Origin of the sequence: Sphaerimonospora mesophila, from assembly GCF_001417795.1 — a bacterium.
Lineage (GTDB): Bacteria > Actinomycetota > Actinomycetes > Streptosporangiales > Streptosporangiaceae > Sphaerimonospora > Sphaerimonospora mesophila.
The window spans coordinates 198,511-308,256 of record NZ_BCBX01000038.1; the positions used below are offsets into that span (position 1 = coordinate 198,511).

93 protein-coding genes, 1 other RNA gene and 2 pseudogenes are annotated in these 109,746 nt (G+C 70.3%); 46 read left to right on the forward strand and 50 right to left on the reverse strand.

The annotated features are described in order from the left end of the window. A pseudogene (locus AP234_RS38750) lies at nucleotides 1-238 on the forward strand (glycogen debranching enzyme); the annotation flags it as partial. Between the two features lie 49 nt (nucleotides 239-287). Here the strand turns inward: AP234_RS38750 and AP234_RS19990 are convergent. Further along, on the reverse strand, nucleotides 288-1,052 hold the full coding sequence (locus AP234_RS19990; protein ID WP_055481204.1) for a Clp protease N-terminal domain-containing protein: 765 nt from the start codon (nucleotides 1,050-1,052) through the stop codon (nucleotides 288-290). Nucleotides 1,053-1,145: 93 nt separating this feature from the next. Between AP234_RS19990 and AP234_RS19995 the strand changes: the two genes are divergently transcribed. Then, nucleotides 1,146-1,862, forward strand: coding sequence for an AzlC family ABC transporter permease (locus tag AP234_RS19995; protein WP_083502259.1), 717 nt, complete (start codon nucleotides 1,146-1,148; stop codon nucleotides 1,860-1,862). Beyond that, nucleotides 1,859-2,167 (forward strand): AzlD domain-containing protein, encoded by a 309-nt coding sequence (locus tag AP234_RS20000; protein WP_055481206.1) that lies wholly within the window; start codon nucleotides 1,859-1,861, stop codon nucleotides 2,165-2,167. Before AP234_RS19995 ends, AP234_RS20000 begins: the two co-directional genes overlap by 4 nt. Here AP234_RS20000 and AP234_RS20005 read toward each other — a convergent pair. The 6 genes from AP234_RS20005 to ligD all read right to left on the reverse strand — a co-directional run bounded on the left by AP234_RS20005 (nucleotide 2,164) and on the right by ligD (nucleotide 8,809). Then, the gene (locus AP234_RS20005) at nucleotides 2,164-3,264 is read right to left on the reverse strand and encodes an ATP-dependent DNA ligase (protein WP_055481207.1); all 1,101 of its coding nucleotides are present in this window, start codon (nucleotides 3,262-3,264) and stop codon (nucleotides 2,164-2,166) included. The two genes, AP234_RS20000 and AP234_RS20005, sit on opposite strands and share 4 nt — an antisense overlap. Next, nucleotides 3,261-3,986: a pyrimidine reductase family protein gene (locus tag AP234_RS20010; RefSeq protein WP_055481208.1), complete on the reverse strand. Its 726-nt coding sequence runs from the start codon at nucleotides 3,984-3,986 to the stop codon at nucleotides 3,261-3,263. Before AP234_RS20010 ends, AP234_RS20005 begins: the two co-directional genes overlap by 4 nt. A gap of 115 nt (nucleotides 3,987-4,101) precedes the next feature. Continuing rightward, nucleotides 4,102-4,632, reverse strand: coding sequence for a hypothetical protein (locus tag AP234_RS20015; RefSeq protein WP_055481209.1), 531 nt, complete (start codon nucleotides 4,630-4,632; stop codon nucleotides 4,102-4,104). Then, entirely contained in the window at nucleotides 4,629-5,453 is an 825-nt protein-coding gene (locus AP234_RS20020) for a phosphoadenylyl-sulfate reductase (RefSeq protein ID WP_055481210.1), read from the reverse strand. Before AP234_RS20020 ends, AP234_RS20015 begins: the two co-directional genes overlap by 4 nt. A gap of 61 nt (nucleotides 5,454-5,514) precedes the next feature. Then, nucleotides 5,515-7,479, reverse strand: coding sequence for a MoaD/ThiS family protein (locus AP234_RS20025; RefSeq protein ID WP_200926602.1), 1,965 nt, complete (start codon nucleotides 7,477-7,479; stop codon nucleotides 5,515-5,517). 328 nt (nucleotides 7,480-7,807) lie between these two features. Then, nucleotides 7,808-8,809 carry a non-homologous end-joining DNA ligase gene (ligD, locus tag AP234_RS20030; RefSeq protein ID WP_055481211.1) on the reverse strand — a complete coding sequence of 334 codons (1,002 nt, stop codon included), beginning with the start codon at nucleotides 8,807-8,809 and terminating at the stop codon, nucleotides 7,808-7,810. A 330-nt stretch (nucleotides 8,810-9,139) separates the two neighbouring features. On the opposite strand from ligD, the gene msrB reads away from it, so the two are divergent. Continuing rightward, the gene (gene msrB / locus AP234_RS20035) at nucleotides 9,140-9,541 is read left to right on the forward strand and encodes a peptide-methionine (R)-S-oxide reductase MsrB (protein WP_055481292.1); all 402 of its coding nucleotides are present in this window, start codon (nucleotides 9,140-9,142) and stop codon (nucleotides 9,539-9,541) included. A 1-nt stretch (nucleotide 9,542) separates the two neighbouring features. Here msrB and AP234_RS20040 read toward each other — a convergent pair whose 3' ends face one another. The 4 genes from AP234_RS20040 to hemG all read right to left on the reverse strand — a co-directional run bounded on the left by AP234_RS20040 (nucleotide 9,543) and on the right by hemG (nucleotide 13,228). Continuing rightward, nucleotides 9,543-10,343, reverse strand: a complete 801-nt coding sequence (locus tag AP234_RS20040; protein ID WP_055481212.1) for an SGNH/GDSL hydrolase family protein — start codon at nucleotides 10,341-10,343, stop codon at nucleotides 9,543-9,545. A 34-nt stretch (nucleotides 10,344-10,377) separates the two neighbouring features. Further along, nucleotides 10,378-10,944 (reverse strand): hypothetical protein, encoded by a 567-nt coding sequence (locus tag AP234_RS20045; RefSeq protein ID WP_152990524.1) that lies wholly within the window; start codon nucleotides 10,942-10,944, stop codon nucleotides 10,378-10,380. Between the two features lie 119 nt (nucleotides 10,945-11,063). Continuing rightward, complete coding sequence (gene hemQ / locus AP234_RS20050) at nucleotides 11,064-11,783, reverse strand: hydrogen peroxide-dependent heme synthase (protein WP_055481214.1); 720 nt, start codon at nucleotides 11,781-11,783, stop codon at nucleotides 11,064-11,066. Beyond that, complete coding sequence (hemG, locus tag AP234_RS20055) at nucleotides 11,780-13,228, reverse strand: protoporphyrinogen oxidase (protein WP_055481215.1); 1,449 nt, start codon at nucleotides 13,226-13,228, stop codon at nucleotides 11,780-11,782. The genes hemQ and hemG overlap by 4 nt, the downstream gene beginning before the upstream one ends. A 117-nt stretch (nucleotides 13,229-13,345) precedes the next feature. Here hemG and AP234_RS20060 point away from each other — a divergent pair, with 117 nt between their 5' ends. Next, nucleotides 13,346-14,386: a DUF4349 domain-containing protein gene (locus AP234_RS20060; RefSeq protein ID WP_152990525.1), complete on the forward strand. Its 1,041-nt coding sequence runs from the start codon at nucleotides 13,346-13,348 to the stop codon at nucleotides 14,384-14,386. Here the strand turns inward: AP234_RS20060 and hemE are convergent. Continuing rightward, nucleotides 14,375-15,412, reverse strand: coding sequence for a uroporphyrinogen decarboxylase (gene hemE, locus AP234_RS20065; RefSeq protein WP_055481217.1), 1,038 nt, complete (start codon nucleotides 15,410-15,412; stop codon nucleotides 14,375-14,377). The genes AP234_RS20060 and hemE overlap by 12 nt on opposite strands. 397 nt (nucleotides 15,413-15,809) lie before the next feature. On the opposite strand from hemE, the gene AP234_RS20070 reads away from it, so the two are divergent. The 4 genes from AP234_RS20070 (at nucleotide 15,810) to AP234_RS20085 (ending at nucleotide 20,980) form a co-directional block, all read left to right on the forward strand. Then, on the forward strand, nucleotides 15,810-16,397 hold the full coding sequence (locus tag AP234_RS20070; protein ID WP_055481293.1) for a DUF3000 domain-containing protein: 588 nt from the start codon (nucleotides 15,810-15,812) through the stop codon (nucleotides 16,395-16,397). A 3-nt stretch (nucleotides 16,398-16,400) separates the two neighbouring features. After that, on the forward strand, nucleotides 16,401-17,624 hold the full coding sequence (locus tag AP234_RS20075; RefSeq protein ID WP_055481218.1) for an HRDC domain-containing protein: 1,224 nt from the start codon (nucleotides 16,401-16,403) through the stop codon (nucleotides 17,622-17,624). A 66-nt stretch (nucleotides 17,625-17,690) separates the two neighbouring features. Continuing rightward, a complete protein-coding gene (locus tag AP234_RS20080) occupies nucleotides 17,691-18,878 on the forward strand; it encodes a thiolase family protein (RefSeq protein WP_055481219.1) in 1,188 nt (395 codons plus the stop codon). Then, a complete protein-coding gene (locus AP234_RS20085; RefSeq protein WP_055481220.1) occupies nucleotides 18,875-20,980 on the forward strand; it encodes a 3-hydroxyacyl-CoA dehydrogenase NAD-binding domain-containing protein in 2,106 nt (701 codons plus the stop codon). The genes AP234_RS20080 and AP234_RS20085 overlap by 4 nt, the downstream gene beginning before the upstream one ends. Nucleotides 20,981-21,051: 71 nt before the next feature. Here the strand turns inward: AP234_RS20085 and AP234_RS37355 are convergent, their stop codons facing one another. From AP234_RS37355 to AP234_RS20135, 11 genes are all read right to left on the reverse strand, one after another. Beyond that, nucleotides 21,052-21,192, reverse strand: a complete 141-nt coding sequence (locus AP234_RS37355; protein ID WP_160330475.1) for a hypothetical protein — start codon at nucleotides 21,190-21,192, stop codon at nucleotides 21,052-21,054. Between the two features lie 121 nt (nucleotides 21,193-21,313). Then, a complete protein-coding gene (locus AP234_RS20090; RefSeq protein WP_055481221.1) occupies nucleotides 21,314-24,181 on the reverse strand; it encodes a BTAD domain-containing putative transcriptional regulator in 2,868 nt (955 codons plus the stop codon). Nucleotides 24,182-24,671: 490 nt separating this feature from the next. Further along, nucleotides 24,672-31,715, reverse strand: coding sequence for a polymorphic toxin-type HINT domain-containing protein (locus tag AP234_RS39245; RefSeq protein ID WP_152990526.1), 7,044 nt, complete (start codon nucleotides 31,713-31,715; stop codon nucleotides 24,672-24,674). Nucleotides 31,716-31,760: 45 nt separating this feature from the next. Continuing rightward, the gene (locus AP234_RS20100; protein WP_055481223.1) at nucleotides 31,761-35,225 is read right to left on the reverse strand and encodes a LamG-like jellyroll fold domain-containing protein; all 3,465 of its coding nucleotides are present in this window, start codon (nucleotides 35,223-35,225) and stop codon (nucleotides 31,761-31,763) included. A gap of 302 nt (nucleotides 35,226-35,527) precedes the next feature. Beyond that, nucleotides 35,528-37,012: an amino acid permease gene (locus tag AP234_RS20105; protein ID WP_055481224.1), complete on the reverse strand. Its 1,485-nt coding sequence runs from the start codon at nucleotides 37,010-37,012 to the stop codon at nucleotides 35,528-35,530. 68 nt (nucleotides 37,013-37,080) lie between these two features. Beyond that, on the reverse strand, nucleotides 37,081-39,003 hold the full coding sequence (gene dxs, locus AP234_RS20110; protein WP_055481225.1) for a 1-deoxy-D-xylulose-5-phosphate synthase: 1,923 nt from the start codon (nucleotides 39,001-39,003) through the stop codon (nucleotides 37,081-37,083). Between the two features lie 283 nt (nucleotides 39,004-39,286). Further along, nucleotides 39,287-40,492: an ROK family transcriptional regulator gene (locus tag AP234_RS20115; RefSeq protein ID WP_055481294.1), complete on the reverse strand. Its 1,206-nt coding sequence runs from the start codon at nucleotides 40,490-40,492 to the stop codon at nucleotides 39,287-39,289. Between the two features lie 98 nt (nucleotides 40,493-40,590). Further along, complete coding sequence (locus tag AP234_RS20120; protein WP_055481226.1) at nucleotides 40,591-41,838, reverse strand: sugar ABC transporter permease; 1,248 nt, start codon at nucleotides 41,836-41,838, stop codon at nucleotides 40,591-40,593. Next, nucleotides 41,835-42,611, reverse strand: a complete 777-nt coding sequence (locus AP234_RS20125) for an ATP-binding cassette domain-containing protein (RefSeq protein WP_055481295.1) — start codon at nucleotides 42,609-42,611, stop codon at nucleotides 41,835-41,837. Before AP234_RS20125 ends, AP234_RS20120 begins: the two co-directional genes overlap by 4 nt. Nucleotides 42,612-42,688: 77 nt before the next feature. Next, a complete protein-coding gene (locus tag AP234_RS20130; protein ID WP_055481227.1) occupies nucleotides 42,689-43,807 on the reverse strand; it encodes a substrate-binding domain-containing protein in 1,119 nt (372 codons plus the stop codon). A 180-nt stretch (nucleotides 43,808-43,987) separates the two neighbouring features. Beyond that, the gene (locus AP234_RS20135) at nucleotides 43,988-44,719 is read right to left on the reverse strand and encodes a sulfite exporter TauE/SafE family protein (protein WP_055481228.1); all 732 of its coding nucleotides are present in this window, start codon (nucleotides 44,717-44,719) and stop codon (nucleotides 43,988-43,990) included. A gap of 185 nt (nucleotides 44,720-44,904) precedes the next feature. Here AP234_RS20135 and AP234_RS36440 point away from each other — a divergent pair, with 185 nt between their 5' ends. Both AP234_RS36440 and AP234_RS20140 read left to right on the forward strand, forming a co-directional pair. Then, nucleotides 44,905-45,216: a hypothetical protein gene (locus AP234_RS36440; RefSeq protein WP_152990527.1), complete on the forward strand. Its 312-nt coding sequence runs from the start codon at nucleotides 44,905-44,907 to the stop codon at nucleotides 45,214-45,216. Then, nucleotides 45,206-45,538, forward strand: coding sequence for a type II toxin-antitoxin system PemK/MazF family toxin (locus AP234_RS20140; protein WP_055481229.1), 333 nt, complete (start codon nucleotides 45,206-45,208; stop codon nucleotides 45,536-45,538). Before AP234_RS36440 ends, AP234_RS20140 begins: the two co-directional genes overlap by 11 nt. A 92-nt stretch (nucleotides 45,539-45,630) precedes the next feature. Here AP234_RS20140 and acnA read toward each other — a convergent pair whose 3' ends face one another. From acnA to AP234_RS20165, 5 genes are all read right to left on the reverse strand, one after another. Further along, nucleotides 45,631-48,408 carry an aconitate hydratase AcnA gene (gene acnA, locus AP234_RS20145; RefSeq protein WP_055481230.1) on the reverse strand — a complete coding sequence of 926 codons (2,778 nt, stop codon included), beginning with the start codon at nucleotides 48,406-48,408 and terminating at the stop codon, nucleotides 45,631-45,633. A gap of 176 nt (nucleotides 48,409-48,584) precedes the next feature. Then, complete coding sequence (locus AP234_RS20150; RefSeq protein WP_055481231.1) at nucleotides 48,585-49,307, reverse strand: metal-dependent hydrolase; 723 nt, start codon at nucleotides 49,305-49,307, stop codon at nucleotides 48,585-48,587. Nucleotides 49,308-49,604: 297 nt separating this feature from the next. After that, nucleotides 49,605-52,214 carry a polynucleotide kinase-phosphatase gene (locus tag AP234_RS20155; protein WP_431998853.1) on the reverse strand — a complete coding sequence of 870 codons (2,610 nt, stop codon included), beginning with the start codon at nucleotides 52,212-52,214 and terminating at the stop codon, nucleotides 49,605-49,607. After that, complete coding sequence (locus AP234_RS20160) at nucleotides 52,211-53,668, reverse strand: 3' terminal RNA ribose 2'-O-methyltransferase Hen1 (RefSeq protein ID WP_055481233.1); 1,458 nt, start codon at nucleotides 53,666-53,668, stop codon at nucleotides 52,211-52,213. The genes AP234_RS20155 and AP234_RS20160 overlap by 4 nt, the downstream gene beginning before the upstream one ends. 67 nt (nucleotides 53,669-53,735) lie before the next feature. Next, entirely contained in the window at nucleotides 53,736-54,653 is a 918-nt protein-coding gene (locus AP234_RS20165) for an LLM class F420-dependent oxidoreductase (RefSeq protein ID WP_055481234.1), read from the reverse strand. Nucleotides 54,654-54,746: 93 nt separating this feature from the next. Between AP234_RS20165 and AP234_RS20170 the strand changes: the two genes are divergently transcribed. Then, the gene (locus AP234_RS20170) at nucleotides 54,747-55,769 is read left to right on the forward strand and encodes a hypothetical protein (protein WP_055481235.1); all 1,023 of its coding nucleotides are present in this window, start codon (nucleotides 54,747-54,749) and stop codon (nucleotides 55,767-55,769) included. A 59-nt stretch (nucleotides 55,770-55,828) separates the two neighbouring features. Further along, complete coding sequence (locus tag AP234_RS20175; RefSeq protein WP_055481236.1) at nucleotides 55,829-56,059, forward strand: hypothetical protein; 231 nt, start codon at nucleotides 55,829-55,831, stop codon at nucleotides 56,057-56,059. Between the two features lie 52 nt (nucleotides 56,060-56,111). Here AP234_RS20175 and AP234_RS20180 read toward each other — a convergent pair whose 3' ends face one another. Together AP234_RS20180 and AP234_RS20185 are read right to left on the reverse strand one after the other, a co-directional pair. Continuing rightward, nucleotides 56,112-57,350, reverse strand: a complete 1,239-nt coding sequence (locus AP234_RS20180; RefSeq protein ID WP_055481237.1) for a class I SAM-dependent RNA methyltransferase — start codon at nucleotides 57,348-57,350, stop codon at nucleotides 56,112-56,114. Continuing rightward, nucleotides 57,340-59,400, reverse strand: coding sequence for an APC family permease (locus AP234_RS20185; RefSeq protein ID WP_055481238.1), 2,061 nt, complete (start codon nucleotides 59,398-59,400; stop codon nucleotides 57,340-57,342). Before AP234_RS20185 ends, AP234_RS20180 begins: the two co-directional genes overlap by 11 nt. A 104-nt stretch (nucleotides 59,401-59,504) precedes the next feature. Here AP234_RS20185 and AP234_RS20190 point away from each other — a divergent pair, with 104 nt between their 5' ends. Next, nucleotides 59,505-60,173 carry a potassium channel family protein gene (locus AP234_RS20190; protein ID WP_055481296.1) on the forward strand — a complete coding sequence of 223 codons (669 nt, stop codon included), beginning with the start codon at nucleotides 59,505-59,507 and terminating at the stop codon, nucleotides 60,171-60,173. Next, nucleotides 60,173-60,832, forward strand: a complete 660-nt coding sequence (locus AP234_RS20195; RefSeq protein ID WP_055481239.1) for a potassium channel family protein — start codon at nucleotides 60,173-60,175, stop codon at nucleotides 60,830-60,832. The genes AP234_RS20190 and AP234_RS20195 overlap by 1 nt, the downstream gene beginning before the upstream one ends. Nucleotides 60,833-61,021: 189 nt before the next feature. Here the strand turns inward: AP234_RS20195 and AP234_RS20200 are convergent, their stop codons facing one another. The 5 genes from AP234_RS20200 to AP234_RS20220 all read right to left on the reverse strand — a co-directional run bounded on the left by AP234_RS20200 (nucleotide 61,022) and on the right by AP234_RS20220 (nucleotide 64,588). Continuing rightward, complete coding sequence (locus tag AP234_RS20200) at nucleotides 61,022-61,684, reverse strand: DUF3159 domain-containing protein (protein ID WP_055481240.1); 663 nt, start codon at nucleotides 61,682-61,684, stop codon at nucleotides 61,022-61,024. A gap of 16 nt (nucleotides 61,685-61,700) precedes the next feature. Beyond that, nucleotides 61,701-62,093, reverse strand: coding sequence for an OB-fold nucleic acid binding domain-containing protein (locus AP234_RS20205; protein ID WP_055481241.1), 393 nt, complete (start codon nucleotides 62,091-62,093; stop codon nucleotides 61,701-61,703). A gap of 27 nt (nucleotides 62,094-62,120) precedes the next feature. Continuing rightward, entirely contained in the window at nucleotides 62,121-62,825 is a 705-nt protein-coding gene (locus AP234_RS20210) for a DUF3710 domain-containing protein (RefSeq protein ID WP_235558268.1), read from the reverse strand. Between the two features lie 23 nt (nucleotides 62,826-62,848). Continuing rightward, on the reverse strand, nucleotides 62,849-63,286 hold the full coding sequence (gene dut, locus AP234_RS20215; protein ID WP_055481242.1) for a dUTP diphosphatase: 438 nt from the start codon (nucleotides 63,284-63,286) through the stop codon (nucleotides 62,849-62,851). Between the two features lie 69 nt (nucleotides 63,287-63,355). Then, a complete protein-coding gene (locus tag AP234_RS20220) occupies nucleotides 63,356-64,588 on the reverse strand; it encodes an AI-2E family transporter (RefSeq protein WP_055481243.1) in 1,233 nt (410 codons plus the stop codon). Nucleotides 64,589-64,734: 146 nt separating this feature from the next. Here AP234_RS20220 and AP234_RS20225 point away from each other — a divergent pair, with 146 nt between their 5' ends. Next, nucleotides 64,735-65,028, forward strand: a complete 294-nt coding sequence (locus AP234_RS20225; protein WP_055481244.1) for a DUF4235 domain-containing protein — start codon at nucleotides 64,735-64,737, stop codon at nucleotides 65,026-65,028. Nucleotides 65,029-65,055: 27 nt separating this feature from the next. Here the strand turns inward: AP234_RS20225 and AP234_RS20230 are convergent, their stop codons facing one another. The 5 genes from AP234_RS20230 to AP234_RS20250 form a co-directional block, all read right to left on the reverse strand. Next, nucleotides 65,056-66,462, reverse strand: coding sequence for an alpha,alpha-trehalose-phosphate synthase (UDP-forming) (locus AP234_RS20230; protein ID WP_055481245.1), 1,407 nt, complete (start codon nucleotides 66,460-66,462; stop codon nucleotides 65,056-65,058). 176 nt (nucleotides 66,463-66,638) lie between these two features. Then, nucleotides 66,639-67,376 (reverse strand): hypothetical protein, encoded by a 738-nt coding sequence (locus AP234_RS20235; RefSeq protein ID WP_055481246.1) that lies wholly within the window; start codon nucleotides 67,374-67,376, stop codon nucleotides 66,639-66,641. 25 nt (nucleotides 67,377-67,401) lie between these two features. Next, nucleotides 67,402-67,701, reverse strand: a complete 300-nt coding sequence (locus tag AP234_RS20240; RefSeq protein ID WP_030505490.1) for a DUF4193 domain-containing protein — start codon at nucleotides 67,699-67,701, stop codon at nucleotides 67,402-67,404. A gap of 261 nt (nucleotides 67,702-67,962) precedes the next feature. Continuing rightward, nucleotides 67,963-69,246 (reverse strand): ATP-binding protein, encoded by a 1,284-nt coding sequence (locus AP234_RS20245; RefSeq protein ID WP_055481247.1) that lies wholly within the window; start codon nucleotides 69,244-69,246, stop codon nucleotides 67,963-67,965. Next, nucleotides 69,243-69,896, reverse strand: a complete 654-nt coding sequence (locus AP234_RS20250) for a response regulator transcription factor (RefSeq protein WP_055481248.1) — start codon at nucleotides 69,894-69,896, stop codon at nucleotides 69,243-69,245. Before AP234_RS20250 ends, AP234_RS20245 begins: the two co-directional genes overlap by 4 nt. A 222-nt stretch (nucleotides 69,897-70,118) precedes the next feature. Here AP234_RS20250 and AP234_RS37685 point away from each other — a divergent pair, with 222 nt between their 5' ends. Continuing rightward, on the forward strand, nucleotides 70,119-70,283 hold the full coding sequence (locus AP234_RS37685) for a hypothetical protein (RefSeq protein ID WP_162842209.1): 165 nt from the start codon (nucleotides 70,119-70,121) through the stop codon (nucleotides 70,281-70,283). 48 nt (nucleotides 70,284-70,331) lie between these two features. On the opposite strand, the gene AP234_RS20255 is transcribed toward AP234_RS37685, so the two are convergent. Both AP234_RS20255 and AP234_RS20260 read right to left on the reverse strand, forming a co-directional pair. After that, the gene (locus AP234_RS20255) at nucleotides 70,332-71,207 is read right to left on the reverse strand and encodes an inositol monophosphatase family protein (RefSeq protein WP_063843014.1); all 876 of its coding nucleotides are present in this window, start codon (nucleotides 71,205-71,207) and stop codon (nucleotides 70,332-70,334) included. Beyond that, on the reverse strand, nucleotides 71,200-73,218 hold the full coding sequence (locus AP234_RS20260; RefSeq protein ID WP_235558269.1) for a prolyl oligopeptidase family serine peptidase: 2,019 nt from the start codon (nucleotides 73,216-73,218) through the stop codon (nucleotides 71,200-71,202). Before AP234_RS20260 ends, AP234_RS20255 begins: the two co-directional genes overlap by 8 nt. Before the next feature lie 79 nt (nucleotides 73,219-73,297). On the opposite strand from AP234_RS20260, the gene AP234_RS20265 reads away from it, so the two are divergent. Further along, the gene (locus AP234_RS20265) at nucleotides 73,298-74,302 is read left to right on the forward strand and encodes a ferrochelatase (RefSeq protein WP_055481250.1); all 1,005 of its coding nucleotides are present in this window, start codon (nucleotides 73,298-73,300) and stop codon (nucleotides 74,300-74,302) included. A 28-nt stretch (nucleotides 74,303-74,330) separates the two neighbouring features. Here the strand turns inward: AP234_RS20265 and AP234_RS20270 are convergent, their stop codons facing one another. After that, entirely contained in the window at nucleotides 74,331-75,557 is a 1,227-nt protein-coding gene (locus AP234_RS20270; RefSeq protein ID WP_055481299.1) for a lytic murein transglycosylase, read from the reverse strand. Nucleotides 75,558-75,706: 149 nt separating this feature from the next. Between AP234_RS20270 and AP234_RS20275 the strand changes: the two genes are divergently transcribed. The 3 genes from AP234_RS20275 to sepH all read left to right on the forward strand — a co-directional run bounded on the left by AP234_RS20275 (nucleotide 75,707) and on the right by sepH (nucleotide 80,621). Next, nucleotides 75,707-76,903, forward strand: coding sequence for an MFS transporter (locus AP234_RS20275; protein ID WP_055481251.1), 1,197 nt, complete (start codon nucleotides 75,707-75,709; stop codon nucleotides 76,901-76,903). An 80-nt stretch (nucleotides 76,904-76,983) separates the two neighbouring features. Further along, nucleotides 76,984-78,297 (forward strand): D-arabinono-1,4-lactone oxidase, encoded by a 1,314-nt coding sequence (locus AP234_RS20280; protein ID WP_055481252.1) that lies wholly within the window; start codon nucleotides 76,984-76,986, stop codon nucleotides 78,295-78,297. A gap of 404 nt (nucleotides 78,298-78,701) precedes the next feature. After that, complete coding sequence (gene sepH / locus AP234_RS38080; RefSeq protein WP_055481253.1) at nucleotides 78,702-80,621, forward strand: septation protein SepH; 1,920 nt, start codon at nucleotides 78,702-78,704, stop codon at nucleotides 80,619-80,621. A gap of 405 nt (nucleotides 80,622-81,026) precedes the next feature. Here sepH and AP234_RS20290 read toward each other — a convergent pair whose 3' ends face one another. Further along, nucleotides 81,027-82,775 carry a PH domain-containing protein gene (locus AP234_RS20290; RefSeq protein ID WP_235558270.1) on the reverse strand — a complete coding sequence of 583 codons (1,749 nt, stop codon included), beginning with the start codon at nucleotides 82,773-82,775 and terminating at the stop codon, nucleotides 81,027-81,029. Next, nucleotides 82,772-83,293, reverse strand: a complete 522-nt coding sequence (locus AP234_RS20295; RefSeq protein WP_235558271.1) for a PH domain-containing protein — start codon at nucleotides 83,291-83,293, stop codon at nucleotides 82,772-82,774. The genes AP234_RS20290 and AP234_RS20295 overlap by 4 nt, the downstream gene beginning before the upstream one ends. Nucleotides 83,294-83,407: 114 nt before the next feature. Between AP234_RS20295 and AP234_RS20300 the strand changes: the two genes are divergently transcribed. The 6 genes and pseudogenes from AP234_RS20300 (at nucleotide 83,408) to AP234_RS20325 (ending at nucleotide 90,652) form a co-directional block, all read left to right on the forward strand. After that, entirely contained in the window at nucleotides 83,408-84,370 is a 963-nt protein-coding gene (locus AP234_RS20300) for an ATP-binding cassette domain-containing protein (RefSeq protein WP_055481254.1), read from the forward strand. 40 nt (nucleotides 84,371-84,410) lie between these two features. Next, a complete protein-coding gene (locus AP234_RS20305; protein WP_055481255.1) occupies nucleotides 84,411-85,238 on the forward strand; it encodes an ABC transporter permease in 828 nt (275 codons plus the stop codon). Nucleotides 85,239-85,507: 269 nt separating this feature from the next. Further along, a complete protein-coding gene (locus AP234_RS20310) occupies nucleotides 85,508-86,053 on the forward strand; it encodes a YbhB/YbcL family Raf kinase inhibitor-like protein (protein WP_055481256.1) in 546 nt (181 codons plus the stop codon). Between the two features lie 183 nt (nucleotides 86,054-86,236). Next, nucleotides 86,237-87,970, forward strand: coding sequence for a hypothetical protein (locus tag AP234_RS20315; protein ID WP_152990528.1), 1,734 nt, complete (start codon nucleotides 86,237-86,239; stop codon nucleotides 87,968-87,970). Nucleotides 87,971-88,024: 54 nt separating this feature from the next. After that, nucleotides 88,025-89,533, forward strand: a pseudogene (locus AP234_RS20320) (SulP family inorganic anion transporter); the annotation flags it as partial. A gap of 111 nt (nucleotides 89,534-89,644) precedes the next feature. After that, nucleotides 89,645-90,652 carry an NAD-dependent epimerase/dehydratase family protein gene (locus AP234_RS20325; protein WP_055481258.1) on the forward strand — a complete coding sequence of 336 codons (1,008 nt, stop codon included), beginning with the start codon at nucleotides 89,645-89,647 and terminating at the stop codon, nucleotides 90,650-90,652. A 103-nt stretch (nucleotides 90,653-90,755) separates the two neighbouring features. Here AP234_RS20325 and AP234_RS20330 read toward each other — a convergent pair whose 3' ends face one another. Next, nucleotides 90,756-92,261, reverse strand: a complete 1,506-nt coding sequence (locus AP234_RS20330) for an endo-1,4-beta-xylanase (protein WP_055481259.1) — start codon at nucleotides 92,259-92,261, stop codon at nucleotides 90,756-90,758. A gap of 685 nt (nucleotides 92,262-92,946) precedes the next feature. Between AP234_RS20330 and AP234_RS20335 the strand changes: the two genes are divergently transcribed. From AP234_RS20335 to AP234_RS20345, 3 genes are all read left to right on the forward strand, one after another. Next, entirely contained in the window at nucleotides 92,947-94,317 is a 1,371-nt protein-coding gene (locus tag AP234_RS20335) for an extracellular catalytic domain type 1 short-chain-length polyhydroxyalkanoate depolymerase (RefSeq protein ID WP_055481302.1), read from the forward strand. Between the two features lie 377 nt (nucleotides 94,318-94,694). Beyond that, on the forward strand, nucleotides 94,695-95,315 hold the full coding sequence (locus tag AP234_RS20340) for a TetR/AcrR family transcriptional regulator (protein ID WP_235558272.1): 621 nt from the start codon (nucleotides 94,695-94,697) through the stop codon (nucleotides 95,313-95,315). Then, a complete protein-coding gene (locus tag AP234_RS20345) occupies nucleotides 95,312-95,686 on the forward strand; it encodes a VOC family protein (RefSeq protein ID WP_055481261.1) in 375 nt (124 codons plus the stop codon). The genes AP234_RS20340 and AP234_RS20345 overlap by 4 nt, the downstream gene beginning before the upstream one ends. 170 nt (nucleotides 95,687-95,856) lie before the next feature. Here the strand turns inward: AP234_RS20345 and AP234_RS20350 are convergent, their stop codons facing one another. After that, on the reverse strand, nucleotides 95,857-96,216 hold the full coding sequence (locus AP234_RS20350; RefSeq protein WP_055481262.1) for a hypothetical protein: 360 nt from the start codon (nucleotides 96,214-96,216) through the stop codon (nucleotides 95,857-95,859). Between the two features lie 221 nt (nucleotides 96,217-96,437). Here AP234_RS20350 and AP234_RS35170 point away from each other — a divergent pair, with 221 nt between their 5' ends. Beyond that, nucleotides 96,438-96,746 (forward strand): hypothetical protein, encoded by a 309-nt coding sequence (locus AP234_RS35170; RefSeq protein ID WP_200926605.1) that lies wholly within the window; start codon nucleotides 96,438-96,440, stop codon nucleotides 96,744-96,746. Between the two features lie 77 nt (nucleotides 96,747-96,823). Next, nucleotides 96,824-97,138, forward strand: coding sequence for a hypothetical protein (locus tag AP234_RS20355; RefSeq protein ID WP_152990529.1), 315 nt, complete (start codon nucleotides 96,824-96,826; stop codon nucleotides 97,136-97,138). Nucleotides 97,139-97,589: 451 nt separating this feature from the next. Here the strand turns inward: AP234_RS20355 and AP234_RS20360 are convergent, their stop codons facing one another. Then, nucleotides 97,590-97,778, reverse strand: coding sequence for a hypothetical protein (locus AP234_RS20360; protein ID WP_055481264.1), 189 nt, complete (start codon nucleotides 97,776-97,778; stop codon nucleotides 97,590-97,592). A 1,107-nt stretch (nucleotides 97,779-98,885) separates the two neighbouring features. Then, entirely contained in the window at nucleotides 98,886-99,314 is a 429-nt protein-coding gene (locus AP234_RS20365) for an NUDIX hydrolase (RefSeq protein WP_431998864.1), read from the reverse strand. 62 nt (nucleotides 99,315-99,376) lie between these two features. Between AP234_RS20365 and AP234_RS20370 the strand changes: the two genes are divergently transcribed. The 14 genes from AP234_RS20370 (at nucleotide 99,377) to AP234_RS20420 (ending at nucleotide 109,275) form a co-directional block, all read left to right on the forward strand. Further along, nucleotides 99,377-100,168 (forward strand): GntR family transcriptional regulator, encoded by a 792-nt coding sequence (locus AP234_RS20370; RefSeq protein ID WP_055480400.1) that lies wholly within the window; start codon nucleotides 99,377-99,379, stop codon nucleotides 100,166-100,168. A 92-nt stretch (nucleotides 100,169-100,260) separates the two neighbouring features. Beyond that, nucleotides 100,261-100,593 carry a hypothetical protein gene (locus AP234_RS20375; RefSeq protein WP_055480399.1) on the forward strand — a complete coding sequence of 111 codons (333 nt, stop codon included), beginning with the start codon at nucleotides 100,261-100,263 and terminating at the stop codon, nucleotides 100,591-100,593. 101 nt (nucleotides 100,594-100,694) lie between these two features. Continuing rightward, nucleotides 100,695-100,922, forward strand: a complete 228-nt coding sequence (locus AP234_RS39600; protein ID WP_063843007.1) for a hypothetical protein — start codon at nucleotides 100,695-100,697, stop codon at nucleotides 100,920-100,922. A 48-nt stretch (nucleotides 100,923-100,970) separates the two neighbouring features. After that, complete coding sequence (locus AP234_RS20380; protein WP_431998865.1) at nucleotides 100,971-102,098, forward strand: FtsK/SpoIIIE domain-containing protein; 1,128 nt, start codon at nucleotides 100,971-100,973, stop codon at nucleotides 102,096-102,098. A 100-nt stretch (nucleotides 102,099-102,198) separates the two neighbouring features. Next, nucleotides 102,199-102,915, forward strand: a complete 717-nt coding sequence (locus AP234_RS20385) for a DUF2637 domain-containing protein (protein ID WP_055481265.1) — start codon at nucleotides 102,199-102,201, stop codon at nucleotides 102,913-102,915. A gap of 16 nt (nucleotides 102,916-102,931) precedes the next feature. Then, nucleotides 102,932-103,249 carry a hypothetical protein gene (locus tag AP234_RS20390; RefSeq protein WP_055481266.1) on the forward strand — a complete coding sequence of 106 codons (318 nt, stop codon included), beginning with the start codon at nucleotides 102,932-102,934 and terminating at the stop codon, nucleotides 103,247-103,249. A gap of 8 nt (nucleotides 103,250-103,257) precedes the next feature. After that, entirely contained in the window at nucleotides 103,258-103,416 is a 159-nt protein-coding gene (locus AP234_RS37360) for a hypothetical protein (protein ID WP_160330476.1), read from the forward strand. Nucleotides 103,417-103,455: 39 nt separating this feature from the next. Beyond that, on the forward strand, nucleotides 103,456-104,250 hold the full coding sequence (locus AP234_RS20395) for an NUDIX domain-containing protein (protein ID WP_063843009.1): 795 nt from the start codon (nucleotides 103,456-103,458) through the stop codon (nucleotides 104,248-104,250). Beyond that, nucleotides 104,247-104,369, forward strand: a complete 123-nt coding sequence (locus AP234_RS39250) for a hypothetical protein (RefSeq protein WP_268778072.1) — start codon at nucleotides 104,247-104,249, stop codon at nucleotides 104,367-104,369. The genes AP234_RS20395 and AP234_RS39250 overlap by 4 nt, the downstream gene beginning before the upstream one ends. A gap of 368 nt (nucleotides 104,370-104,737) precedes the next feature. Continuing rightward, the gene (locus AP234_RS20400; protein ID WP_055481267.1) at nucleotides 104,738-106,297 is read left to right on the forward strand and encodes a DNA cytosine methyltransferase; all 1,560 of its coding nucleotides are present in this window, start codon (nucleotides 104,738-104,740) and stop codon (nucleotides 106,295-106,297) included. Continuing rightward, a complete protein-coding gene (locus tag AP234_RS20405; protein WP_055481268.1) occupies nucleotides 106,294-106,530 on the forward strand; it encodes a hypothetical protein in 237 nt (78 codons plus the stop codon). The genes AP234_RS20400 and AP234_RS20405 overlap by 4 nt, the downstream gene beginning before the upstream one ends. Next, the gene (locus AP234_RS20410; protein ID WP_055481269.1) at nucleotides 106,527-107,927 is read left to right on the forward strand and encodes a replication initiator; all 1,401 of its coding nucleotides are present in this window, start codon (nucleotides 106,527-106,529) and stop codon (nucleotides 107,925-107,927) included. Before AP234_RS20405 ends, AP234_RS20410 begins: the two co-directional genes overlap by 4 nt. Next, entirely contained in the window at nucleotides 107,924-108,106 is a 183-nt protein-coding gene (locus tag AP234_RS20415) for a helix-turn-helix domain-containing protein (protein WP_055481270.1), read from the forward strand. The genes AP234_RS20410 and AP234_RS20415 overlap by 4 nt, the downstream gene beginning before the upstream one ends. After that, complete coding sequence (locus tag AP234_RS20420) at nucleotides 108,103-109,275, forward strand: tyrosine-type recombinase/integrase (RefSeq protein WP_055481271.1); 1,173 nt, start codon at nucleotides 108,103-108,105, stop codon at nucleotides 109,273-109,275. The genes AP234_RS20415 and AP234_RS20420 overlap by 4 nt, the downstream gene beginning before the upstream one ends. A 34-nt stretch (nucleotides 109,276-109,309) precedes the next feature. Here the strand turns inward: AP234_RS20420 and rnpB are convergent. Continuing rightward, nucleotides 109,310-109,702, reverse strand: an RNA gene (rnpB, locus tag AP234_RS20425) — RNase P RNA component class A. Between the last annotated feature and the right edge of the window lie 44 nt (nucleotides 109,703-109,746).

Genomic DNA, 109,746 nt, shown 5'->3' on the forward strand with positions numbered 1-109,746 from the left:
GATCAGCGAGCCCGGTCCCCGCGGTGAGCGGATCAGGGACGACTCGTTCCTCCTGCTGATCAACGCCCACCACGAGAGCCTCACGTTCACCCTGCCCGCGGCGGACTTCGGCGACGGCTGGCGCTCTGTCCTCGACACCGCCGAGGCGAACGGCGCTGACGACAAGGTCCGCTGCGCGGGCGCGAGCGTGCCCGTAGCGCCCCGGTCCCTTCAGGTTCTGTGCTGCCCGCAGCGCTAGATCGGACGGGATGGGCGCCGCCGTCCGGCACACGCCCCGTCTCCCGGGGTCATTCCTCCCCCCGGCCCGGCTCCTGCTGCTCCTTCAGCGACTTGAGAATCGCGGCCAGGACCGTCTTGACGTGCTCCTCCGCGGCAGGCTTGGTGATCCCGAGCCCGGAGAGCACGCCCGATCCGTCCTCCAGTTCCAGCAGGGCGAGCAGGATGTGCTCGGTCCCGATGTAGTTGTGGCCCAGCCGCAGGGCCTCCCGGAACGTGAGCTCCAGCGCCTTGCGCGACTGCGAGTCGAACGGGATGACCCCGGTCACCTGCTCACCGGCCGGCGGCAGGGCCGCGGTCGCGGCCTCCCGTACGGCCTCCAGCGACACGCCCTGGGCGACGATGGCCTTGGCCGCCAGGCCCTCCGGATCGCTCAGCAGCGCCAGCACCAGGTGCTCGGGGCGCACCTCGTCGTGCCCCGCCGCGAGCGCCTCGTTCGTCGCCGTGACCACGGCGGTCCTCGCCCGCGCGGTGTACCGCCCGAAGCCCTGGTCGGGGTCGAAGGCCAGCGGCTCGGCCGACGCCTTCGGCACGAACCGCTTCTGCGCGGCCTGCTTGCTGACCCCCATGCTCCTGCCGATGTCGGTCCAGGAGGCACCGGAGCGCCGCGCCTGGTCGACGAAGTGGCCGATCAGGTGGTCGGCCACCTCGCCGAGATGGTCGGCGAGCAGGACCGCGTCGGAGAGCTGGTCGAGTGCGTCGGTGTGCGCTTTCTTGATCACCTCGATCAGGTCGTCGAGCCGGACGGGATGCGGGAGTCGGTTCGGATTCGTCATGCCGTCAACGATAGGTTGACGACTATCTCATCGTCAACCTTGAGTTGACGGCCCCTCGTCCGGTCGGACCGCGATTCCAGGTAGTTTCGGGCCGTGACCACGGAACCCCTACAAACCCCTATAGATCGGGCGCAGGGCCGGTCCCGGGCTGCGGTCGTACGGGACGCCCTGGGCGTTGGCGTCGCCGTCGGCCTGTCCGGGTTCGCGTTCGGCGTGACCTCGGCCGGGGCCGGGCTGAGCCTGGCCCAGACATGCGCACTGTCCCTGCTGGTGTTCACCGGGGCGTCGCAGTTCGCGCTCGTCGGCGCGCTCGGCGTGGGCGGCAGCCCCGCCGCCGCCGTGGCCGGAGCCCTGTTCCTCGGGGTGCGCAACGCCTTCTACGGCCTGCGGCTGGCCCAGCTGATGCGCCTGCCCCGCGCGATGCGCCCCCTCGCCGCGCAATGGGTCATCGACGAGACGTCGGCTGTGGCCATGGCACAGCCCGATCGAAGCAGCGCCCGGCTCGGCTTCGCGGTCACCGGGGCCAGCCTCTATCTGCTGTGGAACCTCACCACGTTCCTCGGCGCGCTGGGCGCCGAGGCGCTCGGCGATCCGTCCGCCTGGGGGCTCGACGCCGCCGGACCCGCCGTCTTCCTGGCGCTGCTCGCCTCGATGCTGCGCGGACGACAGGAGACGCTGGTCGCCGTCCTCGCGGTCGCGCTGGCGCTGGTCTGCCTGCCGCTGCTGCCCGCGGGCGTCCCCGTCCTCGTCTCGGCGCTGGCCGCGCCGATCGTGCTCATGCTCCACCGCCGCCGGGAGGCATCGCCTTGACCATCTGGATCGCCGTCGCCGTCACCGCCCTCGGCTGCTACGCCGTCAAGCTGCTCGGCCTGTCCGTGCCCGCCGGGCTGCTGGACCGGCCGCTCGTACGGCGGATCGCCGCCCTCGTGCCGGTCGCCATGCTGGCCGCGCTCACCGCCATCCAGACGTTCGGCAGCGGTCAGGCGCTCGTGGTCGACGCGCGGGCCGCCGGGCTGGCCGCCGCGGCCGCCGCGCTGCTGCTGCGCGCGCCGTTCCTCGTGGTCGTCGCGGTCGCCGTCGCCGTCACCGCCGCCGTACGCGCGCTGACCGGCTAACCGCCGAGGATGTCGGCGAGGTCGTAGGCGATCGGCCGGTCGAGCTGGTCGTAGGTGCAGGAGGCCGGCTCGCGGTCCGGCCGCCAGCGGCGGAACTGGGCGGTGTGCCGGAACCGGTCCCCCTCCATGTGGTCGTAGGCCACCTCGACCACCAGCTCGGGCCGCAGCGGGATGAACGACAGGTCCTTCTTGGCGTTCCAGCGGGACACCGCCCCGGGCAGGCGCTGCGCGGTCCTCTCCTCGGGGCCCTCCCCCGCGGCGCCCTGCTCGGCGGCCTCCGCCCAGTGACCCCACGGATGCCCGCTCAGATCGTCCATCCGGTACGGCGCGAGCTCGGCCACGAGTTCCGCGCGCCGCTTCATCGGGAACGACGCGGCGACGCCCACATGGTGCAGACGGCCGTCGGGTGAGTAGAGCCCCAGCAGCAGCGAACCGACGACCGGGCCGCTCTTGTGCTCGCGGTAGCCCGCGACCACGCAGTCGGCCGTCCGCTCGTGCTTGACCTTGAACATCACCCGCTTGTCCGGCTCGTACGGAATGTTCCCCGGCTTGACGACGATGCCGTCCAGCCCGGCGCCCTCGAACACGCCGAACCACTCCGCGGCCTGCCGCTCGTCGGTGGTGGCCGGCGTCAGCCGTACCGAGCCGGAGGCCGCACCGAGCATCTTCTCCAGTCGGGCCCGCCGCGTCGAGAACGGCTCGGCCATCAGGTTCTCCGAACCCTCGGCGAGCAGGTCGAAGGCGACGAACGAGGCGGGCGTCCGCTCGGCCAGCAGCTTCACCCGGGACGCCGCCGGATGGATCCGCTGCTGCAGCGCGTCGAAGTCGAGCGTCTCTCCCGAGACGACGACGATCTCGCCGTCCACGACGCAGCGCGGCGGCAGCTCCTCCCTGACGGCCGCCACCAGTTCCGGGAAATAGCGCGTGAACGGCCGCTCGTTCCGGCTGCCCAGATAGACCTCGTCACCGTCGCGGAAGATGATGCAGCGGAAGCCGTCCCATTTGGGCTCGTAGTAGAGCGTCCCATCTTGAGGCGGGAGCCCTTTGACCGCCTTGGCCAGCATGGGCGCCACCGGCGGTTCGACCGGGAGCTTCATCGGGCCTCCTCGCCGACATATCGGATGAACAGCACGCCGTCCTCTTCGAGCACGTGGGCGAGGGCGAGCGGAGTCCGGGAGGCCACGCCGTTCAGAACTCGCGCGGCGTCCCCACCGGCCAGCAGCGGGCTCACCGTGAGCGCCAGCTCGTCGATCAGCCCGGCGGCGGCGAGCTCGGCGTTCAGCCTCGGCCCACCCTCGCACAATATGCGGCCGAGTCCCCGATCGCGCAGCAGGCGCACCGCCACCGTCAGGTCGACCAGGTCCTCCCCCGCGACGAGCACCTCGGCGTTCTTCGCCGCCTCCTCGCGGCGTTCCCGCGGGGCGGCCCGGGTGGTGATGACGATGGTCCGCTGGTACGGCTCGGTCTCGGTGAACAGCGGCCCGCCGAGATCGAGGTCGAGCCGCCGGGTGATCACGGCGATCGACGGCGCGTGCGGACGGCCCGCGCGCAGCGCGTGCCATCCCTCACGCGGCTTGGACGGGCCGTACCCTTCGGTCCTGACCGTCGCGGCGCCCGCGAGCACGACGTCGGCGAGCCCGCGCAGGACATGGAAGACCCGCCGGTCCCCCGGGCTGGACAGCCCGGCCGACCTGCCCTCCAGCCACGCCGCGCCGTCGGCGCTGGCCACCATGTTGACCCGCAGGCACCCCTCCGGCGGATAGGCATAGCAGGCGGCGAGGTCCGGATCGTCCTCGGCATAGGGATGTATACGACGCACGCTCCCTACCCTGACACACGCCGTCGACAGCTCCCGTCTCACCTTCACCACTTTCCGATGGGAAGGCGAACCCTGCGACGCCGAGCCGGGCGAGCGCGGTGGCCGGTGCGTGCGGTCAGCCCGTCTGCACGCTCTGCACCCGCGGGCCCTCGGGTTCCAGGGCCAGCGTGATGTCGATGCCGCTCACGCTGAGGCTCAGCGTGTAGCGCCCCGGCGTGCGCCAGCTCAGCCGCATCGACTGCAGGTCGCGGCCGGCCAGCCGGGACAGCACGCGGTTGACGTCCGCGACAGAGGAGGCCAGCTCACGCCCGCCCGGCGTACGCCGATAGACGGCGGTGAGCAGTCGCTCGGTCTCGGCGCCGCCCAGCCTGCGGGCCTTGCCGGTCTCCAGGGCGAGCACGCATATCCGCTCGAGATCGGTCATCCGCTCGGGGGGCACCACCCCGCCCCGCGCGTCGGCCGCGAGCTCGCGGAACGGCGCGTCGCGGCCGGGCGGCACCGCGTCGGCGAACGCCAGCGCGGCCGCCACGACCGCGCCGGCCTCCTCATCGGACAGCTCCACCGGATCGGGGAAGGCCGGCTCCGGCTCGCCGGGTGGCGAGGCGGACGCCGGTGAGGTCGCCTCGCCGGGGCCGGCGTCGTTCACGAGTGGATGCCGTGCGCCTCGGCGAAGATCGCCTCGGCCTCGTGCTCGAAGTTGCCGGTCTCGATCGGGCAGTGGATGCCGCACTCCTTCGGTGCGCCCTGCTCCCACCACCAGCGACCGGCCCGATCGTCCTCACCGGGCTGGATGGGCCGGGTGCAGGGGCCGCAGCCGATACTCGTGTATCCCTGCGAGTACAACGGGTGGATGGGCACGTTGTTGGCGCGCGCGTACTCCCAGACCTCGTCGCCGCTCCAGTCGGCCAGCGCGTTGATCTTGACGATGCCCTCGTGGTCGTGGTCCAGCTCGACCTTCTTGATCGCGGCACGCGAGGCCCACTGGTCCCGGCGCAGGCCGGTGAACCAGCCGTCCAGGCCGCGCAGCGCCCGCACGAGCGGCCGGACCTTGCGAATCTGGCAGCACAGCATGCGCGCGGGCACGCTCTTGCGGAACAGCTCGATGCCCTGGCGGCGCACCATCGACTCGACCTCGGCCGTGTCGGGGAAGAGCACGTCCCAGCGGGTCTGCGGGTAGTGCTCGCGCACCTGCTCGATGAACGCGTACGTCTCCTGCGGCAGCCGCCCGGTGTCGACCGTGATGACCTGCACGTCCGGACGGATCTTCGTGGCCATGTCCAGCACGACCATGCCGTCGATCTGCAGCGCGGTGACCACCGCCACGCGGTCGCCGAGTGCCTCGAAGGCCCATTCGATGACGTCCTCGGGCTCCTGGTCGTCGAGATCCATCGCGATCTCGCCGATCTCCAGGTCGTCGAAGACCACCCGCTCGCCGTCCTTGGCAGGTGCCGTGACCACTTCTGTCATTTTCGTTCCCTCTCGCCGCTGTGTTGTCGCCCTGTCGCCGGGATGTCCGCCGAGCCGCTGCTCAGCCGCCGGACATCGCCATGACGACGGTGATGTCGGAGCCGGCCGTCACCTCGGTGGCGAGTCCGGCGAGGCTGCGGATGTCCTCCTCGCCCACCGCGACGAGGAACGCCTCCGCGACCTTGCCATCGGGTGTCACCTGGGCGCCGAACGCCGGGTGCTCCTTGGCGACGGCCGCCAGAGCCTCGCCCACGGTCCGGGCGGTCACCTCGATCTCGTCCGCCCCGCCGACGAGGTCGAGCAGCGGGCCGGGGATCCGTACGGTCACGACCGCCTCGGCGGCCTCCGCCGGGGCCGGGCCGGACGGGGCCGACTTCGCACCGGTGTCGCTGGCGAGCCCGATCAGCTCCTCGTCACTGCGTTCCGAGGCGAAGTCGCCGAAGGTGTAGCCCGCGTCGCCGCGTGCGACCCGCTCCGCCAGCCAGCCCTCCACCAGGCGCTCGATGACGTCGTCGATCTCGTCGGTCGGCACGCGCCGCATCAGACGGCGGCCGATCGCCGTACGGGTGCCCAGGCCGCCGCCCACGGTCAGGTCGTAGGCCTCGACCCGCTCGTCGGCGCCCTCCTTCCTGGTGGTGGTGCCCTGCAGGCCGATCTCGCCCACCCAGTGCTGGGCGCAGGCGTGCGGGCAGCCGTCCATGTGGATGGCGAGGTCGCCGATGCGCTCGGCGCCGAACCGGTCGGTGAGCCGGCCGAGCATCACGTCCAGCTTGCCCTTGGTCTCGGCGACCGAGTAGTTGCAGAAACGGTGGCTCGTGCAGGCCAGCGAACGGGCGTAGGCGCGGCCGCGGTCGACCGGCAGGCCCAGCTCGGTCAGGAGCGCCTTCACCTCCTCGACGCGGGACGCCGGCACGTTGCCGATGATGAAGTTCTGCTGGCGGGTGAAGCGCAGATCGGCGCCGAGGTCGTCGAGCAGCTCGCCGAGCCTCTCGAGCATGCTGCCGGTGACGCGGCCGGCCGGTACGGGCACGCCGATGTAGACGAGCCCCTCCTGCCGCTGCGGATGCACGCCCATGTGGTCGACCTCCGGCGCCGGCTCGGGCGCGAAGCCGTCCTCCAGGCGGCGGCCGAGCTGCTCCTCGACCTTCTCGCGCACCCCCTGCGGGCCGTAGTCGTCCATCATGAACTTGATCCGGGCCTTGGCGCGCGAGACACGGTACCGCAGGTCGCGCTGCCAAGCGTCGGTCACCGCCTTCAGCACCTCGACCGTGTCCTCGGCCGGCACGAAGACGCCGATGTCACGGGAGATGCGCGGCGTGTTCGCCATGCCGCCGCCGATGCGCAGCCCGAACCCGGGCCGGCCGTCGCGGACGGTGGCGATCAGGGCGACGTCGTGGATCTCCGGCGCGTTGCACTGCGCCGAGCACGCCGCGATCGTGTACTTGTGCTTGCGCGGCAGGTTGCTGTACTCGGGGTTGCCGTAGAAGAAACCGGCCACCTCGCTGATGATCGGTGTGACGTCGAAAGGCTCCTCGGCGGTGAGGCCGGCCACCGGGCAGCCGGTGATGTTGCGCACGGTGTCGCCCTCAGCGCCCGCCGTGGTCAGCCCGGCGGCCTCGATCACGCCGAGCACCTCGGGGAGCTTCTCCATCCGCACCCAGTGCAACTGGATGCCCTGGCGGGTGGTCAGCTCGGCCTCGTCGCGGCCGTACTCACGGGCGATGCGCCCCAGCGCCCGCACCTGGTCGGGACGCACCAGACCGCCGGGCACCTTGATGCGCACCATGAAGGTGCCGATCTTCGGCTTGTCGTGGGCGAGACCCCACCAGTACAGCCGGACGACCTCCTCTTCCGGAATGTCCTCGTAGCCCCGTTCGATGAGGCTGGGCAGCTCATCGCGGACGTCGAGGCCGGGGCGATCGCGCTTGAGCCGCTCGATGGAGTTGCGGCGGTAGACGAGATCCCAGTCGGGCGGCGGCCGATCGGCACCGGAGCGGCGGGCGCGAGAGGGAATTGCTGTGGTCACGGTTCCTCCGTGCAGCGATGCGTGGACATGCCGGCCGACGAGCACCGACGCCGATGCCGGGCGGGGCTGGGTGACACGACAGAGAAAGAGATGGGCGGGCCGAGAGGCGCTCGCCGGACGCGGAAGGCTAGGCGCGGCTAGATGCGCGGCAACACTGGCAGAGGCAGGGGATCATCGCCCCTACGATTCCAGAGCATCGCGTCCTAATCATCGAATCGATAATAGCGTTGATCTTTACGGGGATCAACGGATTTTGTCGATTACGGATATTTTCCAGTCATTCGCCCGTAACCGAGGCGTTATTCGCCGGCGGTACGGACGTGTCCCGTCAATCGTTCGACGGCCGGGCCTTGGAGGGCTGGACGCGTTTGGGCTCGCCGGGCATCTTGGGGTAGTTCGGCGGGTAGGGCAGGTCGCCCCGGCCGTCGGCGGCGTACCATCCGAGCAGCGTGTCGATGACGAACGCTCGGTCGTCGATGGTCCGCTGGAGGTCGCCGATCTCCGCGAACCGCCTCGGCATCGTCCTGATGTCGAAGTCGCGTGGATCGCAGTCGGCCAGTTCCTCCCATGTCACCGGCGCGGAGACGGTGGCGTCCGGCCTGGCGCGCACCGAGTAGGCCGCGGCGACCGTGCGGTCGCGGGCGTTCTGGTTGTAGTCGATGAAGACCTTCTCCCCCCGCTCCTCCTTCCACCAGGCGGTGGTCGCCAGGCCGGGCAGGCGCCGCTCCACCTCGCGGGCGAGCGCGATCGCGGCGTGCCGCACCTCGGTGAAGGTCCAGCGGGGCTCGATGCGCACGGCGATGTGGACGCCGCGGTTGCCCGAGGTCTTGGGGAACCCGGTCACGCCGAGCTCGTCGAGGATCTCCCGTACGGCGAAGGCGACCTTGCGCGCATCCTCGAAGGAGGTGCCGGGCTGCGGGTCGATGTCGATGCGCAGCTCGTCGGGGTGCTCGAGGTCGGGCCTGCGGGCGGGCCAGGGGTGGAAGTCGATCGTGGCGAGGTTCGCGCACCAGGCGACCGCCGCGATCTCGGTCGGGCAGAACGCGTCCGCGGTGCGTCCGCTGGGGAAGGCCACGGTGACGGTCTCGATCCAGTCGGGATGCTTGGGCATCCGCTTCTGGTAGATCGCATCCGAGCCGACCCCGTCCGGGTGCCGTTTGAGGTACGTCGGCCGGTCGCGGAGGGCGCGCAGCACGCCGTCCCCGACGCTCACGTAGTACTCCACCAGGTCGCGCTTGGTCGCGCCCACGCCCGGGAAGTAGATCTTGTCCGGGTTGGTCACCTTGACCGTCCGGCCCTCGACCTCGAGTTCGATGTACGGCGACGCCATGTGACGGACACTACCCAGAAAGGAGGTGGTCCGCCCCGGGCTGCCAACGGCGGCCGGACCGGGAGCTCCCACAAGCCCGCACGCCCTCCGGGCGGGGCTCGTGGTCGCGCGAACGCGACAGGACGGACCACGTGAGGCGCCCGGGGCGGCGTCCAGCACGGGTCGGGTGCTTCCTCCCTGAGGCCTCGTACGGGAAGACGCGGAAACGGCCGCGAAAGGATGCTCAGGACGGGGAGAACTGACCGTCCCTTGGTCATTCGGGGAGTGTCGAGAAAGCGCGTCCTTCGCGCATCAGGACATGACTCCGGAACACGACCTAGGCTGGTGTTCATGGACAAGGTGATCAGGAGCGACGAGGAGTGGCGGGCCCGGCTGTCCCCGGAGGAGTACCGGGTGCTCCGTCAGGCGGGGACGGAACGGCCCTTCACCGGTGAGTACGTCGACACCAAGACGGTCGGGGTCTACTCCTGCCGCGCCTGCGGCGCCGAGCTGTTCCGCTCCGAGGCCAAGTTCGAGTCGCACTGCGGGTGGCCCTCGTTCTTCGAGCCGTCGGAGTCGGCGGCCGTGACACTGCATCAGGACGACTCGCTGGGCATGAGCCGGGTGGAGGTCCGCTGCGCGCGGTGCGACTCCCATCTGGGTCACGTTTTCCACGGCGAGGGCTACCCGACCCCGACCGACGACCGCTACTGCATCAACTCGGTCTGCCTGACACTCGCTCCCGCCGAGTGACTCACCCGTCCTGCCGGGACGGTGTCCGTACGGGCAGGAGGTCCGGCCGCTTGGCGGTACGGCCGTCGCCGGAGGACCGTCCGCGCAGGCGTCGGCCGAGCCAGGGCCCGAGGAAGGCCGCGACCCAGCGCAGTTCCACGGCTGCGGCGCGCAATCCGGCGGGCGGGGCGGTCTCGGGTGGCGGCAGGGGCAGCGTCCAGGAGTCGTCGCTGCCGGGCAGGCCGAGGGCGTGCGCGATCGCGGCGGCGATCCGTTCGTGGCCGAGGGGGCTGGCGTGCAGCCGGTCCGTGCTCCACAGGCGGGCGTCGGTGACCACCTCGTGGTGGGAGGTCTCGGCGACGGCCACGTGATGCCGGCGTGCCGCCTCCCGGATGCGGTGGTTGAGCGCGACGACGCGGGAGCCGATCGGGCGGGCGAGCGGGGTGATCCTGGCGACGTCGGGGAAGGTGAGGGTGGCGACGCGGGCGCCCTGGCCGGTGAGCGCGGCGAACATCGCCTCCAGGTGGCCGGCCACCTCGTCGGCGTCGAACCGGGGCCTGAGCAGATCGTTGACCCCCGCGACGACGGTCGCCAGATCCGGGCGCAGGGCGAGGGCCGGGGCGAGCTGCTCGCCGCGAATCTGCCCGGCGAGGCGGCCGCGCACGGCCAGGTTGGCGTACTGGACGCCGGGGCTGAGCAGCGCGAGCCGCTCGGCGAGCCGGTCGGCCCACCCGCGCAGGCCCACGATGTCGTCGCCGTCGCCGACCCCCTCGGTCTGGCTGTCGCCGAGGGCGACATAGCGCAGGTACGCACCGCCGCTCATGGGCCGCCTGCCTTTCCCGTGAGATCGCGCTCGCTCAGCGAGGTTTGGGGTGGGTCACCCGGCAGTCGTCATCGTCTGGCCCGAGGATGTTGGCGAGGACCGGGTTGCCGTTCCCGCCGTATTTCGCCTGCACGAAGACGACAGGGTTGCGCTCGCCCTGCTCCGCCAGGTACTCCAGACCGCGCTTGCACAGCGTGATCGCGGTCTTGGAGTTGCCCGCGCTCTCCGGCAGGTTCGTGTAGATCCGCAGATAGCGTCCGGTGGTCCTGATGTCGCGTACGCGCTTGGCCGTGCCGTCCTTCCACCTGCTGCGGAAGTAGGCCGTCGCCTTCTCGTCGGTGAACTTCGACGGACCGGACGCCTTGGCCGCAGACGCCGCCTTCGTCTCCGACCGTACGGTCGTCTCGACCACCGCCTCGACGGCGGCCGGCGTGGTGACCTGCCGGGGCGAGGCCGTGGTCGGCGGGCCGGCCGGATGGAGGAGCGAACCGGCGACCGCGAAGGCTCCCCCGGCGGCGACGGTCACCCCGAGGGCGACGATCCGCGCCCTCGCACGCCGCCTTCGACGGCGCGCTCTGGAACGTGCCAGACGGCTCGACACTCTGCCTCACAATGACGGGAACGTTACGTCACAGTATGGCAAAGCATCGGCAATGACCAGTCCTTGATTCCGACATTCAGCGCAAGTGACTCCACTCACACTCCCCTGTCGGGTCCGGATCAGACCAGCCCGGCGACGAGCTCGCTGACCGGCTTGCGCACCCCGGTGTAGAACGGGATCTCCACCCGGGTGTGCCGCCTGGCCTTCGCCCCGCGCAGGTGACGCATGAGGTCGACGATGCGGTGCAACTCGTCGGCCTCGAACGCGAGCATCCACTCGAAGTCGTTCAGCGCGAAGCAGGCGACCGTGTTGGCCCGCACGTCGGGATACTCCCGGGCCATCTTCCCGTGCTCGGCGAGCATCTCCCTGCGCTCGGCGTCCTCCAGCAGGTACCACTCCAGGGAGCGGACGAACGGATAGACGCAGACGAATCCCCTCGGCTGCTCCTCGGCCAGGAACGCCGGGATGTGCGACTTGTTGAACTCGGCCGGGCGGTGCAGCGCCATGGCCGACCACACGGGCTCGCTGGCCCGGCCCAGGGCCGTACGGCGGAAGCGGGTGTAGACGTCCTGCAGGTCCTCGGCCGTCGGGGCGTGCCACCAGAACATGAAGTCCGCGTCGGCCCGGAACCCGGCCACGTCATAGCAGCCGCGGGTCACCACGTCCTTGCCCGCGGCCTGGGCGAGCAGTTCCTCGATCTCCTCGCCGAGGCTCTCCCTGGCCTCCGGCAACCGATCGCGGAGCCGGAAGACCGACCACATCGTGTAGCGGATGACGAGGTTGAGATCGCGTGCCTTCGGACGTGGGGCGGCTGGGGACTTGGTGCTGGACTCGGTCATGGCTCCATTCTGCCTTCGGGGGTGGCCGGGTCGGTCCGCGCCCCGGTCCTCAGATGGTCCAGGACGCGGTCGGCGGCCGCACGCCCGGTGGCGGCGCAGGCGGGGACTCCGACGCCGTCGTAGGCCGCGCCGCACACCGCCAGGCCGGGCTGTGCCGCCACCGCCGCGCGGGCGCGCGCGACCCGGTCGAGGTGACCGACGTCGTACTGCGGCAGCGAGCCGCCCCACCTCGTGACGCGGCTGTCGACCGGCAGCCCGCGCACCCCCGTGATCTCCGCCATCTCGTGCATCGCGAGTGCGGCCAGTTCGGCGTCGTCGCGCTGGAGGATCTTCTCCTCGCCCAGCCGGCCGATCGAGCAGCGCACGATGACCAGGTCGCGGTCGGCCTCGGCCAGGTGCGGCCACTTGGTCGTGGCGAACGTCGCCGCCTTCACCGGCCTGCCCTCGACAGCGGGCACCAGGTAGCCGCTGCCGCGCGGCGCCTGCGGGAACGCAGTCCTGGGATAGGCGAGGGTGACGACGGCCATGCTGGAGTATTCGATCCGCGCCAGCTCGGCCGCCGCCCCGGGCACCTCGCGCTCCAGCAGCCGGGAGGCGGGCCGGGCGGGGACCGCGAGGATCACGGCGTCGGCGTCGATGGCCTCCTCCTCCCGGGTGGGACCGGCGATCAGCCGCCAGCCCGCCTCGGTGCGGACGAGCTCGCGGACCATGGTGCCCGTACGGACGTCGGCCCCGGACGCCTTGGCCACCGCCTGCGGCAGGCTGCCCATCCCGTGCTTGAGTGTGGCGAACACGGGGCCGGCGTCCCTGGGGGCCTCGGCCGCGATGGCGGAGGCGGCCCGCAGCAGCGACCGCTCGGTCCGCGCGACGGCGGCGACGCGGGGCATGGTCGCGTCCAGGGACAGCATGTCGGCGCGGCCCGCGTACACCCCGCCCAGCAGCGGCTCGATCAGCCGGTCGACCACCTCGCGGCCCATCCGGGCCCGGATGTACGCGGCGACGGAGACGTCGGTGTTCACGAGCGTCGGCGGGAGGACCAGGTCGAGCGGAACCCGGGCGAGGCCGCCGGGCGACAGGATGCCCGAGCGGGCGAGCGCGCCCAGGTCGGAGGGGACGCCCATCACGTGCCCGGTGGGCATGGCGCGCAGGGATCCGCGCGACAGGACGGCGGCCTGCGTGGTCCCGGGGTGGACGAGCGCGTCGCCGAGACCGGCCAGTCGCGCGAGTTCCCCACCCTCCGGGCGCCGCGCCAGCATGGCCTCCGCACCCGCGTCGACTTCCACGCCCGCCACCTCGGAGGCGTACAGCTTGCCGCCGATCCGCGGGGCGCCCTCCAGAATCGTGATCTTGAGCCGGGCGTCGCCGCGGTTCAGGTAGAGGGCGGCGGCCAGACCGGCGATGCCCGCGCCGACGATCACCACATGACGACCAGAGATCTCGTCCATACCCCAAAAACTATCGGTCCGTAGGGCCGGGCCCCACGCGGCCCGCCGTGACGGCATCGTGACGGCAACGTGATCATCCGCACCGAACCGGCAGGGATCGTGGAGCGTGTGAAGGACATGACACGATTCCGGTACGTCCGGTACGGCACGGCCGCCATCGCCGTGATCATGGCGGCCGTCCTCACGTCCGGCTGCGGCGCCGGCGAGTCCACCCTGCAGTCGACGGCCGGCGGCGCCGCGGCCGACCAGGCCGCCGTGGCCCCGGAGGAGGCGGCACCCCGGGAGGTGGCGCGTCAGGAGGCGGTCCCCAAGTCGCAGACCGATCGGCAGACCTCCGACCGGCAGGTCGACATCACGTCGGCGAACCGGGCGATCATCTACACGGCCCAGCTGACCGTCCGGGCGGCCGACGTGCCCTCGGCCGCGGACCGGGCCAAGACGATCGTGCTGGCCGCCGAGGGCTACGTCTCCCAGGAGAAGAGCGACTCCTACGGCCGCGAGGATCGTGCGGTCATCACGTTCAAGGTGCCGCCGGAGCACTATCCCGACGTGCTCTCCCAACTCGGTCGCGACCTCGGCAAGCGGGAGTCCATGCACCAGGGCACCAAGGACGTCACGGAGGAGGTCGCCGACGTCGAGAGCCGGGTGAAGTCGGCGCGTGCGACGCTCGACCAGTTCCGCACGCTGCTGTCGAAGGCGAACAAGATCGGCGAGATCATGGAGATCGAGCGGGAGATCTCCAACCGGGAGGCCGAGCTGGAATCGCTCCAGGCCAGGCAGAAGGCGCTGGCCGCGCAGACCGGCATGGCGACGATCACGCTCACCCTGATCCCCCAGGCGAAGCCGAGCGCCGCATCCGACAAGCAGGAGGATCGGTCGGGTTTCCTGGCCGGGCTGAGCGCCGGCTGGCGCGCGTTCGTCGTGGCGGTCGAGGTCGGCCTCACCGTGCTGGGCGTGCTGCTGCCCTGGCTCGTCCTGGCGGCCGTGATCTGGCTGGCCGTACGGATGATCCTGCGCCGCTTCCGCCCGCGCTCCGGCTCGACGCCGCCGCCCGACCGGCCGAGACCGGCCCCGCCTCAGCCGGTCGGAGCCCAGATGGGCGCGCCGGAGCCGGCCGAGGCGGGACAGGGCGAGCAGCGGAGCGACTCAGCGGGCTGAGACCTCATGGACGAGGTCGGTGAGCCGGGCGAGCTGGTCGGGGTCGGTGGACGGGAGCACGCCGTGGCCGAGGTTGAACACGTGCCCCTCCGCCACCCGGCCCCGGTCGAGCACCTCGCGGGCCCGTTCCTCGACGACCTCCCATGGGGCGAGCAGGATCGCCGGATCGAGGTTGCCCTGCAGGGCCTTGCCCGCGCCCACCCGCAGCGCGGCCTCGTCGAGCGACACCCGCCAGTCGACGCCGACCACGTCGGCCCCCGCCTCGCCCATCAGGCCGAGCAGCTCGCCCGTGCCGACGCCGAAGTGGATCCGCGGGACGCCGAGCCCGGCCAGCCCCTCGAAGATCTTCCTCGTGTGCGGCAGCACGTACGTCCGGTAGTCCTGCGGGGCCACCGCGCCGACCCAGGAGTCGAAGAGCTGGGCGGCGGCGGCGCCCGCGTCGACCTGGACCCGCAGGAAGCCCAGCGTGATCTCGGTGAGCCGGTCCATCAGCTCGTGCCACAGGTCCGGCTCGCCGTACATCATGGCCTTGGTGCGGTCGTGGTTCTTGGAGGGACCCCCCTCGATCAGGTAGGACGCGAGCGTGAACGGCCCGCCGGCGAAGCCGATCAGCGGTGTCGCGCCGAGCTCCTTGGTCAGCGCCCCCACCGCCTCGGTGACGTACAGGACGTCGTCCGGCTCAAGCGGACGCAGGGCGGTGACGCCGGCCCGGTCGCGCACCGGCGACCCCATGACCGGCCCGACGTTCGGTTTGATGTCGACGTCGACGCCGCTGGCCTTGAGCGGGACCACGATGTCGCTGAAGAAGATCGCCGCGTCCGTGCCGTACCGCCGGACCGGCTGCAGGGTGATCTCCACGACCAGGTCGGGCGTGGCGCAGGCGGTCAGCATCTCGATGCCCTCGCGCACCCGGCGGTACTCGGGCAGCGACCGGCCCGCCTGACGCATGTACCAGACCGGGGTGTACGGCACGGGCCTGCGCATACAGGCTCGTACGAAGACGGAGTCAGCCGGGTGGGGATTCATTCTTCCAGCGTGCCATGCCCGGGGGGCGGTCCGCCCGCCGACCTCGGAAGGTCGGTGGGGCGACGGCGGACGCGGGTGTGGGCGACCTCACCGCTCGGCAAAATGTTCGCCAAATGACGGCTGACTTATACCACTTTCGAGACACGCCGAGCGCGTTGCGGGGAAATGTCGGCGGGACGTGCCAACGTCGGATCAGTCCCAAGCGACCGACACGACCGTGGATCCGACGAGAGGCTCCGGAGCGATGACTTCGATGGGGAGTTCCGCAGAACGCCGCACACCAGCCTGTACGGGAAGCACCTTGATGTCCGAAATGGCCATAGCTTGACCGACATCCATGCCCCCCGCTGTCACCCCCCTGCTTCGCGCACTGCCGAACTCGACCTACTCTTCGGTCATGACCCTCGGTGAACCACCGGCGCCTCCCGCCGTCTTCCGGCGTGCGCTTGAGACGCTGCGCCCCGCCGAGGTGCGGCCGGAGATAGAGCTGGAGGAGATTCCGGCTCCCCAGCGGCTCGCGCCGTACTCGGGGGCGGTCGGCGCCTCCGTCTACCGCGACGACGACGAACTCGCCGTCGGCCGGCTGATCATGCTGTTCGACCCGGACGGCCAGCGGGGCTGGGAGGGACCGTTCCGCCTCGTCGCCTACGTCCGGGCCGACATGGAACCGGAGATCACCTCCGACCCGCTGCTCGGGCCGGTCGCCTGGAGCTGGCTCACCGAGGCGCTCGACTCGCACGGCGCGGCCTACGCCGCGGCCGGCGGCACGGTCACCCGGGCGGTGTCGGAGGGCTTCGGCAACAAGGCCGACGACCCCGTCAGCACCGAGCTGGAGCTGCGGGCCTCCTGGTCACCCCTGGACGAGGACCTGTCGCCGCACGTCGCCGCCTGGTGCGACCTGATGTGCCTGGCCGCGGGCATCCCGCCACTGCCCCCCGATGTCGCCACCCTGCGTCCGCGCACCGCTCATCCGAAAGCCCCGTAGCCCGTGATCGAACCAGAAGTCCAGCCGCTGTTGGAGCCACGCGAGGGAATCCCACCGGTCATCCAGGACGGGAGAACCCTGGCCACCGTCATCGACGCCTTCGCCCGGGGAAGCGGGCCGGTCGCCGTCGACGCCGAACGCGCCTCGGGCTATCGCTACAGCGGCCGGGCCTATCTGGTTCAGCTGCGGCGGGCCGGGGCGGGCACCGCGCTGGTCGATCCGGTCACCTGTCCCGACCTGAGCGCGCTCGACCGGGCGCTGGCGGACACCGAGATCGTCCTGCACGCGGCCACGCAGGACCTGCCCTGCCTGACCGAGCTGGGCCTGCGGCCCCGGCGGCTGTTCGACACCGAGCTGGCCGGGCGGCTTTTGGGCTACGAGCGGGTCGGGCTCGGCACGATGGTGGAGCTCGTGCTCAGGCTGCGACTGGAGAAGGGCCACTCGGCCGCCGACTGGTCGAAGCGGCCCCTCCCCGAGGACTGGCTGCGCTACGCGGCTCTCGACGTCGAGGTGCTGATCGAGCTGCGCGACGCCCTGCACGCCGAACTGGCCACCACGGGCAAGCTCGAGTGGGCGATGGAGGAGTTCGCCGCGGTGCTGGCCGCGCCGGCCGCCGTGCCGCGCAGCGATCCGTGGCGGCGCACCTCGGGCATCCACCGGGTCCGCTCGCTGCGCGGGCTCGCCGTGGTGCGCGAGCTGTGGACGCTGCGCGACAAGATCGCCCAGAACGCCGATCTCGCGCCCGGCCGCGTGCTGCCCGACTCCGCGATCGTGCAGGCCGCCCTCGACCAGCCGCGTACGACCAAGGCGCTCACCGAGATCACCCCCTTCGTCGGCCGCGCCGCCCGCCGCCATCTCGACGACTGGCTCGCCGCGGTGACCCGGGCGCGCAGCCTGCCGGACGGCGCGCTCCCCCAGCCCGTCGGTCCCGGCGACGGCCCTCCCCCGGCCAACCGGTGGGCCGACCGCGATCCCGCCGCCGCCCGGCGGCTGGTCGCCGCCCGCACGGTCATGGCCGCCCTCGCCGACGAGCACCACATGCCGACCGAGAACCTGCTCCAGCCCGATGCCGTGCGCAGGCTCATGTGGGAGCCGCCCGCCGACGTCTCGGCGGAGGCGATCGCCGTACGGCTGCGCGAGCTGGGCGCCCGCGAGTGGCAGATCGCGCTGACCGCCCACCCGCTCGCCGAGGCCCTCCAACGCCTCGAGATCAGGGACGAGGTCTGAGCCGCTCCCCTATTCGGGTTACCCATCAGTAGCATTAGGGTTGAAGCTACCCATGAGTAGGAGCGAATGGTGCCTGCGTCCCGTGAAGTCGTCTTCGTCGACGGCGTTCGGACGCCTTTCGGCAAGTCGGGCCCGAAGGGCCTGTACGCCGAGACGCGTGCCGACGACCTGGTAGTCCGCGTCATCCGCGAGTTGATGCGGCGCAACCCTGCCATCCCGCCCGAGCGGGTGGACGAGGTCGCCATCGCGGCGACCACCCAGATCGGCGATCAGGGCCTGACCATCGGCCGGTCGGCCGCCGTGCTCGCCGGCCTGCCCAAGTCGGTGCCCGGCTACGCCATCGACCGGATGTGCGCCGGCGCGATGACCGCCGTCACCAACGTCGCCGGCGGCATCTCCTTCGGCGCCTATGACCTGGCCATCGCGGGCGGCGTCGAGCACATGGGGCGCCACCCGATGGGCGAGGGCGTCGACCCCAACCCCCGGTTCCTGTCCGAGCGGCTCGTCGACGGCTCGGCCCTGATCATGGGCATGACCGCGGAGAACCTGCACGACCGCTATCCGTCGATCACCAAGGAGCGCGCCGACGCCTACGCCGTCGCCTCCCAGGAGAAGGCCGCCAAGGCGTACGCCGACGGCAGGATCCAGCGCGACCTGGTGCCGACGGCGACCCGCAAGGCCGCCGAGGGCTGGGGCCTGGCCACGGTCGACGAGCCGCCCCGGCCCGGCACGACGCTGGAGGGCCTGCGCACGCTGAAGACCCCCTTCCGCGCGCACGGCCGGGTCACAGCGGGCAACGCCGCCGGGCTCAACGACGGCGCCACCGGCTGCGTGGTGGCCGCCGAGGAGGTCGCCGCCGAGCTGGGGCTCACCCCGCGGATGCGCCTGGTCTCCTACGCCTTCGCCGGTGTGGACCCCGAGGTCATGGGCATCGGGCCGATCCCGTCCACGGAGCGTGCGCTGCGCCTGGCCGGGCTGACCATCGACGACATCGGTCTCTTCGAGATCAACGAGGCGTTCGCCGTACAGGTGCTCGCCTTCCTCGAGCACTTCGGCATCGCCGACGACGACCCGCGCGTCAACCCCTGGGGCGGCGCGATCGCGTTCGGCCACCCGCTCGCCTCCTCCGGCGTACGGCTGATGACCCAGCTCTCACGCCACTTCGCCGATCACCCGGACGTCAGGTACGGCATCACGACGATGTGCGTCGGCATGGGCATGGGCGGCACGGTCATCTGGGAGAACCTCGCATGAGCAACATCGAGAACCACAGGTCCCTCCTCGCCGGGAAGAACACCGACGAGGTCGTCACCAAGGCGCTCGTACGCGACGTCGAGCTGCCGTACGGCGCGGGCACGATGGCGCTGATCACGCTCGACAACGGTCTCGACCACACCAAGCCCAACACGTTCGGCCCGCACGGCCTGCTCGGGCTGGACGAGGCGCTGGACGGCATCGCGGCCAGGTCGGACGTCGCGGCCGTCGGCGTCGTCGGCAAGCCGTTCATCTTCGCGGTCGGGGCCGACCTCAAGGGCGCCGCCGCGGTCGCCACCCGGGAGGAGGCCCACGCGATCGGCGCGCTGGGCCACCACGTCTTCCGCCGCCTCGGAGAGCTCGGCGTGCCGTCGTTCGCCTTCGTCAACGGCGCGGCCATGGGCGGCGGGCTGGAGATCGCCCTGCACTGCACGTACCGGACCGTGTCGTCCGGCGTCCCGGCGATCGCGCTGCCCGAATGCTTCCTCGGCCTGGTCCCCGGCTGGGGCGGCACGCAGCTGCTTCCGCGCCTGATCGGCCCGGAGAAGGCCATCAAGCTGATCACCGAGAACCCGCTGTCGCAGAACCGGATGATCAAGGGGCGGGACGCGTACGAGCTCGGCATCGCCGACGCGATGTTCGAGCCCGCCGACTTCATCGAGGAGTCGCTGCGCTGGGCCGCCCGGGTGCTGCAGGGCGAGGTGACCGTCGACCGCGCGACGCACACCGACGCCGACTGGGGCCCGGTGATCGAGCAGGCCCGCACGCTCGTCGACCTCAAGCTGCGCGGCGCCTCGCCCGCCCCCTACCGTGCGCTCGACCTCATCGCGCTGGCCCGTACGGCCTCACGCGACGAGGGCTTCGCGGCCGAGGACGAGGCACTGGCCGACCTGCTCATGGGCGACGAGCTGCGGGCCGGGCTGTACTCCTTCGACCTGGTCCAGCGGCGGGCCAAGCGACCGGCGGGGGCGCCCGACAAGGCGCTCGCCCGCCCGGTCACCAAGGTCGGCGTGGTGGGCGCGGGGCTGATGGCCTCGCAACTGGCGCTGCTGTTCGCGCGGCGGCTGGAGGTGCCGGTCGTGCTGACCGACCTCGACTCCGAGCGGCTGGACAAGGGCGTCGGCTACGTGCACGCCGAGGTGGACCGGCTGCACGCCAAGGGCAGGATCTCCGCCGACCAGGTGAACCGGCTGAAGGGCCTGGTCACCGGGTCGCTGACCAAGGACGTCTTCGCCGACGCCGACTTCGTCATCGAGGCCGTCTTCGAGGACCTCGGGGTGAAGCGGAAGGTGTTCGCCGAGGTCGAGGAGGTGGTCGCGGAGACCTGCGTGCTCGCCACCAACACCTCGTCGCTGTCGATCACCGAGATGGCCGCCGGGCTGCGCCACCCCGAGCGGGTCGTCGGCTTCCACTTCTTCAACCCGGTGGCCGTGCTGCCGCTGCTGGAGATCGTGCGCGGCGCCGCCACCGACGACGCGACGCTGGCCACGGCCTTCGCCGTCGGCAAGTCGCTGAAGAAGTCGTCCGTGCTGGTCAAGGACGCCCCCGCGTTCGTCGTCAACCGGCTGCTCACCCGGTTCATGGGCGAGGTCACGGCGGCGGTCGACGAGGGCACCCCGCTCGAGGTCGCCGATCACGCCCTCGACTCCCTCGGCCTGCCGATGACGCCGTTCACGCTGCTCCAGCTCGTCGGCCCGGCGGTCGCGCTGCACGTCGCCGAGACCATGCACGCGGCGTTCCCCGACCGGTTCGGAGTGTCGGAGAACCTGGCCAAGCTGGTCGCGGCGGGCAAGCCCGGCGTCTACGGGGCCGACTTCCAGATCGACCCCGAGGTGCGGGCCATGTTCGAGGGCGGAGACCGGCCCTCCACGGCCGACGAGGTGCGGCTGCGTGCGCTGCGCGCGCTGGCCGAGGAGATCCGGCTCATGCTCGACGAGGGCGTGGTGGCGGCCCCGCAGGACATCGACCTGTGCATGATCCTCGGCGCGGGCTGGCCGTTCCACACCGGCGGCATCACGCCGTACCTGGACAGGACCGGCATCTCCGAGGAGGTCACGGGGTCTCGTTTCCTGGAGCCCGGGACGGCGTCCGTACCGGCCTGACCGAAGCTCGCGAGCCGCCGCGCCACTCCGGCGCGGCGGCGCACCGCGCAGCCCGTCACACTGCCCCGTGGTCAGCAGCAGCTTCCCCGCGGGCCAGGATGCGGAGCGATCGCCTCGACGTGGTGGTCCGGAACGACGATGGCGGCCCCGGTGACCAGTCCCGCACCGATCAACGCGGCGATCAGAAGGTGCTTCAGGTACTTGTTCATCATCCTCCCCGTTCGAATGGTCTTCGGGGATATCGACGTCGTTTTGAAGGAAGAAGTTCGGAGGCAGTAAACCTTCGTCGGAATGCCGGGCGGTTCGTGGTGCTCGCAGCCGGTCCCGGAACGGTCAGCCGCGGCCGTGGAGCTCGGCCTGCTCCCGGAGGGCACGTCCTTCGTCGTGCCGGTCGCCGCTTTCCCTGGCGATCCGCAGCGCCTCCGCGACGTACTCCGACGCCTCCCCGAGGCGGCCGAGCATCCGGGCCGACCGGGCCAGCGCGACCAGCGTCTCCGAGCGCTCCTGCGGCCCCCGGGCGCAGGCGTCGAAGCCCGCCAGCGAGTCGAGCAGATGCGCGCGGGCGATGACGGCGTCCCCGGCGGCGAGGTACGCCTCGCCGAGACGACGGAGCGTCATCGCCTCGTGCATCACGTCGCTCGCCTCCCGTGCGCGCCGCAGAGCCAGCCGCAGCGTCGCGACGGCCTCGTCGTGGGATCCGAGCAGCAGATGCGCGTCGCCGGCCATCATCAGTGCGTACCGCTCACCCACCGGGGACCCCACCCGGCGACTGATCGCGAGCTGCCGGTCGGCGTACCGCAGCGCCTCCTCCGGACGTTCCATGAGGAGACAGGCGCTGGCCAGGTTGCCGAGCGCGCGCAGTTCGCCATGGGGGTCGCCGAGCTCCCGGCACAGGTCCAGCAGTTCATGGAGGCGCTTCAGTTCTTCCGTGTCGTGGTTGAGCAGACGGTGCGCCATCGCCACCATCGCGAGCGCCTGTGCCTCGCTCTCCCGGTCCGCGAGCCGGCGCGCGGTCGCCAGCGATCTCGTGCCGAGCCAGAGCATCTCGTGACGGTACCCCTGCGCGGCGAGATGCCACTGCAGATTGAGGGCGAGGCCGACGGCGAGGCGGGCCGTCGCTGCGTCGGCGTCCCATGCCTGGCCGACGATCGTCAGCAGGTTGGGCCATTCCCGTTCCAGCCAGCGGGTCGCCTCATCCCGGCCGCGCAGCGTCTTCGGCCGCTGCGGCGCCTCCGGCACGCCGGCGTGCAGGCGGTGCGGGTCGATCACGCGCACGGCAGCGCCCGTGGTGGCGACGAGGAAGCCGAGCACGCGGCGGAGCGCGGCCTCCCGCCGATCCACCGGCTCGCTGTCCACCGCGCGCTCCTGCGCGTACAGCCTGATCAGGTCGTGCATGGTGTAGCGGCCGGGAGCCGGGCTCTCCACCAGCCGCGCGTCGAACAGCCTCTCGATGACCCGCTCGGCGGCCCGTGGCGGCCGGTCGAGCAGCCCGGCCACCGCCTCCAGGCCCAGGTCGGGCACGCGTAGCAGCCCGATCAGGCGGAACGCCTGCGCGGCCTCGCGGTCGAGTGCCTGCCCGCTGTCGGCCAGGGCCGTGTAACTGACCGCGATGCTGCTGCGCACGCCGATTTCCCCGGTGCGCAGCTCGTCCAGCCTGCTGCTCTCGTCCTCCAGGTGTTCGATGAGCATGTCCGCCGACCAGCCGGAGTGGCTCGCGAGCCGGGCGCCGGCGACGTGCAGGGCGAGGGGAAACCCGTCACAGAGGTCGGCCAGCCGTTCCACGGCCTTCTGGGAGAAGCCGACGCCACCAGCGCTGAACCGCCGGACCAGCATGGCGACGGCCTCGTCCCGCGGCATGGGGCCGAGGTCGACGTGCGAGGCGGGAGCGGCCGGCGCCAGGTTCTCCCGGGACGTCAGCAGAACGGTTGAGCCGGAGGTCATCGGCAGGAGAGGACCGACCTGCGCGATCGAGGAGGCGTCGTCGAGGAGGAGCAGCACCCGCCTGCCGTGGAGGATCGTCCGCAGGGCCGAGGCGGCCTCGTCGACGTCGGGAGGAACCTCCGAACCCGGCGTGCCGAACGTCCGCAGGAGCCGGCCGATCAGCTCACCCGTGTCCAGCCGGCGCACCCCGGGCATCGCGCTACGCAGGTTGACGTACACCTGGCCGTCGGGGAAGCGGGTTTCGGCCCGGTGCGCCGCGTGGAGCGCCAGGGCGGACTTGCCCGCACCGGGTGGCCCGCAGATCGCCACCACCGGCGCGGGCGGCGACCCGTCCGGCGGGTTCAGCCAGGTCTCCAGGCGGCTCAGCTCCCGCTCCCGGCCCACGAAATGGGGCGAGCCGGAGGGAAGCTGCCTCGGCACCGCCGGGGGCGCAGGTGGGGGTGTCACGGGTTGCTCGCCGTCGTTCGTCGCGCCCGGGGCATCCGCCGCGGCGGCGGTGCCGCGGAAGAGATCGCCGTCCCCGGAGAGAATCCGCTGGTGGAGCCGCTGAACGGGTTGCCCCGGTTCCACCCCCAGATCCTCGACCAGCCGGGTTCGCAGCTCCTGGAAGGCCGCGAGCGCGTCCGCCCGCCGGCCGTCACGCGCGAGGGCCAGCATCAGCTGACCCCACGGGCGCTCGCGCAAAGGGTGGTCGCGTACGCACTCTCGTAGCGGGCCGATCACCTCCGCGTGCAGGCCGAGGTCGAGCCGCGCGTCGGCCCAGTCTTCGAAGACCCCCAGCCGCTCCTCCCGCAGCCCCGTGACGATCTCCTGCAGCAGGAGGGTGAGCGGCACGCCCTGGAAGGGGTCGTCACGCCACAGCAGAAGGGCCCGCTGGAACAGGGTCTCGCCGCGTCGCGGATCGCCCGCCTTCAGCGCGCCGCGGCCCTGCCGGACGAGATCCCGGAACGTGAGGAGGTCGAGCTCGCCGGGCCGTACGACCAGACGGTAGGCGTCTCCCACGGTCTCGATCGGCGCGGCCCCCGGGTCCGCGGGCGACAGCAGCCGGCGCAGCGCCGAGATGTAGGTCTTGAGGTTGCCCCGGGCCGAACGGGGCGGGGTGCCGTCCCAGAGATGCTCCACGAGGTGGCCGGCCGGGACGGCCCTGTTGGCGCTCGCGAGCAGCGCGACGAGGACCTGCCGGTGCTTGGGGCGGGCAAGGTGGACCTCCTGGCCGTCCGCGTCACGGACGCGAACCGAACCGAGGAGCCGGTATTCCACGCCCCCTCCACCCTGAGTCGCGAGACGCCTAGATCCTAGGCACCTCCCTGACCCAGAGCAAGATCGGCGGCTATGAACACCACGCGCGAACCGTACCGTGAGTGTTCATGTTCTCACCCGTGGGGTGTCTCCTTCCCGCCCCCGGCACAGAGTTTCATGCTTGTTCTGCTACCTCGGTCCATTTCACGGATCAGGGCGGGATCAAACGTTATCCGAGCGCCGCCACAAAATCCCTCTCAATGGATCGGCCATAGCACGGATCGCATCAGCGCGGACTCCCAGCCGGCGGACCGCGTCCCCCAGATTCATGCCATCCTCCCTTTCTTCGGACAAGAGGCCGGGACCATCGGCAGCATATGACTGGATGAATCACCCAGGCGAGAATGGCAGCACTCCACGTGCGTGACAGACCTCTCGCCGGATCACGCCTGCTCGCCGAGCTCCCCACGGCTGGCCTCCGGTTTCAGGAGCGAGTTGCCGTCAGCCGAGTTCAACTCGCCGACATCGTGTATACGATCCAGGCGCCCCTGTGGCCGTCTGTGCCCTTGTTGATCCGCCTGATGACCAACCGCAGGGAGTAGGCATCCGACACGTTTCCCTCCTTGTCGGCGACCCGTCCGATCGGCGCGCTGAAACGTTTGGTGAGATCCCTTTGCGCACCGGCGACGTTCCTGGCCGCCCACGCGTTGAGATTGATCCCGTCGAGTACTGCGTCGACGCTGCTCTGAGCGGTTTCCGGGGAGAGACTCGATGCCATGCCGTTTTCGAGGCCCGTAGCCCTCTCGATCAATTGCTCGTCTGTGAGGCCCACATGGTCCAGGGCATGGCCGCCCGCGACTCCATGGTCCTTGGCGAGGTCCCCGCAGTTGTGGACGAGCACGGGGGTGGGGCCGGCCTGGACGTAGAAGGTGTGGGTGTCGGCGACGGTGAGGTCGTAGACCTCGGGGTGGGCCGGGACGGCGGTGGTGCCGACGACCCGGACCGTGTCGCCGGACGGGGTGCGCAGACGGTCGGTCGGCGTCAGGTGGTCGGCGCGGACCCACGCCTTGTCCTGGCCGTCCCAGAACATGTGGTGTTCGGTGGCGAGGATGATGCCGGTGTCGTGGCCCTTCTCGCCGTCGGTGTCGACGGTGATCTCGACCAGGCTGAGGTAGGCGGCGCCAGAGAAGGCCGCGACGACGGGCTTGGCCTCCGTCTTACCGGTGGCCGGATCGGTGGCGAGGACCTTCTCGCCGACCTTGACCTTCTCGATCGCCTTCTCCGTACCGTCCGCGAGTCGGACCTTGGTTCCGGCGACGAAGCTGGTGGGGCGGAGGCAGGACGATCCTCCGCCGGAGGAGGCACGAGGCTTCCCAGCCGCTTTGCCCGCTGCCTTGGCCGCCGCGCCCTCGGCCGCGTCGCCGGCGGCGCCGCCCGCCTTGCCCAGTGCCGATCTCGCCTTGCCCGCGGCCTTGGCCACGGCTCCGGTGACCGCCTTGCCCGCCGCCGTGGTGGCCAGCTTGCCGAGCGCCGCCGAGGCGACCTTGCCGAGCACTCCGCCGGCCGCGCCCGACACGGCTCCGAACGCCGCCGACTTGACCGCGCCGCCCATGCTCCACTGGTCACGCGGCGTCGAAACGAGGTAGCCCGCGAGGTTGCCGGCGGCTCCACCCGCCGCGGCGCAGCCGACGCTGCCGGCGCCCAGCGTGGCGGCTTCGCAGCCGATGGTCACGGTCACCGAGACGGTGACGTTGACGATGGTGGCCTTGTGCTTGTTCCAGAAGTTCTTGGACTTGCAGCCGAAGTCCCAGCGTCCGCAGTGCGGCGGGTTGATCGGCGGGGGCGGCGGGTTGTACGTCGGGCCGCCGCCCCCGCCTCCGCAGTCTCCGCAGCCGGCGTTGTACTTTCTTCCGCCGTTGCAGGGGTCGCTCTTGCGCCAGCCGCACTGGGTGCCGCCGTCGAGCATCAACCCGGTCGGGTCCGACGCGTTCACCGGGTTGTTGCCGGCGTAGGCGTAGCCGTTCCAGCTCTGCGGGTCGGTCACGTCGAACACCGGGTCGACGGAGATGAAGCGGCCGGTCTCGGCGTCGTACTCGCGAGCGCCGAGGTGGGTGAGAGCGGTGGCCTCGTCGATGACGCCGCCGACGAAGCCTCGTTGACCGGGCCAGAACAACGGCGGCGTGCCGCGCTGCTGCCCGAAGGGGGTGAAGCGGCGGCGGACGGGTGTCTGCGCGTCGTCGTCGGACACCGAGACGTCGGTGGTGCCGTGGTGGTCGGCGCCCAGCCAGGTGAGGCCCTTGCCGGTGGTGCGGACGGCGACGACCTGGCCGCCGTGGGAGTAGTAGCGGGTGCAGGTCTTGGCCCCGGTGGCCTTGTCGAGCCGGATCTCCATCCCGGCGACGTAGAGCGTCGTCGAGGTGGGATCGCGGCGGATCAGCCGCTCGCCGCCGGCGTCGTAGACGAAGGTGCTGACACCGGACGGGTCGGTGGACTTGGCGAGGTGCCCCTCGACGTCCCATTCCAGGGCGCGGCCGGAGCCCCGCTCCGTGGTGTTGCCGGCGGCATCGTAGGTGTAGCCGTCGATCTGCCCGTCACGGGCGCCGCCCTGGTAGGCGACCGAGGTCAGCGTGTGCGGCTGGGGCTTGCCCGGGCCGGCGTAGGAGTAGGTCTTGATGACGTCGCCGCCGGCCCGGTGGTCGACCTCCCTGGTACGGTTGCCGACCTTGTCGTAGCCGAAGGACTGCCAGTAGGGCGCGGCTCCGCCGACGACGGCGGCCGATGGTCCGGAGGCGCAGCCGTCGGTGGCGGTCCAGGCCTCGGTGAGGCGCTGCAGGTGATCCTGACGGAAGCACTGGACGTCGGGCGTCTGGCCGGACGGAGTGTCGGCGATCCGGGTGATGTTGCCCGACTGGTCATAGGTGTAATTGGTGTCCGCGACCGAGATCGGGGAGGTCTCCCGTTCGAACAGCGACCGGGTGAGCCGGCCCGTCCCCTCCTCGTAGAAGTTGGTCTCCTTCACTCGCTTCAGGCCCGTGCTCATGGTCATGTCGAGCACCTGGCCGAGCTTGGAGTAGGTGGTGGAGGTGACGTAGTTGGTCAGGCCGCGCGTCGTGGTGGGATGGCCGAGCTCGTCGTAGCCGTACAGCATCGTCTCGGCGAGCAGGCCGCCGGCCGCGGGCAGCACCGTGCGGCGGACGGTGCCGTCGAGGTTGTAGTCGGTTCTGATCTTGTACGTGCCGGCCAGCGCGCCCTCGGAGGCCGGGATGACGGTCTCGGCGCCGAGTGTCCGGTAGGCGTCGTCGAAGCCGGTGACGGCCGTGGTGTAGGCGTCCATCGCGCCGGTCGTGGCGTTCCTGACGTACCGGATGGAGGCGGTCGGCTGGCCCTTGACCACGGTGCCGTCGAGCAGAGTGTCGTACCTCCATTCGGCGAGCTTGGTGCCGCTCGCCGAGGTCCCCTCGTATTCCGCCGTCCTGCGGCCGAGAGCGTCGTAGGTGGAGTAGAGGCTCTTGCCGCGGGCATCGGTCGTCGTCAGCAGCCGGTCGGTCTCGTCGTCGTAGGTCAGCTTCGCGGTGCCCTTGTCGGGGTCGTCGAGCTGGACGAGGCGGCCACGCAGGTCGTAGTGGTAGGTCCACGCGGTGCCGTCGGCGTCCTTGATCGTCTTGGGTTGTCCGGTGGCCGTGTAGGTGTAGGTGGTGGCGTCGTAGTCGCCGCTCGGGCCGTCGCCCTTGTACTGCCGGAACTCGACGAGCTCGCCGCGGGCGTCGGTGATCCTGGTGATCGGAGTGGCTCCGGCCGGCGGATCGACGCTGATGCGGTCGCCGCCGTACGTGGTGGTGGTCCGCCACTGTTCGCTGCCGCGCTTGCGGAAGATCTGCGCGGTGGGCCACTCCATGCCGTTGTAGACGGTGACGTTCTGCCCGGGGACGTCGTCGTCGCTGGCCGGGATCCACAACGTGGCGCCCGGCGCCCCCTCTACGTAGTAGTCCTGGTTGGTCTTGTAGACCAGGCCACGCGTGTCGTACAGCGTGTCGTTCACCACGCGGCCGCCGCCGGGGGCGGGCTGCTGGGTCTGCCGGTGACGTAAGAGGCCGTCGTAGAGGGCGTAGCCGGTGGTGTAGGTCGCCCCGTCGTTGCGTAGCGTCGAAGTGGTCACCGTGGTCGGCCCGTTCGCCCGGATCAGGTAACCGAACTTCATGTTCGGGGTCGAGGCGTACGTCGCCTTGGCACGTCCCGGCAGCCAAACCCCGGTCAACCGGCCCAACGGGTCGTAGGCCAGATCGGTGCGCTTGCCGTTGACGTCGATCGTGGCGGTGGGAAGCCCCCAGGCCGGCTCCACCACGGTCTTGCTGGCATGCCCGAGCGCGTTGGTCACCGTGGTGCCGGTGACCAGGCCGGTGGCCGGGGTGTACGCCGTGGTCGTCTTGCCGCCCGAGGCGTCGGTCACCACCAGCGGCCGGCCGTACGCGTCGAACACGGTGGTGCCGACGGTGACGTACCGCGGGCCCCCGTTCCACGAGCCGAGCTTCTCGGTCCTGGTGACGTCGCCCTTGGACGGCGCGGCGCCGAACGCCTTCCCGTCGTAGTACTTGCGCACGTCGGAGGCCACGTCGTCCGGCCGCTCCGGGGTGACGTCGCACGCCTTGGTGACGGTCTCCACGCGGGAGACATAGGAGATCATCCAGCGGGATTCGTCCCGCGTGTACTCCGTACGGGTGCACTGGTCGTCGCTCGCGGTCGACTCGTCGCCGAGATCGTCGACCTGGGTGGGCACGCCGTCGGTGTTGTAGCCGGTGCGGGTCAAGGTGCGGCGCCAGCCGCCGGACGCGAGTGCGGTGCGGGTGCGCTCGCTGTCCGCGCGAACCATGCTCGCGGTGGTCGTGCCCCAGGAGCGCACGCGCTTGGCGGTCCGCTTCACCCAGTAACCGGTGATGGTGCCGCTCAACGCGGGCCCGCCTGGGCCGTCGTAGTGGATCTCCTCGCGGACCCGTCCCTGCAGCGCGTCGGCGTCGTCCACCGCGGTGCCGGCGGAGTCGGTGACCTGCACATTCCGCGTGCCCCCGCCGGGCAGCTCGTCGCCGTCCATGCCGCGGAAGTAGATGTACTCCGACTGGGAGCGCCGCTCGGGCGCCTCCCCGTGGGTGACCCGCACCTTGCCGTAGCCGCGCCACTGCGACCAGGTCTTGTACTTCTCCTTGGTCAGCCCGTCGTCGTCATCGTGGTGCCAGGCTCCGCCGCCCAGGTACTCGTAGCTCGTCACCTCGTCGGGCGCGCCGCCCGTACGGTCGATCTCCCGCACCTGGGTGACGACATACTTGTGGAACCAGTCGGGCTTGGGTGAGGTCGCGCCCTCGGGCGACCAGTACTGCGGGTAGCACCGCCGGGTGTTGGTTCCGATGTCCGGCTTGTTGCCGGCCGTGCAGTCCTCGTCGGAGTAGGCGATGGACAGGGAGCCGCCGGTCTCGTTGTCGATCGCCGAGATCCGCCACTTGGTCAGCGGCGGGCGGCCTTCGAGGGCGTCGACGCGGTTGGGCCTCTGGACACCGGCGAACTTCACCGACGGCAGCGAGGCCGTGCCGCCGACCTTGCCGGTGTGGGTGATCCCCGCCAGCCAGAGCGTGGCGGCCGTGCCGTCGCCGGGGGCGCGCATCCGCTGGTCCAGCGTCCAGGTGTCGACGTCCTTGTACGTGCTGCCCGACACCAGCACCTGCGTGGTGACGGCGGCCAGCCGCTTGCGCGTCCAGAACGTCGGCGAGTACCTGTCGAGGCATTTCTCGCCGGAGTCGCACTTCTGGTCGTACGGCACGTCGGGCCAGTACTTGGCGTTGTCCTTGGTGAGCTTGCTCTCGGCGCAGTCGAAGGCCGATGTGGGGATGCACCGCTCCCGCACGTCGAAGGAGACCCGCGCCGGGGCGGAGGAGGTGAAGATCGCATCCGCGCGCTGGCCGTAGTCGATGCGCTTGAGGTAACCGCCCCGGTCGTACACGGTCGGTGTGCCGTTGGGGACGCCGTCGGTCAGCTTGGTGACGTCGCGGCGGTAGTAATTGGTCTCCTTGCCGTACCAGAAGGTGCTGACCGTGCCGTGCGGGTCGACGACGTAGTCGAGGTTCCACCGCCAGGCCTGCCGGCACCAAGAATCAGAGAAGGCGCTCTTGTGGCACGGCTCCCCCTCGTCGTCGCCGAAGACCGGCACCGTCCAGGTGGAGTTCGTCTCCGCCCCACCGCCGGGCAGGCGGTTGCGGCCGAAGTAGTACTGGGTGCCGTCGAGGCTGGTGACCCGCCAGTACTCGCCGTCGTTGGCGCCGTTGTCGGCGCCGGAGAGTTTTTCGATCTTCGCGCCGTCGTCGTCCTTCGGCTGCCAGGTGCCGGTCACGTCGTCCAGCACCAGTTCGGTGGCCTGCCCGTTCAGCGACAGCGTCGCGTTCGAGTTACCCCAGCACTGGTCGTTGCGCTTGGGTGTGACCCCGTCATCGGCGCATGCCTTGTACCTGCGCTCGATGAACCCGGGCCAGTAGTCGAAGCCCTCGCCGATCCAGGAGGCCTGGTTGTTGGTGGCGACCGTGCGGCCGTCGACGCTGCCGGAGGAGTAGGCGAATCCCACGTTGGGTGTCGGGCCGCCGGGGACCGGCGGCAACCGCAGCGGGTACGACCAGGAGAACGCCCCGCTCTGGTTGCTCACGGCCCAGGTGGCCGAGGGGGACAGCGAGGTCGACTCGTAGGTGCCCGCCGACCCCGAGGGCGCGGCCTCCGCCGCCAGCGTCATCGTCGTCCCAGCGGCGAGATCCACATCGGCGGTCAGCCGGCCGGTCTTGACGTCGTTACGGGTGGGCAGCGGCGTCCGTGCCTGGCAGGCGGGCCGGTCGGGGGTGCTGGCCGCACAGTCCGGCAGACGCACCAGACGCAGCCGGGGCGCCCAGTCGCCGCCGTAGGCGTACCGGAAGCCCGAGTAGTCGACCTGGACGGCGACCCGTCGTGCCGCGCCCCGAGCCTGCGCCGCCCCTTGTGGCGTCGCTCGCATCGTCGCTTCAGGGGTGGCTTGCGCGGACGCCGCCGGGGTCAGCTGCAGGCCCAGACCGATGACCTGCAACCGCTCAGCCGTTCGCCGGTCGAGCACCCGCACCGACACGGCCGGGACCGGCTTGTCCTGCGGCGAGCTCCTCGCCGTGGCCGCGTTCTCCCCGGCGGCCGGAGTCCCGGCGCGGGAGCCCGCTGGGCCGATCCACACCGGCAGCCCGCCGGCCCGCGCCATGCCCGCCTCCGCGGGAGACTTCGCGGCCACCGCGTCCTCTGCCGGCGAGCCGAGGGCGACCGTCGCGGTGCCGGGCTGCGGCCAGGTCACCGCGGGAGCGCCGTCGACGTCGAACCGTGCGCCCGGGTCCGGCTCGGCGGCCCGCGCGCGGGTCTCGTGGCCGGGCACGGGACGCTGCTCCTGCGCCTCGTGCCAGCCCGGGTCGGCTGTCGCCCGCGCCTCCGGAAGGGGTACGGCCAGAGCGGCCGGCACCACGACCGCCAGCATTCCGGCGACCCCGGCCCAGCCTCGCCATGAAGCGAGCACGACTACCTCCGGTTGAACGTGGATGAGAGGGGGACGAGGCGGCGGTCAGCTGTCCAGGGGAAGGTTCATCGCGATGTTGACGACCTGGCGGTCGGTCAGGGTGCCGGTGTAGGCGCGGACGTCGTCGATGTCACCACTGAAGTAGTCCACGGCCGCGCTGCGGTATCTGGCGCGGCCGATCTGCAGCGCCCCTGCCGCCCATCCGCCGGTGACGGATCGCTGGTCGTTGAGCTGGCCGTTGACGTAAAGGCGGATCTGCTTGGACTGCTCGTCGTACACACCCGCCAGGTGGGTCCAGGTGTTGAGCACGGAACAGTCGATGGGCTCGGCCGAGATGGCGTGCGTCAGGGTGCCGTTGGCGGCGTCGGGGGACGTCGAGAACGACCAGTGCGGCACCGCGACGCCGTTCTCGGCGACGAGCCGGTAACCGAGGTAGAAGGAGCTGTAGGCGGCTCCGTCCTGGGCCAGGACGGTGATCGCGTGGCTCGGCAGCACGCAGGTGTCGTCGCCCGGCAGGCGTACCCAGGCCGTCACCGCGTAGCTGTGGTCGGTGCGCAGCGGCGCCGACGGGGTGGCCGCGTAGCCGGTGGTGCCGTTGAGGCTGAGCGCGCCGCCGCCGTCGAAGCCGTCGCCGGTCCAGGTGGCGCCGCCGCCGAGCGCCGCGGGCCAGCGGCTGTCGGTGGAGTTGGCCGCGGTGGTGCCCGTCCCTTCCTCGAACTTCCACCAGCCGCGCTGGATGGGCGGCTGTTTGGCCATGGCGGCGATCTCGTTGCCGAGCGCCGGGTCGTTGACGGTGCGCGGGTCGTCCGACAGCTCCCGCTTCCAGATCTTCACGTCGTCGACGTCGCCGGCGAAGTTCTCGATGTACCTGCCGTGCGACCGCACCCGGCCGATCTGCAGCGGGCCGGTCGCGTCCCAGGGCGCGTAGGGGTAGGGACCCGTCGTGGACTGGAGGATGCCGTTGACGTACAGGCGCAGTTGCCTGCGGGGGGCGTCGTACACGCCGGTCAGGTGGGTCCAGATGCCGGTCGTCGGCTCGGCGTCGCTGATCGCCCGGACGATGGTCTTGTCGTCGATGTCGGCGTCGAACTTGCTGAAGACCCACCGCTTGGAGCCGGAGGAGTAGTAGAGCTGGAATCCCGTGCCGCGTACGGCGTCCTGGCTGACCACGGTGGAGTTCTTGCTCTTGTCGGTCAGCAGCACCCAGGCCGAGACGCTCATGCTCCTGTTGGTGTGCACCACTGGGCCGTCCGTGCTGCCGTACCCGGTGCCGCCGTCCAGGCGCAGAGCCCCGGCCACGCGGCCGGGGAACCAGGTGGCGCCGCCCGCGATCGTCGCCGGGTGTGCCGTCGCTCCGGAGTCGGCCGCCGTGGCGCCCGAGGTCTCGTCCAGCCGCCAGTGTCCCTCCGGGCCGAACCCGGCTTTGACGTAGAAACCGTAGACGGCGGGGGTCTTGCCGACGTTGCCCGCCCGGTCGACCGGGTAGACGTACAGGGCGTTCAGCCAGTCATGGCGAGGGGCGAGGCGCACGTTGACGGACGTCTGCCCGGCGGGGATCTCGACCTGGGTGGCGGCGGTGGCCAGGGCGGGGTCGTCGAGCGCCCATCGGAAGGCCGTCACGTCGCTTTCCCCATCGCCGGGGGCCAGCGTGAACGCGCCCGCCCAGCCCACGCTGCCCTTCCAGTCGTCGGGGGTGTCGGCCGGATAATCGGCGGAGGTCACCTTGGGGAGGGTGGTCGGGTCGATCGTGTCCACGGTGAACTCGCACCACTTGCTCCACGCGCTGGAGTCGGTGCCGTCGTAGGCCTTGACCTTGTAGCTGTAGCTGTGACCGGTGACGAGCCCGGTCACCTTGACCGAGTGGTCGGTGGCCGAGGTGGTGTACTTGTAGGCGGTCTTACCACCGCCGGGCAGGGTCGAGGTGATGTCGTCCCACACGCCGGTGGCCTCGTTGTAATGGTGCACGATGAACTCGGCCCGTACGCCGTCGTTGGCCTTGTCCGGGTCGTAGATGCGAGCCTTGAGCTGGAGCGGGTTGGCCGCGTCACCCGCGTTCACGGCCGGGCGGGAGGCTCCGATGACGCAGGGGGTCGCCGGATAGGTGCCGATGCCCGACGGGACCGCCGGCGGGGTGTTGTAGTCGATCACGAGCTTGGGTGAGCTGCTGAAGCCCTTCCAGCCCCACACGCTGCCCGCGCCGTCGTCCTTGTCCTTCAGCCCGAAGGTGGTATTCGTCCAGCCGCCCTTGGCGGCCTTGACGATCGCGCTGGTGACGTTGAACTCGATGCCCTTGTCCGGGCAGGAGGAGCTGTACCCCGCGTCGGAGGCGACGCTGCCCAGATGGCTGCTCCATGACGGCTGGCGGCTCCAGGTGGTGGACGTCGAGATGCCGCTGGTCAGCCAGATCTCGGCGGCCTGCGGGCTCGATCTGCATCCCCAGGACTTCGTCTGTGTGATCCGGAAGGTCGCCTTCAGAATGTGCTTGCCGTTGACGTTGTCGGAGTCCATCCGGAAGAAGGACCGCTTGACCCCGCTGCCGTAGTAACCGATCTCGGGCGTGTGCGTGGAATTCCAGTACGACTGCGAGGGATAGGCCTTGTCCACATAGGTCCAGCGCAGCTTCGACCCCGACCACTGGGGGTCGATGTAGACGGGGTAGACCGTGTCAGGGCCGGTCAGCACCGAACCGTCGGGTCTGAGAACCATCCGGTCCCCGGCCACGTCGACGCCCATGAGCGCCTCCTTGGCCTGCTGCCGCGGCCCGGAGACCGCCGGTCCGAGGTCCCTGCCCGAGGAGTCCCACATGCGTGGCTGCGGCGCGTGAAAAACCTCCGTCCCCGTGTCGGTCACGGCGCCGAGGCCTCCGTCCGGCGTCTTGCGCACCGTCAGCCCGTCCGCCCGCAGGCCGAAGGCGAGCCCGGCCAGCGCCGGGTTGGCCGCGGCCTCCCGACTGTTCACCACCAGGACCTCGGAGTATCCGGCCACCGAGGCGGTCACCTTCAGGTCCACCCCGGGCAGCACCGACGCGTACGTCGCGGTGTCGCCGTCGAGGACGGGCTTCGGCAGCGTCGTCCCGGGCCAGGTCATCGCGACCGAACGCCCACCGTCACCGATGGTCGCGAGTTGCGCCGTCCCACCCCCGGAGAAGGACATCTCCAACGGCACCGCGACCGGCCGCACCGTGCCGTCCGCGAAGCGCAGGGTGGTGTCGACGTCGACCCAGTCGGCGCCGCGTCTCATCCGCTCGGGCAGCGCCGAGGTCTCGGAGGTGAGGCTGCCGTCGGCGTTGGCGAACACCTGCCGCATCTCGGTGCGCAGCGGCAGCACCTCCACCCGCTGCCGCGAGGTCCGCGCGAGTTCCACCGCCTGCCCTTCGCTCGAGGCGACGGCCGGCGGCGACGGGTCCGTGTCGCTCTGGGCCGTCGCGGGCACGGTGGGACCGGCGTGTACGGCGCCGGCCGTCAGCAGGGCGGCGGCGGCCAGGGCGATGCCGCGCGGGCGAAGGCGCATCGGGTCTCCATCAGGCGGGGGGGACGCACGGAACCGCAATGGTTCTCCGCCAGGAGATCAAGACCGGGTCCACCGCCGGTTCACTCGGAATGAACCGGGTGAACCGTGTGGTGGACCGGGTAAATCGGGTGGCCGTGTGAATCCGATGGCCGTGTGAATCCGGTGGCCGTGTGAATCCGGTGGACCATATGAATCGGGTGGACTGCGTGAATCCGATGAACCATGTGAATCCGGTGAACCGGCCCACCCGCCATCCCATGGTCGCGCCCCATGGGAACGCCTCGACCGGTCCGGAGCCGTGCTCACCGTTCGAGGACTGGTGCCCCGGGCGCGTCTGTAGCGGCCACCCGGCTGCGGCGGTAGCCGTACAGGAAGTAGACGCCCGCTCCGACGAGCATCCAGACGAGGAACCGCAGCCACGTCTCGATCGGCAGGTTGAGCATCAGGTAGAGCGAGGCGAGCACCGAAAGGACGGGCACCACCGGCATCCACGGCGTGCGGAACGCGCGCGGCAGGTCGGGCCGTGTCCGGCGCAGGATCAGCACGGCGATCGCGACCACGATGAACGCGAACAGTGTGCCGATGTTGACGAGCTGCGCGATCGCGCTGAGCGGGATCAGCGCGGCGAGCAGCGCGGTCGCGCAGCCGATGACGATCGTGATCCGGTAGGGCGTGCGGAACCGGGGGTGGACCCGGGCCAGGGAACGCGGCAGCAGGTTGTCGCGGCACATGGCGAACAGCACCCGGCTCTGGCCCAGCATGAGGATCATCACGACCGTGGTGAGCCCGGCGATGGCGCCGACACTGATCATCGTGGCGAGCCAGGGCTGCCCGACGGCGCGGAAGGCGTCGGCCAGCGGGGCCGACTCGCTGAGCGTGGAGTAGTGCTGCATGCCGACGACCACCAGCGAGACCGCGACGTAGAGCAGCGTGCAGACGGCGAGCGAGGCGATGATGCCGATCGGCAGGTCGCGCTGCGGGTCGCGGGTCTCCTCCGCGGCCGTCGCGACGACGTCGAACCCGATGTAGGCGAAGAACACCAGCGCGGCCGCGGTGAAGATGCCGAAGACCCCGTACGCCACGGGCGTCACGCCGAACACGACCTGGATGAGCGGGGCGGCCAGCCCGTGGTCGGCCGGAACCTCGTGGGGCGGCGGGATGAAGGGCCGGTAGTTCTCGCCCTTCACGAAGAACAGGCCGGCGGCGATCACGATCAGGACCACCACCAGCTTGATCGCCACCATGACGCCGTTGAAGCGGGCGGACATCTTGATCCCGGCGACCAGTACGGCCGTGAGCAGCAGCACGATCACCGCGGCCGGCACGTTGACGACCGCATGGTCGCCGGCGATCGACTCCGGCAGATGGATCCCGAAGTTCTTCAGCAGCGACGTGAAGTAGCCCGACCACCCGGCGGCCACCACCGCGCCCCCGAGAGCGAGCTCCAGCATCAAATCCCAGCCGATGATCCAGGCCGGGAACTCCCCGATCGTCGCGTAGGAGAACGTGTAGGCCGAGCCCGCCACCGGCACCGTGGAGGCGAACTCCGCGTAACATAGCGCCGCCAGCCCGCACACGACGGCCGCGACCACGAAGGAGATCGCGACCGCCGGGCCGGCCGCCTGGCGCGCGGCCACGCCGGTCAGCACGAAGATCCCGGTGCCGACGATGACGCCGATGCCGAAGACGGTCAGGTCGAGAGCGGACAGGCTCCGCCTCAACCGGTGTTCGCCGCCCTCGGCGTCGGCGATGGACTGCTCGACCGGTTTCGTCCGGAAAACGCTCATCCGCAGGCTCCTCGTAAGGTGGCTGACCTGCAGACTTCCCGGAAACCGGGGGTTTTACTCGTGGTTTGTCAGTCCGTCGGCTGGACTTGTCGTGAAGGTTGCCCCTCCAGCATGGGCGAGCGCAGGGCGACCGCTTCGGTGATCTTCCTGGCGATGCCCTGCCCGGTGAGGCCGATCTCGGACAGGATCTTCGGTCGCTTGGCGTGGTCGAGGAACCGCTGCGGGATGCCGTACGTGCGCACCGGCACGTCGACGTCCGCGTCGCGCAGCAGGCGGGCCACGGCGTCGCCGACGGCGCCCACCCTGCCGTTGTCCTCCACCACGGCGACCAGCTTGTGCGCCGCGGCGGCCCCGATCAGCGCCTCGTCCAGCGGCTTGACCCAGCGCGGGTCGACCACCGTGGTCGAGATGCCCTGGGCGTCGAGCAGCACCGCCGCCTCCAGGCAGGCCTCGGCCATCGGGCCGACGGCGACGATCAGCACGTCGGCCCCGTCGGCACCGCCCGAGCGCAGCACGTCCATGCCGCCGATCCGGCCGACGGCCTCGATCTCGGGCGCCACGGCGCCCTTGGGATAGCGCAGCGCCGTGGGTCCGTCCGACACCGCGACGGCCTCGCCCAGCAGCTCGCGCAGTCGTACGGCGTCACGCGGCACGGCGACCCGCAGCCCGGGGACGATCTGGAGGATCGACAGGTCCCACATCCCGTTGTGGCTGGGCCCGTCGTCGCCGGTCACCCCGGAGCGGTCGAGCACGACGGTGACGGGCAGCCGGTGCAGCGCCACGTCCATCAGAAGCTGGTCGAAGGCCCGGTTGAGGAACGTCGCGTAGACCGCCACGACCGGGTGCAGACCGCCCATGGCGAGGCCGGCGGCACTGGTCAGGGCATGCTGCTCGGCGATGCCCACGTCGTAGATGCGGTCGGGGTAGGCCGCGGCGAAGGGGGCGAGCCCGACGGGGTGCAGCATCGCCGCGGTGATGGCGACGATGTCGTCCCGCTCGGCGCCGAGCCGCACCAGCTCCTCGCTGAACACGTTGGTCCAGCCGTGCGGCTTGGGCCGCTCCTCTCCGGTGACCGGGTCGAAGGGGCCCGGCCCGTGGAAGCAGTCCTCGTCGTGGTTCTCCGCGTGGGCGTAACCGTGCCCCTTGCGGGTGAGCACGTGCACGATGACCGGCCCTCCGAACGCCCTGGCCCGGCGCAGGGCGGACTCCACGGCCGGCTCGTCGTGGCCGTCGATCGGGCCGACGTACTTGAGCCCGAGGTCCTCGAACAGGACCTGCGGCGTCAGGATGTCCTTGACGCCCTTCTTGATCCCGTGCAGCGTCTCGTAGATCGGCGCGCCGACCACGGGCACCCGGCCGAGGTTGTTCTTCACCAGCTCCAGCGCGTGCTCGTAACCCTGGGTCATGCGCAGCGACGACAGGTGCGAGGCGAGGCCGCCGATGGTCGGCGAGTAGGAGCGGCCGTTGTCGTTAACCACGATGATCAGCGGCAGGTCCCGGCGCGCCGCGATGTTGTTCAGGGCCTCCCAGGCCATGCCGCCGGTGAGCGCCCCGTCGCCGATCACGGCGACCACCTTGCGTCCGCTCTCACCGCGCACGCGGAAGGCCTTGGCCAGGCCGTCGGCGTAGGACAGCGCGGTCGAGGCGTGGGAGTTCTCGACCAGGTCGTGCTCGGACTCGGCCCGGCTCGGATAGCCCGACAGCCCGCCCTCCTGGCGCAGCGTGTCGAAGTCGCCGGCCCGGCCCGTCAGCATCTTGTGCACGTACGCCTGGTGTCCGGTGTCGAAGATGATGGGGTCGCGCGGCGAGTCGAAGACCCGGTGCAGGGCGATGGTCAGCTCCACGACACCGAGATTGGGGCCGAGGTGGCCGCCGGAACGCGACACGGAGGCGACCAGCAGCTCGCGGATCTCCTCCGCCAGCTGGGGCAGCTCGCCGGCCTCCAGTCGCTTGACGTCGAGCGGGTCCTTGATCGTCTCCAGAATCCCCAACAGTCTTCCTCTCCCGCTCGCCATCGAACAGACACGCAGTCTAATTCGCGGGAGCGCTCGCCACTTCCGGGCCTGCGCTGAATCTTGACACACTCCCCGCGAATCCCTTTGATTCTGCTTTACTCCCGGGTCACTTCCGCACTACCCGGCCCATGCCGGCCACCTCCTCGACTGTCCCAACGTTTCACGGAGCGGGGAGTTCCGCCAGGCATCGCCGGACGACGGCCCGCACGCCTCCCCCGCCTCGGGCGTCCCGGAGCTCACAGCGGAGGCCGGGGAGACGCTACGAGGGCGCCAGGCGCGCCAGTGCCTCCAGGGGGTCGTCGAGCACCTGGGCGAAGGCCAGCTCCGCCGCCCCCACCAGGGTGGCGTCGTCGCCGAGGGCCGACGTGCGCAGCCGGAGCCGTTCCCTGGACGCGATCAGCGTCGTGGTGTTGATCTGGCTCCTGATCTGGGCGGCCGCCCCCAGGTAGAGCTCCTTCAGCACGCCACCGAAGATCACCATCTCCGGATTGAAGATCTTGACGAGGTTGGCCACGCCGAGGCCGAGCCAGTCGCCCACACGATGCAGGGCGTCCTGCGCCCCGATGTCGCCGCGGTCGGCGGCATCGATCACCACACGTACGGCCTCGCCGCCGATGGCCTGGCCGTACCGGCCGGCGTGCTCCATCAGCGCGCGCTCCCCCACCTCGGCCTCCAGGCAGCCGCGCGATCCGCACGCGCACAGACGTCCGCCCGGATTTATGATCATATGCCCGACCTCGCCGCCGTAGCCGCCCAGGCCGCCGAGAAGCCGTCCGTTCACGATGATCCCACCGCCGATGCCCACGTCACCGTGCAGGTAGATGAGATCCCGGCAGCCAACGCCGACGCCACGCGCCTGCTCGGCGAGCGCGCCCAGGTCTCCGTCGTTGCCGACCGCGACGTTCAGGCCGATCGCGAGCCGTTTCGTCAGCTCCTCGCCGAACGGCGCGTCCTCGAAGCCGATGTTCGGCCCGAACCTGACGACTCCGTCCGTACGGCCGACGGCGCCGCAGACGGCGGCCGCCGCCCCCACGCAGATCGTGTCCGGCCGGGTCCTGCGGCGCATCTGCCTGGCGAACCCGGCGAGCGCGGCGACGACCTCGTCCATGCCGAACCCGTGGCGCGGCCGGACCATCTGACGGCGGTCCAGGATCACCCCGCCCAGGCCGACCCGCGCCGCGACCAGCCGGTCGACTCCGACGTCGAAGGCGAACACGTAGACCCGCGCGGACTCCGGCAGCACCACCAGCGAGGGCCGTCCGGCCCGGCCGGTGTCCCTCGGCAGTTCCTCGCGTACCAGTCCCGCCGCCGTGAGGTCGGCGGTGAGCGCCATGATGGTGCTGCGGTTCAGCCCCATGAGGTTGGTCAGCTCCGCCCGCGACGTCGGGCCCGCGAGATGGACGTGGCGCAGCAGCGTGCCGAGGTTATGCTTGCGGATCTCCTCCTGGGAGGGACCTGCACGCATCATGGCCAGCCTCGGATTCCGTGTGGGTCAGATCGGTCAAAACGGTCAGGTCAGTCGGAGTGGGGTCGGAGATCACTTTAGCGGGAGCCCGGCCCCGATCATCGTCGGCCGACCGCCGCCGCCCGCTTCCTCGACAGCGCGTCCACGCTCGCGGCGAGCAGCAGTACGGACCCCGTCACCACGAACTTGACGCCCGCGCTGTAGCCCATGAGGCCCATGCCGTTGTCGATGACCGCCACGACCGCGCCGCCGAGCACGGCGTCGAGCGCCCGGCCCCGGCCGCCGAACAGGCTGGTGCCGCCGATGACCGCCGCGCCGACGGCGAACAGCAGCACGTTGCTGCCGCCGGTGTTGGGGTCGACCGAGTTGGCGCGGGAGGCGGCGATGATGCCGCCGAGCGAGGCCATGAACGAGCAGATCACGAAGGCGGAGATGCGGATGCGGTCGACGTCGATGCCGGCCCGGCGGGCCGCCTCCGCGTTGCCGCCGACGGCGTAGATGTGCCTGCCGTACGCGGTCCTGCGCAGCACGAACGTCCAGACGATCAGCAGCAGCACGATCAGGGGGACCACGATCGGCACGCCCTTGAGCGACACGATCAGGGCGTTCCTGCTGCGCTCGAGGTTCAGCACGTAGACCGCCACGCCCACGACGACGGCGAGCGCCGCCACCCGGAACGCGATCACGCTCATCGGGTCGGCGACCAGGCCGCGCGCCATCCGGCGGCGCGCCTGGAGGATCTGGATGGCGGCGTAGGCGGCCACGCCCACGATCGCACCGAACCAGCCGATGAGGGGCGGCACGTTGTTGTTGGCGATCGCGAGGATCGTGCTGTCGCGGATCGAGATGTTCGTGCCGTCCTTGACCAGCAGCAGCACGACGCCCTGGAAGGCGAGGAACGCGGCCAGCGTGACGACGAAGGAGGGGATGCCGAGCTTCGCCACCAGCGAGCCGAGCACCAGCCCGATCAACGCGCCGGTGAGCATCGCGGCCAGGACCGCCAGATACCACGGCCAGCCCTCCAGCGTCAGCAGCACGGCGAGCACGGCGGCGCACACGCCGCTGGCGAAGCCGGCCGACAGGTCGATCTCCCCGAGCAGCAGGACGAAGACCAGGCCCATCGCGATGACGGTCACCGCCGCGCCCTGGGTGAACAGGTTGGCGAAGTTGACCGCCGACAGGAAGGCCGGCCGCAGCACCGAGAAGATCGCGCAGAGCACGACCAGGCCGAACACGGCGGGCAGTGCGCCGAGTTCGCCGCCGCGCACCCGCTCGAAGTAGCCCCTGACGTGTACGCCTACCGAGGCGTCGGAAGCGCGCTGCTCGGGGAGCGTTTCCGTGGTCATGTTGTCGCTCCGTTGCCGTTCCCGAGCCCGAGCTCGCCGCTGCGCCCGGAGGTGATGAGTTCCACGACCTGCGAGTGGGTCACCTCGGAGGTCCTGATCTGGGCGGCCATCCGGCCGAGGTAGAGCGCCGCGATCCGGTCGGACACGGCGAACACGTCGTTCATATTGTGGGAGATGAGCACCACGGCGAGCCCGTTGTCGGCCAGTCGCCTGACCAGCTCGAGCACCTGCGCCGTCTGCGCCACGCCGAGGGCGGCGGTCGGCTCGTCCAGGATGACGACCTTGCTGTTCCACAGCACGGCCTTGGCGATGGCCACCGTCTGCCGCTGGCCGCCGGAGAGGCTGGAGACGTGCTGGCGGAGCGACTTGACGGTGCGGACCGACAGCCCCGCCAGGGTCTTGGCCGCCATCTCCTCCATGGTGGCCTCGTCCAGGACCAGGCCGCTCTTGCGTTCCCGGCCCAGGAACATGTTCTGCACGATGTCGAGGTTGTCGCAGAGCGCGAGATCCTGATAGACGATCTCGACGCCCAGCTCCGCGGCATCCCGGGGACCATGCACCTGGACCTTCCGGCCTTCGAAGAAATACTCCCCGGAGTCGATCTGGTGAATGCCCCCGATGCATTTCACCAGCGTGGACTTTCCTGCGCCGTTGTCGCCGACGAGTGCGGTCACCTCCCCGGCATGGGCCGAGAAGGCGACATCGTGAAGGACCTGCACGGGGCCGAAGCTCTTGTTGATGCCGCGCAGCTCCAGGATCGGTCCCTGGGACACGATGAGCCACTCCATTGTTCAGAGGCGGACGTGCGTACGGCGGGGCGCCGCGACGGCGCCCCGCTGTGGACGGCCGGTCAGCTGATGCCGGCCTCGGTGCACTTGGCGGCGAACTCGTCGACGCACAGCTCGTCCTTGCTCACGTATCCGTCGGCCACCACGTCCTTGACGCTGTCGAAGAAGATGGCCTGGGGTTCGAGCAGCACGGAGGGCACGTCCCGGCCGGTCTCCGGGTCCTTGAGGGACGCGCTCGCCGTGGGCTTCTCACCCTTGGCGAGTGCGACGGCGAGCGCGGCGGCCGCGTCGGCCTCCTTCTTGACCGCCTTGTAGACGGTCATGCACTGGTCGCCGGCGAGGATGTTCTGCAGGCCCTGCACGCTGGCGTCCTGGCCGGTGACCGGGACCTTGCCGTTGAGCTTCTGCTTCCGCAGCACGGCGATGGCCGCGTTGCCCAGGCTGTCGTTCGCGGCCAGCACGCCGGCGATCTTGGGCTCCTGGGTCATCATCTGCTCGAAGATCGTGCCGCCCTGGACGGGATCCCACTCGGGGACCGACTGGTCCGGGCCCTTGACGTACTCGCCGGAGTCGTACTTCGGCTGGAGCACGCCGTCGTACCCCTGCTTGAACAGCGTGGCGTTGTTGTCGGTCGGCGCGCCGTTCATCTCGGCGATGATCGGCTTGTCCGCCTTCTTGTCGGTCAGGCACTTGACCAGGCCCTCGCCCTGCAGCGTGCCGACCTTCACGTTGTCGAAGGACACGTAGTAGGCGGCGCTGCCGCCCAGCGTGAGCCGGTCGTAGTCGATGGTCGCGACACCCTGCGACTGGGCCTTGTCCAGAACGGCCTTGCCGGTGCCGCTGTCCAGGTTCACGATCATCAGTACGGTCGCGCCGTTAGTGATCATCTGGTCGGCGATGGTCTGGAACTGGTTCTTGTCACCCTGGGCGTTCTGGATGTCGTACTCGACGCCCGCCGCTTCGAATGCCTCCTGGAGGTACTTGCGGTCCGCGGTCTCCCAACGAGCGGACGACTTGCTGTCGGGGAGGATGACGCCGATCTTCCCGGCGGGCTTGGCCGGGGCGGCCGAGGCCGCGTCCGTGCTCTGGGCCGACGTGTCACCGCTCTCGCCCCCGCAGGCGGTGAGGCCGAGGGTGAGTGCCGCCGCGGCGGCACCGATGCTGAGGATCCCCTTGCGCATGATGCACGGGTCCTTTCTCTGGCTGGGGGTCTATGGGGGGAGGTACGGCCTGGCCGGATCGCGGCTCTCGCCGTGCTGATGAATGTTGTTTGGCACAACGTACGACTCCGACGCCTGCGGTTGAAGACACAGGAAGGTAACGTTTGTTGTCTGCCATAACAATCAAGAAACGCGGCCGGTTCAGTGCGAGCCGGTGAGACTCTGGACGAGCAGCACGCAGGCGGACAGGGCCGCGACGCAGAGCACCGCGAGCCGGACGCGGCCGCCGTCGAGGTAGCGCCGCAGCGGGCCGGACGCCGCGAAACCGGCCACCACGAAGGGGATCAGCAGCGCTCCCGCACCGAGGACGCGCGGCGGCATCAGCCCGAGGGCGGCCAGCACCGCGATCGACTGCAGCGCGCTCAGGAAGAAGAACATCGCGAGGGTCGCCCTGATCTGCGGGCCCCGGGCGCTCTGGTAGACCAGCGCGATCGGCGGTCCGCCGATGCCGGTGGCCGTGCCCGTCACACCGGAGAGGAAGCCGGCCGCCGACAGCGTGACCCCGTTGCGCGGCACCGCCATCGCCCGGGCGGTCAGCACCACCGCGACGAGCACCATCATCCCGACGGCGACGCCGAGCGTGCTCGTGCTCACGTACACGACGACGAAGCCGCCGATCACGCTGCCCGGCAGTCTCCCCAGTACGGCGAAGCCGAGGCCGCGCCAGTCCACCCGCCGCCATTCGGCCGCCAGCGTGAACAGGGGCATGGCGGCATTCACGATCATGATCGTCCCCGGCATGGCCGTCGGGTCGAGCAACGTCAGCAGGGGGGCGGCCACCAGGCCCATCCCGAACCCGACCCCACCCTGCACCAACGCCCCAACGAAAACCGCAAATCCCCCAATAAGTAACAAAACCACAGAATGATCCATGTCGGCCGACCCTAACGCCGCAGCGTGTACGGCAGCCAACGGGTTATCCGTCCCAAGCCCAGTCGAAGCAGGACAATAACTGTGCGTAATCGAAATCTATTGCGAGAGTAATCACTCGTCCATAGACTTCTGTACGGCCACTGGGCCGTAGACCCCAATGTAGATCGGACCGTAGCCTCACCCGTATGAGCACAGAACCCAAGACGACGACGATCAGGGTCAGCCTCGCCACCCGCGATGAGATCGCGAAACTCGCCGAGCAGGAAGGAAAGTCGATGACGGCAGTGGTGGACGAAGCCATCAGAGAGCACCGCAGGAAGCTCCGCTGGCAGCGAGTCGCGGAACAGATGGAGCGGACCAGAAGAGAGGATCCAGAAAGCTGGGCGGAGTACGTAGCGGAACGCGACCGCTGGCTCGGCCCCCCGTCCCGACACAGACGGATAGCTCCGGAATGGGAAGGACTTATCGAGTCTCCAGAGGAGAGCGATGAAGGTTAGGCAAGGGGATATCTGGTGGGCCGACCTTGGCGAGCCAGTCGGCCGGGAGCAGGGGTACGACCGTCCCGCCCTCGTCGTCAGCAACGACCGCGTCAACCGAACCATCTGGGATCCCGTTCTCGCCGTCCCGCTGACCACGCGGTTCCGGGATTGGGACAATCACATCTTTATAAGGCCACAGGGAACAGGACTGCCGAAGTCCAGCTGGGCGATGACGGAACAGGTGCGCGCGATCTCGCCCGAGCGATTCGGCGCGAGGATCGGCAGCGTACCCCCAGACGTTCTGTCGGAGATCGCCGAGTGGATCTACGACATGCTGTAGGAACACCGTAGCCGCCCTGAGGGGACGGTGGTCCCGATCAGAACGGCTACGGTGATGGATGCGTCGGAGCGCTCAGCTCTTGGCGGCGCGCGTCAGCTCTTGGCGCGCAGGGAGCGCAGGACGTACTGCATGATGCCGCCGTGGCGGTAGTAGTCGGCCTCGCCCGGCGTGTCGATCCGTACGACCGCCTGGAACTCCACGTCACCGGCCCGTACGGTCACGGTCGCCGGCGTGCCGCCCGCGTTGAGCTCCTCGACACCGGTGATGTCGAAGGTCTCCGTGCCGGTCAGGCCGAGTGACGCGGCGCTCTGGCCCTCGGGGAACTGCAGCGGGAGCACGCCCATGCCGATCAGGTTCGACCGGTGGATGCGCTCGTAGGACTCGGCGATGACGGCACGGACGCCGAGCAGCGCGGTGCCCTTGGCCGCCCAGTCGCGCGACGAGCCCGAGCCGTACTCCTTGCCGGCCAGGATGACCAGCGGGATGCCCGCGCTCTCGTAGTTCTGCGCCGCCTCGTAGATGGTCGTCTGCTCGCCGTCCCGGGTGAAGTCCCGGGTGAAGCCGCCCTCGACCCCCTCGAGCAGCAGGTTGCGCAGCCGGATGTTGGCGAACGTGCCGCGGATCATCACCTCGTGGTTGCCCCGGCGGGAGCCGTACGAGTTGAAGTCCCTGACCTCGACGCCGTGCTCGCGCAGGTAGCGGCCGGCCGGCGAGTCGGCCTTGATCGACCCGGCGGGCGAGATGTGGTCGGTGGTGACCGAGTCGCCGAGCAGGGCGAGCACACGGGCGCCGTGGATGTCCGACACCGGCTCCGGCGAGGCCGGCATGCCGTCGAAGTACGGCGCCTTGCGCACGTAGGTCGAGTCGGCGGCCCACTCGAAGGTGTCGCCGGTCGGGATCGGCAGCGACCGCCAGTGCTCGTCGCCCTTGAACACGTCGGCGTAGTCCCGCAGGAACATGTCCTGGCTGATCGACTTCGACACCACCTCGGCGACCTCCTCGGCCGAGGGCCAGACGTCCCTGAGGAACACCGGCGTGCCGTCTGATCCGATGCCGAGCGGCTCGTTGTCGAGGTCGATGTCCATGGTCCCGGCCAGCGCGTACGCCACGACCAGCGGCGGGGACGCGAGGTAGTTCATCTTGACGTCCGGGTTGATCCGGCCCTCGAAGTTGCGGTTGCCGGACAGCACGGCGGTCACCGCGAGGTCGGATGCGTGCACGGCCTTGGAGATCTCCGGGTCCAGCGGGCCGGAGTTGCCGATGCAGGTGGTGCAGCCGTAGCCGACCAGGTTGAAGCCCAGCTTGTCGAGGTAGGGCTGCAGCCCGGAGCGCTCGAAGTAGCCGGTGACGACCTGGGAGCCCGGCGCGAGCGAGGTCTTCACCCACGGCTTGCGGGTCAGGCCGCGGTCGACGGCGTTCCTGGCCAGCAGCGCAGCGCCGAGCATCACGTAGGGGTTGGAGGTGTTGGTGCAGGAGGTGATCGCGGCGATCACCACGGCGCCGTGGTCGACCTCGAACGACGTGCCGTCCGCCAGCGTGACCGGGGTCGGCCGGTACGGACGGCCCCCGTTGAGCCGGGCCGCATGCGGCTGGTCGCCGACCTCGCTGTGCGAGATCGCCGGGGAGTCCGAGGCCGGGAACGACTCGTCCGACGCCTGGTCGGCCGGGCCCTGGATGCTGCTGCCGGGCACGTAGTTGCGCACCGCGCCCCGCCAGGCCTCCTTCGCCTCCGACAGCGCGATGCGGTCCTGCGGCCGCTTCGGCCCGGCGATCGACGGGACGACCGTGGACAGGTCGAGCTCGATGTACTCCGAGTAGCGCGCCTCCCCCGGGGCCGCCGGGTCGAGCCACAGGCCCTGCTCCTTGGCGTACGCCTCGACGAGCGCGACCTGAGCGGCCGACCGGCCGGTGAGCGTGAGGTAGTCGATCGTCTGGCGGTCGATCGGGAAGATCGCACAGGTGGAGCCGAACTCCGGGCTCATGTTGCCGATCGTGGCGCGGTTGGGCAGCGGCACGGAGGCCACGCCCTCGCCGTAGAACTCGACGAACTTGCCGACCACGCCGTGCTCGCGGAGCATCTCGGTGATGGTGAGGACCAGGTCGGTGGCGGTCGCCCCGGCGGGCAGCTTGCCGGTGAGCTTGAAGCCGACCACCCGGGGGATCAGCATGGAGATCGGCTGGCCGAGCATCGCGGCCTCCGCCTCGATGCCGCCGACGCCCCAGCCGAGGACGCCGATGCCGTTCTGCATGGTGGTGTGGGAGTCGGTGCCGACACAGGTGTCGGGGTAGGCCGCGCCGTCCCTGGACATGACCACACGGGCCAGGTGCTCGATGTTGACCTGGTGGACGATGCCGGTGCCCGGCGGGACGACCTTGAACTCGGCGAACGCGCTCTGACCCCAGCGCAGGAACTGGTAGCGCTCGTGGTTGCGCTCGTACTCCCGCTCGACGTTGCGCTGGAAGGCGTCCGGGTGGCCGAAGTAGTCGACGATGACGGAGTGGTCGATGACCAGCTCGGCGGGGGCGAGCGGGTTGATCTTGCCGGGGTCGCCGCCGAGGTCGCGCATCGCCTCGCGCATGGTGGCGAGGTCGACGATGCACGGGACACCGGTGAAGTCCTGCATGATCACCCGGGCCGGGGTGAACTGGATCTCCACGCTCGGCGCGGCGTCCGGGTTCCAGCCCCCGATCGCCCGGATGTGGTCGGCGGTGATGTTCGCGCCGTCCTCGGTGCGCAGCAGGTTCTCCAGCAGGATCTTGAGGCTGTACGGGAGGCGCGCCGACCCCTCGACGGCGTCCAGCCGATAGATCTCGTACGACGCGTCGCCGACGCGCAGCGTGTCACGGCTGCCGAAGCTGTTCGCGGACACGAAGTTCGCCTCCCCAGGTTTCCGGGATTGTCACAGGTTTTCGGATATGTCATCCTGCCGCACTCGTCGAGGGCGACCCGCACTAAGGCTCGCCTAACTCTCAAGGTCGGCAGGTGTCTCGACATCAAGATATCGTGAGAGATATCTCGATATCAAGTTACTTATCAGTAATCGGGTCAGGCCGGGATCAGCCGCAGGCAGAGCAGGGCGAGCACGACGACCGACAGGGCCGGGCCGAGGAACTTCTTCTCGAAGGTCTTCCCCGTCTTGATCCCGATGTCGTACGGCAACAGCCACCGCTTCTTGATCGGCCACAGCACCGGGCAGCCCCGCTCGGTCAGGCAGTCGCCGATCACGTGGACGAGGCAGCCGACGCCGATCGCGACACCGAGCCACGCGTAGGTGACGCCCATCGATAAGAAGACGACGAAGGTCGCCGCCGTGAGCGCCACGTTGATGACGGCCGAGGTGATGGTCTTTCGCGGCACGCCGACCCCGACCGCCCGCAGCGCGAGCCCGATCATCAAGACGACGAGGATGTCGCGCCCGATCGGATAACGCTCCGCGAGCAGATGTGCGCCCAGGCCCGCGAGCACGGAGAACAGCAGCGAGTGTGTGGCGTGCCGATGCCCGCCGCTGACGAAGTTGACCGCCTTGCTGAGCAGCCAGGTCACCGGGCCGAAGGTCTGCGCGATCGTGGCACTGGGGTGATCGAGATCGGGCAGCATGGCCGCCCCGGCGCAGACCAGCGCGCCCGCCATCAACTCGGGCGGCGTCAGCATGCCGCCGGTCACCGCGGCGAGCTCCGGCATCCCGAGGGCGTCGGGAAGCGCCACCAGGCCCGGCGCGGCGGCCAGCCATACGGCCGCCCCGCTCAATGCGTGCGAGTGTCCCATCATGGCAAGATCACGCCCTGAGACTACCGCGCCCGGGCGGCGGGACGCCCGCGGCGACGGCGTCGGCGACGGTAAAGACGGTGGTCAGCGCGCGGGCAGCAAAAAAGACGGGACTGTCCCGCTCCAAGAGCACCCCCCAGCCCTCTCAAAGCGGAACGGTCCCGTCTTACCGAGATAACGCTCTGGTCTCGGCCTATGTTCCCCTTCATGGTAAGGCCTTGAGTGATCTGCGTCACTCTTCCGGTCATGCCATTCGGGTCTGAGACCGGATGCCCCAGAAGCGGTCCGGGGCTGGCTCGCTCACAGTCGCGGATCCACCGGTTCGGACTCCAGCGCGAGCACGGCGAAGACCGCCTCGTGGACGCGCCAGAGCGGCTCGCCCTCGGTGAACCGGGTGATCGCCTCCAGCCCGAGCGCGTGCTCCCGCAGCGCCAGCGAGCGCTTCTTGCCGGTGAACCGGTGCCGCAGCACGTCGAGCGACTCGGTGTAGTCGGGCCCGTAGACGATGCGCAGATATTCCCGCCCCCGCACCTTGATCCCCGGTTGCACCCGCCTCGGCACGGGCCGGTCCGAAGTGACCTGCGCCTGCGTGAACCGGGCCTGCGTGAACCGGGCCTGCGTGAACCGGGCCGGCGTGAACCGGGCCGGCGTGAACTGAGCCGGTTTCACGACCATGCCCTCGCCGCCCGCCTCCGTGAGCGCCGACCACCACGCGACCGCCGCGGCCCGCTCCTCCGGCGAGTCGAGCGAGACGAAGACATGCCGGGTCGGGGTGATGACGTCGGCGTCGAGGCGGCCCAGCAGGTCCAGATGCCACTCATGCGGGCGCTCCACGGCGGTCGGCAGGCCCTCGCAGGCGAGGATCTGGAACGGCGCGAGCCGGACGCCCTCCAGACCCGAGACCGGCCCGCAGTACCGCGCGTACGCCTCCCGGAACAGGGCGGCGTTGCGCGCGCGCAGCCGGGCACGCTCCATCGGGGCCGCCACGTCCAGGCCGCGCCGCGCGGCCCGCTCCAGCACCGCGACCGTCTCGGGCAGCGTGGCGGCGGCCGCCGCGCCGACGGAGGCGTACTGCTCGCGGATGAGCCCCTCGGCCTTGGCCGACCAGGGCAGCAGCTCGCAGTCGAGCACCACCCAGTCGGAGTCCAGCTCCCGCCACAGCGGGCGCACCGCCTCGCGCAGGCGGTCGACGAGACCGGCGGCGCGGTCGTGGTCGTCGAAGAACGGCCGGCCGGTGCGGGTGTAGACGACCCCCGCCGAGCCGTCGGCGACGCCGAACCGCTTGGCCGCCGTCTCCGGGGTCCTGGCCAGTACGGCTATCGCACGCGAGCCCATGTGCTTCTCCTCGCACACCACCCGCGCGACGCCGGCCGCGGCGAACTCCTCGAACGCCTCGGCCGGGTGCTCCAGGAAGCCGTCGAGCGTCGAGGTCTGCGGCGGCGCCATCGTCGGCGGGAGGTAGACCAGCCAGCGCGGGTCCACGGCGAACCGGCTCATGATCTCCAGCGCGGCCCGCGAGTTCTCCTCCGCGATCTTGACGCGGCCGCCGTACCTCGTCTCCACGTACCGCGTGCCGTCCACGTCGCCGATGTCGAGCACGCCCGGATCTCGGACGACCGCCGGCGCGGCGAGCGGCCGGACCGGCTCGTACCAGACCTTCTCCGCCGGGACCGACACGATCTCCCGCTCGGGATAGCGCAGCGCGGTCAGCCGCCCGCCGAAGACCGCCCCGGTGTCCAGGCAGATCGTGTTGTTGACCCACTCGGGCTCCGGGATCGGCGTGTGCCCGTAGACGACCATCGCACGTCCCCGGTACTCGTTCGCCCACGGGTAGCGCACCGGCAGGCCGTACTCGTCGGTCTCTCCCGTGGTGTCGCCGTACAACGCGAAGGCCCGGACCCGGCCGGAGGCCCGACCGTGGTAGGCCTCCTTGAGCCCGGCGTGTGCCACCACCAGCCGGCCGCCGTCGAGCCGGTAGTGGCTCATCAGCCCGTCCATGAACTCCCGTGCGGACTCCCGGAACTCCGCCGGCTCGGCGGCGAACTGCTCCAGCGACCGCTCCAGCCCGTGGGTGGCGCGTACGGCATGGCCGCGCAGCGCACGGACCAGCTTCTGCTCGTGGTTGCCGCAGACGCACAGCGCGGTGCCGGCCGCGACCATGCCCATGACCAGGCGGAGCACGCCCGGCGTGTCCGGGCCGCGGTCGACGAGGTCTCCGACGAACACGGCCGTGCGGCCCTCGGGGTGCGCGGCGCCGTCCGGCGTGACCCGCCAGCCGAGGCGGCGCAGCAGCGACTCCAGCTCCGACCGGCAGCCGTGCACGTCGCCGATGATGTCGAAGGGGCCGGTCAGCTCGGTCCGGTCGCTCCACGCCTTCTCGTAGCCGACGACGACCCGGTCGGCGTCCTCCCCGCGCAGGACGTGCACCCGGCGGAAGCCGTCCTTGCCGATCTTGCCGAGCGACCGCCTGAGGTCCCTGCGCTGGCGGCGGATCACCTGCGGGCCGAAGTCCCGGTCGGGCCGGTTCGCGTTGCGGGCGATCGCCACCTCCTCCGGCACGTCCAGCACGATGGCGTCGGCGAGCACGTCGTGCGCGCGGGCCAGCTCGATCAGCTTCTTGCGCGCCTCCCACTGCACGTTGGTGGCGTCCACGACCGTGAGCAGGCCGCGCCTGAGCCGGGTGCCGACGATGTAGTGGAGCACGTCGAAGGCGTCCGGAGTGGCCGACTGGTCGTTCTCGTCGTCGGCGACCAGCCCGCGGCAGAAGTCCGACGAGACGACCTGGGTCGGCCGGAAGTGCCGCGCCGCGAACGTGGACTTGCCGCTGCCGGAGATGCCCACCAGCACGACCAGTGACATCTCCGGCACGTTCACCGGAACGACTCCGGAAACGCTCATGGGCGCGCTCATCGTCTCCCCCTCGATGTGAAGACGGCGAGCTGGGTGGGCGGCCCCACCTCGGGGTCGGCCTCCCCCACGGGTCGCAGGGTCACGGCGTAGCCGTACCTCTCGCAGACCCCGGCCGTCCACTCGGCGAACTCGGCGCGGGTCCACTCGAACCGGTGGTCGGGGTGCCGCCGCGCGGGCGGGCCGCCCTCCCGGGCCAGGAACTCGTACTTCACGTTGTACTCCGCGTTCGGCGTGGTCACGATCACGTGCGCGGGCGTCGCCGTACCGAAGACCACCCGTTCGAGCGCGGGCAGCCGCGGCGGGTCGACGTGCTCGACGACCTCCATCAGCACCGCGGCGTCGTGCCCGGCGAGCCGGGCGTCGGTGTACGTCAACGACCCCTGGAACAACTCCAGCCTGGCGCGCTTGGCGTCCGGCATGCGGTCCGGTCTGAGCCTGCGGCCGGCCATGGCGAGCGCCCACGCCGACACGTCCATCCCCGTGACCCGCGTGAAGGCGGGCCTGGCCAGCAGGGCGGAGAGCAGCTGCCCGGATCCGCAGCCGAGGTCTATCACTGTGCGGGCGCCGATCTCCTCCAGGGCCGCCACCACCGCCTCCCGGCGCAGCACGTTCAGCGGGGGCGTCCTGATCTCGCCGCCGGAGTCGTCGACGGCGTCGCCGCCGGTCTCACCCGCGGTCTCCTCCTCCACGGGCGGCGCCAGCGTCTCCTCGAGGTCGTCGCCGAGCTCGGCCAGGCGGGCGAATGCCTCCCGGGTGAGCGCGGCGCGCCTGCCGAGATAGCGACGCGTGATCAGCCCGCGCTCGGGGTGGGCGGCGAGCCAGCCCTCCCCCGCGCGTACGAGCTTGTCGACCTCGTCGCCGGCCATCCAGTAGTGCTTGGCGTCGTCCAGCACCGGCAGCAGCACGTACAGATGGTTCAGCGCGTCGGCCAGCCGCAGCGCGCCGCGCAGCGTGACCCGCAGATATCGGGAGTCTCCCCACTCCGGGAAACGCTCGTCGAGCGGCACGGCCGCCGCGTCCACCGTCCAGCCCAGCGGTCCGAACAGCCGGTGCGCGAGCTCGGCCCCGCCCCGGCAGGGCAGCGCGGGCAGGCCGATCTCCAGCGGGATCGGGCCGTCGGCCAGCTCCTGCCGCGCGGCGCACCGCCCGGCCCGTGCCGTACGGAACACGTCGGCGAGCGCCACCGCGAGCAGAGAGGAGGCGGCGTACGGCCGATCGTTGACGTACTGGCCGAGAGAGAAGTCGGGTGACGACCTGCCCCGTGAGCGGACCAGCCGGACGGGATCGACCTCGACCAGCAGGGCCGCCGTGCACCGATGCTCGTCCGCCTCCGGGTAGAAGACCCGGGCCGTGCCGAACGACTGGCCGAACTCCTGCACCCGGTCGGGGTGCTTGTGCAGGAGGAAACCGAGGTCCGTGGCCGGGCGCGAGGTGGTCGAGATCGTGAGGAGCACCCGGCAAAGTGTGCCGGATGCCCCTTTCGCCCGCCACCGATTTGCGGTGCCGACGATCAGACGGCGATCAGACGCGCGGGAGCACCTCGGCCGCGATCAGCTCCAGGTGCTCCAGATCACCGAGGTCGAGGACCTGGAGGTACATCCGCTCGGCGCCGAGCTCAGCGAACCGCCCGATCTTCTCCACGATCTCCTCCGGCGTGCCGGCCAGGCCGTTCGCGCGCAGCTCCGCCACCTCCCGGCCGATGGCCGCCGCACGACGGGCGATCTCGTCCTCGTCACGGCCGGCGCAGAGCACCTGGGCAGCGGACAGCGTGATCGCGTCCCGGCCCACCGCCTCGCACGCCTCCCGCACGCGCGTGTAGGCGGCCCCGGTGTCGTCGAGGCCGTGGAACGGCACGTTGTACTCGTCGGCGAACCTGGCGACCAGCCGGGGTGTGCGACGTGGTCCCGCGCCGCCCAGGATGATCGGGGGTCCGGGCCGCTGGGCCGGCTTCGGCAACGCCGGGGAGTCCACGAGGCGGTAGTGGGCCCCCTCGAACGAGAACGGCTTGGTCGCCCCCCAGAGGCCTGTGATGATCTCCAGCTGCTCCGCCAGCCGGTCGAACCGCTCCCCGATCGGAGGGAACGGGATGCCGTAGGCGGTGTGCTCCTCCTCGAACCAGCCGGTGCCCAGACCGAGCTCGATCCGGCCGCCGCTCATCTGGTCGACCTGGGCCACGCTGATCGCCAGCGGCCCGGGCAGGCGGAACGTCCCTGCGGTCACCAGCGTTCCCAGCCGGATCGACGACGTCTCACGGGCCAGACCCGCCAGCGTCACCCAGGCGTCGGTGGGGCCCGGGTCGGGACTCCCCGCCCCCATCCGGAGGTAATGATCGGACCGGAAGAACCCGTCGAACCCCAGCCGTTCCGCCGTCCGCGCGACTGTCAGCAGGTCGTCATAGCTAGCACCCTGCTGCGGTTCCGTGAAGATCCTCAATTTCATCCGCCCATTATCTCCTCCGCCCCAACGGCTCCTTGCTAACGTGTGCGTAACGTAGTCAGAACACAACTATTCGTGGTGGGTGGTGGAGTCGGCATGGAGTCGACACGGCCGGCCCGCGAAGCGGGCACCCCGCCCAGATCCCTGGTGCTCCTGGGTGCGTTGACGCTCGTCACCGGCACCGGTCTGGCGCTCTGGCTTCTGCCCACCTCCGCCGAGCCCCTGGTCGTCTCACACCAGGTCGGCGCCGTCCGTACGGCCGCGCCTTCCGCGATGCCCTCGACGCCGGCGTCGGGGACGCCCGATCCGCTGCCGGTCACCCCGGAGCGGGCGTACACCGAGTTCGTGGACGCCTCGGCGGGGCACACCGCGGCGTGGGCGAGGTGGTACACGATCGGCCACCTCACGGCGGGACAGGACGGCTGCACGCTCCGATGGGCGGGCCGATGGACCGGCCGCCCGGCGCCCGGCCGCGTCCCGGTCATCGACCGGCTCGCCCTGGTCCGGGCCGACGGCGGAGACGCCGACATCGCCTTCGGCGGGCCGTACGGGCCGGAGCTGTCCGCCGCCTGCCCGAGCGAGGCCCGCCTCATCGCGGCCTACCGGCGGGTGGTCGAGGCGTTCGATCCGGCCGGTCTCGACTTCGAGATCCACGACTCGGCGGACTCGGCGGCCACCCGCCGCCGCGCGGCCGCCATCGCACGGCTGCAGCGCGAGGCACGCGACCGGGGGCGGCCGATCGGCATCACCTTCACCCTGTCCGCCACCGAGTACGGCATCTCCCCGGCGGACGCGAGCATGCTCCGGGCGGTGCGGGCAGCGGGCGCGGAGATCGACACCGTCAACCTGCTCGTTCCGTCCTCCCGCGGCCTCCAGGGGATGGCGGCGGCCGTGCGATCGGCGCACAGGCAACTGGAACGTGTGCTGGACGTGTCCGGCACCTCGGTCTGGCGGCGGATCGCCCTCACGCCAGTGCTGACCGGCTCCCGGGATCTCGGGGTGCCCGAGGCCAGGCGGCTGGCCGCCTTCCGCGCGCGGCACGGCCTGGCCTGGCTGTCGACGCGCGGCGCGAAACCCCCGATCTCCGTCATCCGCACCCTCTCCGGCCTGCCCGGATAGCCTCAGGGAAATTCCCTGTTCCGCCACCCGGCGCCGAGGCGAACCCATAACCTGGCGGCATGCCCTACCTGGAACAACGCGTCGGCACCCTCGAGTCCGACATGCACGAGATCAGATGCGACGTCACCGAGATCAAAGACAGGCTCGGCGTCGTGGAACGGTCCGTCGGCAGCATCGAGAGGAACACGGCGATCATGAGAGACGACATCGCCGAGCTCAAAGCCGGGCAGATCGAGATGCGTGACCTCCTCTCCCGCGTCGTCGCGCGGTTAGAGGGCGTTCGCGTCTGATCCCCCCGAGATGGAAGCGCCCCGCACCGGCAGATGCGGGGTTTCCCTCTGATCAGTCTCTGACCAGCAGCGCGACGCACTCCACGTGGTAGGTCATCGGGAATTGATCAAATGCCCGCAGATCGGCCAAGCGGTAGCCGTACGGGGCGAACCAGGCGATGTCCCGTGACATGGTGGCCGGATCGCAGGACACGTAGACGACGCGGGAGGCCCCCAACTCGGCGACGCGGTCGACGACGGCGCGGCCCAGTCCGGCGCGCGGCGGGTCGGCGACGACGAGATCGGCGCGTTCGATCTCCAGCCGGTCGAGCGCCTCCTCGACCTTGCCCCGCTCGATCTGAGCCTGGGGCAGATCACGCAGGTTCCACCGGGCGTCCTGCACCGCCTGCGCCTCGGACTCGATGCCGAGCACCGCGCCCTCCGGGCCGACCGCCTCGGCGAGCCCGGCGGCGAACAGCCCGGCGCCGCAGTAGAGGTCGAGCGCCCACTCCCCCGGCTCCGGCAGCCCGAAGGCGAGCACCGCGTCGAGCAGGGTCGCCGCGGCACCGGGGTGGACCTGCCAGAAGCCGCTCGCCGTCACCCGGAAGTCTCGGCCTCCGACGCGTTCGGTCAGCGTCGCCCGCCCCCTCAGTGCCCGGGTGCCGCGCCTGCCCTCGTCCAGGAGGACGGCCGCCTCGACCTCCGGTACGGCGACCCGCCGGCGCGGCTCGGGCCGTACGATCACGGCGTGGTCGCCGCCGGAGGAGGCCACCACCTCGACCGCCTCGGCACCGCGCCAGTTGCGGACCTCGGCGCCGACCTCCTCGACCGCGGGATGCGCGATGGGGCAGGCATCGATGTACTCGATGTCGTGCGAGCGGTGCCGGCGCAGCCCGAGATGGCCGTCCCGGTCGGCGGCGAACTGCACCCTGGTGCGCCAGCCGAGGCCGTCTTCCCCGGCACCCGGCACCTCCTCGACCACGACCTTCCTGTCGATGCCGGCGAGGCGGCGCAACTGCTCGGCGACGACGTCCGCCTTCAACCTGCGCTGCGCGTCGAGCGAGACATGCTGAAAGTCGCACCCGCCGCAGCGACCGGGACCGCTGAACGGACAGGGCGGGGTCACCCGGTCGGGCGAGGGTTCCAGGATCTCGACCGCGTCGGCACGCAGGAAGCGGGCGGTCTCCTCGGTGATCTCGGCGAGTACGCGCTCACCGGGCAGGGCGTGCCGGACGAACACCACCCGGCCCTCGTGCCTGGCCACGCACCAGCCGCCGTTGGCGACGTTTCCCACCGTGAGCTCAACCGGCATCACGACCTCCTCCTGTTTTCACGTGCTCGTCCCGGCCTGTTCCATAGCGCCGGCGGACGGCGCCGGGCCCCATCGGCTCGCGCCGGCCCTTCAGCCGGTCGGAGGAGGCGAGCTGCCACGGCACGCTCGTCACCATCACACCCGGTTTGAACAGCAGTCGCCCCTTCAGCCGCAGCGCGCTCTGGTTGTGCAGCAGATGCTCCCACCAGCGGCCCACCACGTACTCCGGAATGTAGACGGTCACCACGTCCCGGGGCGAACGGCGGCGCAGCGACTTGACATACTCGAGGATCGGTCCGGTGATCTCCCGATAGGGCGAGTCGAGGATCTTGAGCGGCACCGCGACGCCCCGGCGGTCCCACTCCTCCTGCAGCTCGGCGGCCTCCTCCGCGTCCACGGCGACCGTGACGGCCTCCAGGCTCGACGGCCTGGTCGCCCTCGCGTACGCGAGCGCACGCAGCGTCGGCTTGTGGATCTTGGAGACGAGCACGATGGCGTGGTTGCGTGCGGGCAGCATCGACTCGTCGATCTCGCCCTCCTCCGGCGCGGCGAGCTCCTCCGCGACCCGGTCGTAGTGGTGCCGGATGGCCTTCATCATCAGGAAGAGCGTCGGCATCGCGATGCAGACTATGTACGCACCGTGGGTGAACTTCGTCAGCAGGACGACGACGAGGACGATCCCGGTCATGCAGCCGCCGAAGCCGTTGATGAGCCGGGAGCGCATCATCTGGAACCGGGTGAGGGGGTCGGTCTCGGTCTTCAGGTGGCGGGTCCAGTGCCGGACCATCCCGATCTGGCTCAGCGTGAACGAGACGAACACCCCGACGATGTAGAGGTTGAGCAGCTTGCTCACGTCGGCGTTGAACGCCCAGATCAGCAGGCAGGCCCCGGCCGCGAGGATGACGATGCCGTTGCTGAACGCCAGGCGGTCGCCCCTGGTGTGGAGCTGGCGCGGCAGGTATCGGTCCTGGGCGAGGATCGCCCCGAGCACGGGAAAGCCGTTGAACGCGGTGTTGGCCGCGAGGAACAGGATCAGGGCGGTCACCGCGGCGATCACGACGAACATGAGCGAGCCGCCGCCGAAGACGGCCGACGCGACCTGCGCGATGATCGGCTGCTGGTAGTAGTCGGGGCCGGCCGGCTGCCCGTGGATCAGGACGTGGCTGGCGGTGGTCGCCGGATCGCTGAGCTTCACGCCGGATCTGAGGCCGAGGAAGATGATCCCGCTGAACATCGTGACCGCGATGAGGCCCATCATCAGCAGCGTCGTCGCGGCGTTCTTGCTCTTCGGTTTACGGAAGGCGGGCACGCCGTTGCTGATGGCCTCGACCCCGGTCAGCGCCGCACAACCGGACGAGAACGCGCGCAGCACCAGGAAGGCCATGGCGAATCCGGCGAGGTCGGCCTGCTCGGCGACGATCTCGTAGTCGGCCGTGGGCGCGTGCAGCCGGTCTCCGAGCACGAGCAGCCGGAACAGCCCCCACAGCACCATGCCGAGCACGGCCACCATGAAGGCGTAGGTGGGAACGGCGAAGGCGACGCCGGACTCCCTGATGCCGCGCAGGTTGACGATGGTCAGCAGGACGACGATCGCGATCGACACCGTCGGCCGGTGCTCGGCCACGAAGGGGATGGTCGCGCCGACGTAGTCCGCCCCGTTGGCGACCGAGACGGCGACGGTCAGGACGTAGTCGACCATCAGCGCGCTCGCCACGGTCAGACCGGCGTTCGGCCCGAGGTTGGTCGTCGCGACCTCGTAGTCGCCGCCGCCGCTCGGGTAGGCGTGCACGTTCTGCCGGTAGGAGGCGACCACCGTGAGCATGACGAGGACGACCCCGGCCGCCGCCCACGGGCCGAAACCGTAGAGACCCACGCCGCCGATCGACAGGATGACGAGGATCTCCTGCGGGGCATAGGCGACCGACGACAGCGCGTCACCGGCGAAGACCGGCAGCGCAATGCGTTTGGGCAGCAGCTGATGGTGGAGCTGGGTGCTGCGCAGCGCCCGGCCCACGAGCAGCCTCTTGACGAGATCTGTCACCCTGGACACGACTGGAGAGCCTAATGCCCAGTGTCGCGCCGGACTCACGCGATGGCGCAGCGCGCGACATACTGTCTCCAATAGGAGACCGCCACTATCGACGGCGGGTGAGCATGCACATTGTGATCATGGGATGTGGCCGGGTCGGCTCGACCCTCGCCCACATCCTCGAAGACAACGGCCACTCCGTGGCCATCATCGATCGCGACCCGCAGGCCTTCCGCCGGCTGCGCGCCGGATTCCGCGGCCGCCGGGTGACCGGCGTCGGTTTCGACCGCGACGTGCTGGAGGAGTCCGGCATCGGGTCGGCGGCGGCGTTCGTCGCCGTCAGCAGCGGCGACAACTCCAACATCATCTCCGCCCGGGTGGCGCGCGAGATGTTCGGCGTCGAGAACGTCGTGGCCCGCATCTACGACCCCCGCCGGGCCGAGGTCTACCAGCGGCTGGGCATCCCCACCGTCGCCACCGTCCGGTGGACCGCCGACCAGATCATGCGGCGGGTGCTCCCGGAGGGGGCCGAGCCGCTGTGGCGGGACACCACGGGGAAGGTGATCCTCGCCGAGGTGCCCTTCCACCCCGGCTGGGTCGGCGTCCGGGTCAGGACGGCCGAGGCCGCCACGGGCGCCCGGCTGGCGTTCATCCACCGGATGGGCGAGGCGCTCGTGCCCAAGGACGCCACCGTGATCCAGGAGGGCGACATCCTGCACCTGGTCGCGGCCGAAAGCGACATGGACCGGATCAACAAAATGCTGTCGGCGCCGCCTTCGCACGAGGAGCACTGATGCGGGTCACGATCGCCGGCGCGGGTGCCGTCGGCCGCTCGATCGCGGCGGAACTGCTGGAGAGCGGGCACGAGGTCCTGCTCATCGACATCGATCCGCACGCGATCCAGATCGAGAGCGTGCCGCGGGCCGAGTGGCTGCTCGCCGACGCGTGCGAGATCTCCTCACTCGACGAGGCGGGACTGAACGGCTGCCAGGTGGTGATCGCCGCCTCCGGCGACGACAAGGTCAACCTGGTGGTCTCGCTGCTCGCCAAGACCGAGTACGGCGTGCCGCGCGTGGTCGCCCGCATCAACCACCCGAAGAACGAGTGGCTGTTCAACGAGTCATGGGGGGTCGACGTCGCTGTCTCCACGCCGCGTCTGCTGTCGGCACTGGTCGAGGAGGCCGTCAGCGTGGGCGACCTGGTCCGCCTGATGACCTTCCGCCAGGGGCAGGCCAACCTCGTGGAGCTGACCCTCGCGGAGGACGCCCCGGTGGTCGGTCAGCGGACCGGATCGGTTCCGTGGCCGGAGGACGCGGCCCTCGTGGCGATCCTGCGCGAGGGCCGGGTCCTCGTACCGTCCGCCGACGACCCGCTCGAGGCGGGCGACGAGCTGCTGTTCGTGGCCAACCAGGAGGTCGAGCACCGGCTCGCCCACCTGCTGTCCGGCCACTAGTGCCCCTCCCGCCGATCTTTGCCTCGTCGCGTCGTCCAGGGCGGCACCTCGCGGCGTTGGAGTCGTCGCTCGTAGCTCCGCGCTACTCAGCTCCTCCTCCGCCTTGCGATGCACCACCCTGGCCGCCGCTCCTTCCGGGCAAACCTTGACGGTCGCGGCACTAGGTCGTGATCGGCACGGGTTCGGGCGTCAATCGGCCGGCGGGTGGATGGGCGTACGGCCCCGGGCCAGCACCCAGACCATGGCCGCGAGCCCGGCGACCTGCAGGGGCCAGCCAAGCGCGATCTTGGCGATGCCCAGCGCGGTGACCTGGCCCGCCCAGTAGAGCGGCAGCTGCACCACCACCCGGACCACGCACGGCAGCATCAGCAGCCAGGTCAGCCGCGAGCAGAGGCGGACGAGACCGGGGTCGCGGTGCCAGGCCGTCGGGTCGCCGGTCACCGAGCCGATGAGGAAGCCCACCAGCGGCCAGCGGGCGACGATCGACAACAGCATCACGGCCGCGTAACCGGCGTTGTAGTAGATCCCGGGCAGGAACACGTCCTTGGCGTCGCCCGACCGCATCGCGAAGAACGCGCCGATCCCGATGCCGAGGAGGCTGTTGAGCACGAACTGCGGGGTCGTGCGCTGGGCCAGCCGGATCAGCAGCAGGACCACGGCGGCGGCGATGCTGACGATCAGGGACGTCTTCAACTCGTGGGTGGCGATCCACATCCCGGTGAAGAAGATCGTGGGGACTGCCGCCTCGACGATGCCGCGTTTGCCGCCCAACGCCTTCGACAGCTGGGCACGGACGGCCGCCTCAACGGTTGCGTGCGCCGCCGGGGCGGCCGCCATGTCCGCTGTACTCATACGGTCTCCCGGTAGATCACTGGCCACCAGCCGGGCGCAGCTCGTAGCGCGGATTGAACATGACCTTACGGCCATCCTGGATGCTGACCAGGCCTTCGGCGCGTACCACTCGGCCTGGCTCGATTCCGGCGATTCTACGTCGGCCCAGCCAGACGAGGTCGATCACGTCCGACCCGTCGTACAGCTCCGCCTCAAGGGCCGGGGCGCCGCCCCTCGGCCGCAACGTGACGGTGCGGAGGGTTCCGGCGACGCGGAACCGCCGCCGATCGTCGCATGAGGCGATGGGCGTCGCACCCTGGCGTCCCGTGTCCTCCCTGAGCTCTTCGGCCTCCAGCTCGGCCTGACTTGTGGTCAGCCTCCGGAAGAAGCCGCGCAGACCGCCCGGTTTGGCGGGCTCCGGCGTGCTCATCGGTTTCACCTCCGCTCGCAGGATACGTCACCTGGTCTCGGTGATCTCCGGGCCACGCTCGAACGGCCGGAACTCCTCCTGCGCACCCGCCTGCTGCTCCATGGCCTGCTGCTCCATGGCCTGCCGTGCCTCGGCGGGCAGCCGCAGGTGGATGGTCTCCCTCGGGGGCATCGGCTCGTCGCCCCGGACCACCACGATGTCGCGCACCACGTTCTCGAGGATCTCGGCAGCCGTGGAGTCGAGGGCCGCGCGGCCGCTGATGACCGCGCGCAGCAGCCAGCGGGGGCCGTCGACCCCGAGGTAGCGGACCGGCTGGGGCGTCTCGCCCGGCGCGGGCGGCACCCTCGCGGCCAGTTCGGCCCCGAACGGCCCCTCCTGCTCCTGGACGGTGCCGCCGGCGGCGGTCACCTCCCGCGCGATCTCCGCGCGCACCTCGTCCCAGATCCCGCTCCGTTTGGGCGCGGCCAGCGCCTGCACCCGCAGGGCGCTCTCCTCGACCAGGACGATGGCCCCGTCGATGTGGTCCCCGGTCACGCTGAGCTGGATCTCGAAGCGCGGGCCGACGGGCAGCAGCAGCCCGCCGAGGTCCACCCGCTCGGCCTCCGGATAGGCTTCCTGCGCGTCCCACGGACCCGATGTCCGGGTGGGGGCGGCAGGCCGCTCCCCGACCCCCGCGACGACAGGTGCCGTCTCCTCCTCCGCGCGTCGCCGACGTCGGAACACTTCGTTCACACTCCTTGGATATGTGCGGGCTTTCAGGCCCCGGTGGAGCCGAAGCCGTTCGCGCCGCGGACCGAGCCGGGCAGCCGATCCACCTCGTGGAAGGCGGCCCGCTCCACCCGCTGGACGACGAGCTGGGCGATGCGGTCGCCCCGCCGGAGCCGTACCGCGTCCTTGGCGTCCGTGTTGATCAGCGTCACCCTGATCTCGCCGCGATAGCCGGCGTCCACCGTGCCGGGCGCGTTCACCAGCGTCACCCCGAGCCTGGCGGCAAGTCCCGAGCGGGGATGCACGAACGCGGCGTACCCGTCGGGCAGCGCGATCGCGACACCGGTGCCGACCACGGCGCGCTCCCCCGGGAGCAGCTCGACGTCCCGCACCGCGTACAGATCGGCCCCGGCGTCGCCCGGGTGCGCGTACGTCGGCATCGGAAGCTCCGGATCGAGCCGCTGGATCAGCACCTCCACACTCATGACGCAGACCCTACCGCCACCGCTGAGCGTTTATCCGTGAGCACCCGCACCGGCGTGCCCGCCAGGTTCCTACCCCTCGTGTCGCGGTGACACCTTCCCCGCGGCCTCCTTGGCCGGCGGCGCCGCGGGCGGGACTCCGGACGGCCCGGCCGGAGGCGCGGCGGACGGCCCGGCGGGAGGTCCGGTGGGCGGCGCGGCGGGGGTCCCCGCCGAAGGTTCCTGAGGGGGTTCCGCGATCGGCTCGTCGGGATCGCGGCGCAGCTCGGGCAGGGCCCGGTAGATGACCGCCGTCAGCGGCACGGCCACCACGGCCCCGGCGATCCCGCCGAGCACACCGCCGACGGCGAGGACGAGGATGATCGCCAGGGGATGGAAGGCGAGGGCCCGGCCGACGATGAACGGCTGCAGCACGTGGTTCTCCAGTTGCTGCTCGACCACGAGGATGCCCACGAAGATCAACGCGTACACCCAGCCCTGTGATCCGAAGGTCACGAGCGTGGCGATGCCGCCGGCGAAGAAGATGCCGACGACCGGGATGAAGCTCGCGAAGAAGATCAGCACCGCGAGTGGCGCCCACAGGGGCACCTTCATCCCGGCGAGGACCACTCCGATGATGAACCCGTGGATCGCGGCCACGGCCACCGTGCCGTGCACGTACTGGGAGATCGTGACCCAGGCGGCGCGTCCGGCCCGGTCCACCCGAGGCGCGGCGGCGCCGAAGGCGCGCAGGAACCAGGCCCAGATCCGGTCGCCGTCCTTGAGCAGAAAGAACGTGACGAACAGGATCAGCACGATGGAGGCGAGCACCTCGACGACCGCGGTGGCCCCGGTGAGGACGGTGCCGGTGATCTCGGTACGCCGCTCGTTGATCTGCTTGCCCAGCTCGTCGACGATGTCGGCGAGCTGCGCCTCCTTCAGTTGGAGCGGTCCGTGCAGCAGCCAGTCCTGCGCGCCCCTGGCCGTGATCTGGATCTGCTCGACCAGCCGGGGGAACTCCTCGTTCGCCCGCACGCCGATCATGAAGCCGACGCCCACGATGACCGCCAGCCCGAGGAGCATGGTGATCCAGGTGGCGTAGATCGGGCGCAGCCCGGTGGTCTTGAGCCTGCGGGTCAGCGGGTGCAGCAGCGCGGTCAGCAGGAAGGCCACGGCCACCGGCAGGACGACGAAGCTGAGCCGGCCGATGATCAGCGCCAGGACGTAGATCAGCACGCCGATGAGCAGCAGTCGCCAGCTCCACGCGGCCAAGGTGGCGAGCACCGGGGGCACACCCTCGGCCTGACGCCTCTTATGCGAGATCACACGTCCAGACTGGCACGTTCCTCTTCCGGGCGCGCACCCCTTTTACCGGTTCAAAACAGCGGCATGGCGGTGCCGGGCAGACCGTCCATGGGCCGAACGGCGTGTAGGAGCGGCCCTGGCGGATAGGGTCGGACTGAGGAGGAATCATGTCGGACGACAAGAGCGCTGATAAGCCGGACCTGCAGTGGCGCATCCTGGGCGGCCTCATCGGGCTCGCCGTGGGGTTCGCCTCGCGCAAGGTGCTCGGGTTCGCCTGGGAGAAGACCACGGGCAAGAAGCCCCCGGCCAGTGCGGACTCACCGGACATCGGTCTCGGCGAGGCGGTCGCCTACGCGGTGGTGATGGGCCTGGGCATGGAGGTCGCCAGGATCGTCGCGACCCGCACGGCCGCGAAGAAGTGGCGCTCCTGGAAGGACGCCGCCGCCAAGGACGCCCTCTGAGCGTGGTTCAGCGCACTTCGGCGCGCCTCAGGCCGGGTCCGGCTTGGGGCCGGCCGCTGCCGGGGACTCGAGCGCCGCGAGGAAGTTCCCGGCCCACTTGTCCACGTCGTGCGAGGCCACCCTGCGCCTGAGCGAGCGCATCCGGCGCGCGAGCTCGTGCGGCGTGGCCCGCATCGCCGCGAGCATGGCCCGCTTCAGGCTTTCTATGTCGTACGGATTGACCATGAAGGCCTGACGCAGCTCGTCGGCGGCCCCGGCGAACTCGCTCAGCACGAGCGCTCCCCGCATGTCGTGCCGGCAGGAGACGTACTCCTTGGCCACCAGGTTCATTCCGTCGCGCAGCGGCGTGACCACCATGACGTCGGCAGCGCAGTACAGCGCCGCCAGCTCGTCCTTCCGATAGGACTGGTGGAGGTAGGAGATGGGCTGCGTGCCCAGTATGCCGTGCTCGCCGTTGATCCGGCCGACCCTCAGCTCGATGTCGCCCCGCAGTTTGACGTACTCGGCGACGCGTTCCCTGGTGGGCGTGGCCACCTGCACGAACGCCGCCTCCCCCGGCTTGACCGCACCGTCGGCAAGCAGCTCGCCGAACGCCTTGAGCCGCTGGCCGATCCCCTTGGTGTAGTCGAGCCGGTCGACGCCGAGCAGCAGGTGTTCGGGATCGCCGAGCTCGGCCCTGATCTCCTTGGCCCGGAGCCGGATGCGCGGATCGCGGGCGAGCTGGTCCAGCTCACCGAAGTCCACCGAGATCGGGAACGCCTCGGCCCGGACCACCCGGCCGTCGACGTGGATCTCGTTGCGTGAGTTCTGCAGCCCCAGCAGGCGGCGGCACAGGCGGACGAAGTTGGAGGCACCGCCCGGCCGCTGGAACCCCACGAGGTCGGCCCCCAGCAGTCCTTCGAGGATCTCCTTGCGCCAGGGCAGCTGGTAGAACAGCTCGACCGGCGGGAACGGGATGTGCAGGAAGAACCCGATCTTCAGATCGGGCCGGAGCCTGCGCAGGATGGCGGGCACGAGCTGCAGCTGGTAGTCCTGCACCCACACCACCGCGCCGGGCGCCGCCGCCTCGGCGGCGGCCCGCGCGAAGCGCTCGTTGACCGCGCGGTAGGCGTCCCACAGCACCCGCGAGTACACGGGGGTGGCGACGACGTCATGGTAGAGCGGCCAGAGCGTCGCGTTGGAGAAGCCTTCGTAGTAGAGCTCGACCTCACGCTGGGACAGGGGAACCGGGATCAGGTGCATGCCGTCGTCGTCGAACGGCTTGAGCTCCTCCCCCGCCGCACCGGTCCATCCGAGCCATGCTCCGTCGCGCCGCTGCATGACGGGCGCGATCGCGGTCACCAGCCCACCCGGGCTGCGCCGCCACTCTTTCTCACCCACGCGATCGACCGGAAGCCGGTTTGCGACGATCAGAAATGAGCTGGTGCTGCGCATTGAGCCCCTCCAGGGTCGCCTGGTACCCACCATACGAAAGGCACCGAATAACGCCCATACCCGCCCATAAGCAGGGAAATTCACAAAGAGGGTGTGAGAATGATCTCACCGCAGGTCACGGCCGATGCCGTGTGGTTTAGACCAATCGGGTGACACTGAGCTATCTGGCCGCGAGGTCAGGGCGGCGGCAGAAGCTGTTGACGCCGCAGATCGGCGCGTACGGCCTGGGCGAGCTTGCGGGTCGCGGCCCGGTTCAGCGCGCCGCCGGCGACGGCGCCGGTGAGGAAGGGACCGAGGGTGGTGAGGTGCCTGCCGAGTGTGCGCATCAGGCGGTTGCGCAGTGCGGTCTTGGCCGCCGTGCCGAGCGCGAGCGTCGCCGAGCCGGGGGCGAGCGGATTGACGCCGCGCTGCCTGGACCAGGCGATCGTGTACGCGGTGGCGCGCTGGGCGCCGTTGCCGGGGATCGGCACGCCGTAGACCTCGTGCAGCTCGGCGAGGAGCTTCACCTCGATGGCCGCGACGACCAGGGTCTCGGCCACGAGCTGGGCGGGGGCCGACAGCAGGAGGGGCGGTGCGACGAACTCGGCGGCGGCGAGCGCTCCCCCGACCGCGCCTACCGCCATCGTCGCCTTGGCGGCGGTACGGACGAGGTCGTCGGCGAGCTGCTCGCCGGTGAGGCCGTAGTGGTGCTCTTGCAGCGTCGCGTAGTCCCTGATCGGTAACCGCGGGGCGATGTTCAGGAACACGTCCGCCAGCCAGCGGCCCCGTCCCCTCTTCCCCACCCTGCGTGCGGACTCGGCGAGCACTTTGCTGAGGCGGCCGAGCAGCCGACGCCGCTCGGCCCCGTCCGTCTCCTCAGGGGCCACGAGTCTGCCGACCAGGTCGGCAACCTCGTCCTTCGATTCGGGACTCAACGGACCCTCCTAAGGGTCTCCCAACTCAGGCCGCGCACTCGCGGCAGACCTGCTGGCCGTTCTTCTCCGAGGCCAACTGGCTGCGGTGGTGCACCAGGAAACAGCGCGAGCACGTGAACTCGTCCGCCTGCCGAGGAATCACCCGGAGCGAGAGTTCCTCGTTCGACAGATCCGCCCCCGGCAGCTCAAGCGACTCGGCAAGATCCGTCTCGTCGATGTCGATGCTGCCCGACGACTTGTCACTGCGCCGAGCCTGGAGTTCCTGAAGGCTGTCCTCGTTCAGGTCGTCGTCGGTCTTGCGCGGGCTGTCGTAATCGGTAGCCATTGGCGTGCTCCATCCCCCTCATCTATCCGTCTGCGCCTGCGTCGCGCGTCTTCAACGCTTGAGAGGCCGTGGTTGTGCCCGCGGGGGCCCGGAAATCGTGCAATCGGTACCCGCTTCGGCGAACCCTGAACCTCCCGGCACGCGAGGGGTATTCCACACGAGGCCACAGTTAGCCAAATATGGCGAAAACCACAGTATCGAGGGTAAGACCCCATCGCGCTCGACGGCACATCCAACCACATGTACGGCGTGCGCGCGCCATCAGCGCGCCGACTGCTGGGCGCCGATGGCCGCCCCGCTTTCCGGAAGGCGTACCGTGACCACGAGACCGCCGCCGTCCCGCGGGACCGCGGTGACCACGCCGCCGTGCGCCCGAACGATCGCGCGCACGATGGACAGGCCGAGACCGGCGCCGCGAGCGGACTGTACCCGATCGGAGTTCAGTCTCCGGAACGGCTCGAACAGGCTCTCCACCTCGTACGCGGGCACGTGCGGTCCCGTGTTCGCGACCTGAACAACGGCGCCCCCGCCGACCATTCCCGTGCGGACCCACACTTTTCCATTGGGACCGGAGTTGTGCTTGATGCCGTTCTCGATCAGGTTGGAGACGCATCGTTCGAGGAGAACCGGATCTCCCACCGCCGTGGCGGGCCGCAGATCATGCTCGACCGTGACGGACTCCTCCGCCGCGAACGGGGTGAGCTGCTCGACCGCGGTCCTGGCGACCTCCTGGGCGTCGACCGGCTTGCGCACCGACAGCTCGCGGTCGCTCCGCGCGAGCAGCAGCAGCCCCTCGATCAGCCGCTCGTTGCGCGCGGTGGTGCCGAGCAGCGTACGGCCCAGCACCTTGAGGTCCTCTGAGGCCTCGGGATCGGACAGGGCCACCTCGATGACCGTCCGGTTGATGGCCAGCGGGGTGCGCAGCTCGTGTGAGGCGTTGTCGACGAACCGCCGCTGCGCGTCGAAGGCGGTGTTGAGCCGGGTGAGCATGGCGTCGAAGGTGTCGGCCAGTTCTTTGAGCTCGTCGTCCGGCCCCTGCAGGTCGATGCGCTCGTGCGCGAGCGAGGTCTCCGACAGCCTGCGCGCGGTGACCGTCATCCGCTTGACCGGCCGCAGCGCCCGGTCGGCCACCACATAGCCCAGCATGAGCGCGAGGATCCCCACGCCGAGCAGCGCCAGCAGCGACCGCTTCAGCAGCTCGCCCCGCGCCGCGGCGGTGATCTCTTCCTGCCACTTCGCGTACTCCGTGTTGAGCTGGTCGATCAGGTCCTGCGGCACGTTGGGCAGGATGAACCGCACGCCCTGCCAGCCGATGTCGATCGCCTGGCCCACCAGCACGTACATGACCATCACCAGCAGCGCGCCGGCGGCGAACACCAGCGCCGCGTACGTGAGCGTCAACCGCCAGCGGATGCTGATCCGGCCCTGCAGTGCCTTGATCTCGTCGATGAGATTGCGCTGCATGGGATTGGCGGCCTCGGGCGGCGGGCCGTCCCAGGCCGGCGGGCCACTGGGCGGAGGCGGCGATGCCTGGATGCGGCTCACAGCCGGTACCCGACCCCGGGCACGGTTTCGATGATCGGGGGCTCACCGAGCTTCTTGCGCAGCGTCATCATCGTCACCCGCACCACGTTGGTGAACGGGTCGATGTGCTCGTCCCACGCCTTGTCGAGCAGGTCCTCCTGGCTGACGACCGCGCCTTCTGCGCGCATCAGCTCCTCCAGCACGGCGAACTCCTTCTTGGTGAGCGCGACCTCCCGGCCGTCCCTCGTGACGAGCCGCTTGCCGGGATCCAGGCGGATGCCGCCCCGCTCAAGCACGGGCGGCAGCGGCGGCGCCGAGCGCCGGCCGAGCGCGCGCACCCGCGCGACCAGTTCCATGAACACGAACGGCTTGGCGAGGTAGTCGTCGGCTCCGAGCTCCAGGCCCTCGACCTTGTCGTCGACGTCACCGGCCGCGGTGAGCATGATGATCCGCGAGGCCGACCGCTGGGCGACCAGCCGCCGGGCCACCTCGTCCCCGTGGACCCTGGGCAGGTCGCGGTCGAGGACGATCACGTCGTAGTCGATGTACCCGATCTTCTCGAGCGCGGCGGCGCCATCGTAGGCGACGTCGACGGCCATCGCCTCACGGCGGAGTCCGGTGGCGATCGCATCGGCGAGCACCCGCTCGTCCTCCACCACAAGAACGCGCATCAAGGACCTCCTCAGCCGGAACGACGTCTACATTCTGGCCATGTTCGACGTAAGACGCTGGTAAGCCGGTTCCTCGGCTCTACGTGACGTAGAGCACATGAATTCGATGGTTTGAGATGTGGGTGCAAGTGGGTAGGGATGGCGCCACATCCCATTTGCCTGGTTGGGGGCATGCGCGTCCTGTCCTCACCCGGCGGTTCGTTTCCTGAGAGAGAAGGTGAGATGGGCGAGTTCACGACCACGATCGCTTCCAGGCTCGACCAGGCCTACAAGGGTCTCGAGGAGGCCACCTCGAGCGGCGATGACTTCCTCGCCGACACCCTCACCGCCGAGATCGAGGACCTGCGACGCCTCGCTGAAGATCACGGCATCCGGCTCCAGCGCTGACCACACGTCACCGAGCAGAAGTCGCTGTGGGGGGTGCCCGGCACCCGTTTAGCCGCGTTCCGGGTCGAGAGGGGCCAGCAGGTCATGCAGCTCCTCGAACAGCCCGGGCGCGGCGGACAGCGTCAGTTCCGGATTGGCGGGCTTGCCGTTCAGGCCCGCGAAGCGCGCTCCCGCCTCGGCCGCGATGAGCCCGGCCGCGGCCCAGTCCCAGTAGTTGGTGCCGCGCTCGTAGTAGGCGTCGACGCGCCCGGCCGCGACCGAGCACAGGTCGACGGCGCATGAGCCGCCGCGCCTGATGTCCCGGACGCCCGGCACCACCTGGGCCAGCACCTCGGCCTGCACGCGACGGCGCTCCGCGCCGTACCCGAAGCCGGTGGCGACCAGCGCCTGGGCCAGCGGGACGCCGGTGTTGCACCGCAGCCGCTCACCCGCCAGCCACGCTCCACCGCCCCTGACCGCGGTGAAGATCTCACCACGGGGGACGTTGTGGACCACCCCGGCGACGATCTCACCGTCGACCTCGACGGCGATGCTGACGGCCCAGTCCGGCAGGCCGTACAGGAAGTTGACCGTGCCGTCGATCGGGTCGACCACCCATTTGACGCGGTCCACACCGCTCAGGCCAGGGGTACTGCCCGCTCCGCTCGGGCCGCTCAGGCCAGGCGTACTGCCCGCTCCGCTCGGGCCGCTCAGGCCAGGCGTTTCGCCGCCCTCCTCGCCGAGGATCGCGTCCTGCGGCCTGGCCTGCCGGATCCGGGCGCGGATCAGTTCCTCGGCGGCGCGGTCAAGCGCGGTGACCACGTCGGTCGGGCTGGACTTGGTGGCGAGCACCTCCGGCCGGGCGGGGCGCTTGGCGAGGAGCATCTCGCCCGCCTCCCGCGCGATCGAGACCGCCAGTTCCAGCAGCGCGTCCCCGTCAGCCATCGCGGTCATCCCCCTTCTCGCCCGTCGTCTCGCCCAGCACGTGGTGCCCCAGGAAGTCCAGCACGGTCCGGTACCACACGACGATGTTGCCGGGCCTGAGCACCCAGTGGTTCTCGTCGGGGAAGTACAGGAACTTCGACTCCACCTCCGATCGCCGCAGATCCCACCACAACCGCAGAGCTTCCCCGATCGGCACCCGATAGTCCCGGTCGCCGTGGATCACGAGCATGGGCGTGGTGATGGCGTGCAGCGAGCGGTGCGGCGACAGCCGTTCGTACCTGGCGGAGCCGGGGGCACCGAACTCCCGCTGCCAGTACATCGAGGCGTCCGTCGTCCCGGCGAACTGGTCGAGGTTCCACAGCGAGGCGTGGGTGACGATGGCACGGAAGCGGTCGGTGTGCCCGGCCACCCAGTTGGCCATGTAGCCGCCGAACGAGCCGCCCATCGCCGCGATCCGCTGGTCGTCCACCTCCGGCCGCTTGAGACACTCGTCGGTGATCGTCATCAGGTCGGCGTGGGTGACCGGTCCCCAGTCGCCCCAGCCCCGGTCGATCATCGCCTGGCCGTACCCGGTGGACAGGCAGGGGTCGGGCAGGAGCACGGCGTAGCCCTGCCGTGCCATGATCCACGGGTTCCAGCGCCAGCTCCAGTCGTTCCAGCTCGACACGGGCCCGCCGTGGATCCACAGCAGGAACGGCGCGGGATCCTCCGCCGACGCCCCGGAGGGCAGGACCAGCCAGCCACGCAGCGGGGTGCCGTCGTCGGCCGTCGCCTCGACCTCGGTGAGCGTGCCGGGCAGGTCGAGCCGCGGGGTGGGCGAGGGCAGCTCGGTCACCGAGCCGTCGGGCGCGATCCGCACGGGTCTGGGCGGCGAGTCGACGGCGCTGCGCAGGGCGTAGACGGAACCGGCGTGCGCCGAGCCGGCGGGGGCCGGGCACAGCTCCAGGTAGGACCCGTCGTCGGGGGTCAGCCGCGTCACCTCTCCGGAGTCGACGTCCACCCGGAAGACCGGGCGGCGGCCCCGGTGGTCGGCCGCGAAGAAGATCTCCTTCGACGACGGCGCCCAGGCGATCGCCGAGGGGAACAGCTCGCCGCCCAGCGCCCGGCCCTCGCCGGTGGCCAGATCGACCACCCAGAGTTCGATCTTCATGGACACCTTCTCGGTGCCGTGCCGCTCCCGCACGCAGGCGACGTGCCGGCCGTCGGGCGACACCACGACGGGACCGCCGAAGTCGTGGGAGTCGGAGGCGGACAGGGTCCGCCGGGAACCGTCGGCGACGTCGACGGCGACCAGTTCCCAGCGCAGCTCGCCCTTCGGCATCGGGACCCGCCAGGTGGCGACCACCGTCGAGCCGTCCGGCGTGAGGTCGAACGACAGGTGCTCGTCCAGCGCCCCGCCCGGCTGCGGGGTGAGGTCACGCGCGGCGGCCAGATCGCGGGCGGGGGCGGCGAACAGGCGGGTCTGGTCCGGGCCGAGATCGTGGTCCCAGTAGCGGACCGGGTAGTCCTCGTGCAGGATCGCGCTGACCCCGGCCTCCTTGCGTGCCTTGCGGCGCTCCTCCTCGGTCGCGGCGTCCCCGGGCAGCACCTGCGCCGCGTAGACGACCGTGCCGCCGGCCGTCCGGACCGCCCCGATCCCGCCGGGACGCGTCGCGATCCGCCGGGCCTCGCCCCTCGGCGGCAGCAGCCACAGCGCCGGAACGTCGCCGTCGCCGGAGTCCTCCACCGTCTCGTCGGGCCGCCGCGACGTGAACAGCACGCTCCCGTCCGGAGCGAACACCGCGCCGGCCTCCCCCTTCGCCGACCTGGTCAGCCGGTACGGCTCCGCGTCGCCGTCGCCGTCCATGGGGATCTCCCACAGCGCCGTGCCGTACGAGATCTTGTCGGGGTTGAGCGCCTGGACCACGGACACGAGCCGCGTCCCATCAGGCGAGAGCCGCAGCGACACCACGCGCGGCAGGGCGACGTACTCCTGGAAATCGGGGAACGGGGCGACCGCAATTTGGCTCACCACTCGAACCTACTCCGCCTCGCGGGTGATCCCAAGCCGTTGGCGGCACCGGCCACCGGGCCGCATAGGGTTGATGCCCATGGACAGCACCACCGGTGACGCCGGCTATGACGCGCTGCTCGTCGTGTCCTTCGGGGGTCCGGAGGGGCCCGAGGACGTGATGCCGTTCCTGGAGAACGTCGTGCGGGGCCGCGAGGTGCCGCGCGAGCGGCTGCTGGAGGTGGCCGAGCACTATTACGGCTTCGGCGGGGTCAGCCCGATCAACGCGCAGTGCCGCGAGCTGATCGCCGCGCTCGACGCGGAGCCGTCCGTGGACGTTCCCGTCTACTGGGGCAACCGCAACTGGCACCCCTTCCTGGAGGACACCGTCCGCCGGATGAAGGACGATGGGGTGCGCACGGCCGCCGCGTTCGTCACGTCGGCCTACAGCTCCTATTCGAGCTGCCGGCAGTACCTCGACGACATCGTGCGGGCCCGCGCCGCCGTCCCCGGCGCGCCGGAGATCGTCAGGCTGCGGCACCACCACGATCACCCGGGCTTCGTCGCGGCGATGGCCGACCACACCCGGGAGGCCCTCGGCAGGCTCCCGGAGAACGTGCGGGACACCGCCCGGCTGGTCTTCACCGCGCACAGCATCCCGCTCTCCATGGCCCGTACGGCAGGGCCCGCGGGTGGTGCGTACGAGGCGCAGCTGCGCAGAACCGCCGAGCTCGTCGTGGCCGAGGCCGCGCCCGGGCGAGAGTGGGATCTGGTGTGGCAGAGCCGCAGCGGCCCGCCGCAGGTGCCGTGGCTGGAGCCCGACGTCTGCGACCATCTGGAGGCCCTGCACGTCGGCGGGACCGGCGCCGTGGTGCTGGTGCCGATCGGGTTCATGTCCGACCACATGGAGGTCATCTACGACCTCGACGTGGAGGCGGCGACCGTGGCGGAGAAGCTCGGCATGCCCCTCACCCGGGCGGCGACCGCCGGAACGCATCCCCGCTTCGTCGCGATGGTGGGCGAGCTGCTGGCCGAGCCGCGGCCCGCGTCGTGCCCCGCCACCTGCTGTCCCGCCCCGAGGCGTGGCCCGGCCCCGAGCCGCTGATCGCGGGAGATGGTCACCGGGCCGGGCATCAGGAGTAGGTGCGGGCGTAGGCGTCGGCGAGCGACAGGACCCGGTCGACGTAGGCCCAGGAGTGGTTGTAGAACCACACGGCCTTCCTGAGCTTCTCGCCGCCCCGGCCCGCGCCGTTGGCGCACAGATATTTCGCGGCGGACGGCACGGCGTCGTAGGCGCTCCAGACGTCGGTCTCGCCGTCTCCGTCGCCGTCGACGCCGTACGCCTTCCACGTCGCGGGCATGAACTGCATCGGTCCGAGTGCGCCGGCGGAGGACGGCCCGTTGTTGCGCCCGTGACCGCTCTCGACCTGGCCGATGGCCGCGAGCACGGTCCACGACAGTCCAGGACACAGCTCGGCCGACCGCTGATAGAGCTCCAGGTAGCTCTCCGGCCGCCCGACCGGCCCCTCCCCCGCGGGGGTCTCCCGTGATTCCGCGGACCTGACGGCGACGACCTTGGACGTGCCGCCGAGCAGGCGCCTCACCCCGCTCCGGTCGATCAGGCCGGCGTCGCCCCGGATCAGCACCACGACGCCCTCGGCGAGGCCGAGCCGCCTGCCCAGCTCCTTTCCGATCACGCCGTCGACGCCCGGAAGCCCGAGGGCGGCCGAGGCGGCCAGACGCAGCCGCGGCCCGCCGTCCAGCTGGTATTCCGCGCCGAGGACCATCCCCAGGCGCTTGACCGCCGCGCGGTCGGCCACGAACTCGTCCCCCGTGAGCGCGCTCCACACGTCGGGGTGCCGTGCCACCGCCCCCGGGGTCCACGAGCGGAACCGCGCGGGTTCGACCGCCAGCAGCCGCAGCGCCGTACCGGAGACTCTGACGGTGCCGCCGTCGACGGCTGCGACCTTCGTCACATGCGGCAGCTTGGCGATCTTCCGCAGCGTCTTGGCGGGCACCTTCGCCGGTGCGATCGCCATCAGGGTGGGCGGGGCCGCCTTGACGTCGGCGCCTTCAGTGGATTCACCGTTTTCATCGGACTTGCCCGTTTTGGCCGATTCGCCGGGTCCGCCGACGACCGGGCGGCTCGACGGCAGCGTGGCGTCGGGCACCAGCGCGACGCGGTCCGGCCGGGGCGCGGGGGTGCCCGCCTCCGGAGACCGGGAGCGCTCGGCCGCGATCGCCCGGCCCTCACCACCCGTGACGAGGAAGAGGCTTCCCGTTGTGATCACCGCGGCGATGGCGGCGGCCAGCCCCGCCACAAAGGTGCGAAGCGGCACGGACGCGGGAAGATGTCGCACCGGCCCCACGTTAAACCCTTCGTCTCAGTGATGGAAAAATCACTTGCCACACGATAAGCAGGCGCGGCACCGTCGGCACTGGGTGACGCCGTACGCGCGCCCGCATGGGGGAATCGCCCGCAGGAACGGGCTGCCGAAGGGGTTGCGAGATGGTGGGGCCGTACCGCGGGCTGTTCGGCACGCCTGGAGCCAAGGGCTTCGTCCTGGCGGGCTTCGTGGGCCGGATCCCGATGTCGATGCTCGGCATCGGGATCGTTCTCTTGATATCAGAGCTGACCGGCTCATACGCGAAGGCGGGCGCGGTGTCGGGCGTCGTGTCGATCGCGTTCGCCATCGCGGCGCCCTTGTCCGGCCGCCTCGTCGACCGGGTGGGCCAGGCGAAGGTGCTGGTGCCGTTCGCCCTGGCGCACGCGGCCTCGCTGTCCGGTCTGATGCTGTGCGCACACGGAAACGCCCCGGAGTGGACGCTCTACGCGACCGGCGTGGCGACGGGCGTCTCGGCCACCTCCCTCGGGGCGATGGTGCGGGCCCGCTGGTCCCACGCGCTCAGGGACGATCCGTCCAAGCTGCACACCGCGTTCTCGTTCGAGTCCGTGATCGACGAGCTGATCTTCGTCACCGGTCCCGCCTTCGTCACCGCGCTGGCCGTCGCGGTCAATCCGTACGTCGGGCTCATCGTCGCGATCGTCTGCACCGTGACGGGCACCCTGGCCTTCTCCGCGCTGCGCGGCACCGAGCCGCCGGTGACGCGGCACCGGACGCACGCCGGCTCGCCGATCGCGATCCCGGGCGTGGCTCTGCTGTCGCTCGTCTTCATCGCCGTCGGCGGCGTCTTCGGCTCGATCGACGTCATCACGGTGGCGTTCGCCGAGGAGCAGGGCAGCAAGGCGTCGGCGGGCCTCCTGCTCGCCTGCATCTCGGGCGGCAGCATGATCTCCGGGCTGTGGTACGGCTCGCGCCCGTGGAAGATCAGCCTGCGCACCCGGTTCCTGCGCGGGCTGGGGCTGTTCGCCGTCGGGCTCGCCCCGGTGCTGCTGATGCACGACGTGCGGCTGATGGCGATCGCGATGTTCTTCGCCGGGCTGTCGATCTCCCCCACCCTGATCACCGGTTTCTCCCTGGTCGAGCGCATGGTCCCGGCCGGGCAGCTCACCGAGGGCATGGCGTGGCTCTCGACGTCCATCGGATTCGGCGTGGCCGTCGGCTCGTGGGCGGGCGGATGGCTGACCGACCTGTTCGGCACGGCCAACGCCTACGGCTTCTCCCTCCTCTGCGCGCTGACGGCCGCACTCGTCGGCGCGGCCGGTTCCACGCTGGTGCGGGTCGAGGAGCACAGCACCGGCTGAACCCGCCAGTAGGCAGCGGCACCGATTATGAGTAGTGTTCATATTCGCGATCGGGGGACGCGCCGTCTGATGGGAGGATCATGGTCGCGTTCGTCAACTGGTCGCGGAACCAGTCCGCCGCCCCGGCCGAGGTCCGTACGCCCGCCTCCGCCGCCGAGGTGGCGCAGGCCGTACGGGACGCCGCACGCGGCGGGCGGCGGGTGCGCATGGTCGGCAGCGGGCACTCGTTCACCGGCGTGGCCCTCACCGACGGCATCATGCTGCGGCCCACCGCGCTGACCGGTGTCCTCGACGTGGGCGACGGGTGGATCAAAGTCGCCGCCGGCACCCCGCTCCACGTCCTGAACGACGAACTCGACCGGCGCGGCCTCGCCCTGGCCAACATGGGGGACATCACCGCGCAGACGATCGCGGGAGCCGTACAGACCGGCACGCACGGCACCGGCGAGCGGATCGCCGCGGGCCTCGCCGACCAGGTCGTCGGGCTGGAGCTGGTCCTGGCCGACGGGTCGATCACGACGGTGCGCGAGGGCGACGAGGGTGAGGCGGGCGACCTGTTCGACGCGGCCCGTGTCGGGCTCGGGGCGCTCGGCGTCGTCACCGCCGTGACGCTGCGGGTGGAGCCGTCGTTCCTGCTGCGTGGGCGGCGCGCACCGATGCGGTTCAGCCGCGTCCTGGAGTCGCTCGACGAGCTGACCGGGCAGGCCGACCACCTCGACTTCTACTGGCTGCCGCACACCGACGCCTGCCTGGTCAAGCGGAACGACCGCAGCCCGGGACCGGCAGCGCCGCCGTCGTCGTTCCGGCGCTGGCTGGACAACGAGTTCCTGGAGAACACGCTCTTCGGCGCCGCCTGCGCGCTCGGCGCCCGGATCCCCCGGGTCATCCCGGCGATCAACGCGATCTCGGCGAAAGTCCTCGGCTCGTCGGAGTGCGTGGACACCTCCTACAAGATCTTCGCCACCGTCCGCAGGGTGCGGTTCCTGGAGATGGAGTACGCCATCCCGCGCGAGCACCTCGGCCAGGCCCTGCGCGAGGTCAGGGACCTGGTCGAGCGGTCGGGCCGGCCGATCGGCTTCCCGATCGAGGTGCGGGTGGCCCCGCCGGCGGACGCCTGGCTGTCCACCGCGTACGGCAGGGCCTCGGCCTACATCGCCTGTCACGTCTACCGGCCGACGCCGGACCCGGCGTACTTCGAGGGCGTCGAGGAGATCATGGTGAGACTCCGGGGGCGGCCGCACTGGGGCAAGCTGCACACACGCGACGCCGACTACCTCGGCACCGTTTATCCGAGATTCGCCGAATTCGTCGCGTTGCGTGATCGTCTCGACCCGCACGGACTGTTCGCCAACGATTACCTTGACCGGGTCCTCGGCGCGCCGCCCGGACGCTGACGCCAAGGCCGCGTAAAGTCCCCATCCAGGGTCCGGTTCCGCGCGCGTCACGTTGCCCTGGGCAAGGCCTTCGGACGGGCGGATCGCGGAGCACGGGTCCGCCCGAGCCCCGCGCGCCACTCGACCGAGGGAGCAACGAGGATGGAAGCCTTGCAAGCCTTCCGCGCGGCACGGCGCGTGCCTCATCCCGGGCGGCATGCCCCTCTCTCTCGCGACTTGGACCCTCATCACCGGTTGGTTGTGGCAAGGTGAACGGGACAAAAGTGACTGGAGTCACGACAACTGCCACGCCCCCAGGCAAGGCGATGTTCGGACATGCCGGGTACGGTGCTGGAAGGCAACCGGCTCACACGAGAGACTCGAGGGTCCGGGGGAAGACGCAGCATGACGACGAAGGGACTCGCATGCAGGAGCTCCGTCTCGTCGCGGTAAGTGAGGACGGAACGTACCTCGTCCTGGCCACGGCCGGGCGGGGCACGCGGTTCACGCTTCCCGTGGACGACCGGCTCCGTGCCGCGGTCCGCGGCAACTTCTCCCGTCTCGGCCAGTACGAGATCGAAGTGGAGAGCCCGCTGCGTCCCAAGGAGATCCAGGCGCGCATCCGCGCGGGCGAGTCGGCCGAGGAGATCGCGGCGACCGCCGGCATCCCGGTCGAGCGCGTCCGCTGGTTCGAGGGGCCGGTTCTCCAGGAGCGCGAGTACATGGCCCAGCAGGCCCAGCGGGTCCCCGTCCGCCTGCCCGGCGAGACCACGCCCGGGCCCACGCTCGGCGAACTGGTCGCCGAGCGGCTGACCCGGCGCGGCGTGCCCGCCGACGAGATCGACTGGGACTCCTGCAAGCGCGACGACAACCTCTGGCGGGTGAAGCTCGGCTTCGTGTGGAACGGCCACACCCGCCACGCCGAGTGGCTGTTCGACCCCCGCCGCCGCCACATCACGCCCAACGACGACGAGTCGATGCGCCTGTCGGCCGCCGACTACGTCGAGCCGGTCGCCAAGGAGAAGGCGGAGGACGACACGGTCCGCCCCTTCGTGCCCCGGCTCGCCCCCAAGCTGGCCTCGGTGCCCTCGCTGCCCCCCGACGCGCCCGCGGCCGCCCGGCCCGAGTCTTCCGTACGGCACGAGCCTCCCGCCAGGCATGAGCAGCCCGGAGTGCGCCGCGACCCGCCCGCCGCGTGGCAGCACGAGCCCCCCGTACGGCACGAGCCGCGTGTGGAGCCGCCCGCCGCGTTCCGGCCCGATCTGACCCCGGTGCCCTTCCGCCTGCCCGACCCGCTCGCCGGGCTGGACGCGGCCGCTCTGGAGGATCGCGACGCCCGCGAGTGGAATTCTCGCGTTCGGGACTCTCACGCCCAGGACTCTCACGCCCGGGACTCTCACGGCCAGGATTCTCACGATCGGAAGGAGACGGCCGACCGGGGCAACGCCGTGATCGGCCTTCCCACGGTCGCTCAGGCCGGTCATGACGAGCCGGGCCTCGGTCCCCGTCCGCCCGACGCCGCCCTCGAGGCCGGCTCCCGGGCCGACGCGACGGCTGACGACGCCGCCGCGCCCTCGTCCGAGGGTTCCGTACGCCGGCCGGACGCCACGCCCGAGCCGGCCGCCGCCGCGTCCGAATCCGACACGCCCACCGCCGCACAGCCACCGGCCGACACGGAGCCGGCGGCCGCCATGGAATCCCCGGCCCCAGCGAAGCCGACGACCGCCGATGCCACGGAGACGGCGGACGCCGAGCCCGAGAGTGAGAAGACCGAGCCCGCCGCCGTGGCCCCCACACCCGCCGTGGCGGCCACGCCCGCGGCCGAGCGGCCCACGGAACCCGTCACCGTGGAAAGTACGCCAGAGGCGACGTCCGCCGCGGCCGACGCCCCGATGGGCGGCGAGCCCGCGTCCGCCGACTCCGATTCCGGCTCCGGCTCCGACTCCGACTCCGACTCCGCTTCAGCGAAGAAGACCGCGGCGACCACCGCTCCCGGGCCGGACAGGGCGGCGGCCGACCGTCCCGCGCCCGCCCCTGCTCCGAAACCTGCCGCCGCTGCCGTCCCGGCACCGGATCGGCCCGCCGCTCCGGTCGGTCCGCCGCCGCGGCCGAAGCCCAGGCCGCGTCCGACCGTTCCGGCGGCGCGTCCCGCCTCGGACGCTCCCGCCGCCAGCGCGGCCGCCGCCGGCACCCCCGGCACGCCGCAGAAGAAGGAGTCGGTGGCCGACGCCAAGACGGAGCTTCCGGCCCCGCCGGTGCCGAAGCCGCGTCCGCGCAAATCCCGCCGCCGTGCCTCCGTCCCCACCTGGGACGAGATCATGTTCGGTGCCCGCAAACCGGACTGAGGCAAGGCCGACACTGTGTCGCGGCGACGACGGTTCTCCTGATCGGAGCGGTGCCCCGGAAGTACGACGTGATCGGAAGCCCGGAGAACCGGCCGTCACGCACACACTCCGCCAGATCCTCGGGCCCCGGCGGTTTGCCGATGGACTGGCCTGATCGCGATTTCCCATGGTGACACGGCGCTGACGTACACGGCCGGGCTCCGTGTCGAGTAGATCCTTGACCTCCCCGGACAGCTCCGGCGAGTCGGCCAGTCACCACAAGATGACGTGCGTGTCCAGGGCGGCGAGGTCGTCGTCACCGTGACCGGAACGGCCTGAGGTGGAAGGTTCCCGCATGGTTCGAGGGTCTTCACCCGGCTTCGGTGTCTCTCCTTGGCGGGCCACCGGTCTCGTCGCGGTTCGCCCCTACGAGAGGTCGTCGAGGAAGGGGCGGATCCAGTCGGGGGTGACCTCGTGGGCGAACTCGACACCCTGGGTCTCCCCCGTGTCGATCGCCGGGTAGCCGCCGCTGCCGGCGCCGACACCCGCCGTCACCGTGATCAGGCCGGCCATCCGCTGGAACACGGTCTGCCGCATCGTCCAGCCGACAACGGCCCGGCGCTCGACCACGGCCTGCGCCCGGCGCAGCGAACCCGACCGGACCGACAGCCGGGCACCGTCGTAGGCGTGCCCGAGGCTCCGATAGCGATCCAGCCCGAGCGGGATCCCCAGGACCGCCAGACCGAGCGCGACGACCCCCACCACGGCCCAGCCCAGCACGAACGCCACCACGGCGACCGGCAGCCACGGCACGACGGCCCGCACCAGCCTGCGTCGCAGGGCCCGGGGCGGATGCGGCCGCAGCGACGTGGCGAAGGGCCCGACGGCTTCACCCGCCACGCCCGAGGCGAAGGCCTTCGGCGTCACGGGAAGCAGCTGTCCCCTGGTCGCCGAATCTCCCAGGCCGGTGACCACGGCCCACAGCCGTGCCACGCCGGCCCAGCGTTCGAGCAGCGCCTCGGTCATCTCGTAACCCCGGATCCGGCGGCGCTCCAGCGAGACCGTGCGACGGGTGATCAGGCCTCTCTCGGCCACCAGGTAGCCGTCCCGTGCGCGCAGCGTGAAGTCCCAGTTGAAGATCGCGTACGCGACGGCGCCGACGATCGGCATGGCGGTCACCAGCAGCGCGGCGACGGCGACCAGCAGATAGGGGTGCGCCCACACCCACTCCAGGGCCTGCCGTGCCGACCGTTCGGTCAGGCCCAGTTCCTCACCCCATTGGAAGACCAGCCCGACCGCACCGGCCGCGAGCGCGAACGGGGTCAGCAGATAGGCCCCGGAGAGCGGGCCGTACGTGAGCCACCGGCGCGGCACCCGGGCGAGCACCCGTGCGACGGGCTCCGGACCGGCCTCGGCCGTCGCGCCCGGCGCGGCCGGACCCCGGTCGGCCGCGTCCTGACCGGTGCCGGCGGCTCCGGCGGCCCGCGCGGGCAGGGGCGGCGCGGGCCGCCGGGCGAGCAGTGCCGTACGAAGCACGCGGGCCTGCTCCATCGTCACCGCGTCGAGCGTGCCCTCCTGCTCACTGCCCCCGGCACCGGTGTCGATCTTCAGTACGGCCAGGCCGAGCAGGCGATGGAGCGGCGGCTCGGTGATGTCGATCCCACGGATCCGTTCAAGCGGGATGGTCTTGGCCGAGCGGCCGATGAAGGCCCGGGTCAGCTCCAGCCGATCCTCGGTGAGGTGATAGGTGAACGTCGCCCACCGGATCACGGCGTACACCGCCGACCCCGCGACTCCAACCGCCGCCCAGCCGAACGAGGTCGGCGAGAACCCGCCGGCGATCAGCACGCCCGCCAGGGGCAGGAGGAGCGAGGGCAGCAGGCGGATCGGGTCGATCAGCAGGACCCGGGGGCTGAGCCGCCGGGCGCCGTACGGCCCCGCACCCGCGCCGAAGGCCCCGCCGGGGCCGGGACCTCCGCCGAAGCCGAAGCCCGGGCCGGGGCCTGAACCTATGGTCGGGCCGGGACCTGCACCTGGACCTGTGGCTGGACCGGGACCTGTGTCCGTTCCTGTGTCCGGGCCGGGATCGAGACCCGCGCCTGGCCCCGTGCCTGGGCCGGGACCGGAACCGAGGTCGGAACCGGGGCGGGGGTCGCCGGGATCGGGATGCGTCACGTCGCGTCGTCCCTGAGCTCCTGGGCGCGGCGGGCGAGTTCCTCGGCCAGCCGTGCGGCGACCTCGTAGTCGAGACCCTTGATCGTCGATGACCCGGCGTGCGATGCCGTACGGATCTCCACGGTGGCCAGGCCCAGCGCACGCTCGAACCAGCCCTGGGCCTTGTCCACGGTCTGGATGCGGCTCACGGGCACGAAAACCCATTCCCGGCTCAACCACCCCGACCGGGCGTAGACCACGTCTCCAGACAGCTCCCAGCGATGTACGGCATAGCGCCACAGCGGCTCGACGACCACGAAAGGCAGCATCACGGCCCCGACGGCGACGGGTAGCATCCAGGCGTTTCCCGACAGCCAGTCGGGCACGATCTCCCAGCCGCCTCCGATCCAGTTCGCGACGAGGACGGCGCCGCCGACCAGGAGCACGAACCCGACCAGGGCCTCGATCAGCCAGAGCACGATGGCACGGCGCGAGACCCGTTCGGCCGGATCACGCAGCGGACCTCGCTGACCTCTCACATTTCCACCCTAAACGGAAAGCCCGTCAGCGATCTGGCAGCGGCTGATGGCCGGGCTCGGCGAATTGTCAGTGCCATGGTCCAGGGTTGGGCTGACAACGACAAGGAGACAGTGATGACATACGCGATCCAGGCGGAGGGACTGGCCAAACGCTACGGCGAGACGCGGGCCCTCGATGGGATCGATCTGGAGGTGCCGCGGGGGCGGCTGCTGGGCGTGCTGGGGCCGAACGGCGCGGGGAAGACCACCGCGGTGCGGATCCTGGCGACGCTGCTGCGCCCGGACGGGGGCAGGGCGCAGGTCGGCGGCTTCGACGTGGTCAGGCAGGCACACCAGGTGCGGTCGCTGATCGGCCTCACGGGGCAGTACGCGGCGGTCGACGAGACACTGACCGGCGTGGAGAACCTCGTGATGATCGGCCGGCTGCTCGACCTGCCACGGCGCGACGCGAAGCGGCGCGCGGCCGAGCTGCTCGAACGCTTCGCTCTGACCGAGGCGGCCGGCCGGGCCGCGAAGACCTATTCGGGCGGTATGCGCCGCCGTCTCGACCTCGCGGCGAGCCTGGTGGGCCGTCCGCAGGTGCTGTTCCTGGACGAGCCGACGACCGGGCTCGACCCGCGCAGCCGCACCGACCTGTGGGGCGTGGTGCGACGCCTGCAGGACGACGGGGTGACCGTGCTGCTCACCACGCAATATCTGGAGGAGGCCGATCAGCTCGCCGACGACATCGTGGTCTTCGATCACGGCAGGGTCATCGCGAGCGGCACCCCCGACGAGCTCAAGGCCACCACCGGGGCCCAGGTCCTGGAGGTGCGGCCCGCCGAGGCGGCCCGTCTCGGCCTGGTGGAGCAGGTGGTCGCCGAGGTGCTCGGCGCGGTTCCCAAGGTGACCGGCGGCCAGGTGTCGGCGGCGGTCCGCGACCCCGCGGTCGTGCCGGCCGTGGTGCGCCGGCTCGACGACCTGGGTGTGGTGGCGGCCGAGCTGTCACTGCGCAAGGCGAGCCTCGACGAGGTGTTCCTCGCGCTCACCGGTCACCGCGCCGAGGACGGAGCCGAGGTCGAGGAGGTCGCGGCGTGACGGACCACATCGGACGGCGTGCCCAACCCGGAGAGAGAAGATGACGGCGACGACCACCACCCCGACGGCGACGGCTTCGGTGCCGCTCGTGACTTCGCCGCGGCTCGGCCCGATGGCCGCGCTGCGCCACACGGCGACGCTGGCCTGGCGGAGCCTGGTGCAGATCAAGCACAACCCGATGGAACTGCTCGACCTCAGCGTCCAGCCGATCATGTTCCTGCTGCTGTTCACCTATGTGTTCGGCGGTGCGATCGCGGGCTCGACCGGTGATTATCTGCAGTTCTCGCTGCCGGGCCTGATCGTGCAGAACATGCTGTTCGCCACCCTGACGACCGCGATCGGCCTGAACAGCGACGTCACCAAGGGCGTCTTCGACCGGCTGCGCAGCCTGCCGATCGCCCGTTCGGCGCCCCTCGCCGGCCGGATCGTGGCCGACACGCTGAAGCAGGTGTGGGCGTTCGCGCTGTTCCTCGGCCTTGGGATGGTCCTCGGGTTCCGGGTGCAGACGGGGGTGATCGGCGTCGTCGGCGCCCTCGCCCTGCTGCTGGCGTTCGCCCTCGGCATGTCGTGGCTGTCCGTGCTCATCGGCCTGCGGGCGTCCAGCGTGGAGAAGGTTCAGATCGTGGCGTTCTCGCTGATGATGCCGATCACCTTCACCAGCAACGCGTTCGTGCCGACGAAGACGATGCCCGAGTGGCTGCAGCGATGGGTGGAGATCAACCCGGTCACCCACCTCGCCGACGCGGTACGCGGGCTGCTCGGCGGCGGCCCGGTCTCATCCAGCGCGACCGTCTCACTGCTGTGGGCCGCGGGCATCGCGATCGTGTTCGCGCCGCTGTCGATCCGCGCCTTCCGCAATCACTCCTGACACGACGGCCCTCGGCGACGATCTCGTCGACCGAGACGACCCGGCCGCGCTCGTGAAGCCCGGAGAACTCCCCCGGCCCGAGCGCGGCCGATCCGTGTCGCCCGTCCGCCGTCGCCCGGCCGGTAGCGCGGTGGACCGCCTACGACGAGATCGTTGCTGATCACCACACGGACGAAGCTCACGCTCACATCCGCCATCGCCCCCCCTCATGCCTCGATTGTGGCGCATCCGGTCGGTGCACCCGCATATTCCGCGTAGCATCAACGGGCATGGGGTCGCCGAGAACATCAGCGGTCACGCGAGTCACCGTCGCCACAACGGCGATGGCCGTCCTCGCGTCGGGTTGCGGGATCCTGGGCGGCGGAACGCCCAGGAACCTCGATCTGATCAGCGTGTCGAGCCCGCGGTTCCGCGACGGCGCCCCACTGCCGCTGGACTACTCGTGCAAGGGAGGACAGGGCAATCCGCCACTCCGCTGGTCAGGTACGGCAGGGGCCAAGTCGGTCGCCCTCGTGGTGGACGACAACAACCCCCGCACCGGCGCGGAGGTGCACTGGGTGGTGTTCAACATCGATCCGAACACCACCGAACTCGGCGAGAACGACGTCCCCAGGGGCGCGAAGCAGGGCCAGGCGACGAGCGGAAAAGTGGGCTATACGCCTCCGTGCGAGGCCGATGGCAGCTACCGTTTCACTGTCTACGCCCTCAACTCAGACCTCGATCTCCAACAGGGTGCCCCCCTCTCGGAGACCCTGGAGAACATCGCCGATCACACGATCGCTCGGGGCCGCCTCACGGCGACCACCATCGAGTGACCTGCTGAACACCGGAGGTAGTCGTGCTATACGAATCTTCACGTAGGGTGTGACAACGGTCATCGTGGTCGAGCAGAATCGGTTCCAATTGCTGAGCGCAGGTGATCAAAGGGGGCAGGTCGCGTCGATGGCCGCGCGATCTCACCGGCGCCGCTGGAAGGCCATGGCCTTAAGGGTGGTGCGATGATAGGGGTCATTTCGGGCCTTGTCGCCGTCGTGCTCCTGGTGCTGATGGTTGTGGCGCTGGGCATGCGGTCGATGAATCGCAGGGAGAGCGCTCTGTCCGCCGAGCGCATCAAGGCGATGGCCGAGAACAAGGGCCCCAAGCCTCGGCGGCCCGCCGAGGAGACGTTCTTCGAGAGCTTCCCCGCGGGCTTCGACGCCTTCGAGGAGCCTGCCGAGCGGTCCAAGCAGCAGCGTCCCGGATCCAACCGTCAGGGCGGCGGCCGGCAGGCGCGCGCCGCGGAACGCGGCGGCAAACAGCCCGCCCCCGCCGGAGCGCGCGGCAGGCGCGGCGTCGACGAGTGGGGCGAGCAGGACGACTACGACGACGACTACTGGTCTCGCGTCCGCGCGGACGACGGCGGATTCGGCGGGAGCATCGCCGCCCGGATGGCCACCCCGCGTCCGGTCGAGCAGCCCGCCGACGTCGAGGCGGCGGCCGGCGCCAACCCCGCCGCGGATCCCAGCGCCGCGACCGCGCAGGTTCCGCTGCCGCAGCGTCCGGTCCCCGCCGGGCTCGCCGACCTGGTGGAGCCCTCCCGGTCCGCGACCGGCTCCTCCAGGAGCAGGGCCAAGCAGACTCCCGCCCCCGCCGTGTCCGCCTCGGCGCTCGCCGAGCAGAAGACCGTGACGTTCTCCGCGCCGACACCGGACGCGCTGGGCACCGGTCCGTCCCGCGGCCGGTCCTCACGCTCCGGATCCCGGTCCACACGCTCCGGTGGACGGCGCTCGGCGGCCGCGGCCGCGGCCGCCGAGACGGGTCACACGAGCGCGAGCGGCCCCTTCGAGACGCCGTCCGCCCCGATCACCGGACCCTCCGCTCCCATCACAGGCCCCGCCGCCCCGATCACGGGCTCATCCGTGCCGATGCCGACGACGGGAGCGTTCACCGCCGGCTCCTTCGAGACCCCGCTCGGGACCGGCCCCTTCGACGCCGCGTCCTCCCCCGCCACCCCGGGCACCGGCTCCGGGGCCGGGTCAGGGTCAGGGTCGACGTGGCCGTCGGCGTACGAGTCGCCCGCGTACGACGCCTCCCACGGCGATGCCTATGACCTGTCCCGCAACGCGACCGGGCCGTTCTCTCCGGCCGACACCGGCCCGTCCTACCCCGTGACCCCCGTGGCCCCGGTGACCCCCGAGGTCGCCCCCGCTCCTGGGACCACCACGTCGCCGGGCTGGCCGAGCGTTCGCGATGTGCTCGACGACCCGGAGCCGCCACGCGCCGTCTCCTCGTCCTGGCCGGCGGTCGAGACGTACCAGATGCCCCAGACGGGGATGCAGCAGCCGACGCCGGCGGCCCCCACGGCCTACGACGGCTACCCGACCACCACGCCTGTGGGCGACGGCACGACGTACGGCTCGACGCAGCCGCCGACGTCCTCGTCGTACGAGGTGAGCGCGGGCTGGGCGACGATAGACGAGTCGGACACCGTGACCGGTCCCCCGGCGGCGGCCTCGCCGTACGAGTCGGCCGGGTACGACGTGCCCTCGGGGCAGAGCTACTACGGCTACGAGCAGCAGGGCGGGTACGGCACGGGGCAGGCGGCGACGCCGTCCTGGCAGGAGCAGAACACCGGCGGAGGCCTGCCCTCCTCCTACGACGAGCTGTACGGCGATGCGCCGAAGCCCACCACCGCGCGCCGGGGCAGCCACCGGAACGAGCCGGAGACCGACTACCCGGACTATTACCGCTGATTCTTTGACGTCGGCTGACCGAAGGCCGGGTGATCGACACCGTAGGGTCACCACATGACCCACGGTAGCCATGTGATTACAAACCGGAACATCGCGTCAATACTCCGACATGACGTGCCCGCCTCGTTGGTGGTCTTACTGGTGGCGGTGCCGCTTTCACTGGGGATAGCGGTGGCATCCGGGGCGCCCCTGGCGGCCGGGCTGGTCGCCGCCGTCGTCGGCGGTGTGGTCGCCGGGGCGCTGGGGGGTTCCGCCGTCCAGGTCAGCGGCCCCGCCGCCGGTCTCTCCCTGGTCGTCGTGGACCTCGTGCACACCTACGGCTGGCGCGCCACCTGCGCGATCACCATTCTGGCCGGTCTGGTCCAGGTAGTGCTGGGCGCACTCCGGGTGGCCAGGGCGGCCCTCGCGGTCTCCCCCGCGGTCGTTCACGGCATGCTCGCCGGTGTCGGCGTGGTGATCGCGCTCTCGCAGCTCCATGTCGTGCTCGGGGGCACCCCGCAACGTTCCGCCCTGGAGAACATCCTGGAGCTGCCCGAGCAGATCGCGCACAACCACAGTCCCGCTGTTGTGATCGGTCTCGTGACGATCGGCGTCCTGATCGGCTGGGTCCGGTTGCCGCGGCTCAAGGCGATTCCCGCTCCGCTCGCCGCCCTGATCATCGCCACCGCCGCGGCGGCGCTGCTCGATCTGGATCTGGCCCGGGTCGACGTGGGCGACGGCTTCTCCTCGATCCAGGGGCCGCTGCTTCCGGAAGGCGACTGGCACGGCATCGCGGGCGCCGTACTGCTCGTGGCCCTCCTCGCCGGAGTGGAGTCGCTGCTGACCTGCGTCGCCTCCAACCGGCTCCACGACGGCCCGCGCGCCGATCTCGACAGGGAACTCACCGCCCAGGGCGTCGCCAACGTCGTCTCGGGCACGTTGGGGGGCCTTCCACTGTCGGGGGTGGTGGTGCGAACCACCACCAACGCCCGGGCGGGCGCGCGCAGCCGCTGGTCGACCGTGCTCCACGGGGTGTGGGTGCTGCTGTTCACCGCCGCGTTCGCGTGGCTGCTGGAGCTGATCCCGATGGCGGCCCTGGCCGCGCTGCTGGTGTTCATCGGGGTACAGATGGTGAACCTCGGCCATGTGCGCAACCTGCGCGGCCACCGCGAAGTGTCGGTCTATCTCGTGACGATGGGCGGGGTCGTGCTGATCGGTCTGGCCGAGGGCGTCGCGATCGGCCTCGGGCTGGCCGCGCTGCTCGCGCTGCGCCGCCTGGCCTGGGTCTCCGTGGACGTACGGCAGGCGGACGGAGACTGGCGGGTGACCATCCGGGGTTCCCTGACGTTTCTCGGCGTGCCCCGCCTGACGTCGGCCCTGACGGCCATCCCGGCGGAGGCCGCGGTCGATCTGGACCTGAACCTCGACTTCATGGACAACGCCGCGTTCGAGGCCCTGCACACCTGGCGTCTTGAGCATGAACGCGGTGGTGGCAGGGTGCACATCGACGAGCTGCACGACGAGTGGTACCTGGCCGCGGTGAGCGGAGCCCGCCTGGCACGGGCCAGGGTCCCGCCGCGCTGGGACCCGCGGTCGGCCGAGGAGGGCTGAACGCTGAACGAGTTCGCCCAGGGGAGATCCGCCAGCGGTGAAAAGGCGCTGACACAGGGCGTGATCCGGCCGAGGATGGCTCCCATGAAACTTCTGATCATCGGTGGCGGGGTCTTCCTCGGCCGGGCGATCGTGGCGGAGGCACTGCGGCGGGGTCACGAGGTCACGACGTTCAACCGCGGCAGGAGCGGCGTGGACCTGCCCGGCGTGGAGGCGGTCCGCGGCGATCGCGAGGTCCCCGCCGACCTGGACCGGCTGGTGGACGGCAGACGATGGGACGCCGTCATCGACGTCTGCGGATTCACCCCGCGGGTCGTCCTCGACTCGGTGCGACGACTTTCCGGACACGTCGGGCACTACACGTTCATCTCCAGCATCTCCGCGTACGCCGACTTTCCGGGGAAGCCGGGGGTCGACGAGAGTTCGGCCCGCTACGAGTGCCCGCCGGACGCCGACGCGGACTACGGCGACTACGGTGTGCTGAAGGCCGGGTGCGAGCGGGCGGTCGAGGAGCATTTCGACGGCCCGGCCCTGATCGTCCAGCCCGGCCTGATCATCGGGCCGCACGAGAACGTGGGCCGGCTGCCGTGGTGGCTCACCCGCATCGCCCGGGGAGGGCCGGTGCTCGCACCCGGCGACCCGGCGCTGCCGATGCAGCTCATCGACGCTCGCGACATCGCGGCCTTCACCCTCGACCAGGTGGCCGGGGGCGCCACGGGCCGGTTCCTGACCGGCGGTGTGCCGGGCAGAGCCACCTACGGAAGCTGGCTGCGCGAGTGCGTCGAGGTCACCGGGTCCGATGCCGAGCTGATCTGGGTCGACGACGCCTTCCTCCTCGATCGCGGAGTCGAGCTGTGGAGCGAGCTTCCCCTCTGGGCGAGTGGTGAGCTGGCCCGGGGCGTCTGGGCCACATCCTCCGCCAAGGCGCTGGCCGCCGGGCTGACCTGCCGCCCGCTGTCGGAGACCGTACGCGACACGTGGGAGTGGCTGAGGGACATCCCGGAGGAGCGACGCAGCTTCGGGGCACGGACGCTGCGCCATGGCATCGATCCCGACAAGGAGGCCCGCATCCTGGCGGAATGGAGCGCGTGATCTCGTACGGTCCACGCCGCGGCTCGACCGCGGCGTGGTCTCATCGGCTGCCGATGGGTGACCGCCTCCGGTGCGGTACGCCGAACCGGAGGCGGTGCGGGACTTACCGGTTCCAGGTCCACTTCTGGTTGTTGCCGCCCCAGCAGGAGTAGAGCTGGAGCTTGGTGCCGTTGCCGGTGCCGTTGCCGACCGCGTCGAGGCACTTGCCGGACTGTACGCCGACGATGGTGCCGTCGGAGTTGACGCGCCACTTCTGGTTGTCGCCGCCCCAGCAGCCGTAGATCTGGACCACCGCGCCGTCACCGGTGCCGCCGGCGTCCAGGCACTTGTTGCCGTAGACCCTGATCTCGCCCGAGGACGTGGAGGTCCACTGCTGGTTGTTGCCACCGTGGCAGTCCCACAGCTGCAGCTGGGTGCCGTCGGCCGTGCTGTAGTTGGGCACGTCAACACAGCGGCCCGAGCCGACGCCCCTGATCAGCCCGGAACCGCCACCACCCGGCGTCGGAGTGACGGTCGGAGTCGGTGTCGGGGTCGGGGTCGGGGTCGGGGTGGGGTTGGGGTTGGGGTTGGCTGCGTTGAGTGCGTTCAGCACCGAGGTGTAGGCCGGCTTCTTGTTGCCGTTGCCGTCGAACAGCAGCGGGGTCTGCTCGGAGCGCCAGGAGTCGCTGTCGCGGACGCCCCACACGGTGATGCCGACGCAGCGCGGCACGGCCAGGCAGTCGTTGACGATGTTGGCGTAGGTGGTGGGCGAGGCGCCCTGGACGTCCAGCTCGGTGATGGCCACGTCGACGCCGAGGGCGGCGAAGCTCTGCAGCGTGGTGCGGAAGTTGGGGTTGTAGGCGCTTTGGTTGTTGAAGTGGCCCTGGAAACCGACGCAGTCGATCGGCACGCCGCGCTGCTTGAAGTCGCGGACCATGTTGTAGACGCCCTGGGTCTTGGCCCAGGTCCAGTTGTCGATGTTGTAGTCGTTGTAGCAGAGCTTGGCGGCCGGGTCGGCGGCCCGCGCGGTGCGGAAGGCGACCTCGATCCAGTCGTTGCCGGTCTGCTGGAGGTTGGAGTTGCGCCGGGCGCCGGAGTTGCCGTCTTCGTAGGCCTCGTTGACGACGTCCCAGTAGGGGATCTTGCCCTTGTAGTGGGCCATGACCCCGTTGATGTGGTCGATCATGGCCTGGCGCAGGGCGCCGCCGGACAGCGACTGCATCCAGCCGGGCTGCTGGGAGTGCCAGGCCAGCGTGTGGCCGCGGACCTGCTTGCCGTTCTGCACGGCCCAGTTGTAGACCCGGTCGGCCTGGGTGAAGTTGAACTGCCCCCGGTTGGGCTCGGTGGCGTCGATCTTCATCTCGTTCTCGGCCGTGATCATGTTGAACTCACGGTTGGCGATCGAGGAGTAGGTCGAGTCACCGAGCCTGCCGGCGGCGATGGCCGTACCGAAGTACCGCCCGCTCTGCGCGGCGGCCGCGGCCAGCGTGCTCTCCGCGGCGTCGGCTGAAGCCGACACCGCCACCGCAGTGGCCATGCCGAGCACGCCCACTGTGGCCGCGGCGAGAATCCGGCGCAGACCACTGGATGGTCGCCGGGATTCGGGCGTCGGTAACGCGTTTGCGTCCATGCCTGAGCCTCCATAACTCAATCACCGAAAGGGGGGAACGCGTGGGAATGCTGCTCCACGCGACGGACGCCGCGCCCCGTCACCGGGAACGCACTGAGGCGTCGTAGGACGGCATGCCCCCGCAGTGCACCGCCAGCCGGCAGGGGGAGACCGCCTTGAGGAGCCAGTGTGGAAACCACTCCGAAATATGTCAAGAACCTTGCGAAACTTTCGGCGGATTTTTCGGAGACCCTATCGGGGAAAGATGGCGACGTCCGCCTGTGACCTTCATAATCTCCCAGCATGACCTGGAGATCTTGACGAAAACTCGAGGAGTGAAACTTTCACCATCGTCGGCGTCCGGGTCGGTGTGGCGAACCCGAAGAACTCCAGATGAGCCGCACCCTGCGACCCGAGAACCTCCCACGCCGTGGGCCCGGACCTTGACGGCTCCCACCGGACTCGTATTTGCTCCGCCCCGTCACCACATTCGAGCGCCGCAGCGGAGGGAACCGGACGGACCATTTTGTTAGCGTTAACAACACCCCTGTCCCCACCCTGAGCGTCCGGTGATCAGAGCACCGTGAGTCAGCACCGGCGCCACATCCCGCGCCTCCTGCGCCACGGGAGAAACGGCCGACCGCCCGGTCCCGTGTCGGACGCCGCCACGTCCGGCGCGACGCCGCCGATTCGAAAGGACATGACGTTGAAACGCAGGCTCAAGGCGATCCTGGCCGCCGCCGCCTTACCTTTGGTGATCGTGAGCATGCTCATGGCGGCCCGCCCCGCCGCTGCGGCGGCGCTGACGCGGGTGACCGGCTTCGGCAACAACCCGACCAACCTGAACATGTACCTCTACGTGCCCGATCGGGTAGCGGCCCGCCCGGCGCTGCTGGTGCTGGTGCACTACTGCGGCGGATCCGCCGGCGCGATCTTCAACGGCAACGGGCACGACTACGCCACGGCCGCGGACCGGTACGGCTACATCATGGTGCTCCCCGAGGCCACCCGCAGCGAAAAGTGCTTCGATGTGTCCACCCCGGCCGCGCTCAGCCGTGACGGCGGCGGCGACTCCACCGGCATCATGGCGATGGTCTCCTACGCCCGCCAGCGTTACAACGTCGACCCTGCCCGGATCGTGGTCAGCGGTTTCTCCTCCGGCGCGATGATGACCAACGTGCTCGCGGCGCAGTATCCGGACGTGTTCTCGGCCGCCTCGGCATTCTCCGGAGTACCGGCCGGGTGCTTCGCGACCACCAACGGGTCACTGTGGAACAGCCAGTGCTCGGGCGGAAACCTGATCAAGACCGCTCAGCAGTGGGGGGACCAGGCACGGGCGATGTATCCGGGGTACGCCGGGCGCTATCCACGGATGCAGGTGTGGCATGGCACGACCGACACCACGCTGGCGTACCCGAACTTCGGCGAAGAGATCAAGCAGTGGACCGACCTGCACGGTCTGAGCCAGACCCCGGCGTTCACCGATCACCCGCAGTCGTCGTGGACCCGCACCCGGTACGGCGCCACGGGCACCCAGGCCACCGTCGAAGGCATCAGCATCTCCGGAGTGGGCCACCAACTGCCGATGAACGGCCAGCTCGCCTACGCCATCTCCTTCCTCGGTCTCGACGGCACCACACCGTCCACGTCACCGTCTCCGACCGTCTCCCCGACACCCCCGCCGGGCGGTGGCGGTTCCGGGCTGATCAAGGGCGTCGGCTCGGGCCGCTGTGTTGACGTGCCCAACTACAGCACCGCCGACGGCACCCAGCTGAACCTGTGGGACTGCCACGGCGGCACCAACCAGCAGTGGACCTACACCTCTGCCCAGGAGCTCCGGGTCTACGGCAACAAGTGCCTGGACGCCGGCGGCACCGGTGACGGCGCGGTGGTCCAGATCTACGGCTGCTGGGGCGGCGACAACCAGAAGTGGCGCGTCAACTCCGACGGCACCATCGTCGGCGTACAGTCCGGCAAGTGCCTCGACGCGGTCGGCAACGGCACCGGCAACGGCACCAAGCTCCAGCTCTACTCCTGCTGGGGCGGCGACAACCAGAAGTGGACCTGGAGCAGGTGATCGTCACCGACAGCCCGGCCCCCGGCGGGCCGGGCCCAACCCGCCCATGGCGGGGGGCGGGCCGCCGCGGGGAAGGCAGGAACGGTTCTCCGGCGGACCGGTGAGGGTCACGACGAGGAGCCCGAGGACACGGTCCTGGAGTGGGGCCGTCCGAAGGAACCTCGACCTCGAGGCCGACGACGACGCCGGGGCCGAAGGCTCCGGAGACGCGCATCTCCTCGGGGATCTGCTGAACGTGGGTCACATCGTGACGAGCTCGGCCGGGTCGATCGCGTCGTCCGGCCCGGTGACGCGGGTCTCGCTGACGACCCGGTCGATGTGATCTCCCACAGCGCGCTCATTGACGGAGTGAGCGCTCACTCCGTAACATGACCTCCATGACGGAAACCACGCCTCGCCGGCGAGCACCGGCGATGAGCACCGAAGACCGCAAAGCCATGATCGTGGCCGCCGCACTGCCCTTGGTGGCCGAGCATGGCGCCGCCATCACCACCAGTCAGATCGCGCGCGCGGCGGGCATCGGCGAGGGCACCATCTTCCGCGTCTTCACCGACAAGGACGAGGTGCTGCAAGCGTGCATGGCCGAGGCCGTGAACCCCGACCACGCGCTGCGCGAGCTGGCGGCCATCTCCCTTGACGAGCCGTTGAGCGACCGCCTGGTCCAGGCGGTCGAAGCCCTGCACGCCCACCTGGAGCGCATGGGCACCGTGGCCGGAGCCCTGTACGCCTCCGGTCACCTGCGCGACCGTGCCCCCTCAGGCCGTCCGGCCCCAGGCGCGCGGGAGGCCTCGATGCGGGCCACCCAGGAGGCCGTGGCGGAGCTGATCGAGCCCGACCGCGCGGCACTGCGCCTGGACCCGCAGAAGATCGCCGCGATCTTCCTCGGCATGATCTTCACCCAGCAGCGGTCGATGGGCGAGGACTCCGCGCTGACCCCCGCCGACCTCGTCGACGTCCTACTGCACGGCGCCCTGCACCACCCGGAGGCCGACGGATGACCATCACGCTCAACCACACCATCGTGCCCGCCATCGACAACCGTCAGGCCGCTCGGTTCTTCGCCACGATCATGGGTCTGCAGGAGTCGCCGCCCTCGGGCCGCACCGGGAATTTCGTCCCCGTGCGCGTCAACGAACAGCTCACCCTGGACTTCATGACGGTGGCTGAGCCCGTGGGGCTGCACCTGGCCTTCGATGTGGACCCGGCCACGTTCGATGCCGTCTTGGCGCGTCTGCGTGACAACGGTGTTCCGTACGGCAATGACCCCGCCCATCCCGACAACGGACGCATCGACCACCCGCTGTGCCCTCGCGGCCTGTTCTTCGTCGACGCCGCTCGCAATCTGTACGAGGTGATGTCCCCGGCATGACCCCCTGTGACCGACGGATGTTCACCGCTGAGCTGGGCCTTCGGCGTTCGCCGGTTCTCATCGTTTCGCGCTGCTTCTCGCGTCCATGTCCCCTGACCGTGCCCCGCTCGTGGCGACACGCGCTCGTCAGCCGGACTTGAGACCCTGGCCAAGGCATCTGCCCTGCCGGGCTAGCGCAGCCAGCGCAGAGCTGCGTCGGCGCAGTCTTCCGGACTGCTGTTGAAGGCGATGGCCGCGTCGGGCGCGTGCCGCCGGACCAGGTTGACCACCTTCTCGAAGAACTCGAGCAACGGCTCGTGCTTGCGGATGCCACCCCCGATCACCACACAGCCGTAGTCTTCGCGGGTCAGCGCCTCCACGATCACTCTTTCGGGGTCCTCGTCGAGTGCCACCAGGCACCAGTCGGCTTCGATGCCGTGATCGTCGAAACGGGCCCGACCGCGTGCCATCGCCGCCTGCACCGGCTCCGGGTCCCAGCCCTGGATCTTGGCGGGGTCGAGACCGACCACCAGTACTCGTGCCGCTGTCACGCGTCCTCCTTCTCCCAGAACCCCGACCGACTCGAAACCATGCTTCCGTTCATTGTCATCGCTTACCGGCGCTTTCCGTGGCCATGCGCCCCCAAAGCGCCCCCGCCCGCGACGAACCCCACCGGCCGGTGGGAAGATGGCCGGCATGACGATCAGCAGAAAGGCCGATGCCGCGTAAACGGCCCGGTCGCGTCCGCACGGAGCTTCAGCGCCGGCCTCCCATGCAGGACGACACCACGACTATCCCTGGTCTGTCCTCGGCAGCCCTCGCCGAAGTCCGGCGGATCGAGCGTCAGAAGAAATACCTACGGCCGGGCTCGGTCGGGGCCGCCTTTGCGCGTTGGCGGATCTTCGTCCATGAACCGAATCGACACCTCTGGGACTACGAGAGCGGCGGTTGCACCGAATGGGCCTGTTGCGGAGACCCATGGCAGGCCCGTGAGTATCTGGAAGCGGTGATGTCGGCGATGTCCCGTCGGCGGGCACGGGAGCTCCGAAGCTCGGTCGAATCCCTGGATAAACGCTTCTGAATCCATGGGCGTACGCCGAGTCCCTGTGCCTGTGGTCAGCGGTGGTTGCCTTGCGGACGACCTGTAGAGGTGCACTGGTGCCCTCGATCGTGGACAGAGCGCCGATGCCCGTGGGCGCCGTCGTCTTCGTCGACGCCACTCTCCCCTACCCGGGGCGAACCTGGGTGGATACCGCCCCGGCCGAGTTGTGCGACGAGCTACGCCGATCGGCCGGGCCGGACGGATGGCTGCCGCCCTGGCACGAATGGTTTCCGGCCGAGGCCATCCGAGGCCTCGTGCCGGACCCGCAGGTGCGGGCTGAGCTCTGTACGGAGATCCCGCGCGTGCCATGGGGCTGTCTGGAGGAGGTCGCCCCAGCGCTCGATGGCTGGAGAGACTGGGAAAGCCGCTGATGAGGGGAGATGAAGGCGGACGAGTCGGCCTGTAGGCCGGGTTCTAATTCTGCATGCTCGCTACCTGCATGGATCCGCTCAGAACCACAAGCGACCTGCAAAAACGCTTCTGTTCGTTGTCATCGCTTGCCAACGTTTTCCGAGCGCGTGTGCCCCTGATGCGCCCCCGGCTGGCCACGCCTTCGAGCTCTGAGCTTCTGCTTGCAAACGGGAGCCAGTCACGACGTAACGGTCTCCTCGCCGTACTCAGACGGTAGGTGCGGACTGGTGCGGTGTGATCGCGTAAGGGAGGGTTGCTCTGCTGTACAGCACGTGACTTGAGAGCGAGGAGGCTTCCGGTCCGGCGAACGTCCACGCACGCCTCGGTTGTCACCCACTCGTCTCAGATGTCCGCACTCATGGGTAAGGGGTGACGTCACTAACGGGCTTGCGACGCCACCCCTGTTTGCTCCTACTTCCTCGATCCGTTACGCTTCCGCCTCCTACGGGGGCGGAAAGCGGTGATCTCGATTCCTCCGATGCGGATCCTGACCTTGCCATGGATGAGCATCGCGATCACCAGGAAGGCCACCATGGCCATGAAGACACTGTTTCCCATGGGAAGGGCGTAATTCACCCTCATGAGGTCCATCAGGGGCATCTCTCCTCCTCTGCTAGCGGGCTACCTGCCGCACTGCCAGAAAGAGCCCCCGTACTAGCCGCTCCGTAACTTGCCGGAACGCACTAGATGGATGTACCGTTTAGCTATCAAGCTCAGTAGTACAAGGTTGGGGTCTCTCCTGACGCGCATACCTGCCCGGGCCGTAATCCCGGGCTTGTCTGCGTGCTTCCCAACAGAGTAGTGCATCCAGATCGACATGCCTCTCAGGCGGAGAGCAACCAGTCGCGTACAAAGACGACAAATTGGGATCGAAACCTCATACGGACGCCACCTCGGAAACCGTTATATTTCTGCGACCTATGTCCGTATGCCCAGCTTGGGGATTTAGGTCCACCCAATTTGGCCTTCAAAGCCAGGTAAATTCTCCCTCTTTAAATGTGATGCACATCACACATAGGGCTCTGAAGAGAGCTAGCGTATGGGGGCTCCAGGGTGTATGAGAACCACCGCGTGCAACCTTCGCCTTTGCCCTGATCTTCCCGTCTGCCTTCGACCCGCCCCGGAGGGGCAGCGGGCCGGCGACGGAGGGTCAAGCTCGGCTTCGCGTGCTCCATGTTCCCGGTGACCTTCCTCGCGCGCTGGTTGTCCTGCCGGTACAGCCGGGCTTGACCTGGAGGAGTCGGTTTGCTGGGCTTGCCCGGGTCGATGGCGGGCGGGACGATCAGGGCTTCCACCTCAGCCCCCTACGGCCCTGCTGCTCACGAAGTTGATCACCCCGGAGCCGGAGCGCCCCGGGGTTTGGGGCAGCGCCCCAAGGTCTTCGCTGCTCCCTTGGCAAGAGACTCTCACCTGCATAAACCATGCCGTCAGTTCGCCGACCGTCGTACCGTGCTTGCCGGCGGGCAGCGCGACCGCAAGGCGGGACCGGCCGAAGAGCCGCACGCCCGCCGCGGCGAGGCGCGCGGCCCAGACGGCTCATGCTCGTGTGCGTGCGCTTCCCTCGACATGCGGGGCCGTGGCTGGCTTCCTGGGCTGCGTTGTGCTTCCTGGCGCTCTTCCCCTGACTGCTGTCGGTGGGCTTCCCTCGGCCGGTCCGCTCCGTGTCCGCCGAAGGCGGCTTGACGACGTAGGGAAACCTGTAACAGGTCAGACGAGGTGAACGCCGTCGTGCTGTCGGATCGCTGGCGCACCCTCGTGCAAAGCGTCGAGCACGCGGACAGCAAAGGCTTCCGTAACCATCTGCCGCACTTCGTCGGGCGTTGCCCAGTGGAACCGCTGGACCTCGTCATTGATCGTGAGCTGACCGCCTGTGGGTCTGCACCGGAAGACGAGGGCGACGATGCCTCGCGTCATGTTCTTGTACACCCCGGTGAGGGCCACAGGTTCCACGGTGAGGCCGGTCTCCTCTGAGACTTCGCGGCGTAGGCCGTCGGTAATGCCCTCGTTGAGTTCGAGCACTCCCCCGGGCGCCTGCCATTGGTCGTTGTCCGCTCGCTGAGTGAGCAGGACCCGGCCGCGGTCGTCAACGATGACGCCGGCGACGCTCACTGAGTGGCGTCCATCTGCAGTCATCATCTGTCACCTCCAAGGGATAGCCTGAACAGTAGTAGACGTGCGGACGAGTTGAGGAGCTGGGCATGGCCGATCATCAGATCCTTGTCCGGCAGGTTGACCCGACTAGTGATCGTGCTGTTTTCCGGCAGATCGCAGACCATCTGCGTGAAGCTATCCAGAACGGCCGCTTGCATACGGGTGAGAAGCTGCCGTCTGAGGCGCAGCTGATGGAGCACTACAGCGTGGCTCGCATGACCGTCCGCCAGGCGATCCAGGAACTCAAAGCGGAGGGCCTTGCCGTCTCTGAGCACGGCCGCGGCGTGTTCGTTCGGGCTCGTCGTCCAGTGAAGCGGTTGGCGTTCGACCGTTTCGCCCGCCGCCATCGCAAGGAGGGTAAGGCCGCCTTCATCGCCGAGTCTGAGACGGTCGGGGCCAAGGCCCATGTCGACATGATCGAGGTGAAGGAGGCACCTGCTCCGGAAGACATCGCGGAACGCCTCAAAGTCCGTGCTGACGAGGCGGTAGTGGTACGGAGTCGGCGCTACTCCTTGGATGGGTCTCCCGTCGAAATGGCGACCTCCTACATCCCGGCAGAGCTGGCTCGCGGAACCCGCATCATGGACGACAATCCCGGACCGGGCGGCATCTACGCACGGATTGAGGAACAGGGCCGTCAGCTTGAGCGGTTCATCGAGGATGTCTCGACGCGCATGCCCACCCGCGAGGAGGCCCGCCTCCTGCTTCTTGAGCCGGGCGTTCCCGTCTTCCGGCTCGTCCGTACGGCTTACGACCTGGAAGGCCGCCCTGTAGAGGTCTGCGACACGATCATGTCGGGTGACGTCTACCAGCTCACTTACGAGTTGCCTGCCCATTAATGCTTGACACCTCCCTCCCACTCCTCTATACAAGTAATAGCTCTCCTCTAGAGGAGTAGGCAACTAGAGTCCCTTCGCAGGAGGTAAAGATCATGCGCAACATCCCGGTAGACACCTCGGCCCTGTCGTTCATGGTCGCGGGCGAGGCCGAGCCGAAGATCCTCGACCGGGCTACGGGCGAGGTCAAGAAGGACCGGGAGGGCAGGGACCTGTACACGATCCCGCTGCTGCCCAAGCCGAACGACGACCGGCGTAACCCGGTGATCGTGGTCACGTTCCCCTCGCTCGACTTCCCGCAGATCCCGCAGGGCGTGCAGGTCCGTCCGGTGGGCCTGTCGGTCTTCTACTGGCAGATGAACGGCCGGTCGGGGATGGGCTTTCGCTGCGAGGCGATCCGCCCGGCCAACGAGACGCCGGCCGCCTGAGCAGACACGAGGTAGGTCCCGGGACGGCCGTTCGCCTGCCAGCTTCCGCCGCCCCGGGGTCTCCCACCAACTCACCTAAGAGAGGAAAGGAGGACTCCAGTATGACGGACTACCTGATCCCGGCAACGCTGCTCGTCGGCACTGGGGTGGCCGGTGTGCTGGTGTGGCGCAAGGTGCATCGGGTGTCGTTCTGGCTGGTGCTGGGCTTCCCAGTCAAGGCGCTGATGGTCTACGGCACCTGGCGGGCCGTCGCCTCCGGGTGCGGGCTCGCTCGGCGTCGCCGGCGCTTCCGCTGGACCTTCCCCGGCTTCCCCGGAACGGAGGGCTGAGCCGTGCTACAGCCCTTCACTCTCCAGCAGCGTCGGAAGATCCGCCGCGTGGATGTCGAGCGCGCCCCACGGTTGGGGGTGATCCGCCCGACCGCGCTGGGGTTCCGCATCACGGTTCGGCTGCACGACGGCCAGACCCCGGAGGATTACGGGCGGGTGCTGGACAAGCTCGCGCACGCCTGGAAGGTCCACAGTGTGCGCCTGGCCTCCTGGAAGCCCGGCAAGGTCACCCTCGTCGCGACACTGTCCGATCCCCTGGAGCGGGTCACGATCCCGGTCCTGTCCGAGGACCTGCTGCGGGTCCGGGTCGGCATGCTCGACACCGGGTCGCCGTTCGTCATCGACTTCCGCGCGGTGCCGCACTGGCTGAACGTCGGCGCGACGCAGTCCGGTAAGTCGAACCTTGCAAACGCGCTGATCGTCGGGCTGGCTCCGCAGCCGGTTGCCTTGGTCGGGTTCGACCTCAAAGGCGGGGTGGAGTTCACCCCGTACGAGGCGCGCATGTCCGCCCTGGCCACCGAGCGGGCTGAATGCGCCGCGCTGCTGGCCGACCTGATCGGCATCATCAAAGACCGCATGGCGCTCTGCCGGTCGCACCGGGTGAAAAACATCTGGCACCCCCGCTTGCCCGAGGACAAGCGGCCGATGCCAATCGTCGTGCTGGTGGACGAGGTCGCCGAACTGTTCCTGATGGCCGACCCGAAGTCGGAAAAGGAAGAGGTCGCCGCCGTGGCAACCCGGCTGCTGCGGCTGGCCCAGCTCGGCCGCGCCTTCGGGATCTATCTGGTGGTGTGCGGGCAAAGGGTCGGCTCCGACCTCGGCCCCGGCGTGACCGCGCTGCGCGCCCAGCTCACAGGGCGGATCTGCCACATGGTCAACGACGAGGAAACCGCCAAGATGGCGCTCGGTGACATGGACCCCGGCGCGTTGAACGCCGCCCGGCAGATCTCCCCGAACAGGCCCGGTACCGCCGTGGTAGTCGGCTCCGAGGGCCGTTGGCGTCGGATGCGGTCGGTGCATGTCAGCGAGGAACAGGCCGAAGCCGCCGCCGCGACCTTCGCCGGCCTCGCCCCGGCCTGGGCCGACCTCACTCGCGGCACGGCGGCGATCGGTGACCTGGATGCGGTCGAGCTGGAGGAGTTCACCGCCCCGGACCTCGACGGCATCCCCGCCTAACCATCTACCCGTACCCCTTTCTCGGGCCGTGGTGTGAGCCCCGGTTCACGCCAGGCCCTTACCCGACCCATGCCGAAAACCCCATGAGAGGACCCTTGTCATGCGTCGCCTGCGCTCGATGCTGGCCGATTCCGGCCCGGTGATGGTGCTCGCGGTGATCGCCGCCGTGGGGTCCTTCGACCACATCAGCACCCTTGCCGCCAAGTACGGTCAGCGGGATTGGCGCTCGTGGGCGGTCGCGGTCTGCATCGACCTGATGTGCGTGATGGCCGCCCGCGAGATCCAACGCGACAAGCGCACCGGCCGCCGCCGCCGCGGACTGATCTCCTGGCCGTCACTGGTCCTGGCCGGCGGCATCGTGCTCACCCTGGCGGCCAACCTGGCTGAGGCCGATCCTTCGGCGTGGGGCTGGATCGTCGCCGCAACACCTGCGGGTGCGTTCCTGATCGCCATGTCGATGCTGGAACGCCGCGCCGGCCACACCGACCCGTCGCCGACCTCCTGCCCATCGCCGGTGGTTGACGCTGAGCTGATCGCCGACCAGCCCCGGCACAACCCGGCGGCCTCTGCCGGCGTGCCCGTCGAGCGTCCGGAGCTGGCCACCCCTGATGAGCCGCCCGCCGAGCTGGCCGCGCCCCCGGTTTCCGCCCGTCCGCAGATCAGCCCGGCCGTGCTCGATGACGCCCGCTACTTCGCCGACGAGCACACCCGGCTCCACGGCACGCCCATCACGCCCGAAGAGCTGCGCCGCCGCATGCGGATCACGCCCGACCTCGCCGCCGAACTGCTGCACCACCTCACGTCCGAAACCGTCTGAAAGGACACCGATCACGATGACCACCGACCCGAGCATCCGCGCTGAGTTCATCGCCGGTCTGCGCCGCCTGGCCGCGTTCCTGGCCGACAACCCCAAGGTCCCCGTCCCGTCCTTCGGCGCGGAGATCTCCATCTACCCGCTGGGCAGTGACGACGACAAGCGGGCCGCAGTGGACCGCGTCGCCGACCTGATCGGCTCCCAGCCCTCGGACGGGACCGACTACATCACCGCCCGGGACTTCGGCCCGATCACCTACCGCGCCATCGCCATCTCCACCGAGCGCATGAGCGGCTTCGACGCCTGGCTCAGCTTCCGCGACGCCGTCAGCGCCTAGGAGCTGTGGTGTTCCTCCGCAAGCTGATCGCCCGCTGCCTGCTGCTGTTCGCGCTGTTCTACCTGCTCACCCGCCCGGCCTCGGCCGCCGAGATCGTCAACCACACCATGCACGCCCTGCACGGTGCCGCCGATGGCCTGGCCGGATTCCTCACCCGCCTGAACTGATCAACCGCACTCGATCCGAGAAAAGAAGGACTGAGCACCGTGACGGATTACACCCACCCCGACGTGCTGACTCTCGGCGTACGCGCCGGATGGGCCGACCCCGAAACCGACCCCACCCGGATCGACTGGGCCGCGCGGCAGGCCACCGCGGCGATCCCGTTCCGCGTGGTCGACGGGCGTCCGGTGAACCCGTGCGAGACCACCGGCATCCGCTACGGCCGAAACGAGCTAGGCCACTGGGGTGAAGCCCTGTGCGCCGACGCGATCGTTACCGCCACCATGGCGGGCCGTCGCCGGCTGGTGATGGTCGAACGCCGCGACGGACACGGCTGGGCACTCCCTGGCGGCCACGTCGACCCCGGAGAAGACCCCGGCGCGGCTGCCGTCCGCGAGCTGGAGGAGGAAACCGGCCTGGTCATCCCCGGCGCGACCTGGCGGACGCTGCCCGCGCGGTACGTGCCCGACCCCCGCGCATCGGATGAGGCATGGATGGTGACCGTCCCCGCCATCACCCACTTGGGCCCCCTCCCCGACCTTCCCGCCGTGGCCGGTGCCGACGACGCCAAGCGAGCCGCCTGGATCACTGCGGACACCTACGCGGTTTTGCTCGCGGACCTCGCAACCAGCTTCGGCGGTGAGGTGTTCGCCGCGCACCGGGCCATGCTGGCCGACCTGCTCACGCCCACCACATGCCCGGACTGCAACGGCGAGGGCCAAGCCCTGATCGCGCAGGTGATCGGCCGTGGACTGCGCCGCCGCACCGTCGAGCAGTACGCCGCGTGCCTGACCTGCTCGGGCATCGGCCACACCCCGAACGGGAGTGAGATCGCGTGACCCTCTTCGGCGCGTTCTGCTGCTGCACCTGCGGCGGTACCGGCCTGGTCAACGACGACCACGGCCAGGCCGCTACCTGCCGCGACTGCGACGGCACCGGCATCGACAACCACGACTGACCTCGAACCTGCTGCGACGCCTCCACGAGAGCGGTCAACGCTTGCCGGCAACTGCCGCTCTCGCGGGGCGTCCCCTTCGCCCAGAAGCAAAGGAGACACCAGTATGCGCCACCTCCGCGCCTTCCCGCTTCTGCTCGTCTCGGGCTCACCTTGGCTTCCGCCCGGTACCGCTTCCACCTGGGTGTGCCGCTGCGGCGGCATCAACCCCCGCACCTCGACCACCTGCGGGCGGTGCGGCCGATGACTGCCCTGTACCGCGAATGCCCTGCCTGTGACGGCTTCTGCTTTGTCGGTCGTGATCCCAACAACCGGCCCAAGCCCTGCAAGAAGTGCCACGCCACCGGACGGATCTACATCGGAGGCAAGCGATGACCCTCACGTTGACGGACTGGTTCTGCGGTGCGGGCGGCTCCTCTCAAGGTGCGCACGCGGTGCCCGGCGTGCAGGTCACCCGCGCGGCCAACCACTGGGACATGGCGATTGCCTCGCACTCGGCCAACTTCCCGGCTGCCGATCACTACAAGGGCGACATCCGCACGGCTCCCGTGGAGCGCTGGCCGGTGGCCGATCTGTTTTGGGCCTCCCCGGAGTGCCCCAAGTGGAGCCGCGCCCGTGGTAAGCGTCGGGACTTCCACAACTCCCGGCAAGGAGAGCTGTTCGCCTTGCCCGGCCTCAGCCGGTCGGCGGAGGATGAGCGCTCCCGCGCGCTGATGGAAGAGGTCCCGCTCTACCTGGAAGGCGTCACCCGGCGGGGATCGCGGGTGCTGGCCGGTGTGGTCGAGAACGTCATCGACTGCCGCGCCTGGGACCAGTGGGACGCCTGGCTCGGCCGCCTTCACCTGCTCGGCTACCGCACGCGGGTGATCGCGCTCAACTCGATGCACGCACGCCCGGTGCGCACCCGGCCTGCCCCGCAGTCCCGAGACCGGCTGTATGTCGCCTACTGGCATCGCTCGCTGGGCCGCTCGCCCGACTTCGACAAGTGGCTCCGGCCCACCGCGTGGTGCCCTGTCTGTCAGGAGACGGTGACCGCGGTACAGGTGTTCAAGCGCCCCGGCGCGGACATGGGCCGCTACCGGCAGCAGTACCTCTACCGGTGCCCGCGCATCACCTGCCGGAACCAGGTGGTTGAGCCTTCGGTGCTTCCGGCCGCCGCCGCGATCGACTGGACCATCCCCGCAAAGCGCATCGGCGACCGCGCTGAACCGCTCGCACAGGCGACCATGGAGCGCATCCGGGCGGGGATCTCCCGCTACTGGGCACCGGTCCTCGCCCCCGCCGGCGGCACCTGGCGCGACTCCGCGAGCCCGGTCGGCGTGCCGATGCCGACCCGCACCACGCGGGAGAATGACGGCTTGGCCGTACCGCCCGGCCTGGTGCCGCTGATGGTCCCGGTCGAGGGGCGCGACGGCAAGACCGCCGCCAGTGCGGCCGACCCGATGCGGACCCAGACGGCACGCAACGAAACCGGCTTGGCTTTCCCGCCGTTCATCGCCGAACTTCGCGGAGGCGGCTCGGAGGTCCGCCCGGTCTGCGACGCGCTGGCCACCGTCACCGCCTCGGGCAATCATCACGGCCTGGTCACCGCCTCGCCCGAGGTCGGTTCGCTGCTGGTGCCGTACTACGGCAACGGCCACGCTCGCCCCGCGTGTCAGCCGATCGGCGTGCTGCCCACCCGCGACCGCTACGCACTGGCCAGCCTCGACCGTCACACGCCGCCGGTGGACATCGCCGATGTGCGGTTCCGCATGTTGGAGCCCGCCGAGATCGGCCGTGCCATGGCCTTCAGCGACAGCTACACCGTCCTGGGCAACAAACGCCAGAAGGTCCGCCAGTACGGCAACGCCGTCACTCCACCGGTCGCCGAGGTCATCGTCTCCGCCCTGGTCGAGGCCATCACCGGCACCGAACTGGAGCGAACGGCATGAGCGTCTACCACGTGCGCCTCATCGAGGCATACGCCCCCGGCGCGGATCACCCCTGGTCGGTCATCCGATCGGTCGTCTCGGCCGAATCATCCCCATGCCTGGCCCCGGTCCTGGTCCGGCTCGGCTCCCACCGTCGCCGCGTCCGCTGCGGTGACCGGCTCCCCCTGCACCGGCAGTGCTGCGACTGCGCTCCCCGCATCGTCGTCATCGAGGTAAGGAGGATCACCGCGTGAGCGCTCCCGCTCCGCTCGCCGAGCTGGTCGGGCCGGTCATCGCTGATCTGGCCCGCCGCTCCGGCAAAGACCTCACCCGCTGGTTCGAGCAAGTTACCCGCCTTGGCGGCTGCGCCGAACCCATCCGTCTCACGGGCGAAAGTCTCACCCTCGATGCGGCCTCCGGGGAAGTCCTCGCCTCCTACTCGACGGCGGCCGAACCTCACGGCCAACTGATGGTGCGCTGCGGCAACCGGCGGGCCTCGCGCTGCCCCTCCTGCGCGGAGCTGTACCGGCGCGACACCTTCCAGCTGATCCGCGCCGGACTCCTCGGCGGGTCCAAAGGCGTCCCGGAAACGGTGCGCACTCATCCGCGCGTCTTCGCCACCCTGACCGCCCCCAGCTTCGGCCCGGTCCATCGCGGGCCAGGCAAGAACGGCAACCCTCAGGTCTGCCACCCGCGCCGAAGTGGCCCGTCATGCTTCGAGCGGCACACCGCCGATGATCCCCTCATCGGTCAACCCCTTGATCCCGATTCGTATGACTACGTCGGTCACGTGCTGTGGAACGCCCACGCCGGGGACCTGTGGCGGCGCTTCACCATCTACCTGCGTCGTCATCTTGCCGGCGCTGCCGGACTCAGCCAGGCCGCGTTCAACCGGCACGTCAAGGTGTCCTTCGCCAAGGTCGCCGAATACCAAGCCCGTGGCGTCGTCCACTTTCACGCCGTGATACGCCTCGACGGCCGCACCGACGACCCCGACGACCCGCCGATCCCACCCCCGGGCTGGGCAACCGTGCAGCTCCTCGACGGCGCGATCCGCTCGGCTGCCGCCGCCGTCCGCGTCAAGGGACCCGACCTCGGCCAACCCTCCCGCCTCCTCGTCTGGGGTGAGCAGGTGGACGTACGGCTGATCGAACCGGGCGACCTCGACCACGGCGACGACGGCCAGTTGACCGAACAGAAAGTCGCCAGCTACGTCGCCAAGTACGCCACCAAAGCCGCCGAAACTGCGGGCACCCTGGACCGGCGCGTCCGCTCCTATGACCTCGTCCGCCTGGCCGACCATGGCGTGACCGAGCATGCCGCCCGGCTGATCCGAACTTGCTGGGACCTCGGCGACCCCGTCACGCATCCCGAACTGCTGGACCTGCGGCTACGCAACTGGGCGCACATGCTCGGCTTCCGTGGCCACTTCTCCACCCGCTCGCGCGCCTACTCGACCACCATGACCGCGCTCCGGCAGGCACGGGCCGACTACCGCCACGCCCAACTCCACGAAACCGGCTGGGCCTTCGACCCCGACACCACGCTCGTCGTCGCTCACTGGCGCTTCGCAGGCCAGGGCTACACCCCCGGCGAATCGCTGCTTGCACGTCAGCTTGCCGACCAACCGTCGAAGGAGGCTCCCCAGTGACCACGACCATGAATGACCGGCTTTGGAGCGTGGAGGAGGTTGCGAGATTCCTCGGTGTCCCGGTCGGCACGCTCTACCAGTGGCGGCATCGTCGCATCGGGCCGCGCGGCAGACGGATCGGTAAGCATCTGCGCTATCTGCCCGAGGATGTCTACGCCTGGGTCCGGGAGCAGGCATGACAGTTACCGATCGGTGGCATAAGTCCCACCCAAAGAAGGGCGAGCCTGTCTGCTCGGAGCATAAGCGGGTTCCTACGCGCGAGCATGGTCGGGGTGAGCGGTGGCTTGTCCGCTACCGCGACGAGAAGGGCCTCCAGCTCAAACGTAGCTTCGATCGCAAGGCGGACGCTGAACACTTCGATGCTGCACGGAGGGCGGACACCTCCCGAGGAGATTGGATTGATCCCAAGCTCGGTCAGACGAAGTTCGGCGACTACGCGCCGGAATGGCTGGCCGCGCGGCTGCATAAGCCGACCACCGCCGAGACCTACAGCAACCACCTGCGTAAGCACGTCTATCCGACCTTCGGTACGGTGCCGCTGGCGTCGATCCGGCCGACCGCCGTACAGCAGTGGGTCAAGGGCCTCCGCTCCAAGGGCTTGGCTCCCCGAACGATCGAGACCGTTTACACGATCTTCGCGAGCATCATGCGCGGTGCCGTTCGTGACGGGCTGATCAGTAAGACGCCGTGTCGGGACATCCGCTTGCCGCATGCTGCGAAGACTGTGATCCGGCTCCTGACCCCCGTCCAGGTCGTGACGCTCAGTCGCGCGATGCCGGCTGAGTACGGCGCGTTGGTCCTTCTCGGCGCGGCTGCCGGGCTACGGCAGGGTGAAGCGCTCGGGCTGTCGGTCGATCGGCTCAAGTTCCCCGAACAGATGATCACCATTGATCGGCAAGTGGTCATCGTCGATCGTCGGCCAATTCTGGCGACTCCGAAGAGTCCGGCGTCGGTCCGCGAGGTTCCCATGCCGGTCTTCCTTGGCGAAGCGTTGGAGAAGCACATCGCGGAGCACGCTCCCGCCGATGTCCTCTTTCGCACTGCTCGGGGAAACCTCATGCGGCGCGACTACTTCAACGCCCGTATCTGGAAGCCTGCGATAAAGGCGGCCGGGCTGCTTCCTGACACGACGTTTCACGACTTGAGGCACACGTTCGCGAGCACGGCACTTGCTGAGGGCGTTCCGATCTCGGAGGTGTCGCGGTGGCTCGGTCATGAGTCGATCACGACGACCGTCGATCTCTATGGACATCTCGTGCCGGAGGCTTCCGAGCGGGCTCGTACGGCGCTGGATGCCGCGTTCTGTTCCGCGCTCGATGTGCCCCCAATGTGCCCCGATCAGGAGTGATCCGGAAGTCGGCCCGGCTCAGCCGGGGTGAGGGCGGACGAGTCGGCCTGTAGGCCGGGTTCTGTGATCAGCTGTCGCTGACCGGCGGCCATCCATCTAGGACCGTCGTTGCCGACGGCCTCAAGCGGTCTACCCGCGCGGCTCGGGCGGGCCGCCCTCGAACGTCGCGCGCGGGGTGTTCCGGAGAACACCCCTTCTTGACCTTGCTCCGGGTGGGGTTTACCGAGCCGCCCACGTCACCGTGGGCGCTGGTGGTCTCTTACACCACCCTTTCACCCTTACCCCCTGCGAACAGGGGGCGGTCTGCTTTCTGTGGCACTTTCCCGCGGGTCGCCCCGGGTCGGCGTTACCGACCACCCTGCCCTGTGGAGCCCGGACCTTCCTCGGCAGGATCCGAAGATCCTGACGCGGCCGCCCGGCCGACTCGTCTGCCGTACGCACAACCCTAGCGGCTCCGGCGCGCATTCCCGT

Coding starts and splice junctions, on each gene's coding strand:
- AP234_RS20205 (WP_055481241.1), bottom strand. CDS start 62,093: ATGAGCACGCCGGAGCCCGCCAAACCGGGCGGTCTGCGCGGCTTCTTC.
- AP234_RS20255 (WP_063843014.1), bottom strand. CDS start 71,207: ATGGCTGACGGGGACGCGCTGCTGGAACTGGCGGTCTCGATCGCGCGG.
- AP234_RS20370 (WP_055480400.1), top strand. CDS start 99,377: ATGGCCGATCATCAGATCCTTGTCCGGCAGGTTGACCCGACTAGTGAT.
- AP234_RS20165 (WP_055481234.1), bottom strand. CDS start 54,653: ATGAAATTGAGGATCTTCACGGAACCGCAGCAGGGTGCTAGCTATGAC.
- AP234_RS20365 (WP_431998864.1), bottom strand. CDS start 99,314: ATGATGACTGCAGATGGACGCCACTCAGTGAGCGTCGCCGGCGTCATC.
- AP234_RS20360 (WP_055481264.1), bottom strand. CDS start 97,778: ATGCCCCTGATGGACCTCATGAGGGTGAATTACGCCCTTCCCATGGGA.
- AP234_RS20265 (WP_055481250.1), top strand. CDS start 73,298: ATGGACAGCACCACCGGTGACGCCGGCTATGACGCGCTGCTCGTCGTG.
- AP234_RS20105 (WP_055481224.1), bottom strand. CDS start 37,012: ATGAGCGTTTTCCGGACGAAACCGGTCGAGCAGTCCATCGCCGACGCC.
- AP234_RS20375 (WP_055480399.1), top strand. CDS start 100,261: ATGCGCAACATCCCGGTAGACACCTCGGCCCTGTCGTTCATGGTCGCG.
- ligD (WP_055481211.1), bottom strand. CDS start 8,809: ATGGCGTCGCCGTACATCGAACTCGAGGTCGAGGGCCGGACGGTCAAG.
- AP234_RS20170 (WP_055481235.1), top strand. CDS start 54,747: ATGGAGTCGACACGGCCGGCCCGCGAAGCGGGCACCCCGCCCAGATCC.
- AP234_RS20150 (WP_055481231.1), bottom strand. CDS start 49,307: ATGATGGGACACTCGCACGCATTGAGCGGGGCGGCCGTATGGCTGGCC.
- AP234_RS20385 (WP_055481265.1), top strand. CDS start 102,199: ATGCGTCGCCTGCGCTCGATGCTGGCCGATTCCGGCCCGGTGATGGTG.
- AP234_RS20140 (WP_055481229.1), top strand. CDS start 45,206: ATGAAGGTTAGGCAAGGGGATATCTGGTGGGCCGACCTTGGCGAGCCA.
- AP234_RS20305 (WP_055481255.1), top strand. CDS start 84,411: ATGACGGCGACGACCACCACCCCGACGGCGACGGCTTCGGTGCCGCTC.
- AP234_RS20085 (WP_055481220.1), top strand. CDS start 18,875: ATGAGCAACATCGAGAACCACAGGTCCCTCCTCGCCGGGAAGAACACC.
- AP234_RS20070 (WP_055481293.1), top strand. CDS start 15,810: ATGACCCTCGGTGAACCACCGGCGCCTCCCGCCGTCTTCCGGCGTGCG.
- AP234_RS20345 (WP_055481261.1), top strand. CDS start 95,312: ATGACCATCACGCTCAACCACACCATCGTGCCCGCCATCGACAACCGT.
- AP234_RS20390 (WP_055481266.1), top strand. CDS start 102,932: ATGACCACCGACCCGAGCATCCGCGCTGAGTTCATCGCCGGTCTGCGC.
- AP234_RS20195 (WP_055481239.1), top strand. CDS start 60,173: ATGCGGGTCACGATCGCCGGCGCGGGTGCCGTCGGCCGCTCGATCGCG.
- hemE (WP_055481217.1), bottom strand. CDS start 15,412: ATGAATCCCCACCCGGCTGACTCCGTCTTCGTACGAGCCTGTATGCGC.
- AP234_RS20005 (WP_055481207.1), bottom strand. CDS start 3,264: ATGAAGCTCCCGGTCGAACCGCCGGTGGCGCCCATGCTGGCCAAGGCG.
- AP234_RS19990 (WP_055481204.1), bottom strand. CDS start 1,052: ATGACGAATCCGAACCGACTCCCGCATCCCGTCCGGCTCGACGACCTG.
- AP234_RS20420 (WP_055481271.1), top strand. CDS start 108,103: ATGACAGTTACCGATCGGTGGCATAAGTCCCACCCAAAGAAGGGCGAG.
- AP234_RS20300 (WP_055481254.1), top strand. CDS start 83,408: ATGACATACGCGATCCAGGCGGAGGGACTGGCCAAACGCTACGGCGAG.
- AP234_RS20225 (WP_055481244.1), top strand. CDS start 64,735: ATGTCGGACGACAAGAGCGCTGATAAGCCGGACCTGCAGTGGCGCATC.
- AP234_RS20175 (WP_055481236.1), top strand. CDS start 55,829: ATGCCCTACCTGGAACAACGCGTCGGCACCCTCGAGTCCGACATGCAC.
- AP234_RS20120 (WP_055481226.1), bottom strand. CDS start 41,838: ATGACCACGGAAACGCTCCCCGAGCAGCGCGCTTCCGACGCCTCGGTA.
- AP234_RS20240 (WP_030505490.1), bottom strand. CDS start 67,701: ATGGCTACCGATTACGACAGCCCGCGCAAGACCGACGACGACCTGAAC.
- AP234_RS20190 (WP_055481296.1), top strand. CDS start 59,505: ATGCACATTGTGATCATGGGATGTGGCCGGGTCGGCTCGACCCTCGCC.
- AP234_RS20310 (WP_055481256.1), top strand. CDS start 85,508: ATGGGGTCGCCGAGAACATCAGCGGTCACGCGAGTCACCGTCGCCACA.
- AP234_RS37685 (WP_162842209.1), top strand. CDS start 70,119: ATGGGCGAGTTCACGACCACGATCGCTTCCAGGCTCGACCAGGCCTAC.
- AP234_RS20340 (WP_235558272.1), top strand. CDS start 94,695: ATGACGGAAACCACGCCTCGCCGGCGAGCACCGGCGATGAGCACCGAA.
- AP234_RS37355 (WP_160330475.1), bottom strand. CDS start 21,192: ATGATGAACAAGTACCTGAAGCACCTTCTGATCGCCGCGTTGATCGGT.
- AP234_RS20325 (WP_055481258.1), top strand. CDS start 89,645: ATGAAACTTCTGATCATCGGTGGCGGGGTCTTCCTCGGCCGGGCGATC.
- dut (WP_055481242.1), bottom strand. CDS start 63,286: ATGAGTGTGGAGGTGCTGATCCAGCGGCTCGATCCGGAGCTTCCGATG.
- AP234_RS20115 (WP_055481294.1), bottom strand. CDS start 40,492: ATGCGTGCAGGTCCCTCCCAGGAGGAGATCCGCAAGCATAACCTCGGC.
- AP234_RS20330 (WP_055481259.1), bottom strand. CDS start 92,261: ATGGACGCAAACGCGTTACCGACGCCCGAATCCCGGCGACCATCCAGT.
- AP234_RS35170 (WP_200926605.1), top strand. CDS start 96,438: ATGCAGGACGACACCACGACTATCCCTGGTCTGTCCTCGGCAGCCCTC.
- AP234_RS20230 (WP_055481245.1), bottom strand. CDS start 66,462: ATGCGCAGCACCAGCTCATTTCTGATCGTCGCAAACCGGCTTCCGGTC.
- AP234_RS20060 (WP_152990525.1), top strand. CDS start 13,346: ATGACACGATTCCGGTACGTCCGGTACGGCACGGCCGCCATCGCCGTG.
- AP234_RS20020 (WP_055481210.1), bottom strand. CDS start 5,453: ATGACAGAAGTGGTCACGGCACCTGCCAAGGACGGCGAGCGGGTGGTC.
- AP234_RS20135 (WP_055481228.1), bottom strand. CDS start 44,719: ATGGATCATTCTGTGGTTTTGTTACTTATTGGGGGATTTGCGGTTTTC.
- AP234_RS20100 (WP_055481223.1), bottom strand. CDS start 35,225: ATGCGCCTTCGCCCGCGCGGCATCGCCCTGGCCGCCGCCGCCCTGCTG.
- msrB (WP_055481292.1), top strand. CDS start 9,140: ATGGACAAGGTGATCAGGAGCGACGAGGAGTGGCGGGCCCGGCTGTCC.
- AP234_RS20130 (WP_055481227.1), bottom strand. CDS start 43,807: ATGCGCAAGGGGATCCTCAGCATCGGTGCCGCCGCGGCGGCACTCACC.
- AP234_RS20275 (WP_055481251.1), top strand. CDS start 75,707: ATGGTGGGGCCGTACCGCGGGCTGTTCGGCACGCCTGGAGCCAAGGGC.
- hemG (WP_055481215.1), bottom strand. CDS start 13,228: ATGGACGAGATCTCTGGTCGTCATGTGGTGATCGTCGGCGCGGGCATC.
- AP234_RS20250 (WP_055481248.1), bottom strand. CDS start 69,896: ATGCGCGTTCTTGTGGTGGAGGACGAGCGGGTGCTCGCCGATGCGATC.
- AP234_RS20280 (WP_055481252.1), top strand. CDS start 76,984: ATGGTCGCGTTCGTCAACTGGTCGCGGAACCAGTCCGCCGCCCCGGCC.
- AP234_RS39600 (WP_063843007.1), top strand. CDS start 100,695: ATGACGGACTACCTGATCCCGGCAACGCTGCTCGTCGGCACTGGGGTG.
- AP234_RS20315 (WP_152990528.1), top strand. CDS start 86,237: ATGATAGGGGTCATTTCGGGCCTTGTCGCCGTCGTGCTCCTGGTGCTG.
- AP234_RS20155 (WP_431998853.1), bottom strand. CDS start 52,214: ATGAGCGCGCCCATGAGCGTTTCCGGAGTCGTTCCGGTGAACGTGCCG.
- AP234_RS20040 (WP_055481212.1), bottom strand. CDS start 10,343: ATGAGCGGCGGTGCGTACCTGCGCTATGTCGCCCTCGGCGACAGCCAG.
- AP234_RS20405 (WP_055481268.1), top strand. CDS start 106,294: ATGAGCGTCTACCACGTGCGCCTCATCGAGGCATACGCCCCCGGCGCG.
- AP234_RS20200 (WP_055481240.1), bottom strand. CDS start 61,684: ATGAGTACAGCGGACATGGCGGCCGCCCCGGCGGCGCACGCAACCGTT.
- AP234_RS20080 (WP_055481219.1), top strand. CDS start 17,691: ATGGTGCCTGCGTCCCGTGAAGTCGTCTTCGTCGACGGCGTTCGGACG.
- hemQ (WP_055481214.1), bottom strand. CDS start 11,783: ATGACCGAGTCCAGCACCAAGTCCCCAGCCGCCCCACGTCCGAAGGCA.
- AP234_RS20400 (WP_055481267.1), top strand. CDS start 104,738: ATGACCCTCACGTTGACGGACTGGTTCTGCGGTGCGGGCGGCTCCTCT.
- AP234_RS36440 (WP_152990527.1), top strand. CDS start 44,905: ATGAGCACAGAACCCAAGACGACGACGATCAGGGTCAGCCTCGCCACC.
- sepH (WP_055481253.1), top strand. CDS start 78,702: ATGCAGGAGCTCCGTCTCGTCGCGGTAAGTGAGGACGGAACGTACCTC.
- AP234_RS20180 (WP_055481237.1), bottom strand. CDS start 57,350: ATGCCGGTTGAGCTCACGGTGGGAAACGTCGCCAACGGCGGCTGGTGC.